Source organism: Streptomyces sp. 3-6 (assembly GCF_056323165.1).
Genome location: NZ_JBWHZP010000002.1, coordinates 1 through 115,343 on the forward strand (window position 1 = coordinate 1; position 115,343 = coordinate 115,343).

90 protein-coding genes, 5 pseudogenes and 1 riboswitch (1 of these 96 running past the window's edge) are annotated in these 115,343 nt (G+C 73.5%); of the genes and pseudogenes, 65 read left to right on the top strand and 30 right to left on the bottom strand.

Translation table 11 applies throughout. The features are described 5' to 3' along the window. Positions 1-409, top strand: a 409-nt coding sequence (locus AC02VZ_RS04245; RefSeq protein ID WP_476474542.1) for a transposase, incomplete at its 5' end; no start/stop codon positions are given. A gap of 37 nt (positions 410-446) precedes the next feature. On the opposite strand, the gene AC02VZ_RS04250 is transcribed toward AC02VZ_RS04245, so the two are convergent. Beyond that, positions 447-1,283 (bottom strand): helix-turn-helix domain-containing protein, encoded by an 837-nt coding sequence (locus tag AC02VZ_RS04250; RefSeq protein WP_476474543.1) that lies wholly within the window; start codon positions 1,281-1,283, stop codon positions 447-449. Positions 1,284-1,471: 188 nt separating this feature from the next. On the opposite strand from AC02VZ_RS04250, the gene AC02VZ_RS04255 reads away from it, so the two are divergent. Genes AC02VZ_RS04255 through AC02VZ_RS04265 form a run of 3 tightly spaced genes read left to right on the top strand, consistent with a single transcriptional unit; the run spans position 1,472 to position 3,819 of the window. Beyond that, positions 1,472-1,960, top strand: a complete 489-nt coding sequence (locus tag AC02VZ_RS04255) for an ATP-binding protein (protein WP_476474544.1) — start codon at positions 1,472-1,474, stop codon at positions 1,958-1,960. Positions 1,961-2,012: 52 nt separating this feature from the next. Beyond that, complete coding sequence (locus tag AC02VZ_RS04260; RefSeq protein ID WP_476474545.1) at positions 2,013-2,804, top strand: HEAT repeat domain-containing protein; 792 nt, start codon at positions 2,013-2,015, stop codon at positions 2,802-2,804. After that, positions 2,791-3,819 carry a MerR family transcriptional regulator gene (locus tag AC02VZ_RS04265; protein ID WP_476474546.1) on the top strand — a complete coding sequence of 343 codons (1,029 nt, stop codon included), beginning with the start codon at positions 2,791-2,793 and terminating at the stop codon, positions 3,817-3,819. The genes AC02VZ_RS04260 and AC02VZ_RS04265 overlap by 14 nt, the downstream gene beginning before the upstream one ends. 258 nt (positions 3,820-4,077) lie before the next feature. Here the strand turns inward: AC02VZ_RS04265 and AC02VZ_RS04270 are convergent, their stop codons facing one another. Then, a complete protein-coding gene (locus tag AC02VZ_RS04270) occupies positions 4,078-5,340 on the bottom strand; it encodes a PucR family transcriptional regulator (protein ID WP_432056495.1) in 1,263 nt (420 codons plus the stop codon). Between the two features lie 186 nt (positions 5,341-5,526). Between AC02VZ_RS04270 and AC02VZ_RS04275 the strand changes: the two genes are divergently transcribed. The 6 genes and pseudogenes from AC02VZ_RS04275 (at position 5,527) to AC02VZ_RS04300 (ending at position 11,323) form a co-directional block, all read left to right on the top strand. Further along, complete coding sequence (locus AC02VZ_RS04275) at positions 5,527-6,987, top strand: AMP-binding protein (protein WP_476474547.1); 1,461 nt, start codon at positions 5,527-5,529, stop codon at positions 6,985-6,987. A 319-nt stretch (positions 6,988-7,306) separates the two neighbouring features. Continuing rightward, positions 7,307-7,819, top strand: coding sequence for a GNAT family N-acetyltransferase (locus AC02VZ_RS04280; RefSeq protein ID WP_476474548.1), 513 nt, complete (start codon positions 7,307-7,309; stop codon positions 7,817-7,819). Between the two features lie 131 nt (positions 7,820-7,950). Beyond that, a pseudogene (locus AC02VZ_RS04285) lies at positions 7,951-8,430 on the top strand (cupin domain-containing protein); the annotation flags it as partial. After that, positions 8,427-9,275, top strand: a complete 849-nt coding sequence (locus tag AC02VZ_RS04290) for a fumarylacetoacetate hydrolase family protein (protein WP_432056492.1) — start codon at positions 8,427-8,429, stop codon at positions 9,273-9,275. The pseudogene AC02VZ_RS04285 and the gene AC02VZ_RS04290, both read left to right, overlap by 4 nt. Continuing rightward, entirely contained in the window at positions 9,275-9,985 is a 711-nt protein-coding gene (locus AC02VZ_RS04295; protein WP_476474549.1) for a maleylpyruvate isomerase family mycothiol-dependent enzyme, read from the top strand. The genes AC02VZ_RS04290 and AC02VZ_RS04295 overlap by 1 nt, the downstream gene beginning before the upstream one ends. Before the next feature lie 30 nt (positions 9,986-10,015). Continuing rightward, positions 10,016-11,323 (top strand): FAD-dependent monooxygenase, encoded by a 1,308-nt coding sequence (locus tag AC02VZ_RS04300; RefSeq protein WP_476474550.1) that lies wholly within the window; start codon positions 10,016-10,018, stop codon positions 11,321-11,323. Between the two features lie 81 nt (positions 11,324-11,404). Here the strand turns inward: AC02VZ_RS04300 and AC02VZ_RS04305 are convergent, their stop codons facing one another. Further along, a complete protein-coding gene (locus AC02VZ_RS04305; protein ID WP_476474551.1) occupies positions 11,405-12,340 on the bottom strand; it encodes a GHMP family kinase ATP-binding protein in 936 nt (311 codons plus the stop codon). Between the two features lie 199 nt (positions 12,341-12,539). Here AC02VZ_RS04305 and AC02VZ_RS04310 point away from each other — a divergent pair, with 199 nt between their 5' ends. From AC02VZ_RS04310 to AC02VZ_RS04350, 9 genes are all read left to right on the top strand, one after another. Beyond that, complete coding sequence (locus AC02VZ_RS04310; RefSeq protein WP_476474552.1) at positions 12,540-13,565, top strand: pyridoxal-phosphate dependent enzyme; 1,026 nt, start codon at positions 12,540-12,542, stop codon at positions 13,563-13,565. Position 13,566: 1 nt separating this feature from the next. Next, positions 13,567-14,418: a Rossmann-like domain-containing protein gene (locus AC02VZ_RS04315; RefSeq protein ID WP_476474553.1), complete on the top strand. Its 852-nt coding sequence runs from the start codon at positions 13,567-13,569 to the stop codon at positions 14,416-14,418. Continuing rightward, complete coding sequence (locus AC02VZ_RS04320) at positions 14,415-15,704, top strand: MFS transporter (RefSeq protein WP_476474554.1); 1,290 nt, start codon at positions 14,415-14,417, stop codon at positions 15,702-15,704. Before AC02VZ_RS04315 ends, AC02VZ_RS04320 begins: the two co-directional genes overlap by 4 nt. Then, a complete protein-coding gene (locus AC02VZ_RS04325) occupies positions 15,701-16,753 on the top strand; it encodes a FecCD family ABC transporter permease (RefSeq protein ID WP_432056485.1) in 1,053 nt (350 codons plus the stop codon). Before AC02VZ_RS04320 ends, AC02VZ_RS04325 begins: the two co-directional genes overlap by 4 nt. Before the next feature lies 1 nt (position 16,754). Then, a complete protein-coding gene (locus tag AC02VZ_RS04330; protein ID WP_432056484.1) occupies positions 16,755-17,549 on the top strand; it encodes an ABC transporter ATP-binding protein in 795 nt (264 codons plus the stop codon). A 13-nt stretch (positions 17,550-17,562) separates the two neighbouring features. Next, positions 17,563-18,579, top strand: a complete 1,017-nt coding sequence (locus AC02VZ_RS04335; RefSeq protein WP_476474555.1) for an ABC transporter substrate-binding protein — start codon at positions 17,563-17,565, stop codon at positions 18,577-18,579. Positions 18,580-18,740: 161 nt separating this feature from the next. After that, positions 18,741-19,553 carry a hypothetical protein gene (locus AC02VZ_RS04340; protein ID WP_432056482.1) on the top strand — a complete coding sequence of 271 codons (813 nt, stop codon included), beginning with the start codon at positions 18,741-18,743 and terminating at the stop codon, positions 19,551-19,553. 374 nt (positions 19,554-19,927) lie between these two features. Next, on the top strand, positions 19,928-20,518 hold the full coding sequence (locus tag AC02VZ_RS04345) for a sigma-70 family RNA polymerase sigma factor (protein WP_476474736.1): 591 nt from the start codon (positions 19,928-19,930) through the stop codon (positions 20,516-20,518). Between the two features lie 320 nt (positions 20,519-20,838). After that, positions 20,839-21,567: an alpha/beta hydrolase fold domain-containing protein gene (locus tag AC02VZ_RS04350; protein ID WP_476474556.1), complete on the top strand. Its 729-nt coding sequence runs from the start codon at positions 20,839-20,841 to the stop codon at positions 21,565-21,567. A 40-nt stretch (positions 21,568-21,607) separates the two neighbouring features. Here the strand turns inward: AC02VZ_RS04350 and AC02VZ_RS04355 are convergent, their stop codons facing one another. The 3 genes and pseudogenes from AC02VZ_RS04355 to AC02VZ_RS04365 all read right to left on the bottom strand — a co-directional run. Continuing rightward, the gene (locus tag AC02VZ_RS04355; protein ID WP_476474557.1) at positions 21,608-21,766 is read right to left on the bottom strand and encodes a hypothetical protein; all 159 of its coding nucleotides are present in this window, start codon (positions 21,764-21,766) and stop codon (positions 21,608-21,610) included. Positions 21,767-22,020: 254 nt separating this feature from the next. Then, positions 22,021-23,028, bottom strand: a complete 1,008-nt coding sequence (locus AC02VZ_RS04360) for an oligopeptide/dipeptide ABC transporter ATP-binding protein (RefSeq protein WP_432056502.1) — start codon at positions 23,026-23,028, stop codon at positions 22,021-22,023. A gap of 50 nt (positions 23,029-23,078) precedes the next feature. Further along, positions 23,079-24,404: pseudogene (locus tag AC02VZ_RS04365) on the bottom strand (ABC transporter ATP-binding protein); the annotation flags it as partial. Positions 24,405-24,440: 36 nt separating this feature from the next. Between AC02VZ_RS04365 and AC02VZ_RS04370 the strand changes: the two are divergent. Genes AC02VZ_RS04370 through AC02VZ_RS04380 form a run of 3 tightly spaced genes read left to right on the top strand, consistent with a single transcriptional unit; the run spans position 24,441 to position 26,649 of the window. Next, positions 24,441-25,022, top strand: coding sequence for a dihydrodipicolinate synthase family protein (locus AC02VZ_RS04370; RefSeq protein ID WP_476474558.1), 582 nt, complete (start codon positions 24,441-24,443; stop codon positions 25,020-25,022). After that, on the top strand, positions 25,019-25,978 hold the full coding sequence (locus AC02VZ_RS04375; protein ID WP_476474559.1) for an ROK family protein: 960 nt from the start codon (positions 25,019-25,021) through the stop codon (positions 25,976-25,978). Before AC02VZ_RS04370 ends, AC02VZ_RS04375 begins: the two co-directional genes overlap by 4 nt. Next, positions 25,975-26,649 (top strand): N-acetylmannosamine-6-phosphate 2-epimerase, encoded by a 675-nt coding sequence (locus tag AC02VZ_RS04380; RefSeq protein ID WP_476474560.1) that lies wholly within the window; start codon positions 25,975-25,977, stop codon positions 26,647-26,649. The genes AC02VZ_RS04375 and AC02VZ_RS04380 overlap by 4 nt, the downstream gene beginning before the upstream one ends. Before the next feature lie 293 nt (positions 26,650-26,942). On the opposite strand, the gene AC02VZ_RS04385 is transcribed toward AC02VZ_RS04380, so the two are convergent. Next, positions 26,943-27,731, bottom strand: a complete 789-nt coding sequence (locus tag AC02VZ_RS04385; RefSeq protein WP_432056478.1) for a GntR family transcriptional regulator — start codon at positions 27,729-27,731, stop codon at positions 26,943-26,945. 370 nt (positions 27,732-28,101) lie between these two features. Here AC02VZ_RS04385 and AC02VZ_RS04390 point away from each other — a divergent pair, with 370 nt between their 5' ends. From AC02VZ_RS04390 to AC02VZ_RS04405, 4 genes are all read left to right on the top strand, one after another. Next, positions 28,102-29,379, top strand: a complete 1,278-nt coding sequence (locus AC02VZ_RS04390) for an extracellular solute-binding protein (protein ID WP_476474561.1) — start codon at positions 28,102-28,104, stop codon at positions 29,377-29,379. A gap of 89 nt (positions 29,380-29,468) precedes the next feature. Further along, entirely contained in the window at positions 29,469-30,455 is a 987-nt protein-coding gene (locus AC02VZ_RS04395) for a carbohydrate ABC transporter permease (RefSeq protein WP_432056476.1), read from the top strand. Then, entirely contained in the window at positions 30,452-31,282 is an 831-nt protein-coding gene (locus tag AC02VZ_RS04400) for a carbohydrate ABC transporter permease (protein ID WP_432056475.1), read from the top strand. The genes AC02VZ_RS04395 and AC02VZ_RS04400 overlap by 4 nt, the downstream gene beginning before the upstream one ends. Before the next feature lie 10 nt (positions 31,283-31,292). Continuing rightward, a complete protein-coding gene (locus tag AC02VZ_RS04405) occupies positions 31,293-32,783 on the top strand; it encodes a glycoside hydrolase family 3 protein (protein WP_476474562.1) in 1,491 nt (496 codons plus the stop codon). Positions 32,784-32,858: 75 nt separating this feature from the next. On the opposite strand, the gene AC02VZ_RS04410 is transcribed toward AC02VZ_RS04405, so the two are convergent. From AC02VZ_RS04410 to AC02VZ_RS04420, 3 genes are all read right to left on the bottom strand, one after another. After that, entirely contained in the window at positions 32,859-33,875 is a 1,017-nt protein-coding gene (locus AC02VZ_RS04410; protein WP_432056473.1) for a hemolysin family protein, read from the bottom strand. Then, on the bottom strand, positions 33,872-35,218 hold the full coding sequence (locus tag AC02VZ_RS04415) for a hemolysin family protein (RefSeq protein WP_432056472.1): 1,347 nt from the start codon (positions 35,216-35,218) through the stop codon (positions 33,872-33,874). The genes AC02VZ_RS04410 and AC02VZ_RS04415 overlap by 4 nt, the downstream gene beginning before the upstream one ends. 325 nt (positions 35,219-35,543) lie before the next feature. Then, positions 35,544-35,999: a tellurite resistance TerB family protein gene (locus tag AC02VZ_RS04420; protein WP_432056471.1), complete on the bottom strand. Its 456-nt coding sequence runs from the start codon at positions 35,997-35,999 to the stop codon at positions 35,544-35,546. A gap of 400 nt (positions 36,000-36,399) precedes the next feature. Between AC02VZ_RS04420 and AC02VZ_RS04425 the strand changes: the two genes are divergently transcribed. The 4 genes from AC02VZ_RS04425 to AC02VZ_RS04440 all read left to right on the top strand — a co-directional run bounded on the left by AC02VZ_RS04425 (position 36,400) and on the right by AC02VZ_RS04440 (position 39,437). Beyond that, on the top strand, positions 36,400-36,795 hold the full coding sequence (locus AC02VZ_RS04425; protein WP_476474563.1) for a cell division protein SepF: 396 nt from the start codon (positions 36,400-36,402) through the stop codon (positions 36,793-36,795). A gap of 213 nt (positions 36,796-37,008) precedes the next feature. Then, on the top strand, positions 37,009-38,358 hold the full coding sequence (locus AC02VZ_RS04430; RefSeq protein ID WP_476474564.1) for an AAA family ATPase: 1,350 nt from the start codon (positions 37,009-37,011) through the stop codon (positions 38,356-38,358). Continuing rightward, positions 38,351-38,698, top strand: a complete 348-nt coding sequence (locus AC02VZ_RS04435) for a nucleotide pyrophosphohydrolase (protein ID WP_432056466.1) — start codon at positions 38,351-38,353, stop codon at positions 38,696-38,698. Before AC02VZ_RS04430 ends, AC02VZ_RS04435 begins: the two co-directional genes overlap by 8 nt. 268 nt (positions 38,699-38,966) lie before the next feature. Next, positions 38,967-39,437, top strand: coding sequence for a DUF6099 family protein (locus tag AC02VZ_RS04440; RefSeq protein WP_476474565.1), 471 nt, complete (start codon positions 38,967-38,969; stop codon positions 39,435-39,437). 39 nt (positions 39,438-39,476) lie between these two features. On the opposite strand, the gene AC02VZ_RS04445 is transcribed toward AC02VZ_RS04440, so the two are convergent. Next, positions 39,477-39,731 (bottom strand): hypothetical protein, encoded by a 255-nt coding sequence (locus AC02VZ_RS04445; protein WP_476474566.1) that lies wholly within the window; start codon positions 39,729-39,731, stop codon positions 39,477-39,479. Between the two features lie 249 nt (positions 39,732-39,980). On the opposite strand from AC02VZ_RS04445, the gene AC02VZ_RS04450 reads away from it, so the two are divergent. The 5 genes from AC02VZ_RS04450 to argF all read left to right on the top strand — a co-directional run bounded on the left by AC02VZ_RS04450 (position 39,981) and on the right by argF (position 48,009). Further along, complete coding sequence (locus AC02VZ_RS04450; protein ID WP_476474567.1) at positions 39,981-40,904, top strand: LLM class F420-dependent oxidoreductase; 924 nt, start codon at positions 39,981-39,983, stop codon at positions 40,902-40,904. Between the two features lie 291 nt (positions 40,905-41,195). Continuing rightward, on the top strand, positions 41,196-42,707 hold the full coding sequence (locus AC02VZ_RS04455; RefSeq protein WP_476474737.1) for a 3' terminal RNA ribose 2'-O-methyltransferase Hen1: 1,512 nt from the start codon (positions 41,196-41,198) through the stop codon (positions 42,705-42,707). Next, a complete protein-coding gene (locus AC02VZ_RS04460; RefSeq protein WP_432056461.1) occupies positions 42,704-45,268 on the top strand; it encodes a polynucleotide kinase-phosphatase in 2,565 nt (854 codons plus the stop codon). The genes AC02VZ_RS04455 and AC02VZ_RS04460 overlap by 4 nt, the downstream gene beginning before the upstream one ends. A gap of 316 nt (positions 45,269-45,584) precedes the next feature. Then, the gene (locus AC02VZ_RS04465; protein ID WP_432056460.1) at positions 45,585-46,811 is read left to right on the top strand and encodes an arginine deiminase; all 1,227 of its coding nucleotides are present in this window, start codon (positions 45,585-45,587) and stop codon (positions 46,809-46,811) included. Positions 46,812-47,001: 190 nt separating this feature from the next. Next, complete coding sequence (gene argF, locus AC02VZ_RS04470) at positions 47,002-48,009, top strand: ornithine carbamoyltransferase (RefSeq protein ID WP_432056459.1); 1,008 nt, start codon at positions 47,002-47,004, stop codon at positions 48,007-48,009. Between the two features lie 127 nt (positions 48,010-48,136). On the opposite strand, the gene AC02VZ_RS04475 is transcribed toward argF, so the two are convergent. Further along, positions 48,137-48,592: an ATP-binding protein gene (locus AC02VZ_RS04475; RefSeq protein WP_432056458.1), complete on the bottom strand. Its 456-nt coding sequence runs from the start codon at positions 48,590-48,592 to the stop codon at positions 48,137-48,139. Between the two features lie 344 nt (positions 48,593-48,936). Here AC02VZ_RS04475 and AC02VZ_RS04480 point away from each other — a divergent pair, with 344 nt between their 5' ends. Then, positions 48,937-49,764, top strand: coding sequence for an enoyl-CoA hydratase family protein (locus AC02VZ_RS04480; protein WP_476474568.1), 828 nt, complete (start codon positions 48,937-48,939; stop codon positions 49,762-49,764). Next, positions 49,749-52,055 carry a bifunctional salicylyl-CoA 5-hydroxylase/oxidoreductase gene (locus tag AC02VZ_RS04485; protein WP_476474569.1) on the top strand — a complete coding sequence of 769 codons (2,307 nt, stop codon included), beginning with the start codon at positions 49,749-49,751 and terminating at the stop codon, positions 52,053-52,055. Before AC02VZ_RS04480 ends, AC02VZ_RS04485 begins: the two co-directional genes overlap by 16 nt. Positions 52,056-52,207: 152 nt before the next feature. Here AC02VZ_RS04485 and AC02VZ_RS04490 read toward each other — a convergent pair whose 3' ends face one another. Both AC02VZ_RS04490 and AC02VZ_RS04495 read right to left on the bottom strand, forming a co-directional pair. Then, the gene (locus AC02VZ_RS04490; RefSeq protein WP_476474570.1) at positions 52,208-53,020 is read right to left on the bottom strand and encodes a PaaX family transcriptional regulator; all 813 of its coding nucleotides are present in this window, start codon (positions 53,018-53,020) and stop codon (positions 52,208-52,210) included. Positions 53,021-53,078: 58 nt separating this feature from the next. Next, positions 53,079-54,737, bottom strand: a complete 1,659-nt coding sequence (locus tag AC02VZ_RS04495; RefSeq protein WP_476474571.1) for an AMP-binding protein — start codon at positions 54,735-54,737, stop codon at positions 53,079-53,081. A 188-nt stretch (positions 54,738-54,925) separates the two neighbouring features. Between AC02VZ_RS04495 and AC02VZ_RS04500 the strand changes: the two are divergent. Both AC02VZ_RS04500 and AC02VZ_RS04505 read left to right on the top strand, forming a co-directional pair. After that, a pseudogene (locus AC02VZ_RS04500) lies at positions 54,926-56,047 on the top strand (acyl-CoA dehydrogenase family protein); the annotation flags it as partial. A 174-nt stretch (positions 56,048-56,221) separates the two neighbouring features. After that, positions 56,222-56,572 (top strand): annotated as a pseudogene (locus AC02VZ_RS04505) (RidA family protein); the annotation flags it as partial. Positions 56,573-56,642: 70 nt separating this feature from the next. Here AC02VZ_RS04505 and AC02VZ_RS04510 read toward each other — a convergent pair. Beyond that, positions 56,643-56,837, bottom strand: coding sequence for a DUF5999 family protein (locus AC02VZ_RS04510; protein ID WP_432056453.1), 195 nt, complete (start codon positions 56,835-56,837; stop codon positions 56,643-56,645). 237 nt (positions 56,838-57,074) lie between these two features. Between AC02VZ_RS04510 and AC02VZ_RS04515 the strand changes: the two genes are divergently transcribed. Both AC02VZ_RS04515 and AC02VZ_RS04520 read left to right on the top strand, forming a co-directional pair. Further along, complete coding sequence (locus AC02VZ_RS04515) at positions 57,075-57,530, top strand: DUF6299 family protein (protein WP_476474572.1); 456 nt, start codon at positions 57,075-57,077, stop codon at positions 57,528-57,530. A 94-nt stretch (positions 57,531-57,624) separates the two neighbouring features. Next, on the top strand, positions 57,625-58,647 hold the full coding sequence (locus AC02VZ_RS04520; RefSeq protein WP_476474573.1) for a hypothetical protein: 1,023 nt from the start codon (positions 57,625-57,627) through the stop codon (positions 58,645-58,647). 114 nt (positions 58,648-58,761) lie between these two features. Here the strand turns inward: AC02VZ_RS04520 and AC02VZ_RS04525 are convergent, their stop codons facing one another. Continuing rightward, positions 58,762-59,820, bottom strand: coding sequence for a PucR family transcriptional regulator (locus AC02VZ_RS04525; protein WP_432056450.1), 1,059 nt, complete (start codon positions 59,818-59,820; stop codon positions 58,762-58,764). Between the two features lie 308 nt (positions 59,821-60,128). Here AC02VZ_RS04525 and AC02VZ_RS04530 point away from each other — a divergent pair, with 308 nt between their 5' ends. From AC02VZ_RS04530 to AC02VZ_RS04545, 4 genes are all read left to right on the top strand, one after another. Further along, entirely contained in the window at positions 60,129-60,608 is a 480-nt protein-coding gene (locus AC02VZ_RS04530) for a hypothetical protein (protein ID WP_476474574.1), read from the top strand. Between the two features lie 220 nt (positions 60,609-60,828). Continuing rightward, positions 60,829-62,874: an SPFH domain-containing protein gene (locus AC02VZ_RS04535; protein ID WP_476474575.1), complete on the top strand. Its 2,046-nt coding sequence runs from the start codon at positions 60,829-60,831 to the stop codon at positions 62,872-62,874. A 68-nt stretch (positions 62,875-62,942) separates the two neighbouring features. Continuing rightward, complete coding sequence (locus AC02VZ_RS04540; RefSeq protein ID WP_476474576.1) at positions 62,943-68,045, top strand: DNA repair ATPase; 5,103 nt, start codon at positions 62,943-62,945, stop codon at positions 68,043-68,045. A 335-nt stretch (positions 68,046-68,380) separates the two neighbouring features. Further along, the gene (locus AC02VZ_RS04545; RefSeq protein ID WP_432056446.1) at positions 68,381-69,175 is read left to right on the top strand and encodes an SGNH/GDSL hydrolase family protein; all 795 of its coding nucleotides are present in this window, start codon (positions 68,381-68,383) and stop codon (positions 69,173-69,175) included. 241 nt (positions 69,176-69,416) lie between these two features. Here the strand turns inward: AC02VZ_RS04545 and AC02VZ_RS04550 are convergent. From AC02VZ_RS04550 to AC02VZ_RS04565, 4 genes and pseudogenes are all read right to left on the bottom strand, one after another. Further along, positions 69,417-70,241, bottom strand: a pseudogene (locus AC02VZ_RS04550) (energy-coupling factor ABC transporter ATP-binding protein); the annotation flags it as partial. Then, positions 70,238-70,987 (bottom strand): cobalt ECF transporter T component CbiQ, encoded by a 750-nt coding sequence (gene cbiQ / locus AC02VZ_RS04555; RefSeq protein WP_432056445.1) that lies wholly within the window; start codon positions 70,985-70,987, stop codon positions 70,238-70,240. The gene cbiQ and the pseudogene AC02VZ_RS04550, both read right to left, overlap by 4 nt. Positions 70,988-70,993: 6 nt before the next feature. Further along, positions 70,994-71,419, bottom strand: coding sequence for an energy-coupling factor ABC transporter substrate-binding protein (locus tag AC02VZ_RS04560; RefSeq protein WP_476474577.1), 426 nt, complete (start codon positions 71,417-71,419; stop codon positions 70,994-70,996). Next, positions 71,416-72,198, bottom strand: coding sequence for an energy-coupling factor ABC transporter permease (locus AC02VZ_RS04565; RefSeq protein WP_476474578.1), 783 nt, complete (start codon positions 72,196-72,198; stop codon positions 71,416-71,418). Before AC02VZ_RS04565 ends, AC02VZ_RS04560 begins: the two co-directional genes overlap by 4 nt. A 30-nt stretch (positions 72,199-72,228) precedes the next feature. Continuing rightward, positions 72,229-72,410, bottom strand: a riboswitch (cobalamin riboswitch). Between the two features lie 184 nt (positions 72,411-72,594). On the opposite strand from AC02VZ_RS04565, the gene AC02VZ_RS04570 reads away from it, so the two are divergent. From AC02VZ_RS04570 to AC02VZ_RS04590, 5 genes are read left to right on the top strand one after another with little or no spacing between them, the layout of a single operon-like run. Then, on the top strand, positions 72,595-74,184 hold the full coding sequence (locus AC02VZ_RS04570; RefSeq protein ID WP_476474579.1) for an ABC transporter substrate-binding protein: 1,590 nt from the start codon (positions 72,595-72,597) through the stop codon (positions 74,182-74,184). A gap of 20 nt (positions 74,185-74,204) precedes the next feature. Further along, the gene (locus tag AC02VZ_RS04575) at positions 74,205-75,173 is read left to right on the top strand and encodes an ABC transporter permease (protein ID WP_432056500.1); all 969 of its coding nucleotides are present in this window, start codon (positions 74,205-74,207) and stop codon (positions 75,171-75,173) included. A 5-nt stretch (positions 75,174-75,178) separates the two neighbouring features. Beyond that, complete coding sequence (locus AC02VZ_RS04580) at positions 75,179-76,075, top strand: ABC transporter permease (RefSeq protein WP_476474580.1); 897 nt, start codon at positions 75,179-75,181, stop codon at positions 76,073-76,075. Further along, positions 76,072-77,049, top strand: a complete 978-nt coding sequence (locus AC02VZ_RS04585; RefSeq protein WP_432056440.1) for an ABC transporter ATP-binding protein — start codon at positions 76,072-76,074, stop codon at positions 77,047-77,049. Before AC02VZ_RS04580 ends, AC02VZ_RS04585 begins: the two co-directional genes overlap by 4 nt. Next, positions 77,042-77,734, top strand: coding sequence for an ABC transporter ATP-binding protein (locus tag AC02VZ_RS04590; protein ID WP_476474581.1), 693 nt, complete (start codon positions 77,042-77,044; stop codon positions 77,732-77,734). The genes AC02VZ_RS04585 and AC02VZ_RS04590 overlap by 8 nt, the downstream gene beginning before the upstream one ends. A 263-nt stretch (positions 77,735-77,997) precedes the next feature. On the opposite strand, the gene AC02VZ_RS04595 is transcribed toward AC02VZ_RS04590, so the two are convergent. Beyond that, positions 77,998-80,670 (bottom strand): SpoIIE family protein phosphatase, encoded by a 2,673-nt coding sequence (locus AC02VZ_RS04595; RefSeq protein ID WP_476474582.1) that lies wholly within the window; start codon positions 80,668-80,670, stop codon positions 77,998-78,000. Positions 80,671-81,142: 472 nt separating this feature from the next. After that, positions 81,143-82,057: a LysR substrate-binding domain-containing protein gene (locus tag AC02VZ_RS04600; protein WP_476474583.1), complete on the bottom strand. Its 915-nt coding sequence runs from the start codon at positions 82,055-82,057 to the stop codon at positions 81,143-81,145. A gap of 106 nt (positions 82,058-82,163) precedes the next feature. On the opposite strand from AC02VZ_RS04600, the gene AC02VZ_RS04605 reads away from it, so the two are divergent. Genes AC02VZ_RS04605 through AC02VZ_RS04615 form a run of 3 tightly spaced genes read left to right on the top strand, consistent with a single transcriptional unit; the run spans position 82,164 to position 84,699 of the window. After that, positions 82,164-83,390: an acetyl-CoA C-acetyltransferase gene (locus AC02VZ_RS04605; RefSeq protein WP_476474584.1), complete on the top strand. Its 1,227-nt coding sequence runs from the start codon at positions 82,164-82,166 to the stop codon at positions 83,388-83,390. Continuing rightward, a complete protein-coding gene (locus AC02VZ_RS04610) occupies positions 83,390-84,058 on the top strand; it encodes a 3-oxoacid CoA-transferase subunit A (RefSeq protein WP_432056435.1) in 669 nt (222 codons plus the stop codon). Before AC02VZ_RS04605 ends, AC02VZ_RS04610 begins: the two co-directional genes overlap by 1 nt. Next, positions 84,055-84,699 (top strand): 3-oxoacid CoA-transferase subunit B, encoded by a 645-nt coding sequence (locus AC02VZ_RS04615; protein ID WP_432056434.1) that lies wholly within the window; start codon positions 84,055-84,057, stop codon positions 84,697-84,699. Before AC02VZ_RS04610 ends, AC02VZ_RS04615 begins: the two co-directional genes overlap by 4 nt. Positions 84,700-84,850: 151 nt before the next feature. Here AC02VZ_RS04615 and AC02VZ_RS04620 read toward each other — a convergent pair whose 3' ends face one another. Both AC02VZ_RS04620 and AC02VZ_RS04625 read right to left on the bottom strand, forming a co-directional pair. After that, entirely contained in the window at positions 84,851-86,491 is a 1,641-nt protein-coding gene (locus AC02VZ_RS04620; RefSeq protein ID WP_432056433.1) for a sodium:solute symporter family transporter, read from the bottom strand. Continuing rightward, positions 86,488-86,856, bottom strand: a complete 369-nt coding sequence (locus tag AC02VZ_RS04625) for a DUF485 domain-containing protein (RefSeq protein ID WP_432056432.1) — start codon at positions 86,854-86,856, stop codon at positions 86,488-86,490. Before AC02VZ_RS04625 ends, AC02VZ_RS04620 begins: the two co-directional genes overlap by 4 nt. A gap of 998 nt (positions 86,857-87,854) precedes the next feature. On the opposite strand from AC02VZ_RS04625, the gene AC02VZ_RS04630 reads away from it, so the two are divergent. After that, on the top strand, positions 87,855-89,231 hold the full coding sequence (locus AC02VZ_RS04630) for a hydroxymethylglutaryl-CoA reductase (protein WP_476474585.1): 1,377 nt from the start codon (positions 87,855-87,857) through the stop codon (positions 89,229-89,231). Between the two features lie 266 nt (positions 89,232-89,497). Here the strand turns inward: AC02VZ_RS04630 and AC02VZ_RS04635 are convergent, their stop codons facing one another. Continuing rightward, on the bottom strand, positions 89,498-89,689 hold the full coding sequence (locus tag AC02VZ_RS04635; RefSeq protein ID WP_432058360.1) for a DUF397 domain-containing protein: 192 nt from the start codon (positions 89,687-89,689) through the stop codon (positions 89,498-89,500). After that, positions 89,686-90,573 carry a helix-turn-helix domain-containing protein gene (locus AC02VZ_RS04640; protein ID WP_432058359.1) on the bottom strand — a complete coding sequence of 296 codons (888 nt, stop codon included), beginning with the start codon at positions 90,571-90,573 and terminating at the stop codon, positions 89,686-89,688. The genes AC02VZ_RS04635 and AC02VZ_RS04640 overlap by 4 nt, the downstream gene beginning before the upstream one ends. Positions 90,574-90,591: 18 nt before the next feature. On the opposite strand from AC02VZ_RS04640, the gene AC02VZ_RS04645 reads away from it, so the two are divergent. Continuing rightward, the gene (locus AC02VZ_RS04645; RefSeq protein WP_432058358.1) at positions 90,592-91,251 is read left to right on the top strand and encodes an ATP-binding protein; all 660 of its coding nucleotides are present in this window, start codon (positions 90,592-90,594) and stop codon (positions 91,249-91,251) included. A gap of 306 nt (positions 91,252-91,557) precedes the next feature. Here the strand turns inward: AC02VZ_RS04645 and AC02VZ_RS04650 are convergent, their stop codons facing one another. Together AC02VZ_RS04650 and AC02VZ_RS04655 are read right to left on the bottom strand one after the other, a co-directional pair. Next, positions 91,558-93,087 carry a helix-turn-helix domain-containing protein gene (locus AC02VZ_RS04650; RefSeq protein ID WP_432058357.1) on the bottom strand — a complete coding sequence of 510 codons (1,530 nt, stop codon included), beginning with the start codon at positions 93,085-93,087 and terminating at the stop codon, positions 91,558-91,560. A 64-nt stretch (positions 93,088-93,151) separates the two neighbouring features. Continuing rightward, positions 93,152-93,349: a DUF4236 domain-containing protein gene (locus AC02VZ_RS04655; RefSeq protein ID WP_432058356.1), complete on the bottom strand. Its 198-nt coding sequence runs from the start codon at positions 93,347-93,349 to the stop codon at positions 93,152-93,154. An 826-nt stretch (positions 93,350-94,175) separates the two neighbouring features. Here AC02VZ_RS04655 and acnA point away from each other — a divergent pair. Further along, positions 94,176-96,899: an aconitate hydratase AcnA gene (gene acnA, locus AC02VZ_RS04660; RefSeq protein ID WP_476474586.1), complete on the top strand. Its 2,724-nt coding sequence runs from the start codon at positions 94,176-94,178 to the stop codon at positions 96,897-96,899. 676 nt (positions 96,900-97,575) lie between these two features. Here acnA and AC02VZ_RS04665 read toward each other — a convergent pair. Then, positions 97,576-101,382, bottom strand: a complete 3,807-nt coding sequence (locus AC02VZ_RS04665) for a GH92 family glycosyl hydrolase (RefSeq protein ID WP_476474587.1) — start codon at positions 101,380-101,382, stop codon at positions 97,576-97,578. A gap of 720 nt (positions 101,383-102,102) precedes the next feature. Between AC02VZ_RS04665 and ngcE the strand changes: the two genes are divergently transcribed. The 9 genes from ngcE (at position 102,103) to AC02VZ_RS04710 (ending at position 114,139) form a co-directional block, all read left to right on the top strand. Next, positions 102,103-103,446 (top strand): N-acetylglucosamine/diacetylchitobiose ABC transporter substrate-binding protein, encoded by a 1,344-nt coding sequence (gene ngcE / locus AC02VZ_RS04670; RefSeq protein WP_432058362.1) that lies wholly within the window; start codon positions 102,103-102,105, stop codon positions 103,444-103,446. A gap of 7 nt (positions 103,447-103,453) precedes the next feature. After that, positions 103,454-104,515 carry a carbohydrate ABC transporter permease gene (locus tag AC02VZ_RS04675; protein ID WP_476474588.1) on the top strand — a complete coding sequence of 354 codons (1,062 nt, stop codon included), beginning with the start codon at positions 103,454-103,456 and terminating at the stop codon, positions 104,513-104,515. Continuing rightward, the gene (locus AC02VZ_RS04680) at positions 104,512-105,420 is read left to right on the top strand and encodes a carbohydrate ABC transporter permease (RefSeq protein WP_476474589.1); all 909 of its coding nucleotides are present in this window, start codon (positions 104,512-104,514) and stop codon (positions 105,418-105,420) included. Before AC02VZ_RS04675 ends, AC02VZ_RS04680 begins: the two co-directional genes overlap by 4 nt. A gap of 211 nt (positions 105,421-105,631) precedes the next feature. Then, positions 105,632-106,843 carry an ROK family transcriptional regulator gene (locus AC02VZ_RS04685; RefSeq protein WP_432058361.1) on the top strand — a complete coding sequence of 404 codons (1,212 nt, stop codon included), beginning with the start codon at positions 105,632-105,634 and terminating at the stop codon, positions 106,841-106,843. 134 nt (positions 106,844-106,977) lie between these two features. Beyond that, positions 106,978-108,081 (top strand): substrate-binding domain-containing protein, encoded by a 1,104-nt coding sequence (locus AC02VZ_RS04690; protein WP_362097672.1) that lies wholly within the window; start codon positions 106,978-106,980, stop codon positions 108,079-108,081. Between the two features lie 173 nt (positions 108,082-108,254). Further along, positions 108,255-109,046 (top strand): ATP-binding cassette domain-containing protein, encoded by a 792-nt coding sequence (locus AC02VZ_RS04695; protein ID WP_432058351.1) that lies wholly within the window; start codon positions 108,255-108,257, stop codon positions 109,044-109,046. Further along, positions 109,043-110,332, top strand: a complete 1,290-nt coding sequence (locus AC02VZ_RS04700; RefSeq protein WP_432058350.1) for a sugar ABC transporter permease — start codon at positions 109,043-109,045, stop codon at positions 110,330-110,332. Before AC02VZ_RS04695 ends, AC02VZ_RS04700 begins: the two co-directional genes overlap by 4 nt. Positions 110,333-110,542: 210 nt before the next feature. After that, on the top strand, positions 110,543-112,468 hold the full coding sequence (gene dxs, locus AC02VZ_RS04705) for a 1-deoxy-D-xylulose-5-phosphate synthase (RefSeq protein WP_476474590.1): 1,926 nt from the start codon (positions 110,543-110,545) through the stop codon (positions 112,466-112,468). Between the two features lie 144 nt (positions 112,469-112,612). Beyond that, complete coding sequence (locus AC02VZ_RS04710) at positions 112,613-114,139, top strand: amino acid permease (RefSeq protein ID WP_432058348.1); 1,527 nt, start codon at positions 112,613-112,615, stop codon at positions 114,137-114,139. 161 nt (positions 114,140-114,300) lie between these two features. Here AC02VZ_RS04710 and AC02VZ_RS04715 read toward each other — a convergent pair whose 3' ends face one another. Further along, positions 114,301-115,343, bottom strand: partial view of a beta-ketoacyl-[acyl-carrier-protein] synthase family protein gene (locus tag AC02VZ_RS04715; protein ID WP_476474591.1) — the 3' portion only. 184 nt of this gene lie beyond the right edge of the window; only the last 1,043 of its 1,227 coding nucleotides appear in the window; the start codon falls outside the window, past its right edge; the stop codon is at positions 114,301-114,303.

The following is a 115,343-nucleotide window of genomic DNA, read 5'->3' on the forward strand; positions in this document are numbered from 1 at the left end:
CGACGCCCATGTGATCACGTCCATGCCCGGCATCGGCGACACACTCGGCGCCGAGTTCATCGCCGCGACCGGCGGCGACATGAACGCCTTCGCCAGCCCCGACCGGCTTGCAGGCGTCGCCGGACTCGCTCCCGTTCCACGCGACTCGGGCAAGGTCTCCGGCAACCTCCACAGGCCCCGACGCTACAGCCGCCGACTCCTGCGCATGTTCTACATCTCCGCCCAGGTCGCAGCAGTCCACTGCCCCGAATCCCAGCGGTTCTACCAACGCAAACGCGCCGAGGGAAAGACCCACAAGCAAGCCGTCCTGGCACTGGCCAGACGCCGCCTCAACGTGCTCTGGGCACTCATACGCGACCACCGCACCTTCGAGACAGCCATGCCCAGGACCAGTGTCACAGGGGCATGACGCCCTCACGGAACGTCACCGCCCCCGCTTGACAATGTCATTGGGAGTCTCCCAGCAACCTCTCGATGAACTCCAGGGACTCTCTCGGGGTGAGAGCCTGGGATCGGATAATCCCATAGCGGGCGGCGGCGAGCGCCGTCTGCTGCGGGTCGGTCTGGAGAGTGCTGGTCCCCTGAGCCTCCGTGTACGCGAATTTCTTGCCGTCGTCGCGCGTGACGACGGTGAAGGGCCCGTCCACACCGGCGCTTTCCTCGCAGCGGAGCGGAGCGACCTGGATCTCGACGTTGCGCTTGCGGCCGACGGCGAGCAGGTGCTCCAACTGCCCCCGGAGCACGCCGACTCCGCCCAGCGGGCGCCGCAGCACCGACTCGTCCATGACGAAACTCAGCAGCGGCGCGGACGGCCGGTCGAAGATGTCCTGGCGGGCGAGGCGTGCCGCGACCCGCTGCTCGATGGTCTCCTCGTCCAAGGGGGGCCGACGCATGGCGAGTACGGCCCTCATGTACGCCTCGGTCTGGAGGAGGCCCTTGACCACGAGCGTGTCGTACGACAGCAGTTCGATGGCCACCTTCTCCAGGCTTGCCATCCCCTGGAAGAACACCGGGTACTGCGCCCGCTCCACCTGCTCCTTCCACACCGTCAGCAGACCGTCCGCGCCCAGCAGTTCGTCGGCGCGCTCGATGATCCTCGGTGAGGGGATGCGCCGGCCCTGCTCGTAGGACGCGATCGTGGACGCCGAGTAGCCGATGCGGCGTCCGAACTCCTCGCGTTCCAGGCCCGCCCGCAGGCGCAGTGTCTTGAGTGTCTGCCCGAACGCGGCGACGACCGCCTGCCCCGACGTGTCGGCCGTCGTCCCGTCCGTGTCGTCGGCCATGACAGCCTCCCTCCCCGGCTCCGTACCCTCGGTCATCCGTGTCCCCTGTCGCCTCCCGTGCCCAACGGCGGCGCCCGTGATCCCGTCACGCCCCGCGCCTCGTACGCGGGGAGGCGCCGCGCGTACAACGGACCGCGTCGTCGGGTCACCGCTGGTCACGCTGCGCGACCGGCGGGACGGTGGACGGCGTGACGAATCAACTCCCGGGTGCCGTCGGCACCGTCCGGTCCGCGGCTTCGGCCGATGCTCCGAGCCGTACCTTCGAGATGCGGTTCACCTCCACCCCGCGCGGTGCGCGTCTGGCCCGACGGCTGGCCGCGCACCGGCTGGACGCCTGGGGTGTCCCGTACGGGACCGGACCGCACGAGGAGATCGTGGTGGTCGTCGGCGAGCTGACCGCCAACGCCGTGCGGCACGGTCATGTGGGCGGCCGGGACTTCCACCTCCGGATGGAGGTGACCACGTGCCCGGGCACCGTGCGGATCGAGGTCACCGACACGCGGGGCGACCGGACCCCGCCCGGACCGGCGGAGGTGCGGGCGCCGGGGGCGGAGGACGGGGGAGGCCGCGGGCTGCTGCTGGTGGCCGGGCTGGCCGCCCGCTGGGGCTGGTGTCCGCGGTGCGACGGCCCGGGCAAGACGGTGTGGGCGGAGTACCTGCTTCCGGCCACGGGGTGAGGGGAGAGGCGGGGGCGGCTTGACCCTGACATCGTGACAAGGTGTCCCCTGGGTGCAGGAGGTGGTTTCGATCAACCCGACCAACGGAACCCCGCACCCACCGCACACCCGAGTGGCCGCCGCCCTGCGTGCCGAGACCTCGTCGGTGCGGCTCCAGGCGGCGATGGCGGCCGGTTCGGCGCCGGATCCCGCCCTGCTGGAGACGCTGGTCGAGCGGTGCGCGGTCGAGCCGGACTTCTTCGTGCGCGACATGCTGACCTGGGCGCTGATCCGCCTCCCGGCGGACCTCACCCTGCCCCGGTTGCGGGAGGAGCTGGCCTCCGGGCGCGCCCAGGCCCGCAGCCAGGCGCTGCACACGCTGTCCAAGATCGGGGACCGCCGGGCGTACGGCTGGATCACGCGTGCTCTGCTGCACGACGCCGACGAGGTCGCCCGCACCGCGTGGCGGACGGCGGTGGCTCTCGTGCCCGAGGACGAGGAGGAGAAGGCCCGACTGGGCCATGTGCTCGCGGAGCAGCTCGGGCGGGGCGACCGGACCGTGCGGCTGAGCCTGAGCCGGGCCCTCGTGGACCTGGGGGAGGCCGTCTCGCCCATATTGGAGAAGGCAGCGGCGGACCCCGACCCGGAGGTGGCCACGCATGCCGCTGCCACCGAGCTGCTGCGCCGGGACCCGGAGGCCGGGTTCGACGCGGCGGTGGAGGAGGCGAAGCGGGTCGTCGCCCTCGGTCCGGAACGGCTCGCCGCCGCCGAGGAGGCCGCCGCGACCGCGCAGCCCGCCCGGGACCACAGGGGCGGGGCGACCGGGGCCACCGCTTCCGAGGGGGCGCCGCATGCTGATCGGTGAGGTGGCGCGGCGCTCCGGGGTGAGCACCCGGATGCTGCGCCACTACGACACCCTCGGACTGGTGCGGCCGACGGGCCGGACCGTCGGCGGCTACCGGGAGTACTCCCCGGACGACGTCCGCAGGATCTTCCACGTGCAGAGCCTGCGGTCCCTCGGGCTGTCGCTCCAGCAGATCGGGCGGGCGCTGGAGGACCCGGCGTTCACCCCGTCCGCGCTGGTCGGAGATCTCATCCGGTGGACGGAGGACCGGCTGGAACGCGAACGCGAGCTGCTCGACCGGCTGCGCGCGATCGACGCCTCGGGGCCCGGCGACTGGCAGGACGTGCTGCGCGTCGTCGCCCTGATGCAGGGCCTCGGCTCGCCCAGCGCGGCGCGCAGGCAGCAGACGGTGCTCGGCCCGGCCGGTGGTGGCGACGGTGCCACCGAGCTGCTGGCCGAGGCGGTCCTCGCCGAGTCGGATCCGCACGTGGCGGGCGCCCTGCGCTGGGCGCTCGCCCGGTCGCACGACCACGGCGCGGCGGTGGCGGCGCTGGCCGCCGGCCTGGACGCGGACGACGCCGCCGTCCGGCGTCGTGCGGTGCGGGCGGTCGTCGAGCTGGGGGCGGACGCGCCGGGAGCGTCCGCGCTGCTGACGGACGTGCTCGGGGACGCGGACCCGACGGTGCGCGGGCACGCTGCGCTGGCACTGGGGCGGCGCGGCGCCGGGGACGCCGTCCCGGTACTGGTCGCCATGGTCGTCGCCGGAGATCACGACGTGGAGGCGGCCGAGGTCCTGGCGTCGCTGTCCCGGGACCACGGCTGCGCGGACCGGATCAGCACCGCGCTGACCGCCGAACTCGCCGCCCCCACAGCCCGGTCCGCGACCCGGATCCGTCTGGTCCAGGCGCTCGTCGAGCTGCCGGGGGACGGTGTGCGGGAGATCCTCCGGGGCCTGACCCGGGACGACGATCCCGCCGTCGCCCTGGTCGCCTCGGCCTTCGTGACGGTGCTCGACGAGCGGTCCGCCGGGGAGTGAGTGCCCCGGCCCGCAGGTGAGGCTCGAAGGGGGAGTCTCAGTCCGCAGGGGGAGCCCCAGCCCGCGGGTGGGAGGCACAACCGGCAGGTGCAAGGCACAGGCCGCCAGGCGGGAGGCACAGGCCGCCGGGTGGCGGCGCCGTGGCCGGGTGCGATCAGCCCTCCGGCTGGTCTCGTGGTCGTGTGCGGTTCGGTCCGCCGACCGACCTCGTGACCGCGCGCGCACGCCCCACCGGCCGAACCCGCGGCCGTGCGCGGTTCAGTCCGTCGAGCGGCGCAGTGCGCGGGCGCGGAGGGCGACCTGCATCTCGAACTGGGCGGCGGGGTCGCGTAGTTCCTCGCCGAACACCTCCTCCAGCTGGCGCAGCCGGTAGCGCACCGTCTGCGCGTGCACGGCGAGGCGCTGGGCGACCTCGCTGGCGTTGCGGGCACAGCTGAGCCAGCACAGCAGCGTCTCGGCGAGCCGTTCACGCTGCGGGGAGCGCACGGCGTCGAGCGGGGCGAGGCGCTGCCGGGCGAGTTCGTCGACCAACTCCTCGTCGCGGAACAGCAGCAGGGTGGTCAGATGGTCGGCGCACCGGACGAGGCCGGTGCCGGGCAGGATGCCGCGCTGCGCGAGGTCGAGCGCGTCGCGGGCCCAGCGCAGGGAGCGGGCGCCCGCGTCGAGCGGCACGGTGGGGCCGAGCGCGCCGCGCAGGCCGCGTAAGACCCCGGCGACGGCCCGTTCGCGGCCCGGCCCCTCCGGATCGGGCACCACGAGGACGCCCGGCCGGCCGTCGAGCCGGGCGAGGAACTCCGGCGGCACGATGCGGTTGACGGTGTCGGGCTCCCCGGTGTGCTCGGTGACGACGACGGCGATGTCCCGGGGCAGTGGCCACTGCGCGGTGCGCGCGAGTTCGGCGACCGCCTCGGGGGAGACGGCCGCGTCCCCGGTCAGCAGGTCGATCAACCGGCTGCGCCGCTGCTGGAGTTCGCCGGCGGCGTGCAGCCTGGCCTCGGTGTAGCCGCTGGTGGTGGCCGCCGCCATCTCGTCCAGGTGCAGGAACATGGTCTCGCCGAACGCGATGAGTTCCTGCGGCGGAAGACGGTGGACGTCGACGAGTTCGCTCACCCGGCGCCAGGTCACCCGCGCGCCGAGCCGCAGCGCCGCCTGGAAGGAGTCGAGGCTGCGCCCCTCGTCGGCCTCGCCCTGCCCGATGCGCCGGTACGTGGCCCTGACATCGTCCCAGTCCGCCCCCGAGCCGGACAGGCGGGACAGGAAGCCCTCCAGGGCCTGTTCGACGCCCCGGTTGACCACGTGCATGTACGTCTCGTCCGTCGGGCGGGCGTACTCGGGGATCTCGGTGCGGATGGCCCGTACGACGTCCTCGGTGATCTCGCGGAGGAACGGCCGCAGGTGGTCCTGGAGTTCGGCCGGGAGGTCCGTGGCGCGGGTGTCGTCCCGCCGGGGCGGGATCCTGGTGATCCCGGTGCGGGCGTCCTCGTCCCGTCCGGACGGGATCCTGGTGCGGGTGTCGTCCATGGGGCTCCCTCGGTGTCAGGGACATCAAAGGCGGGCCCCGTGACCTTACCGGGGAGTAGGTCCCCGGGCCCGTCGGTGTCCGACAGATCCGGCAGCGATGCTTGTTATGCAAGTGACAACGATACGGTTCGTCCCTGCGCGTCCGCACACAAGTGGTCACAGCGTGCGATGGGTCACCATCCCGGCATGACGGATCTGTTCGAGCGACGGCCCGCCGAGGAACCCGGCGTGGGCTTCTACCCGCACGGCGTCCCGTGGTCCCTGCCCGTGCCCCGGGGCACGCTGCCCGACCTGCTCGACGGCGCGGCCCGCAGGTACCGGGGACGCACGGCCCTGGCCGCCCGGGGGGCCCGCACCGGCTTCCGCGCGTTGCACCGGACGGCCGCACGCATCGCCCCGGCACTGTCCCGGCTGGGCCTGCGGCGCGGCGACCACCTGGCGCTGCTGCTGCCGGACTGCCCGGAGGCGGTGGTGCTGTGCCACGCCGCGTGGCGGCTCGGCGTGGTCGTCGTACCCGGCGACATCCGTGACCCCGGGCGGGCCCTGGCGCACGCGGCGGTGGCCGCCGTCCCGGAGGACCGGCTGTCCGAGGTGGCCGCTCGCGCGGACCGCGCACTCCTGCGTGCCGTGGTGACCGTCCCGGTCGTCGCGGAGGGCAGGAGGGCGGGCGCGTCCTCCCGGACCGGAGGGCGGGAGGGCGCGGGGGAGCCGGTCGCGGCACCGGTCGCGGCCGTCCGGCCGACGGCGGCCGTCCCGAACATCCCCGCCCAGCGCACGAGTTCACGGCCGGCGCACACCGGCCTCGGTCCGCGGGCCGCTCCCGCGCGTCGCGCGCCGGTGGACATCGTGTCCTACCGGGACCTCGACCGGCGGGCGGGCGGCTCGCGGCCGGACCCGGTACGGGAGTGGGACTGGTCCGGCGGTCCCGAACCCGACGACGTCGCCGTCGTCGTGCACCGGCGGGACGGCACCCGGATCTCGCTGCCGCACCGCGCGATCGTGGCGGCGGCCCACCAGATCGCGGCGTGGCACACCGGCCCCCTGCCGCGCCGACCCCGCCTGCTGTCCCTGGTCCCGCTGTCCGACGTGCGGGGGATCGTCCTGGTCACGGCGGCCCTGCTGGTCGGGTTCCGCACGGTGCTGGTGCCCGGCGGCGACCCGTCGCGCGCGCTGCGGGCGGCGCGCCGGCACACCCCCACCGTGCTGGTGGCCCCGCCCGCCGCACTGGGCCGGCTGCTGGCGTGCCCCGCCCGGGAACGGCAGGCGCTGGCCGGGGTGCGCACGATCGTCACGGCGCCGCTGGACGTCACCACCGGCGAGCGGTTACGGGCGGCGGTGGGTGCCCGCGTCGTGGAGGCGTACGGGCCGACCGCCGCCGCGGGCGTCGCCCTGGCCAACCCGCTCACCGACGGTGCCCGCCCGGGGACGGCGGGAGTGGCCCTGCCGCGCACCCGCGCCCGGATCGCCGTCGAGGGGTTCGCCGACGTGGACGCGCTGCCGGGCCACGCCGGTGAACTACTGCTGCGGGGGCCGCAGTTCGGCGACGACCAGGGCCGCCGGACGGGCGGCTGGCTGCGCACCGGGTGCCGCGCGGTGCGCGGACCGGACGGGTTCGTCACCCTGCTGGGGCGGACGGGGGACCGGTAGGTGCGCACGTCTCCGGGATCGCCGGGCCACAGGCCGCAGGCCGCCTGGATCACCCGGCCATCGGGCCACCAGGCCATCCGGCCACCAGGCCACCAGGTCGTCGGGCCACAGGGCCCTCAGGGCCTGAGGTGTCGTCGCCGTGCCGATCACGAGGTTCGTCGAGCGGACGGGAGTCCTGATCGGGTGATCACCGACCCGACCCGGCCCGGCCCGACCCGGCCCGACCCGGCCCAGCCCGGCCCTGCATGAGACCGGACCCGACGGCGGGCGGGAGAAAATCGAAGGAGCGGGTGACCGTGCGCTGTTACGGTCGGGCGCCATGAGCTGGCTTCCCGAGGACTTCGTCCACCCCGTCCTGGTGCCGCTGCCGGGCGGTGGTCATCATCTGCGGCCGATCCGGGAGGCGGACGCCCCGCTCGACTATCCGGCCGTGATGGGTTCGCGTGAGCGGCTGTGGACCATTTTCGGCCCGGCCTGGGGCTGGCCCGCGGCCACCATGACCTACGAGGCCGACCGGGCCGACCTGTTGCGCCACGAGCGAGAGATCGCCGCGCACCAGTCCTTCAACTACGCGCTGTTCGACGCGGCGGAGACGGCCCTGCTCGGCTGCGTCTACATCGACCCGCCGGAGCGGGCCGGCGCGGACGGTGAGATCTCCTGGTGGGTGGTGGACGACCTGGTGGGCAGCGAGGTCGAGCAGGCCCTCGACGCGCTGGTGCCGCGGTGGATCGCCGCCGACTGGCCGTTCGCGCAGCCGCGTTACCTCGGCCGCGACCTCTCCTGGTCGGACTGGCTCGCCCTGCCGGAGCACCCCGACACGCACGTGCGGTGAACGGGTGCGGACGGCACCGGGCGACGGGCCCGGTGCCGTCCGCCCGCCCCGGCCCCAGGGGGCGTGCCCCTCGGGGGAGTGGGGCCGGGGTGGCTCACACGCCGCGGGCTGCACGGCGCGGCTCATGCGGGGTGGGCGCCGCCCCGGCCGGTCCCGGTTCCCCGCTGCTCGCCTACCGCTGGGAGCACACCGACCGCGCCCTCGCCGACCAGCTCGCCCTGGAGGCCGAGGGGTACGAGGGCACCGTGGAGCCCGGCCACGCCGCCGTCCGCTTCTCCGACCCGGCGACCGGCGCCGACGTCCTGCCGACCATCCGCGCCGAGGTGCACCGCGTCGCGCGCGGCGCCGAGACCGCCCCGGTGCGCGAGACCGGCTCCTCGGTCTACCAGGTCTTCGACGGCTCCGGCACGGTCACCGTCGGCGACACCACCTGGTCGGTCAGCCGCGGCGACCTGTTCGTCGTCCCCTCCTGGCAGCCGTTCTCGGTCCGTTCCGAGGCCGGGTCCACCGACTCCGACTCCGGCGCCCTGGACCTGTTCCGGTTCAGCGACTCGCCGATCTTCGAAGCCCTGCGGCTCGACCGTACCCACGTGGAAGGAACCACCCGATGAAGCTCGCCACCCTCCGCACCGGCGGCACCACCCGCGCCGTGAAGCTGGACGGCGACGTCCTGGTCGACCTCGGCGCCCCCGACCTGGGTGCCCTGCTCGCCGAGGACGGCTGGGCCGAGCGCGCGGCGGCCGTCACCTCCGACGGCGCCACCACCTACCCGGTGGCGGGCGCCGACTTCGCCCCCGTGGTGCCCGCCCCCTCAAAGGTGGTGTGCGTCGGCCTCAACTACCGCAACCACATCCAGGAGATGGGCCGCGACCTGCCCGAACACCCCACCCTGTTCGCGAAGTTCGCCGACTCCCTGATCGGCGCCACGGACGACATCGTCCGGCCGGACGAGACCGAGCAGTTCGACTGGGAGGTCGAGCTCGCGGTGGTCGTCGGCAAGGGCGTGCGCCGGGCCCGCGGCGAGGAGGCCGAGCAGGCCGTCGCCGGCTTCACCGTGCTCAACGACATCACCTGCCGGGACTGGCAGTTCCGCACCCGCGAGTGGCTCCAGGGCAAGATGTGGGACTCCACCACCCCGGTCGGCCCCTACCTGGTGACCCCCGACGAGCTGCCCGGCGGCGTCCGCCCCGCCCTCGACGTCACGCTCACCGTCGACGGCGAGGTCATGCAGTCCGACACCACCGGCGACCTGCTGTTCGACCCGGTCGACCTGGTGGAGTACGTCTCGACCATCACCCGGCTGAACCCCGGTGACATCATCGCCACCGGCACCCCCGGCGGCGTCGGCCACGCCCGCAAGCCCGCCCGCTACCTCCTCGGCGGCGAGCGGATCGTCACCGAGATCCAGGGTATCGGCCGGCTGGAGAACACGGTCGTCAAGGAGAAGTCCGCCTGATGGCCCGCACCTTCGACCAGGCCCGCGACTGGAGCCGGCACGGCACGGAGCTGCTGCTGAAGGCCGCGGACGGTCTCGACGCCGCCGCCTTCGCCGAGCCCAGCACCCTGCCGGGCTGGAGCCGGGCCCACCTGGCCGCGCACGTCGCCGCCAACGCCGAGGCGCTGTCCAACCTGGTGCACTGGGCCGCCACCGGCGAGCCCACCCCCATGTACGCCTCACCCGAGGAACGCGCCGCCGGCATCGAGCGGGGCCGGGCCCTGCCCGCCGCCGAGCTGACCGCGTGGCTGCGCTCCTCGGCCGAGGCGCTGGAGGCGGGCATGGCCGCGCTCGGCGAGGACCAGTGGCGCCGCGAGGTGGTCACCGCGCAGGGCAGGACGGTGCCGGCCACCGAGGTGCCCTGGCTGCGCTCCCGGGAGGTGTGCGTGCACGCCGTCGACCTGGCGGCCGGCGTCACCTTCGCGGACCTGCCGGAGGACTTCCTGGCCGCCCTCTGCGACGACGTGGTGGCCAAGCGCTCCGCCGCCCCCGGCCCGGCCGTGACCCTGCGGGTCCCGGCGGGCGACACCACCTGGAACCTGCCCGGCGACGGCGAACCCGCCCTGGTCGAGGGCACGTTGCCGGACCTCGCCGCCTACCTCACCGGCCGTGGCGCCGGGCCGCGCACCGCCGACGGCGGGCCCGCCCCCACGCTGGGCGCCTGGCTCTGACCAGGGCCCGCGAACCGTAAGGAACCGATCATGAACCCTGAACCCACCCCCGCCGGGCGGCCCGACGTCCTCGTGGTCGGCGGCGGCCTCGGCGCCGCCTTCGCCCTGTCCCGCAAGGGGCTGCGGGTCCGTGTCCTGGAGCGGGCCCCGGCGTTCGGCGAGGTCGGCGCGGGCCTGCAGATCGCGCCCAACTGCACGCGCATCCTCCACGAGTACGGGCTCCTGGACGAGGCCCGCGCACTCGGCGTCGTGCCCGAGGCCATGGTGATGCGCGACGCCCTCGACTCCAGCGAGCTGACCCGGCTGGACCTGCGTGACCTGGAACGCCGGTACGGCTTCCCGTACATGGTCATCCACCGCAGCGACCTGCACGGCATCCTGCTGCGCGCCTGCGAGCGCGCCGGGGTCGAACTGCTCACCGACCGCACGGTCGTGGACTACGAGCAGACCGACGACGGCGCCCTGGTCCGGCTGGCCGACGGCGGCACCGAGGAGGCCGGCCTGGTGATCGCGGCCGACGGCCTGAACTCCGTGGCCCGCGCCCAGCTGGTCGGCGACGACGTGGTCAGCTCCAGCTACGTCGCCTACCGCGCGGCCGTGCCGATCGAGCAGGTCCGGGACAACGGCGTCGCGGAGAACGACGTCACCGTGTACGTCGGCCCGCGCTGCCACTTCGTCCAGTACGCCCTGCGCGGCGGCGACATGTTCAACCAGGTCGCCGTGTTCGAGTCGCCCAAGGCCCTGGCCGGGCAGGAGGACTGGGGCACCCCCGACGAGCTGGACGCCGCCTTCGAGGCGACCTGCGACTCCGTGCGCCAGGGCATCCCGCTGATGTGGCGGGACCGCTGGTGGCGGATGTTCGACCGGGACCCGGTCGACACCTGGGTCCACGGCCGCATCGTCCTGCTCGGCGACGCCGCGCACCCGCCGCTGCAGTACATGGCGCAGGGCGCGATCATGGCCATCGAGGACGGCTGGGTGCTCGCCGAGCACTACGGGCGGCTGGCCGAGGCCGCCCCCGAGGGCACCCGTCCCGCGTGGGACGGTGCGCTCGCCGCGTACCAGGCGGTCCGGGTCGAGCACTGCCGCCGGATCCAGACCACGGCCCGCACCTGGGGCGAACTCTGGCACCTGGACGGGGAGTCGCGGCTGCGGCGCAACGCGATCATGCGGGCGCGGGACACCTACGACTACCACTTCACCGACTGGGTGTACGGACCCACCGCCCTGACTCCCCACGAGGAGCCGCCCATGTTCACCCCGATCCCGCTGTCCTCGGCCGAGCCCGAGGAGACCGGGGGAGGAGCCCTGGCGGCGACCGGCAGCGGCACGGCGTAGACCCTCGACGCCCGCCGCCGGCCCCGCGCCGCCCCCACCGCCGCCCACGCCCCCTGCCGGGGCCGTGGGCGGCGGTGTTTCTCATGCGGGGACCGGCGGGGCCGGGGCGGCGGGGCGCGCGGTCCCGGAGAAGCCGAGCGTGCGGTAGACCGTGACCCCTTGGCCCCTCTCGCCCCCGTGGACGCGGTCCGTGAGTTCTCCGCACGCCTGGGCCGCGGCGGTGACGCGGTGGGTGTACGCCGGGTCCGCGGTGTCCAGCAGCACGCCCAGGGCCGTCCCGCTGTGACCGACGGCGACGCCCAGGCCGCCGACCTCGCGGCAGATCTCGCACAGCGGGTCCAGCAGGCGTTTCGGACGCAGCGCCTGGTTCATCAACGCGCTGCGGGTGGCGATCCGGCCCACCGCGGCGAGGTCCTGGGCCCGCACGGCGAGGGTGAGCCGGTCCAGCAGGCGCGCGTACTCGTGCCGGTCGGCCGCCGTGAAGGGCTTCGGCAGGCGGTTGAAGGCGACCGTGTCGACCGCGCCGCCCTCGTCCACGGCCACCACGGCCATCGGCGGCAGTGACCCGAGCACCGCCCGCAGCCGCACGCTGCGGTGGTGGAAGGCGACGATGCCGGGATGCAGCACGCCGTCGGTGGGCTCGATGCGGGCCAGGAGCCGCTCGATGCGCCCGGCGGGCAGCGCCAGCCCCAGGGCCTGTCCCACCGCCCGCGCGGTGGCGACCAGATCGGCGGACGAACTGGCCAGCCCTTTGCCCTCCGGGAGCAGACTGCTGACCGTGAGCACCCCGCCGACCGGCCGCGGGGCCTGCCCGACGAGGAGCCGGGCCAGCCGCTGTGCCTTGCGCTTCCCGGCCGGCCGCACCACCACGTCGGTGGCCGCCGGGTCCGGCCGGAAGACCGCTCGCGACCACCGCGCCACCGGCAGGGTGACCAGGAAGTCCCCGTCCTCCTCCGGCAGTTGCCCCTGCAGGAGCTCGCCGAAGGTGCCGTGGGCGGTACCCGTTCCGGTACGCACGTGTGTCCTCCCCGAGGGGGCGTCGGTCGCCGCAGGTGAAAGTGAAAACCATTTGTACGTGAGCCCCGCCCGGCGGGGCAACCCCGGATTCCGGGCGGTCGCCCGAGGATCTGCGGGGACCTCTACCGATGTTGACAATCATTTTCATTTGATGTGATGCTCACGCCGGTCCCGTCACCGACCCGACAGGAGGACCGGTATGGACCCGCACATCGCGGAGGCGGTCAAGAGACCGGATCTCATCTCGCTGCGACCCGGCCTGATCTGCCTCCGCTTCGAGAGCATGAAGGTCCACTCGGCCCTCGGGGCGGTGCGCCACCTCCTGGAGACCGGCGCCGTCCGCCCCGGTGACACGCTCGTCGACAGCTCCAGCGGCATCTACGCCCACGCACTCGCCCTCGCCTGCCACCGCTACGGGATGAAGTGCCACATCGTCGGATCCACCACCGTCGACCGCACCCTGCGCGTCCAGCTGGAGATCCTCGGCGCCACCGTGGAACAGGTCCGGCCCTCCGAAGACCTGCGCCTGGACCAGGAGTCGAGGGTGCGGCGCATCGCCGAGATCCTGGACCGCAACCCGACGTACCACTGGATGCGGCAGTACCACGACGCCATCCACTACCTCGGCTACCACGAGGTGGCCGCCCGGATCGACCGGGAGATCCCCGACGGCCCCCTGACACTGGTGGGCGGAGTCGGTTCGGGCGCCTCCACCGGTGCCCTCGTCACCTGGCTGCGCGAGGCGGGCCGCGACGTCTCGCTGGTCGGCGTGCAGCCCTTCGGCAGCGTCACCTTCGGCGCCCAGCACGTGACGGACCCCGACATGATCATCGCCGGGATCGGCAGCGCCATCGAGTTCCGCAACGTCCGCCACGCCCTCTACGACCGCGTCCACTGGGTCGGCTTCGACTGCGCCGTCTCCGGAGCCGTCCGACTCCTGCGGGACACCGGCATCTTCGCCGGCCTGTCGGCGGGCGCCGCCCACCTCGCCGCCCGCTGGGAACACCGCCGGGAAGGCTCCCGCACCCACGTCTTCATCGCGGCCGACACCGGCCACCGCTACGTCGACAGCGCCTATGCCCGGCACCGGGAGGCGCAGGACCCCGACGCCCTCGCACCGCACGAGATCACCGACCTGCGGGACCTGCGGCGCCCCTGGTCCACCGCCCCCCGTGCCGCCCTCCGCCTGCCGAACTCCCCCCGCCCCACCGACGACAGGGACTGACATGCCCCACCCCGAGCCGCGCACCGTGGCCGCACTGACCGACGCCGTCCTGGCCGGCGCCCACGGACCCGACCCCCACACCCTGCACGTCACCAGCGCCTTCCGGCTGTACCACACCACCCGGCTGGCCGGCGGCGACGCCACATACCACAACCACTACGTCGTGCTGCGGACCGGACCCGTCTTCGGCGCCTCGGCCTTCGAAGCCGGCGAACTCGGCCCCGACATCTGCGAGAACGCCTCCGGGCGCAGCCTCGGCGCACTGCTGCGCCACCCGGCCACCCCCGTGCGGATCGCCGCGCTCGACGCCTACCTCTCCCACGTCCTGCCCCACCGGGACGCACCCGGCGCCGAACCCGTCCCCCTGCCCGCCGGCACCCCGGAGGTCCGGGCCCGCGCCCGGGACGCCGCCGTCGCCTCCCTCCTCGACATCGCGCCGGGCGCCAAGGTCGCCCTCATCGGCGTGGTCGACCCGCTCGTCGCCGCGATACACGAGCGGGGCGGCGTCTGCCTGCCCTGCGACCTCAACCGGCGCACCACCCAGTGGGGCGACCGGATCAGCGACGACATGACGGACGTGCTCGCCCCGGCCGACGCCGTGGTCGCCACCGGCATGACCCTGAGCAACGGCACCTTCGACCTCGTCCTCGAACACTGCCGGGACCAGGACGTGCCCCTCGTCGTCTACGCCCAGACCGGCAGCGCCGTCGCCCGCGCCTTCCTCTCCCACGGCGTCACCGCCCTGAACGCCGAACCCTTCCCCTTCTCCCAGTTCAGCGCCGAGCCGACGCTCATGCACCGCTACCGGTCCGCCCGCCCGGCGCCCGGAACCGTCGACGGGGTCGCCCCGTGACCACCGGCCCCCTCGACTCCGGTCCCCCGGGCACCACGCCGGCCGGCCGGGACCCGCTGCCGGGCGACCTCGCGATGACCCGCGCCCTGTGGCCGGTGCTGCTGGCCTCCGCCGTCGGACTGCTGCCGTTCACCGTCTTCAGCACCTACCTCGTCCCCATCGCCGACCGCGCCGGAAGCAGCGTCGCCGCCGTCGGCGGACTGCGCGGACTCGGCGGACTGGCCGCCCTGCTGGTCGGCACCGCGCTCGCCCCGCTGCTGGACCGGGTGCGCCGGGACCGGGCGGCGGCGGGCGCGCTCGTCGCACTCGGCGCCTCGGCGGCACTCGGCGCGAGCGGCGACTTCGTGCTGCTGGCGGCCTTCTGCCTGCTCGTCGGCGCGAGCACCGCCGTGCTGAACCCGGCCCTCACCGCCGCCGCCGCCGACCGCTTCGGCGACGGCCTGGCGGCCGGGCGGGCGGCCACCCTGGTCACCGCCACCCAGTCGATGACCGCGATGCTCGCCGCCCCGGCCGTCGCGCTGCCCGCCCTCCTGTGGGGCTGGCAGGGCGACCTCCTCGCCGTGACGGCCGCCTGCCTGCTGCTCGCCGCGGTCGTCCTGGCCCGCGGCCGGCACGAGACGGCCGGGGACCGGCCGGACGCCGCAACCGGCCGGCACCCCGGCTACCTGGCCTCGTTCCGCGGGCTCGCGGCCGTCCCCGGCGCGGTGCCCCTGCTGCTCGTCTCCCTGCTGCGCACCGCCGTGTTCATGGGCTACCTCGCCTACCTGGCCGCCCACTACGACGAACGGTTCGGGTTCGACCCCGCCGTCTTCGCCCTCGTCTGGACGCTCAGCGGCACCTCCTACTTCGTCAGCAACCTTCTCACCGGACGGCTCACCAACGCCGCCGCCCCCCGCGTCGGCACCGAACGGCTCCTGCTGCTAAGCCTGTCGACGGCCCTCGCCTCGGTCGTCGCCTTCTACGCCACCGACCGGCTGCCGCTCGCCCTCGCGCTGACCGCGCTGCACGCCGCGAGCCACGCGGTCGTCGCCGCCTGCGCCGTCAGCCTGCTGGTGCGGCGCTGCGAAGGCCGGCGCGGGACCGCGCTGAGCCTGAACGCGGCAGGGCAGAGCCTCGGCGTCTTCGCCGGCGCGGCCCTCGGCGGCGCGGGCCTCGCGCTGGCCGGCGAGGCGGGCATCGCCACCGTGTTCGGCGCCCTGGTCGCCGTGGCGCTCGGCGCCGCACTCCTGGTCGCCCGCACGCGCCCGGACACCGCGCCGGAACCGGACCCGGGGCGGACGCCATGAGGGAACGGCTCGCCACCCCGGGCGGACTCCTCGCGGCCTGCGCGACGCTGCTCGCCGCCCTGCTCGCCTCCGTCGTCGTGGCCGTCGGCCTCGGCGCCGCCGTGATCACCCCCGCCGAGACCGCCCGCCACCTGTGGGCGGCGCTCAGCGGCGGCACCGTCCCGGCCCACGAGGTGACCACCCATCAGATCATCTGGCAGATCCGCACCCCGCGGGTGCTGCTGGCCGCGCTCGTCGGCGCCGGACTGAGCGCGGTCGGCGTCGCCATCCAGGCGCTGGTGCGCAACGCGCTCGCCGACCCCTTCGTCCTCGGCGTCTCCTCCGGGGCGTCCGTCGGCGCCGTCGCGGTGACCGTCACCGGGGGACTCGCCGCGCTGGGCATCCACGCGGTGTCGGCCGGCGCCTTCCTCGGCGCGCTGGCGGCCTCGCTGCTGGTGTACGCCGCCGCCCTGCGACGCGGGACGCTCTCCCCGCTGCGGCTGGTGCTGACCGGTGTGGCGATGGCGCTCGGCTTCCAGGCCGTGATGAGCCTGATCGTCTACACCGTGCCCGACGGCGAGGCCACGAGCACGGTCCTGTACTGGACCATGGGCAGCTTCGGCGCCGCCACCTGGAGCGCCCTGCCCGCCGTGGCCGCCGTCGTGCTGCTGGGCACGGCGGTGCTGCGCCGGCACGGCAGGGCACTGGACGTGCTCGCCCTCGGCGACGAGACGGCGGCGAGCCTGGGTGTCGACCCCGACCGGCACCGCGAGCGGCTCCTCCTCCTGGTCTCCCTGATGACCGGCGTGATGGTCGCCGTCAGCGGCGCCATCGCCTTCGTGGGCCTGGTGCTGCCGCATCTGGTGCGCATGGTCGCCGGGGCCGGTCACGCCCGGGTGCTGACCGTCGCGCCGCTCGCCGGAGCGGTGTTCATGGTGTGGGCCGACCTGGCGGCCCGGACCGTGGTCGCCCCCCGCGAGCTGCCGCTCGGCGTGATCACCGCCCTGGTCGGCGTGCCGGTCTTCGTGGCCCTGATGCGGCGCCGGCAGTACCTGTTCGGGGGGCGTTGAGATGGACCTGCGACTCGACGGGCTGTCGGTGGTCACCGACGGCCGCAGCCTGGTGCGCGACCTGTCCCTGGACGTGCCCGACGGCAGCGTCGTGGGCCTCGTCGGACCGAACGGCAGCGGCAAGTCCACCGCCCTGCGCTGCGTGTACCGGGCCCTGCGCCCCACCGCCGGCACCGTCCTGGCCGGCGGCGACGACCTCACCCGGCTGCCGGTGCGCCGCGCCGCGCGGATCGTCGCCGCCATGACCCAGGAGGGCGCGGTCGACCTCGACCTCACCGTGGAGGAGGTCGTCGCCCTCGGCCGGGCGCCCCACCTGCCGGGCAACCGGGCCCTCGATGCGCGGGAGAGGGACCTGTGCGACCGGGTCATGGACCGGCTCGGCATCCGCCGGCTCGCCCGGCGCGGTGTCCTCACCCTCTCGGGCGGCGAACTCCGGCGCGTGCTGCTGGCCCGCGCCCTCGTCCAGGAACCGGAGATCCTCGTCCTGGACGAGCCCACCAACCACCTCGACCTGCGGCACCAGCTCGACATGCTCTCCCTGCTGCGCGGCTCGGGGCTCACCGTCCTCGTCGTGCTGCACGACCTCAACCTCGCCGCGGCCGCCTGCGACCGCCTCGGCGTGCTCTCGGCCGGACGCCTGGTCGCCGCCGGGAGCCCCGCCGACGTCCTGACCCCGCAACGGATCCACGAGGTCTTCGGCGTGCGGGCCGACGTCGTCCCGCACCCGCTCACCGGCCACCCGCAACTGCTGTTCGCGCTCGGCTCCCCGACCGAACGGCCCACCCACCCCAGCTGAAAGGGCACCCGCCATGCGCACCCCCCGCTCCTCCCGTCCGGCCCGGCGCCGGGCCGCCGTCGGCTCCGCCGTCGCCGCCACCCTGCTGCTCAACGCCTGCGGAGCCCAGGTCGAGTCCGACGGGACCAACGCCTCCGAGACGGTCACCGTCCGGCGCTGCGGCGAACCCGTGGAGTACACGGTGCCGCGGCGCGCCGTCGCCTACGAGGGCGGCAGCGCCGACAAGCTGTTCGCCCTCGGCCTGACCGACCACGTGCACGGCTACGTCATGCCGCCCGCCAACCCGCCGGTGAGCGAGTCGCCGTGGGCGTCGGAGTACGCCGAGGTGAAGATGCTCAGCGACGACCTCCTCAACAAGGAGGTGGTCGTCGAGGCCCGCGCCGACCTCGTGGTGGCCGGCTGGAACTCCGGCTTCAAGGACGAGCGGGGCATCACCCCCGAGATCCTGGACGAGCTGGGCATCCAGAGCTTCATGCACACCGAGAGCTGCTTCAACTACCCCGGCCACCCCGAGCGGATGACCCCCTTCGAAGCCCTCTACACCGATCTCGAACGGCTCGGCCGCATCTTCCGCGTCGAGGACCGCGCCCGGCGGGTGGTGGCCGGGCTGCGGAAGCGGGTCGAGGCGGTCGCCGACCGGGCGCCCGCGGACGGCGGCCGGCTCCCCGTCTTCCTCTACGACTCGGGCACCGACCAGCCCTTCACCGCGGGCAACCAGGTGCCGCCGAACGACATCATGCGCATGGCCGGAGCCCGCAACGTCTTCGACGGGCTCGACGAGCGCTGGACCCGGGTCACCTGGGAGGCCGTCGCCCGCTCCGAGCCGGAGGTCGTCGTGATCCTCGACTACGGCGACAAGCCGGCCGAGGAGAAGATCGAGTTCCTGCGGACCTCACCGCACACCCGGGACCTGCCCGCCGTCCGGAAGAACCGCTTCTTCGTCCTCGACTACAACGAGGGCATCAGCGGCCCGCGCACCGTCGACGGCCTGGAGAAGTTCGCGGCGTACCTGCGCACGCTCACCGGCTGAGCCCGGCCAGCCCGGCGGCAGTCCGGCCGCCGCGCGGGGTGACGGCGGGGAGACGGTGGGGAGACGGTGGGGAGCGTCACACCCGCCGGCCCGAACGGGGGCCGGGTGTCCGTCCGTACTCCCGGCGGGGCGCGTGATCCGAGTGCGAGGATGTGACCTCGATGAGTGCAGGGTGGGGTGCGCGCACGGTACGGGCCGCGGTGTTCGCGGCCGTCTGTGTGCTGCTCGCCGCGCTCGGTCACACCCTGATGTCCGGTGCCGGGGTGCCCTGGTGGGCCCTGGCGGTGGGTGCGGCGGTGACCGGCGGCGCCGCCTGGTGGTTCGCCGGGCGGGAGCGCGGGCCGGTGCTCGTGGGCGCCGTCACGGTCGTCGCGCAGGCCGTGCTGCACGCCGGGTTCTCGCTGGCCCAGGCGCTGACCGGTCCCGGCCGGGCGGCCGGCGGCCCGCTGCTGCGGCGCTGGCTGGACCACCTGCTGTGCGCCACCGCCGGCGGACCGCACGGCCACCCCCTCCCCGCGCCCGGCCCCGCCGGGGCCTCGGCGCACGCCGGTCACGCGGCGCACGCCGGTCATGCGGCGCACGCCGGACACGCCGGTCATGCCGCGCACCCAGCGCACGCCGGGTACGGCCCGGGCGGCGCGGAGCACCTGGGGGCGCTCGCCTCCCTGCCCGCGCCACCCCTGGACCACGCCGCGGCCGGCCTCTCCCCGTCCGCGATGCTCGCCGCCCACCTGCTGGCCGCGCTCCTGTGCGGCCTGTGGCTGGCGCACGGCGAACGCGCCGCCTTCCGTCTCCTGCGCGCCGTGGCCCAGCTGCTGCTCGCCCCGCTGCGCCCGCTGCTGCGGCTCCCAACGCCGCCGGACCGCCCGCGCCCGCCGCGCCGCACCACGGACCCGGACCGCGTCCCACGCCTGCTGCTCCTCACCCACGCGATCACCTCCCGGGGGCCGCCCGTCCGCCCCGCTGTCGGCTGACGACAGCCGGATCCCCGGGGCCGCGGCCCGCCGCCGCCGACATGTGCCGGCCGCGCGGCCGGCGCCGTCCGAACCGCCGGTTCCGCCCCGGGCACCCGGCCGCGCACCACCGTGCCCGGCCGCCCTTCACCCCACCCCTCACCGGCCCCGACACGCCGTCGACGCCGCCCGGTGCCCAAGCACCGACATGCCCCGCGCACCGACACGCGCCGGGCGACCGGGCGCCGCCGTGCCCGTGGGCCGTGCCCCCGGCTCGCGACGCGCACGCGACGCGCCCGTGACGCACGCCCGTGGCGCCCAGGCGCCCGGCGGCCGGGCGAGGGACCGGAACCCGGATCGCCCGGAAGGACGCACACGTGACCACCGCTGCCCTCATGCCGCCACCGGTACGGCCCCACGACGAGGCCACGACCTCCTGGGCGCTCGCCGCCCGCGGCGGCGACCCCGACGCGGGGGAGCACCTCGTACGGGCCCTGCACCGGGACGTCCGGTGCTACCTGCTGTTCCTCGGCGCCGACCCGCAGGGCGTGGACGACCTCGTCCAGGAGACGTTCCTGCGGGCCCTCGGTGCCCTGCCCGGGTTCGAGGGCCGTTCCTCGGCCCGCACCTGGGTGCTGGCGATCGCCCGCCGCACGCTGGTCGACAGCATCCGGCACACCGCCCGCCGCCCCCGGAGCGCGGACACGGAGGACTGGGCGGCGGCCGTCGAGGGCGCCCAGCCGCGCGGCCTGCCCGGCTTCGACGAGGGCGTCGCCCTCACCGGCCTGCTGGACGCGCTGCCCGCCGACCGGCGCGAGGCGTTCGTGCTGACCCAACTGCTGGGCCTGCCCTACGCGGAGGCCGCCGCCCTGAGCGACTGCCCGGTCGGCACCGTCCGGTCCCGGGTCAGCCGCGCCCGCACCGCGCTGGCCCGGTGGCTGCACGAGGCGGAACGGCCGTGCGCCCTGGACGCGGAGGCGCGGTGATGTGACGGTTCTGCTGCGACGACGGCGCTGACCCGTGCCCCGAGGAACGGAAGGCGGTCCCATGACCAGCAGGCGCAGCGTGACCGGCGGGCCCGGCCCGGCCGGCGGAACCCCGGCGTCCCGGCCGCGGTGGGAGCCGGTGGTGCCCCGCGCTGGTCCCGCTGCACCTGCGGCTGACCGGGACCGACCGGCGGTACGTCACCGCCGAGGGCGCGCGGCGGCACCTGCGCGAGCGGACGCTGCGGCCCCGCCCGTACGGACCGCCCCGGCGGCTGCGCGGGGACGTGACCGTGTCGGTGGAGCGGTGGCGGGGATGGCCCGTGTACACCCTGGGGCCCGCCGCGGGCGGGGCCCGGGGTGCCGTGGTGTACGTGCACGGCGGCGCCTGGGTGAACGAGATCGTCGCCCCGCACTGGCGCCTGGCGGCGCGGATCGCGGCCGAGGCGGGCACGCACGTCGTCGTGCCGGTCCACCCGCTCCTGCCGTACGCCACCGTCGGCGACGTCGTCCCCGCGATGGCCGACCTCTTCCTCACCGTGCGGGAGCGGCACGGCGACACCGCGCTGGCGGGGGACTCGGCGGGCGGACAGATCGCGCTGTCCACCGCGGTGCTGCTGCGCGACGGCCCCGGGGTGGTCGCGCGCCGCACCGTGCTCGTCTCGCCCGCCCTGGACCTGTCGTTCGGCCACCCGGGCATCGACGCCGTGCAGCCGCACGACCCCTGGCTGGCCCGGCCCGGCCTGCGGGTGTTCGCCGACCACTGGCGGGGCGCCCTGCCCACGTCCGACCCGATGGTGAGCCCCCTCGCGGCCGACCCGCGCGGTCTGGGGCCGGTGACGCTGTTCAGCGGCACGCACGACATCCTCCACCCGGACGCCCGGCTGTTCACCGACCGGGCGCGGGCCGCGGGGGTGGACGTCGAACTCCACGAGGCGCGGGGCGCCGTGCACGTCTACCCGCTCACCCCCACCCGGGACGGCGCGCGGGCCCGGGCGGTCGTCGTGGACCGCCTGCGCGTCCCGTCCGGCGGCCGGGACCCGTCGGGCTGACCGGCGGATGCCCGGCCGGTACGGGGTGGCGACCGCCTGGTCAGGGGACGGTGGGGAGGGTGCCGCGCTGCCTCACGGAGAACCGCGGACGGCCCTCGTTCGGCGTCACGGTGGGGTTCGAGGACGCGGTGACCGGGTCCGAGGCGCCGAGCAGGGACATCGCCCGGTCGTGACGGGTCGTGCGGAAGGTGACGACCATCGTGCGGGGGAGGTGAGCGGCGTGACGGCGCCGACCCGGCCGACAGGTCGGCGTGTTCGGTGCCGCCGGGACCCACCGGACTGCTGTGCTCCAGCGCGCCACCGGCCGTGACGAGCGGCGAACGTCCGCGCAGGGGGCCCTGGGGCCGGAGGGACGGGCCGGGCCCCGCGCCACCGGTGACGGGTGGCCGGGACTGCGGGGCCCGGTGACCCGGCGGACGGCGCGCGGGAGAGCGCGCGCCGTCCGCCGGGTGGTCAGACGCCCTTCACCGACGGAGCCGCCGGTGCGGGCACCGGCACGGGACCGTCGCCGGGCTGCGGGTGGACGCAGTGCCAGCGGTGGCCGTCCGGGCCGTTCGTCGCGTCCGGGAACGACTGCGCGCACGCGTCGTCCGCCTTCCAGCAGCGGGTACGGAACGGGCAGCCCGAGGGCGGGTTGGTGGCCGACGGGACCGGGCCGTGCAGGACGATGCGGTCGGGCCGCTCCAGCAGGCTCGGCGTCGCCGACAGCAGGGCCTCGGTGTACGGGTGGCGGGAGGCGCCGGACACCTGCGCGGACCTGCCCTCCTCCACCACGCGGCCCAGGTAGAGCACCGCGATGCGGTCGGCCAGGTAACGCACCGTCTGCACGTCGTGCGAGATGAACACCATCGCCAGACCGAGGCGGGCGCGCAGGTCCACCAGCAGGTTGAGGATCTGCGCGCGCACCGACACGTCCAGCGCGCTGGTCGGCTCGTCGGCGACGATCAGCTCCGGCTCCAGGGCCAGCGCCCGGGCGATGGCCACCCGCTGGCGCTGACCGCCGGAGAGCTGACCGGGCAGCGCCTCCAGGGTGTGGCCGGGCAGGCCGACCAGGTCGAGCAGCTCCGTCACGCGCCGCTCGCGCTCCTCCCGGGTCCCGCGCCGGTGCACGTCCAGCGGGTCGCGCAGGATCCGGCGCACCGGCAGGCGCGGGTTGAGCGCGGTGGACGGGTCCTGGAAGACCACGCCCACGCTGGAACCGAACCGGTCGCGGCGTTCCGCGGCGGGCATCCGCCACAGGTCCTGGCCCTTGAAGTACACGTGGCCCTCGGTGGGCTTCTGCAGCCCGGTGACGACCCGGGCCAGCGTGGACTTGCCGCAGCCCGACTCGCCGACCAGCCCGAGGATCTCACCGCGCCGCACCTCCAGCGAGGCGTCGGTCAGCGCGTGCACGGCGTCCCGGCGCAGGATGCCGCCGCTGCGCGCCTTGTGCCGCACGTGGATGCCGTCCAGCCGGACGATCGGGTCGGTCGCGGTCTCCAGCGGTTCCATCGGGGTGTCCTCGGTGACGGTCATCGGGCACCTTCCAGCGACTTGGCCGGCGGGCGCACCGGCGCCGGGTGGTGGCACGCGAACAGGTGGTCCTGCGCGCCGTCCCGGTCGGTGGCCGGCGGCGGGGTGGTGACGCACAGCTCGGTGGCGGCGGGGCAGCGGGACGCGAACCGGCAGCCGGCGCCGAACTCCTTGGGGGCCGGCACCACACCGCGGACCTGGTGCAGCCGCTCCGCGCCCGCCTCCAGCGAGACGACCGAACCGAGCAGCCCCCGGCTGTAGTGGTGCGCCGGGTCGGTGAGCAGGGAGCGGGTGTGACCCGCCTCGGCGACCTGCCCGGCGTACATCACGGCGACCCGGTGGGCGAGGTCGCCGACCAGGGCCAGGTCGTGCGAGACCAGGACCATGGCGAAGCCGAGCTCGTCGCGCAGCTTCACCAGCAGCTCCACGACCTGGGCCTGCACGGTGACGTCGAGCGCCGTCGTCGGCTCGTCGGCGATGAGCAGCCGCGGGCTGCGGGAGAGCGCCATGGCGATGAGCACGCGCTGGCGCTGGCCGCCGGACAGTTCGTGCGGGTAGCTGCGCAGGGTCCGCTCGGGCGACAGCCCGACCAGTTCCAGCAGCTCGGACGGGGTCCGGGTGCCGCCGCGCGAGGTGAGCCGCTTGAGCTGGGTGCCGATGAGCACCGACGGGTTCAGCGAGGACATGGCGTCCTGGTAGACCATCGCGATCTCCGGGCCCATCAGCGCCCGGCGCTCCTTCGGCGACAGCGTCAGCAGGTCGCGGCCCCGGTAGAGGATCTCGCCCTCCGCCTCGGCGTTGCGGGCCAGCAGGCCCATGACCGCGAGGCTGGTGATGGACTTGCCGCAGCCGGACTCGCCCACCAGGCCGAGGGTCTCGCCCTCGCGCACGGTGAAGGAGATGCCGTCGACGACGCGGGTGTCGCCGTAGCGGTCGGGGAAGCGGATCGTCAGGTCGCGCACCACGAGCAGGTCGGCGGCGTCCTCGGCCAGCGGGGGAACCGAGGGTTCCATGGCCTCCAGGCGGGTGGCGAGCCGCTCCAGGGCGGCGTCCACGTCGGCGCGCTCGGTGGCCGGGGCCTCCTCGGCGACGGCCTTCTCGGCGGCGTCGCCGCCGTCGGCGCGGGCCTTGTCCGGGGAGGCGGCGGCGTCCGTCATGCCCTCGGAGAGGACGTTGAGCGCCAGCACCGTGATCAGCAGGCACAGGCCCGGGAAGAGGGTCGCCCACCAGCCGCCGGACAGCAGGATCTGCCGGCCGTACGCCAGCACGCTGCCCCAGCTGGGGTCGGGGTCCTGCACACCGGCGCCGATGAAGGACAGGCTCGCACCCACCCGGTCGAGATCGCCGCCCACTTCCGCACCGTGCGCGCCCGCGTCGACCTGCCCCTGTACGCGTACGACCTCCCGGTCTCCGTGCACAGCAAGCTCTCCGTCGCCCTGGTCCGCGAACTCGCCGAGGACGGCACTCTGGCCGGCCTCAAGGACAGCAGCGGCGACGAGGGCGGACTGCGCCGGCTGATCGTCGCCCTCGGCGGGCGCCAGGGCCGCGGCACCGGCCCCGCCGCCGGCTTCAGCATCCTCAGTGGCTCCGAACTCACCGTCGACGCCGCCCTGCTGGCCGGCGCCGACGGCGTCGTCCCCGGCCTGGGCAACGTCGACCCCGCCGGGTACGTGCGCCTGTACGACGCCGTGCGCGCCGGGGACCTCGGCAGCGCCGTCGAGGAGCAGGAGCGGCTCGTGGAACTGTTCGGCATGGTCGACGCGGGCCCGGAGAGCGAGATGGGCCGCAACTCCTCCGCCATCGGCGCCTTCAAGCACGCCCTGCGCCTGCTCGGCGTGTTCGCCGAGGGCACCACCGCCGCCCCCCAGGTCCAGCTGGGCGAGGCGTCGGTCAAGCTGGTCGAGGAGCGTCTGCGCGACGCCGGCCTGCTCGCCGTCCGATGACCGTGCGGCCCGGCACCCCCTCGGTCATCGGCCTCGACCTGGGCGGCACGAAGATCGCCGCCGCGCTCGTCGCCGACGACGGCACGATCCTGGCCCGGCACTCCCTGCCCACCCCCGCGACGTCCGGCGCCGAGGCGGTGCTGGACGCGCTGGCCCGGGAGGTCCGCGCGGTGTGGGCCCCGGGGGCCACCGCCGTCGGCGTCGCCGCCGCGGGCGTCATCGACCCGGTCACCGGCACCGTCACCAGTGCCACCGACACCATCCGGGGCTGGGCCGGCACGGCCCTGGCGGAGGGCCTCGCCGCCCGCACCGGACTCCCGGTGGCCTGCGACAACGACGTCCGCGCGGCGGCCTCGACGGAACTGGGCCCGCTCCGGGACGGCGACCGGCCCGGCCCCACGATGATCTACGCGGCCGTCGGCACCGGCGTGGGCGGCGCCGTCGCCGTCGACGGACGCATGCTGAGCGGGGCGGCGGGCGTCGCCGGGCACCTCGGCCACCTGCCGAGCCCCGAGGCCGACGGACTGCCCTGCACCTGCGGCGCCACCGGCCACCTGGAGGCGATCGGATCGGGGCCCGCCATCACCGCCCAGTACACCAGGACCAGCGGCCTGGCCGCCGACCGTCTGGAGTGGGTGGCCGCCCGGGCGGCCGAGGGCGACCCGCACGCCACCGCGGCCGTCGTGCTCGGCGCCCGGGCCGTCGGCCGGGCGCTGGGCGGCCTCGCCAACGCCCTCGGCGCCGACCGGGTCGTCGTCGGCGGGGGAGTGCCCCGGATCGGCGCCCTCTACCTCGACGCCCTGAACGAGGCGTTCACCGCCGAACTCATGCGCCCCCTGCGGCACCTGCGTCCGGTACCGCCCCGCGGCGGACCCGACGCCGCGGTGCTCGGCGCCGCCGCGCTGACCCGCACCCTGCCCCTCCACCACCCCCGCACCATCGGAGCACCACGATGACCCCGACCCTGGCCGACACCCTCCGGGGCCGCCTGATCGTCTCCTGCCAGGCCCCGCCCGGCGACCCGATGCGGCACACCGACACCCTGGTCCGGATGGCCCTCGCGGCCCGGGCCGGCGGTGCCGCCGCCGTCCGCGTCAACGACCCGGAGGTCGTCGCGGCCACCGTCGCGGCCGTCGACCTGCCGGTGATCGGGCTGTGGAAGGACGGCGACACCGGCGTCTTCATCACCCCGACGGTGCGGCACGCCCTCGCCCTGGTGGACGCGGGCGCCGCGGTCGTCGCCGCCGACGCCACCGCCCGCCCGCGCCCCGACGGCGGCTCCTTCGCCGACCTCGTGGAGGCCGTGCACGCGGCGGGCGCCCTGGTGATGGCCGACGTCTCGACCTACGAGGAGGGACGCCGGGCCGCCGAGGAGGGCGCCGACTTCGTCGCCTCCACGCTGTCCGGCTACGTGCCGGGCTCCCCCCGGCAGGACGGACCCGACCTGCGCCTCGTCGCGGACCTCGCGATGGGCGCCGGTGTCCCGGTGATCGCCGAGGGCCGGATCACCACCCCGGAGCAGGCCGCCGCCGCGCTCGCGGCGGGCGCGCTGAGCGTGGTCGTCGGCACGGCCATCACGGCACCGACCGCGCTGACCCGCCGGTTCGTCGACGGGCTGCCGGGCTGAGGGCCGGCGGACCGACCGGCGCCCGACGGTGATCCGGCGGGCGCCCGGCCGTCCGGCGGGCGTCGGTACGGCTCCGTCCCGGCGGCCTCCACGGCCGCGAAAGGGCGGCGGCTGTCGGGTGGCGGTGGCGGTCGGGTGGCGGTGGCGGTCACCCCGGCGGGCACGCCGTCGGCCGCGAGCCGGCCTCAGTCCCCCCGCTCACCCGGTGACGCGGTCCCCCCGCTGCCGCCCCGCCGTCAACGCCGGCCCGCCGTCGCCCCGGCCCTCGACGCCGCCTTGGCGCCGTCCGGCTCTCAGCGCCTGCCCCGCTGCTGCGGAGGCGTCAGGATCGCCGTGAACTTGTAGCGCGAGCCCCGGTACACCGAGCGGACCCACTCCACCGGGGTGCCGTCCTCGTCCCGCGAGTGACGGGACAGCAGCAGCATCGGCAGGCCCACGTCGGTGCCGAGCAGCCCGGCCTCCCGGGGGGTGGCGGGGGAGGTCTCGATGGTCTCGTCGGCCTCCGCGAGGCGCACGCCGTAGACCTCGGACAGGGTCGAGTACAGGGAGGCGCTGCGGGACAGGTGGCGGCGCAGGCGCGGGAAGCGCCGCGCCGACAGGTGGGTGGCCTCGATGGCCATCGGCTCGCCGCCGGCCAGCCGCAGCCGTTCGATGCGCAGCACGCGGTCGCCCCGGTCCACCTCCAACAGGGCGGCGAGGTCCTCGTCGGCCGGGACGTATCCGAGGTCCAGGACCTCGGAGGCGGGACGGAGTCCCTGCGCGCGCATGTCCTCGGTGTACGAGGTGAGTTGGAGGGTCCGGTACACCTTGGGGCGGGCGACGAAGGTGCCCTTGCCCTGGATGCGGTCCAGGCGCCCCTCGCTCACCAGCTCCTGCAGGGCCTTGCGGACGGTCGTGCGGGAGGTGCGGAACTCGACCGCGAGCAGACGTTCGGCGGGCATGGGGGCCCCGGGGCTGCGTTCCTCGGTCATCCGCAGCAACCGCTGCTTGATGCGGTAGTACTTCGGGACGCGGCCGACACGGCCGGGGCGGCCCGGCGTTGCCCCCGGGTCGGCCGGGGCGCTGCTGACGTCCGTGCTCATGACCTGCCTTCCGCCTGGTGTCCGGCGCGCGGACGGCAGGTGCCGGCCGCGGTGCACGTCGGCGGACGGCCGGTGTCGGCGCCGCACGCTCGGCGGTCCCGTTATAACGGCCCCCGGCCGGTTGGTCTAGTCCAACTCTCGACCCGCCCGGGTTTGGGTGGAATCCGATGCCCCAATTGACGTTGCCGTGCCGTTATCCACTGGCGTGGGCGCGACCCTTGACAGGGTCATAGGTCTAGGCCAAGCTCCCCTTGCTGGTCTAAACCATTTAGAGGGAAGCCGGGTCCCAGCCCGCCGAGCTGTTGCGCCGTAGTGGGGGTCACCGCCGAGGGCGTGGGTGCGGAAGGCATTTCCCGAGGAGGGGTGGCGCGTGAAGCGCAAGCTGATAGCCGCGATCGGAGTCGCGGGCATGCTGTTCTCCGTGGCGGCGTGCGGCGGGAACGACGGTGACGGTGACAAGAAGGCCGGTGCGGACGGCTACGCCGGCCAGACGCTCACGGTCTGGGTGATGGACGGCTCCTCGCCGGACCAGTGGCAGAAGGACCTCACCGCCGAGTTCGAGAAGAAGACCAAGGCGAAGGTCAAGTTCGAGGTCCAGCAGTGGAACGGCATCCAGCAGAAGCTGACCACCTCGCTGTCCGAGGAGAACCCGCCGGACGTCTTCGAGATCGGCAACACGCAGACCCCGGCCTACGCCAAGACCGGCGGCCTCGCCGACCTCGGTGACCTCAAGGCCGAGATCGGCGGCGAGTGGACCGAGTCGCTCAACGAGTCGTCCGTCTTCGAGGGCAAGCAGTACGCGGCGCCCTGGTACTTCGCCAACCGCGTCGTCCTCTACAACAAGAAGGTCTGGGCGGACGCCGGTCTCAAGGACACCCCCAAGACCCGCGACGAGTTCTACGACGCGCTCAAGACGATCGGTGAGAAGACCGACGCCGAGCCCATCTACCTGCCGGGCCAGAACTGGTACCACTTCGTCGGCCTGGTGATCGGCGAGGGCGGCGAACTGGTCAAGAAGGACGGCGACACGTACGTCTCCAACCTCGACGACCCGAAGGTCGCCGCCGCCGCGGAGACGTACAAGAAGTTCCAGGCGCTGTCCAAGGCGCCCAAGGACAAGGACGAGGCCACCCCGCAGCAGGGCGAGGTCTTCGCCGACGGCAAGGTCGGCGCGTTCATCGGCATGGGCTGGGAAGCGGGCATCGCGACCGAGGCCAACCCGAAGATCGAGAAGGACATCGGCTACTTCACCATCCCCGGTGCCACGGCCGACAAGCCCGAGGGCGTCTTCCTCGGCGGCTCCAACCTCGCCGTCGCCGCGGGCAGCAAGAAGCAGGAGCTCGCCAAGGAGTTCCTGAAGATCGCGCTCTCCGACAAGTTCGAGGGCCAGCTGGCCAAGCTCAACGGCGTCATCCCCAACAAGGAGTCGCTGCAGAGCAACCTGGAGGGCAACGCGCCCGCCGAGGCCGCCGCGCCGGCCGCCGCCGTCGGCGGCACCACGCCGCTGATCCCGCAGTGGGCGGCCGTGGAGAACGACCCGAACCCGATCAAGACGTACCTGACCGCCGTCCTGAACGGCAAGACCCCGGCCGAGGCCGCGAAGCAGGTCGAGGGCGAGTTCAACAAGCGCCTGGCGCAGCAGCAGTAGTCGCACCGCGAGCGCACGGAACGGGCGGGGGCCGGCCACTCGCCGGCCCCCGCCCGGCGTCGAGTATGTCGAGAAGAGAGATCGCGAGCATGACCGTGCAGACCGAACGGCCGCCCTCCGGCCCGGCGGACGTCCGCAAGGCGGACGACGGGGGGCCCGGCAGGCCGACACCGAGAGCGGCGTCGCGCGTCGGCGCGCTCGCCCCGTACCTGTTGCTGCTGCCCGCCTGTGTGGCCACCGTGCTGCTGCTCGGCTGGCCGCTGCTCAAGGACGTGCTGCTGTCGTTCCAGAACCTCAACATGACGCAGCTGATCCAGCGCGTCACCGAATGGAACGGAGTCGACAACTACACGGCCGCCCTCACCAGTGAGGACTTCTGGCGGGTCACCCTTCGCTCGATCCTCTTCACGGCGGTCAACGTCGTCCTGATCATGGTGCTGGGCGCGCTGGTCGGGCTGCTGCTCGCCCGCCTCGGCAAGTGGATGCGGTTCACCCTGCTGCTGGGCCTGGTCCTCGCCTGGGCCATGCCGATCGTGGCCGCCACCACCGTCTACCAGTGGCTGTTCGCCCAGCGCTTCGGCGTCGTCAACTGGGTCCTGGACAAGCTCGGCTGGCACTCCATGGCCGAGTACAACTGGACCAGCAGCCAGATGTCGACGTTCTTCGTCATCACGCTGCTGATCGTGTGGATGTCCATCCCGTTCGTGGCGATCAACCTCTACGCGGCGACCACCACCATCCCCAAGGAGCTCTACGAGGCCGCGTCCCTCGACGGGGCCGGCGCCTGGCGCAGCTTCACCACGGTCACCATGCCGTTCCTGCGGCCGTTCCTCTACGCGACCACGTTCCTGGAGATCATCTGGGTCTTCAAGGCGTTCGTGCAGGTCTACCTCATCAACAAGGGCGGGCCCGACCGGCTCACCGAGATCCTGCCCGTCTACGCCTTCGTCGAGGGTGTCGGCAACCAGCACTACGGCATGGGCGCGGCGATCGCCGTCCTGACCATCGCGATCCTGCTCGGCCTGACCGCCTACTACCTCCGGATCGTGCTCAAGCAAGAGGAGGACGAGCTGTGAAGCGCTCGCTCTTCGGCCGCCTGTGGCCCAACGTCACGGCCGCCGTCCTGTTCATCGGCTTCGTCTTCCCCGTGTACTGGATGTTCAACACGGCCCTCAAGCCGACCGGTGACATCCTCTCGGAGGACCCGGTCTGGTTCCCGGCCGACTTCACCTTCGAACACTTCAGCACCGCGATCAACGTCGACCACTTCTGGACCTACGTCGCCAACTCGCTGACCGTCACCGTCCTGGCCGTGGTCTTCTCCCTGGTGATCGCGCTGGCCGGCTCCTTCGCCCTCGCGCGGATGCGCTTCAAGGGGCGGCGCGGCTTCATCATCGGTTTCATGCTGGCCCAGATGGCGCCCTGGGAAGTCATGATCATCGCGATGTACATGATCGTGCGGGACGCGTCCCTGCTGAACAGCCTCGTACCGCTGACGCTCTTCTACATGATGATGATCCTGCCCCTCACCATCCTGACGCTGCGCGGCTTCGTCGCCGCCGTGCCGAAGGAGCTGGAGGAGTCGGCGATGGTCGACGGCTGCACCCGGGCCCAGGCGTTCCGCCGGGTCATCCTGCCGCTGCTCGCGCCCGGCCTGATGTCCACCTCGCTGTTCGGATTCATCACGGCCTGGAACGAGTTCGCGCTCGTCCTGGTGCTCAACAAGGACGCCGAGGCGCAGACCCTGCCGCTGTGGCTGTCCAGCTTCCAGAGCCAGTTCGGCAACGACTGGGGCGCGACCATGGCCGCCTCGTCGCTGTTCGCCATCCCGATCCTGATCCTCTTCGTCTACCTGCAGCGCAAGGCCGTCAGCGGCCTCACCGCCGGCGCCGTGAAGGGATGACCGCCACCCCATGACGACATTCACCACCGGCACCGACACGCTCACCCGGGACGCGCTCGCCGTTCTGCAGCCGGGCTTCGACGGCACCACCGCGCCCGACTGGGTGCGCCGCCGCCTCGGCGAGGGCCTCGCGTCCGTCGCCCTGTTCGGCCGCAACGTCGCCAGTGCCGAGCAGGTCGCCGCGCTCACCGCCCAGCTGCGGGCCGAGCGGGACGACCTCCTGGTCGCCATCGACGAGGAGAGCGGCGACGTCACCCGCCTGGAGGTCCGCACCGGCTCCTCCTTCCCCGGCGCCCACGCCCTCGGCGCCGTCGACGACACCGCCCTCACCCGGGACGTCGCCCGTGAGCTGGGCCGCCGGCTCGCGGCCTGCGGCGTCAACTTCAACTGGGCGCCGTCCGCCGACGTCAACGCCAACCCCGCCAACCCGGTGATCGGGGTGCGCTCCTTCGGCGGGGACACCGCCCTGGTGTCCCGGCACACCGCCGCCTACGTCGAGGGCCTGCAGTCCACCGGCGTGGCCGCCTGCGCCAAGCACTTCCCCGGGCACGGCGACACCAACGTCGACTCCCACCACGCCCTCCCGCACATCGACCTGGACGCCACGACCCTCCACGAGCGCGAACTGGAGCCGTTCCGGGCGGCCATCGCGGCCGGCACCCGGGCCGTCATGAGCGCCCACATCCGGGTGCCCGTACTCGACCCGGACCGCCCGGCCACGCTCTCCCGGCGCATCCTCACCGGCCTGCTCCGCGAGGAACTCGGCTACCGGGGCCTCATCGTCACCGACGGCATGGAGATGCAGGCCATCTCCGGCACCTACGGGCTGGAACACGGTGTCGTCCTCGCCCTCGCCGCCGGCGCCGACGCCATCTGTGTGGGCGGCGGACTGTGTGACGAGGCCACCGTGCAGCGCCTGCAGGACGCGCTCGTCACCGCCGTCCGTACCGGCGAACTCTCCGAGGAGCGGCTCGCCGACGCCGCCGCCCGGGTCCGTGCACTGGCCGCGTGGACGGCGAGCGTCCGCGACGCGTCCGACGGCGGCGGCGCGCCGCAGCCGGAGATCGGCCTCACGGCGGCCCGCCGCGCGGTCGAGGTCGCCCGCACCGCGCCCGCCGCACCGGTCACCGGGCCGGTCTTCGTGGCCACGTTCAGCCCCGCGCCCAACATCGCGGTCGGCGACGAGACCCCCTGGGGGGTCGGTCCGGAGCTGGAGCGCCTGCTGCCCGGCACCGCCTCGGGCACCTTCACCGGGCCCGACGCCGGGGCGCGGGCCCTGAAGGCGGCGGGCGGGCGCCGCGTCGTCGCGGTGGTCCGCGACGAGCACCGGCACCCCTGGATGGGCAGCGCCCTGGACACGCTGCTCGACGCGGAACCGGACACCGTTGTCATCGAGATGGGGGTACCGCAGTCCGCCCCGCGCGGCGCCCTGCACATCGCCACGCACGGCGCGGCCCGGGTGTGCGGGGTGGCCGCCGCGGAGGCGGTGGTCGCCGGCTGACCGCGGCCGGCCCCGCGGCACGACGCGACGGGAGCCCGGGACACGGCCGACCGTGTCCCGGGCTCCCGTCGTGCGTCAGGCCGCCGGCTGCATCAGCCGGGCCAGCAGGTCGTCCAGGGTGACCATGCCGACCAGACCGCCCGCGCCGTCGCGGACCACCGCCAGGGTGGAGCGGCGGCGGCGCAGCACGTCGATCGCGTCGGCGACCGTGGTGGTGACCTTCACCTCGGGCACCGGACGGGCCAGTTCCCGGGCGCTCGTCACGCGCCCCCGGGCCCGGGCCACCAGGGCGTCCCGGGCGTGCACCGAACCGAGCACGGCGCCGCCGTCTCGGACCAGCAGCCGCGTCCGGTCGTGGGCCGCCGCCACCCGCAGCAGCTCCTCCACGCCCGCCCCGCCGTCCACCGAGACGATCTCGGCGGCCGGCACGGCCAGCTCACCCACCGGTGTCTCCGGCTCGGTCAGCGACCGGGTCAGCAACTGCGAGTCCGCCGCGCTGATCAGGCCGAGCCGCTCCGACTCCGCGACCAGGTGCGTCAGCTGCTCCCGGTCGTGGACCGAGGCCAGCTCGTCGCGCGGGGTCACCCGGCACATCCGCACCAGCACGTTGCTCACCGCGTTCAGGACCCGGATGAGCGGCCGGACGGCCTTCACCAGGGCCCGGAACGGCGGCGCGAGCAGCATCGCGGAACGCTCCGGGTGGGCGATCGCCCACGACTTGGGCGCCATCTCGCCGATCACCATGTGCAGGAACACCACGACGATCATCGCGACGGCGAACGCCACCCCGTAGCTGAGCGCGCTGGGCAGGCCCAGGCTGCGCAGCAGGGGGTCCAGTTCGTGCGAGATCGCGGGCTTGGACACCGAGCCCAGCCCCAGCGTGCACACCGTGATGCCCAGCTGCGCGCCGGCGAGCATCAGGGACAGCTCGCGCATCCCGGCCAGCGCGGCACCGGCGCCGCGCCGCCCGTCCGCCGCCGCCTTCTCCATGCGGTGCCGCTTGGCGGCGACCAGCGCGAACTCGGCGGCCACGAAGAACCCGCTGCCGATGAGCAGCAGCACGGTCACGAAGAGAGCCATCGGGAAACTCATGAACCCTCCTCGACCGGATGCAGTTCCTCGGTGAACGACGTGATGCGCACCCGTTCGGCCACGTGCCGGTCGAGCGTGCGCACGTCCAGCACCGCGTGGCCGCCGGTGGGCAGCTCCACGGTGATCCGGTCGTCCACCGTCGGGAAGCGGCCCAGCCGGTCCACGATCAGACCGGCCACCGTCTCGTAGTCGTCCTCCTCGGGCAGCCGGACGCCGGTCGCCTCGGCGACCTCGTCCAGCCGCCGCCCGGCGTCCACCAGCCAGCCGTCACCGTCGGCCACCGCGAGCTGCGCGACCGTGTCGCTCTCGTCGGCGATGTCCCCGACCAGCTCCTCGGCGATGTCCTCGTAGGTGACGATGCCGGCGACACCGCCGTGCTCGTCGAGGACGACGGCGAACTCGTCGTCTTGCTCCCGCATCCGCGCCACCGCGTCCGGCAGCTCCAGCGTGTCCGGCAGCAGCAGGGGCCGCCGGGCCACCTCGGCGGCGGTGGCCCCGGCCGGCCGGGAGGCGGGCAGCGCCATCAGCTCGCGCACCCCCACCACGCCGATGACGTCGTCGGGGTGGTCGCCCAGCACGGGGTAGTTGGAGTGGCCGTGGGCGGCGATCAGGCCGACCGCCTCCTCGGCGCTGGCGTCCCCGCGCACGAACACGGAGTCCCGGCGCGGCACCATCACTCCGTGCAGGGTGCGCTCGGAGAACTCCAGCGCGTGGTCGAGCAGGGTGGCGGTGTCCCGGGGCAGGGCGCCGTTCTCGTGGGACTCGCCGATCAGGTGGCCCAGCTCCTCCAGGGTGGCACCGTGGTGCAGCTCCTCGACCGGCTCGATGCCGACCCGGCGCAGCAGCCGGTCGGCCGCCCCGTCGAAGATCCGCACCACCGGGCCGACGACCTTCAGGTACGCCAGGGTGGACCCGGACAGCGCCTTGGCCAGCCGCTCCGGCACCGCGATCGCGAGGTTCTTCGGGGCCAGCTCGCCCAGCACCATCTGCACGACGGTGGCCAGCACGAACGCCAGCACCACGGAGATACCGCTCACGGCCGCGTCGGGCAGCCCCACCCCGGACAGGGCGGGCCGCAGCAGTGCGGACACGGACGGCTCGGCGATGAAGCCGACGACCAGTCCGGTGACGGTGATGCCCAGCTGTGCGCCGGACAGCATGAAGGACAGCCGCTCCAGCACCTTCAGCGCGCGGGCGGCCTTCCGGTTCCCGGCCTCGGCCTCACGGGCGAGGGCCAGCCGGTCGGCGGAGACGTAGGCGAATTCCTGGGCCACGAAGTAGCCGGTTCCGGCGGTGAGCACGAACACGGCGAGCAGGCCCAGCAATGCTTCGGCGGCACTCATCGAACACCACCCCGTCGCGTGCCGCGGTCACTCGAAAGGTGACGGGATGGTCGGGGACTGGGTCCCGGGGGGTCCGTCGATCTGGCGGACACGTATGCACTCCTCATGGATGGGTCGGTCTCGGATCCAACGATTATGACCGGGCCCGTGTTCCCGGGCAGGCCGGGCCGATACCCGCGGGTATCGGCCCGGCCTGCCCGGTGCTGAGTGCCGCCTCCGGACGCCCGGACCACGGCCGCCCGGAGGTCCGTGGGGACCAGGGAGGCCCGTGGGGCCCGTGGGGGCCGGGAAGGTCCGGATCACGGGCGTCCGGGCCGGGGCACGGTCAGAGGTCGAACTCGTGCGGCGGCAGGTCGAGGGCGTAGCACGCCTCGCGGACGACCGCCTGCTCGTCCTTGTCGAAGTCGCCGTCGGCGCCGCCGATGACGATGCCGATCTGGATCACGGCCCGCGCCTCGGCCGGCTTCTTCTTGGCCTTGGCGATCTCCTGGAGCACGCTCACCTTGCCGAAGGCGAAGTCGGTGGTCAGTTTGTTCAGGTTGTCCTCGAACCGCCGGCGCAGGTCGTCGGCGGGGAAGTTCTGCAGCACGTCGTTGGTGCCGATGAGCTGGGCCACGCGCTGCCGCTCGGACGGGTCGACGGTGCCGTCGGCCGCGGCGACCAGGGCACACATGGCCATGCTCGCGTCCCGGAACGCACCGCTCTTGAGGTCGTTCTTCTTCGCCACCAACTGGTTCTGCATCTGCGACGCGGAATCCTTGAGTCGGTCCCACAGGGCCATGCCCACTCCATGTTTCTCGGTGTGCCCGGGGGGTTCCCGGTTCGGTCGGAGCGCCCGGCCCGCCACGCGGACCCGGCCCCCCATGTCTACAGCACTGTAGAAACTAGCGGTCGGGTGCGGAAGTTCCCCGCGTGGGCCCCGGAATGCGGGGCAGCCGGAGGTGTGCGTGCGCGGAGACGGTGCCGCGTGCGCCGGTTCGCACGACGCGCGAGAGGTCACGCGTCCCCTCGGGAACACGGTCCGCACGGGGCGGTCCGGCCCGGAGGGCGGCCGTCCGGTGCGGTGTCCCGGCAGGGGGGTGACGGTCCGGCGATGGCGGAGCGTGTCGTTATTGGGCCGAACGGGTGACCATGCGTAAGAATTGCCCGATGCAGACTGCCAGCGCGACCCAGGACGGAGCATGCCGGTGAGCAGCCACGACGTCACCGACGAACAGTGGGCGGGGCTCGCCCAGGTCGTTCCGCTGCGCGGCCGCGACGCCTGGCCGTCCGCCGTGGACCACCGGTCCGTGCCCGAGGCCGAGACACAGGCGCGCCGACGCTTCGTCGTCCTGCGCGTCAACGTCTTCGCGGACGCCCGCGACGTCGCCGAGACCCTGATGTCCGGCGTCCCGGTGCTGCTCGACCTCACCGGCGCGGAGACGGAGGTCGCCAAGCGCGTGCTGGACTTCAGCACCGGCGTGGTCTTCGGCCTGGCCAGCGGCATGCACCGGGTCGACCGCAACGTGTTCCTGCTCACCCCGGCCGGCACGGAGGTGACCGGCCTCATGGAGGAGGCGGGGGTCCCGGGGGTCTGACGGGGGGTCCCGGGCGTCCGGGGTGTGACGGAGGCGGGGCGGCTCCGCTGCTCCAGGGACTGCCGACGCGCAGCCCGTGGCCGGACCCGGCCGGGCCGGGGCGCGCCGGGGTGCGGGAGGGCGTGCGGGGCGGCGGGGTCCGCCTCGCCGTTCGTGGGACGCCCGCCCGAGCGGAACGGTTCGCCCCACGGGCGCGGTCCTAACGTCCCGTCCATGACCCCGCCCTCCCCGGCCCTCGGCCGCCTCCGGCCGCCGGCCCCGGACGTCCGCTCCTTCGACGCGGCCCCGGCCCCCCGCTCCCTCGATGCCTCCTTCGACGCGGCCCCGGACACCCCTTCTCCCGGCGCCGCCACCGGCACCCGTCCGCCCGACGGCACCACCGGCACCCGTCCGCCCGACGGCGCGACCGGCACCCGCCTCCCCGAGGGCGCCCAGGACCCCGCCCGTCCCGACCGGCCGCGGGTGACCGAGCTGCTGCTGTCGGCGTTCGCCGGGCACCGCGGTGCCGTCCTGCCGTTCGGGCCGCTCACCCTCCTCGCCGGCCCCAGCGGCAGCGGCAAGAGCAGCGCCCTGCGGGCCTACGAGGCGCTCGCCCGGCTCGGCGGCGGGGCGCACCTCGGCGAGGCGTTCCCCGACCCCGGTGCCTGTGTGCCCGAACGGTCCCGGCCCGACGCCCAGCGCCGCAGGGGCTTCCGCATCGGCTGCACCGCCGACGGACCCGAGGGCCCGGTCCGGCTCGAAGTCGCCGTCCAGGCCGAACCCGGCCTGCGCATCGTGGGGGAGCGGCTGACCGCCGGCGGGCGGGTCCTGCTGGAGACCGCGCTGCGCGACCCCGCGCGGCGCGTGGTGCAGGCCGCCTGGCACACCGCCGGGGCCACCCCGGTGACCCGCGGCCCGCTCCCGGACGACCTCCTCGGCACCGCCCTGCTGCCGCTGCGCGTCGCGGGCCGGACGCCGGGCCAGCGCAGGGTGCTCGCCGCCGCCGAGCAGATGGTCGTCGCCCTGCGGTCGGTCTTCGCCTGCGACCCCCGGCCCGGCCGTATGCGCGCCCCCGTCCCGAGGGGCGGCGGGCGGCTCCAGGGCAGTTGCGGCAACCTCGCCGACGTGCTCCTGCGCACCCGGACCGAATGCGGACGGCGGCACGCCCTGCTCGTCGCCGCCGTCCGCGCGGGGTGCGCCGGACCGGTCACCGACCTGCTCGCCGAACCGGCGCCGGGCGGACGGGTCCGTGCCCTGCTCGACCGCGGCACCGGTGTGCGCACCGACCTCGTCCGGCTCGGCGACGGCGAGCTGCGCTACGTCGCCCTCGCCCTGGTCCTGCTGACCGGCCCCGGCGTGCTGGAGGTCGACGCGCCCGGCGAGGTCCCCGCCGCCCTGCAGACCCTCACCGTGCTCGCCGACGGACTCGACCGGGGGCTCGACCCGGGCCAGCGCACCGAGCTGCTGCGGCTGGCGTCCCGGATGTGCGAGCGCGGGCACATCCGGCTGACCGGCACGGTGAGCGACGCCTCCTGGGCCACCGGGACGGACGGCGTGACGGTGGTACACCTGGACCGTGACTGATCCCCACCACGACGACCCGCCCGCGCCCCTCGACCTGCCGGGGCTCCAGCGCCGCCTCGCCGCGTTCGCCGCGGCGCGCGACTGGCAGCCGTACCACACGCCGAAGAACCTCGTCGCCGCCCTCAGCGTGGAGGCGTCCGAACTGGTCGAGATCTTCCAGTGGTTGACGCCGGAGGAGTCGGCCCGGGTGATGGACGACCCGGACACCGCGCACCGCGTCACCGACGAGGTCGCCGACGTCCTGGCCTACCTCCTGCAGTTCTGCGAGGTCCTCGGCGTGGACCCGCTGGCCGCCCTCGCCGCGAAGATCGACCGCAACGAGGACCGCTTCCCGGTCTGAGGCGACCGTTCCCGGTCCGACGTGACGGTTCCCGGTCCGAGGCGGCAAGGGGAGACCGGGGGAGACCAAGTGAGACCGGGGGAGGCAAGGAGGAGACGAGGGCTCCGCTTTCACTCTCCGCATACGAACGGCGGTCCGTAGCACGTTCGTATCCCCCGATTTCGGCCTCCCCCTGGCTTTCTGTCTCAGCCTCTCTCACTCTGGGTAATGGACAAGGGAGTTCACGTGGACGCGTGGGCAGCGCGTCCGGACCGGACGGGGGCAGCGCATGGACGCTGTGCGGCTCATCGAGACGAGCAGGCGGGCCCTGGCGGCGAGCACCGACCTGCCGGGCCTGCTGACCGAGGTGTGGCAGGCGCAGGCGCTCGCCCAGGCGATCGGCAGCCGGCTCGCGGTCTCGGGACCGCCCGAACTGCGGGGCGAGGCCATCGGGTTGACGGAACTGGCGGGCCGTGGCTGCGGAGTGCTGGACGTCCCCTGCCCGAAGGGCGACGAGCCGCGCGCGGCCCGGCTCACCGAGCTGGGCGACGTCCGCCGAACCCTGCTGCACCTCGGCGGGCTCCTCGGTGACGTCGGCATCACCCTGGTCGGGCTGGCCTGTGCCGCGCGGGACGAGGCGACGTACTGGCAGTGCATGGAGGCCATCGACGCCGCCGACGAGTCCCGCGACCGGGTCCTCGACATGCTCCGCAGACTCGCCGACCGCGAGGCGGCGTTACCGGAGCGGGAGGCGGGCTGAACCCGTCGGCCCGCTCCCGCGCCACCCGTGGCACACCCCTCAGGCGGTGACCGGGTGCTCCTCGCCCGCCCCCGCTCCGGCAGCTGTCCCCGGTACCGATCCCTCTCCCGTCTCCGACCCCGTCTCCCCGTCCCCCGTGCCCGCCGCGGCCGTCCGGTCCGCCGAGGCGTCCCGGAGGTCCGCGTCCAGGGCGGAGAGGTCCGCGTTCAGCGCCGCCATCAGCTCCTCCATCTGCCGCAGCAACCCCTGCGGCTGCCCGCTCCCGCCCTGCTGCGGCACGCTCTTTGTGGACACGACGGCCTCCTCGGCCCCTGGCCTGGCCCCCGCCGGGGCCGACACGGTGGCGCACCGGCGCACACGGGCCGGCGCGGGCGCCGGGTGGTCCGGCTCCGCCCCGGCCAACGATCTTCACCGGGACGGGTCACCGGCCCGGTCGTACCGCGGTCGCCCGACCGTCCGGCATTCACCCGACCGTGGAACGAAGCGCGGAAGGCGCGCCGGGTCCGGCGGAGCGTTCATGCCACGCATTGGCAGGATGGAGGCATGGACCTGCGCATTTTCACCGAGCCCCAGCAGGGGGCCACCTACGACACCCTGCTCACCGTCGCCAAGGCCACCGAGGACCTCGGGTTCGACGCCTTCTTCCGTTCCGACCACTACCTCAGGATGGGTTCCGCCGACGGCCTGCCCGGCCCCACCGACGCCTGGATCACCCTCGCCGGCCTCGCCCGCGAGACGAGCCGCATCCGGCTCGGCACCCTCATGACCGCCGCCACCTTCCGCCTCCCCGGCGTCCTTGCCATCCAGGTCGCCCAGGTCGACCAGATGTCCGGCGGGCGGATCGAACTCGGCCTCGGCGCGGGCTGGTTCGAGGAGGAGCACGCGGCGTACGGGATCCCCTTCCCGAAGGACAAGTTCAGCCGCCTGGAGGAGCAGCTGGAGATCGTCACGGGTCTGTGGGCCACCGGTCCCGGCAAGACCTTCGACTTCCACGGCAAGCACTACGAGCTCACCCGGTCGCCCGCCCTGCCCAAGCCGGTCCAGTCCAGGATCCCCGTACTGATCGGCGGCCACGGCGCCGTCCGCACCCCGAGGCTCGCCGCCCGGTACGCCGACGAGTTCAACATCCCCTTCGCGTCCCTGGAGGACACCGAGCGCCAGTTCGGCCGGGTCCGCTCCGCCGCGCAGGAGGCGGGCCGCGACCCGGAGGAGATCGTCCTGTCCAACGCCCTCGTCGTCTGCGTCGGCAAGGACGACGAGGAGGTCGCCCGCCGGGCCGCCGCCATCGGCCGGGAGGTCGACGAGCTCAAGGCCAACGGCCTGGCGGGCTCCCCGGCCGAGGTCGTCGACAAGATCGGACGGTACGCCGAGACCGGCTCCCGGCGCATCTACCTCCAGGTGCTGGACCTGCACGACCTCGACCACCTGGAACTGATCTCGGCCCAGGTGCAGTCGCAGCTCTCCTGACGCCCGCGTACCGGCCGCCCACGCCCCACACCCCCCGCCACACCCCGACGGGACCGCCCCGCACCCCGGGACGGTCCCGTCCCGCGTTCCCGCCCCCGGAAGCACGGGCGTCGCCGCCCCGGAAGCACGCCCGTGCCCGCCCCGGAGACACGGGCGTCGCCGGCCCGGCACGTCGTCGCCCGGGCCCGCCCCGAAATTCGAAAGTCTTTCGCCGCCGATCCCGGTACGTTGGCACGACGCGCCGGAGAACCGCGCGTTTCCGCACTTCAGAAGGTGTCCCAGGGGTTCACCGTGTTCCTGACGATCAGCACCACCGGCTCTCCCGACCGCCCCGCGACCGACCTCGGTTTCCTGCTGCACAAGCACCCCGACAAGGCGCAGTCCTTCTCCACGACCTGCGGCCGGGCGCACGTCTTCTACCCCGAGGCCGACGCGGATCGCTGCACCGTGGCGCTGCTGCTGGAGGTGGACACGGTGGCCCTGGTGAAGCGCGGGCGCGGCAAGGGCCGCGGCGGGGCGCCCGACGCCGCCCTCGCCCAGTACGTCAACGACCGCCCCTACGCGGCCTCCTCGCTGCTCTCGGTCGCCCTCGGCAACGTCTTCTCCAGCGCCCTGCGCGGGGTGTGCGCGGCGCGCCCCGCTATACCCGGCCTGCCGCGCCCGCTGCGCGTCGAGGTACCCGCCCTGCCCGCCCGCGGCGGCGCCGCGCTGGTCCACCGGCTGTTCGAACCGCTCGGCTGGACCGTGACGGCCGATCCCGTGCCGCTGGACACCGCGTTCCCCGAGTGGGGCGACTCCCGCTACGTACGGCTCGTCCTGGAGTCGGACACCCTCACCCTCGCCGAGGCCCTGCGCCACCTGTACGTGCTGCTGCCGGTCCTCGACGACGCCAAGCACTACTGGGTCTCCCCGGACGACGTGGACAAGCTGCTGCGCGTCGGCGAGGGCTGGCTGCCCGGCCACCCGGAGCACCGGCTGATCACCAGCCGCTACCTGACCCGCCGCTGGTCGCTGACCCGGCAGGCGCTCGAACGCCTGGAGCTGGTCCGGCTCGCCGAGTCCGACGACAGTGACGTCCAGGAGATCGACAACGCGGTCGCCGAGGAGACGGAGACCGAGGAGAAGCCGACCCCGCTCGCCGTCCAGCGCCGGGACGCCGTCCTCGCCGCCCTGCGCGAGGCGGGGGCGGCCCGGGTGCTCGACCTGGGCTGCGGACAGGGCCAGTTGGTGCAGGCGCTGCTCCGCGACCCGGCGTACACCGAGATCGTCGGCCTCGACGTGTCGATGCGCGCCCTGACCATCGCCTCCCGGCGGCTGAAGCTGGACCGCATGGGGGAGCGGCAGGCGGCCCGGGTGAAGCTCCTGCAGGGCTCGCTCGCCTACACCGACCGCCGGCTCAAGGGCTACGACGCCGCCGTCCTCAGCGAGGTGATCGAGCACGTCGACCTGCCCCGGCTGCCGGCGCTGGAGTACGCCGTGTTCGGCGCCGCCCGCCCCCGCACCGTCGTCGTGACCACACCGAACGTCGAGTACAACGTCCGCTGGGAGAGCCTCCCGGCCGGTCACGTCCGGCACGGCGACCACCGCTTCGAGTGGACCCGCGACGAGTTCCGCGCCTGGGCCGCCAAGGTGGCCGAACGGCACGGCTACACCGTGGAGTTCCGCCCCGTCGGTCCCGACGACCCCGAGGTCGGCCCGCCCACCCAGATGGCCGTGTTCCACACCGGCACCACCGGAACCGGCAGCACCCGTACCACCGGCACCACCCGCGCCGGGACGAAGAAGGAGGCGAAGGCCGCATGACCACCACGACGACCGGGGCGGACGACGCCCGCCCCCAGGGCCGCGTCCTGCCCGTCACCGACCTCTCCCTGGTGGTGCTCGTCGGTGCCTCCGGGTCGGGCAAGTCCACCTTCGCCCGGCGCCACTTCCGGCCCACCGAGGTCCTCTCCTCGGACTTCTGCCGCGGTCTGGTCGCCGACGACGAGAACGACCAGAGCGCCAGCCGGGACGCCTTCGACGTGCTGCACTACATCGCCGGCAAGCGCCTGGCCGCCGGCCGCCGCACCGTCGTCGACGCCACCAGCGTCCAGCAGGAGTCCCGCAAGCAGCTCGTCGAGCTGGCCAAGCGGCACGACGTGCTGCCCATCGCCATCGTGCTCGACGTGCCCGAGGAGGTGTGCGCCGAGCGCAACGCGGCCCGCACCGACCGCGCCGACATGCCCCGCCGGGTCATCCGGCGCCACACCCGCGAACTGCGGCGCTCGCTGCGCCACCTGGAGCGCGAGGGCTTCCGCAAGGTGCACGTGCTGCGCGGCGTCGAGGAGGTCGAGCAGGCCACCGTCGTCACCGAGAAGCGGTACAACGACCTCACCCACCTCACCGGCCCCTTCGACATCATCGGCGACGTCCACGGCTGCTCCGCCGAACTGGATTCCCTGCTCGGCAAGCTGGGCTACACAGACGGTGTGCACCCCGACGGGCGGACGGCCGTGTTCGTCGGCGACCTCGTCGACCGCGGCCCGGACAGCCCCGGTGTGCTGCGGCGCGTGATGGCCATGGTCCGGTCGGGCCACGCGCTGTGCGTGCCCGGCAACCACGAGAACAAGTTCAGCCGCTTCCTCAAGGGCCGCAACGTCCAGCACACCCACGGACTCGCCGAGACCATCGCCCAGATGGAGGGGGAGAGCGAGGAGTTCCGCGCCGAGGTGCGGGAGTTCATCGACGGGCTCGTCAGCCACTACGTCCTCGACGGCGGCAGGCTCGTCGTCTGCCACGCCGGCCTGCCGGAGAAGTACCACGGCCGGACCTCCGGCCGGGTGCGCGGCCACGCCCTGTACGGCGACACCACCGGCGAGACCGACGAGTTCGGCCTGCCCGTGCGCTACCCGTGGGCCGAGGAGTACCGCGGCCGGGCGGCCGTCGTCTACGGCCACACCCCGGTCCCGGAGGCCACCTGGCTCAACAACACCATCTGCCTGGACACCGGCGCGGTGTTCGGCGGCAAGCTGACCGCGCTGCGCTGGCCGGAGCGGGAACTGGTCGACGTGCCCGCCGAGCAGGTCTGGTACGAGCCGGCCCGCCCGCTGCGCACGGAGGCGCCCGGCGGCCACGACGGCCGCCCCCTGGACCTGGCCGACGTGCACGGCCGGCGCGTGGTCGAGACCCGGCACGCGGGCCGGGTGTCCGTGCGGGAGGAGAACGCGGCGGCGGCGCTGGAGGTCATGAGCCGGTTCGCGATCGACCCGCGGCTGCTGCCCTACCTGCCGCCGACCATGGCACCGACCGCCACCTCGCGCCTCGACGGCTACCTGGAGCACCCGCGGGAGGCGTTCGCCCAGTACCAGCAGGACGGGGTCGCCCGGGTGGTGTGCGAGGAGAAGCACATGGGCTCGCGCGCCGTCGCCCTGGTGTGCCGGGACGCGGAGACGGCCCGGACCCGCTTCGACGCCGCCGGTGTCACCGGCTCCCTCTACACCCGCACGGGCCGCCCGTTCTTCGACGACGCCGCCGTCACCGAGGAGATCCTCGGCCGGCTGCGCTCGGCGGCGACCGCGGCCGGCCTGTGGGAGCGGCTGGAGACGGACTGGCTGCTGCTGGACGCCGAGCTGATGCCGTGGTCCCTGAAGGCCGGCGGGCTGCTGCGCTCGCAGTACGCGGCCGTCGGCGCCGCCTCCGCGGCGGTGTTCCCCGGCGCCCTGACGGCGCTGGAGGGCGCGGCGGCCCGCGGGGTCGACGTGGCGGACCTGCTGGGCGTCCAGCGCGAACGGGCCGACGCGGCCGACGCGTTCACCCGCGCGTACCGCCACTACTGCTGGACCACCGACGGCCTCGACGGGGTGCGGCTCGCGCCGTTCCAGATCCTGGCCGTGCAGGGCCGCAGCCTCGCCGCGCTGCCGCACGACGAGCAGCTGGCCCTGATCGACCTGATGGTGGAGCACGACGGCACCGGCCTGCTGCGGACCACCCGGCGGCTGTACGTCGACACCGGCGACCCGGAGTCGGTGCGCGCCGGCGTCGACTGGTGGCTGGAGATGACCGGACGCGGCGGCGAGGGCATGGTCGTCAAGCCGGTCGGCGCGCTGGTCCGGGGCCCCGAGGGCCGGCTGGTGCAGCCGGGCATCAAGTGCCGGGGCCGCGAGTACCTGCGGATCATCTACGGCCCCGAGTACACCCGGCCGGAGAACCTGGCCCGCCTCCGCGGCCGCTTCCTCAACCACAAGCGGTCCCTGGCGATCCGGGAGTACGCGCTCGGCCTGGAGGCCCTGGACCGGCTGGCCGGGGGCGAGCCGCTGTGGCGGGTGCACGAAGCGGTCTTCGGGGTCCTCGCCCTGGAGTCCGAGCCGGTGGACCCGCGGCTGTAGCGCGGCGGCAGCGGACCGGTGCGGGTGCCCGGCCGGGTGCCGGGTGCCCCCGCCCGGGACCCCCGGGCGGGCCCTCGGCGGACCCTCCCGGTGCGGTGCCGGCCCGTACCGCCCGCCCCACCCCTACCGTGCCGCCCCCACCCGTACCGTGCCGCGTCGCGCCCCGCCCCGCCGTGCCGGGCCACCGCCGGCTCACGGCGGGCGCGGGCCGGGGCCGGCCGGGAGGGGCGCCGCTCGACCGTGCGCGGCACGCCGCGCACGGTCACTTTCCCTCAGGAGAGGGGTGAACCCGGGCCCGGGTGGTCAGGATGGAGTCATGACCTACCATGTCGCCTCGGAGACCGGACGCCTGCGCCGGGTGATCCTGCACCGGCCCGATCTCGAGCTCAAGAGGCTCACCCCCAGCAACAAGGACGACCTGCTCTTCGACGACGTGCTGTGGGTGCGCCGGGCGCGCGCCGAGCACGACGGGTTCGCCGACGTGCTGCGCGACTGCGGGGTCGCCGTCCACCTCTTCGGCGACCTGCTCACCGAGACCCTCGACATCCCCGAGGCCCGCACGATCGTCATGGACCGCGTCTTCGACGAGAAGGAGTACGGGCCGCTGGCCACCGACCACCTGCGGGCCGCGTTCGAGACACTCCCCTCGCGGGACCTGGCCGAGGCCCTGGTCGGCGGCATGACCAAGCGGGAGTTCCTGGACGCCCACCCGGAACCGGTCTCCGTGCGCTTCCACGCGATGGAGCTCGACGACTTCCTCCTGGGCCCGCTGCCCAACCACCTCTTCACCCGGGACACCTCCGCCTGGATCTACGACGGCGTCGCCATCAACGCCATGCGGTGGCCCGCCCGGCAGCGCGAGACCGTGCACTTCGAGGCGATCTACCGGCACCATCCGCTGTTCCGGGACGAGACGTTCCGGGTCTGGTCCGAGGGACAGGCCGACTACCCGTCCACGATCGAGGGCGGGGACGTGCTGGTCATCGGCAACGGCGCGGTGCTGATCGGGATGAGCGAGCGGACCACCCCGCAGGCGGTGGAGATGCTCGCGCACAAGCTGTTCGCGGCCGGGTCCGCGGAGACCATCGTGGCGCTCGACATGCCCAAGCGGCGTGCCGTGATGCACCTCGACACGGTGATGACCATGGTCGACGGCGACACCTTCACCCAGTACGCCGGTCTCGGCATGCTCCGCTCGTACACCATCGAGCCGGGCGTGGGGGACCGGGAGCTGAAGGTCACCGACCACCCGCCGGAGCACATGCACCGGGCGATCGCCGCCGCGCTGGGGCTCAGCGAGATCCGGGTGCTCACCGCGACCCAGGACGTGCACGCCGCCGAGCGGGAGCAGTGGGACGACGGCTGCAACGTGCTGGCCGTGGAGCCCGGCGTGGTCATCGCCTACGAACGCAACGCCACCACCAACACGCACCTGCGCAAGCAGGGCATCGAGGTCATAGAGATCCCCGGCAGCGAACTGGGCCGGGGCCGGGGCGGCCCGCGCTGCATGAGCTGCCCGGTGGAACGGGACCCGGTGACATGATCCGGTGACATGACGCACGGGCACGGCCGGTGACAGGATCCGAGACCTCGCCCCACCGGTCGGTACGCGGGCGGCGCGGCATCGCCCCGCCCCGGCCCCGACCCTCCGCCCCACCCCACCTCACCGCATAGAAATTCTAGGCGTCGTATAGAATTCCAGCCGTCCTGTCCCTGACCCCTGGAGCGCCCCCATGGCGACTGTCCCGACCGCCCTCGCCGGCCGCCACTTCCTCAAGGAGGCGGACTTCACCGAGCAGGAGTTCCTCGGCCTGCTCGACCTGGCGGCGGAGCTGAAGGCCGCCAAGAAGGCCGGGACCGAGACCCGTCACCTGGTGGGCAGGAACATCGCGCTGATCTTCGAGAAGCCGTCCACCCGGACCCGCTGCGCCTTCGAGGTGGCCGCCGCCGACCAGGGGGCGTCGACCACCTACATCGACCCCAGCGGCTCCCACATCGGCAGGAAGGAGTCCGCGAAGGACACCGCCCGGGTGCTCGGCCGGATGTTCGACGCGATCGAGTTCAGGGGGGACGCGCAGGAGACCGTCGAGACCCTCGCCGAGCACGCCGGGGTGCCGGTCTACAACGGCCTCACCGACGCGTGGCACCCCACCCAGATGCTGGCCGACGTGCTCACCATGACCGAGCACAGTGCCAAGCCGTTGACGGAGATCGCCTTCGCCTACCTCGGCGACGCCCGCTTCAACATGGGCAACTCCTACCTCGTGACCGCCGCGCTGCTCGGCATGGACATCCGGATCGTCGCCCCGAAGACCTACTGGCCCGCCCAGGACGTCGTCGATCGCGCCCGTACGCTCGCCGACGCCTCCGGGGCCCGCGTCACGCTCACCGAGGACGTCGCCGAGGGGGTGGCGGGCGCCGACTTCGTGGGCACCGACGTGTGGGTGTCGATGGGGGAGCCGCAGGAGGTGTGGGACGAGCGGATCACCGCCCTCGCGCCGTACGCGGTGACCATGGACGTGCTGCGCGCCACCGGCAACCCGGACGTCAAGTTCCTGCACTGCCTGCCCGCCTTCCACGACCTGGGCACCCAGGTGGCCCGCGACGTCCACGAGCGGCACGGCCTGACGTCGCTGGAGGTCACCGACGAGGTCTTCGAGTCGGACCACTCGGTCGTCTTCGACGAGGCGGAGAACCGGATGCACACGATCAAGGCCGTGCTGGTCGCGACGCTGGCCTGACACGGCGCGGCACCCGTGCCCCGCCGGGCGGGCGGGACGGTGCGGCACCCGTGTCCCGCCGTGCCGCCGGGCGGGCGGGACGGCGCGGCACCCGTGTCCCGCCGTGCCGCCGGGCGGGCGGAGCCGGTCAGTCGTGCGGCCGGCGCGGGCCCGGTACGGCCGGCAGGCGGAACCAGACCGCCTTGCCGGTCGGGGTCGGCCGGTGACCGCAGGACGAGCTGAGGGTGCGGATCAGCAGCAGGCCGCGCCCGTGTTCCTGCCAGGGGTCCGGTTCGCCGGGCGCCGGCCGGGTGAGCCGGTGCGGCGGTTCGGGGTCGGGATCGTGCACCTCCACCCGGCAGCCGGTCGGCAGCAGCTCCACGACCAGCTCGATCGGGCTGCTGCCCGCGGTGTGCTCCACCGCGTTGGCCACCAGTTCCGCCGTCAGCAGCTCCGCCGTGTCGCTGTCCGCGGAGTGCTCCACCTCCGCCAGGGCCGTCCGGACCAGGGCACGGGCCACCGGCACTGCCGCGGTGGTGTGCGGCAGCGCGACGCGCCAGGAGGCCGGGGCGGAGGGGTGATCGTGCAAGGTGGGTCCGTTCATGGAGCAGGCTGTCCTGCTTTCAATTACTCAATGGTACGGCTCCCCGGGCGCGCCCCGCGGAGGGACCCCGCCGGGCCGGCGACGGACGCCGTACCGGGACGTCCGGCCCCGGCACCGGGGGACGTACCCACGCCCGGGCCCCGCCTCGCGCGGCAGGTCACTGCTGTGACCCGCCCGTCGACGAGCCGTGACGGACGCGACCGGCACCCGCCCCGGACGGCGGCGGCCCGGCCTGCCGTCCCGCCCTGTTATCGCGCACCCGTGACGACAGTCACGAACGGGTGATAGCGTCGAGGGGCAGCACTCAGTGAGCCGCGCAGCGCCCGCCCGAGGAGGCCGCCCTCATGAGTCCCTTCACCGGCTCCGCCGCCCGCACCGCCCGCTGGGAACACCTGCGGGTCGAGCTGGCGGACGGCGTCGCCACCGTCACCCTGGCCCGCCCCGAGAAACTCAACGCGCTGACCTTCGGCGCCTACGCGGACCTGCGCGACCTGCTCGCCGAGCTGTCCCGGGAACGCTCCGTGCGGGCGCTGGTGCTGGCCGGGGAGGGGCGCGGCTTCTGCTCGGGCGGCGACGTCGACGAGATCATCGGCGCCACCCTCGGCATGGACACCGCCCGGCTGCTCGACTTCAACCGCATGACCGGCCAGGTGGTCCGCGCGGTACGGGAGTGCCCGTTCCCGGTGATCGCCGCGGTGCACGGGGTCGCCGCGGGCGCCGGCGCGGTCCTGGCGCTCGCCGCCGACTTCCGGGTCGCCGACCCCACCGCCCGGTTCGCCTTCCTCTTCACCCGGGTCGGCCTGTCCGGCGGCGACATGGGCGCCGCCTACCTGCTGCCCCGGGTGGTCGGCCTGGGACACGCCACCCGGCTGCTCATGCTCGGCGAGCCCGTACGCGCGCCCGAGGCCGAACGGATCGGACTGATCAGCGCGCTCACCGACGAGGCCGGCGCCGACGAGGCCGCCCACGCCCTCGCCCGGCGCCTGGCCGACGGCCCCGCCCTGGCACACGCCCAGACCAAGGCGCTGCTCACCGCCGAGCTGGACATGCCGCTGGCCGCCTCCGTGGAACTCGACGCGGCCACCCAGGCGCTGCTGATGCACGGCGAGGACTACGCCGAGTTCCACGCGGCCTTCACCGAGAAGCGCCCCCCGAAGTGGCGGGGGCGGTAGCCGTGCGGGTCGCGGTCATCGGCGGCGGACCCGGCGGCCTGTACGCGGCGGCGCTCCTCAAACGCCAGGACCCCGCCCGCGAGATCACCGTCTACGAGCGCAACGCCCCCGACGAGACCTTCGGCTTCGGCGTCGTCCTCTCCGACGAGACCCTCGGCGGCATCGAGCACGCCGACCCCGTGGTCTACGAGGCGCTGCGCCGGGACTTCGTGCGCTGGGACGACATCGACATCGTGCACCGCGGCACCCGCCACACCTCGGGCGGCCACGGCTTCGCCGCCCTCGGCCGGCACCGGCTGCTGGAGATCCTGCACGGGCGCTGCCGCTCCCTCGGCGTGGAGCTGCGCTTCGGCACCGAGGCGCCCGACCCGGCCGGACTGGCCCGCACCCACGACCTGGTGGTGGCCGCCGACGGCGTGCACAGCGGCACCCGCGCCGCCTTCGCCGACGTCTTCCGGCCGAGCGTCACCGCACACCGCTGCCGCTACATCTGGCTGGCCGCCGACTTCGCCTTCGACGCCTTCCGCTTCGAGATCGCCGAGACCGAGCACGGCGTGATGCAACTGCACGGCTACCCCTTCGCCGCCGACGCCTCGACCGTGATCGTCGAGATGCGCGAGGAGGTCTGGCGGGCCGCCGGATTCGACCGGATGTCCGAGGACGAGTCCGTGGAACGCTGCGCCAAGCTGTTCGCGGACGCGCTCGGCGGGCGCCCGCTGCGCGCCGGCACGTCGGCGTGGACCACCTTCCGCACGGTCGTCAACGAGCGCTGGTCGCACGGCAACCTCGTGCTCCTCGGCGACGCCGCGCACACCGCCCACTTCTCCATCGGCTCCGGCACCAAGCTGGCCGTCGAGGACGCCCTGGCCCTCGCCGACTGCCTCGGTGAGCACGCCTCCACCGCCGACGCCCTCGCCGCCTACGAGGCGCGGCGCCGCCCCGTCGTCGCCTCCACCCAGCGCGCCGCCCGGGCCAGCCTGGAGTGGTTCGAGAACCTGGCCCGCTACGTCGGCCAGCCGCCCCGCCGCTTCGCCTTCGACCTGCTGACCCGCAGCCGCCGCGTCACCCACGACAACCTGCGGCTGCGCGACCCCGGGTTCACCGCGGCCGTGGAGGAGGAGTTCGGCTGCCCGCCGGGCACCCCGCCGATGTTCACCCCCTTCCGGCTGCGCGGACTGACGCTGCGCAACCGGGTCGTCGTCTCACCGATGGACATGTACTCCGCCACCGACGGCGTCCCCGGCGACTTCCACCTGGTCCACCTCGGGGCGCGGGCGCTCGGCGGGGCGGGGCTGGTGATGACCGAGATGGTGTGCGTCAGCCCCGAGGGGCGCATCACCCCCGGCTGCGCGGGCCTCTACACCGCCCGCCAGGCGGACGCCTGGCGGCGGATCACCGATTTCGTGCACGGCAGCGCCCCCGGCACCGCGATCGGTGTCCAGCTGGGCCACAGCGGCCGCAAGGGCTCGACCAAGCGGATGTGGGAGGGCATGGACGAGCCCCTCGACGACGGCAACTGGCCCCTGGTCGCCGCCTCCCCGCTGCCCTACCGGCCCGGCAGCCAGACCCCGCGCGAACTGAGCCGGGCCCAGTTGACGGACGTCCGGGAGCAGTTCGTGGCGGCGGCCCGGCGGGCGGCCCGGGCCGGCTTCGACCTGCTGGAGCTGCACTGTGCCCACGGCTACCTGCTCTCCGGCTTCCTCTCCCCGCTCACCAACCGCCGCACCGACGCCTACGGCGGCTCCCCGGAGAACCGGCTCCGGTTCCCGCTGGAGGTCTTCGACGCCGTCCGCGCCGTGTGGCCCGGGGACCGGCCGATGACCGTCCGCATCTCCGCGACCGACTGGGCCGAGGGCGGCACCACCGGCGACGACGCCGTCGTCCTCGCCCGGGCCTTCGCCGCGCACGGGGCGGACGCCATCGACGTGTCCACCGGCCAGGTGGTCGCCGAGGAGCGGCCGGAGTTCGGGCGGTCCTACCAGACGCCGTTCGCCGACCGCATCCGCCACGAGGTGGGCGTCCCGGTGGTCGCCGTGGGCGCGATCTCCTCCTGGGACGACGTCAACTCCCTGATCCTGGCGGGCCGCACGGACCTGTGCGCGCTGGCCCGCCCGCACCTGTACGACCCGCACTGGACGCTGCACGCGGCAGCGGAACAGGGCTACGACGGGCCGGGCGTCGTCTGGCCGGCCCCCTACCGGGCGGGCAGCCGGCCCCCGCGGACCGGCCGCAAGGACCCGGTGGGCACCCCGGGCACCCGTCCCGGGCCGGCGGGCCGCAGGGGCGCGTGAGCCCCACCGGGCGCCCGGCCAGGGGGCGTCCGCACCGGGGCCCCGCACGTGCCTCCAGCGGGCTGAGCCCGGCGACCCGCCGTCGGAGCCCCGCTGTCGGAGTCCTGCCGTCAGAGCCACGCCGTCGGAGTCCTGCTGTCAGTGCCCCGCTGTCAGAGCCCCGCGAACGTGGCGCCGGCGTCCCGCAGACGGGTGTGCAGGCCGTGGAAGACGGCGGCCGACCGCGCCCCCGGCCAGTCGTCGGGGAGCAGGGCGGCCGGCAGGCCCGGATCGGTGTAGGGCAGGTGGCGCCAGGAGTCCAGCGCGAGCAGGTAGTCCCGGTACGCCTCCTCGGGCGGGGTGTCCGCCCGCTCCTCCCACGCCCGCAGCACACCGGCGTGCCGGGCCAGGAACGCCTCGTGCTCCTCGGCGATCCGGGAGAGGTCCCACCAGCGGGCCACCGCGTCGGCGGTGGCGGCGAAGCCGAGGTGCTCGCCGCGGAAGAAGTCGACGTACCGGTCCAGGCCCAGCCGCTCCAGGGTGTGGCGGGTCTCCTCGTGGAACCGCGCGGGGGCGATCCACACCCCGGGGGCCGCCGTGCCGAAGCCGAGCCCGGCCAGGCGGGAGCGCAGCACGTGCCGCTTCTGCCGCTCCGACTCCGGCACGGAGAACACCGCGAGCACCCAGCCCTCGTCCCGCGGCGGGGCGGTGGCGTAGATGCGCCGGTCACCGTCCTCCAGCAACTGCCGCGCGTCGGCGGACAGTTCGTAGCCGGCGGCGCCCTTCGCGGTGCGGGCCGGGACGAGCAGTCCGCGCCGTTTGAGACGGGACACCGAGGAACGCACGGAGGGGGCGTCCACGCCCACCGCCGCCAGGAGCCGGATCAGCTCCGCGACGGGCACCGGGCCCGGCACGAAGCGGCCGTACGCGCCGTAGAGCGTGACGATGAGAGACCGTGGAGCAGGCTGGTCGGACACGGTGATCATCCTAGGTCGTGCCGTCGGCGCCCGTCCCACCGCGTCGTGCCCGCTCGCCGGTCCGGCCTCACGGCCCGCCGCGGCCCTCGTCGGCGCCGGAACCGGCGGCGGCCCCGGAGTCGGCGGCGGCCCCGGAGTCGGCGGCGGACCGCAGCCGGAAGCGCTGCAGCTTGCCGGTGGCGGTGCGCGGCAACGCGTCCAGGAACACGATCTCCCGCGGGCACTTGAAGGGCGCCAGCTCCGACTTCACGAAGGCGCGCAGCGCCTCCCCGTCCCGCTCGGCGCCCTCCTTGAGCACCGCGTACGCCACCACCACCTGGCCGCGGTCCTCGTCCGGCCGCCCCACGACGGCCGCCTCGACGACGTCCGGGTGCCGCAGCAGGGCGTCCTCCACCTCCGGTCCGGCGACGTTGTACCCGGCGGTGATGATCATGTCGTCGGCGCGGGCGACGTAGCGGAAGTAGCCGTCGGGCTCCCGGACGTAGGTGTCACCGGTGATGTTCCAGCCGTCGCGCACGTACTCCCGCTGCCGCGGGTCGGCGAGGTAGCGGCAGCCGACCGGACCGCGCACCGCCAGCAGGCCCGGCTCGCCGTCCGGGGCCGGCCGGCCGTCGGCGTCCTGCACGCGGGCCTGCCAGCCCGGGACCGGGACGCCGGTGGTGCCGGGGCGGATCCGCTCGTCGGCGGCGGAGATGAAGATGTGCAGCAGCTCGGTGGCGCCGATGCCGTTGATGATGCGCACGCCGGTGCGTTCGTGCCAGGCATGCCAGGTGGCGGCCGGCAGGTTCTCGCCCGCCGAGACGCAGCGCCGCAGCGAGGAGACGTCGTGCGCGTCCAGGCCGTCGAGCATCGCCCGGTAGGCGGTGGGCGCCGTGAACAGCACCGACACCCGGTGCTCGGCGATCGCGGGCAACAGCTGGTCGGGGTGGGCCTGTTCGAGCAGCAGGGCGCTGGCGCCCGCCCGCAGTGGGAAGACGACCAGGCCGCCGAGTCCGAAGGTGAAGCCGAGCGGGGGACTGCCCGCGAACACGTCGTCGGCACGGGGGCGCAGGACGTGCCGGGAGAAGGTGTCCGCGACGGCCAGCACGTCCCGGTGGGCGTGCATGCAGCCCTTCGGCCGGCCGGTGGTGCCCGAGGTGAAGGCGATCAGTGCCACGTCGTCGGCCGCGGTGCGCACCTCCTCGTACGGCGTCCCGGGTGCCGGGCGGCGCAGCAGGTCGTCCGGTGCGTCGCCGCCGTAGGTGGTGATCCGCAGGCCGGGGACCTCGGCCTTGGCCAGGTCGTCGACGGCCCGCACGTCGCACAGGGCGTGCCGGACCTGGGCGATCTCGCAGAGGGTGCTCAGTTCCTGCGGGCGCTGCTGGGCCAGCACGGTGACGGCGATCGCGCCCGCCTTGAGCACCGCCAGCCAGCAGGCCGCCAGCCAGGGGGTGGTCGGACCGCGCAGCAGCACCCGGTTGCCCGGCACCACCCCGAGGTCGCCGCTGAGCAGGTGCGCGAGCCGGTCCACCCGGTCCCGCAGCTCAGCGTAGGTCCAGGTGCCCCCGTCGGGGGTGCGGAAGGCCGGGCGGTCGCCGGGCGGGCCGTGCAGCAGTTCGGCGGCGCAGTTCAGCCGCTCGGGGTAGGCCAGCTCCGGCAGGTCGAAGCGGAGTTCGGGCCACTGATCGGGTGGCGGGAGGTGGTCGCGGGCGAAGGTGTCGACGTGCGCGGTGGCCCGTGGCTTCATGACGGTTCGCCCCCTCGGCGTGGTGGGCTCGCAGAAGGAGCGTATCGTGTTGGTGACGACAGTCAACGGTTCGCGATAGCCTCGGGGCAGCCGTCCGGGGCGCCCGGGCCGGGAGGCCGCCGACGCGGCCGACCCGCCGTCCGGGGGCGTCCCGTGGGGCGGCCCGGCGGGGAGGGAAGGGACCGGCGATGACCGCATTCTCGCTCGAACCGGCACAGACCGCCTGGTGCGCCGAACTGCGGCACCTGGCCGCCGAACGCCTGCGCCCGCTCGCCGACCGGGGCGAACCCGGCCGCGTCAACCGTCCCCTGCTCGCCGAACTCGGCCGGCTCGGACTGCTGTCGCGGCTGTTCACCTCCGGCGCCCTCGACCTGTGCCTGATGCGCGAGTCCCTGGCCCGCGCCTGCACCGAGGCCGAGAACGCGCTCGCCCTCCAGGGGCTCGGTGCCCACCCCGTGCACGCGCACGGCACCGAGGCCCAACGCGCCCGCTGGATCCCCCGGGTGAGCGACGGCAGCGCGGTCGCCGCCTTCGCCCTCAGCGAGCCCGGCGCCGGCTCCGACGCCGCCGCCCTCGCCCTGGCCGCCGACCCGGACGGCACCGGCGGCTGGCGCCTGACCGGCGAGAAGTGCTGGATCTCCAACGCGCCCGAGGCGGACCTCTACACCGTCTTCGCCCGCACCGGCCCCGGCGCCGGCGCCCGCGGCGTGACCGCGTTCCTGGTCCCCGCCGACCGCCCCGGACTCGACGGCACCCCCCTCGACATGCTCTCCCCGCACCCCATCGGGGCCCTGCGCTTCGACGCCGTCCCGGTCACCGCCGACGACCTGCTCGGCGAGCCCGGGCGCGGCTTCCGGGTCGCCATGGACACCCTCAACCTGTTCCGGCCCAGCGTCGGCGCCTTCGCCGTCGGCATGGCCCAGGCCGCGCTCGACGCCGCCCTCGAACACACCGCGGACCGGGAGGCCTTCGGCGGCCGGCTCGCCGACCTCCAGGCCGTCTCGCACCAGGTCGCCGAGATGGCCGTGCGCACCGAGGCGGCCCGCCTGATGGTGTACGCGGCGGCCGCCGCGCACGACGCGGGCGCACCGGACGTCCCGCGGCGCGCGGCGATGGCGAAACTGCTGGCCACCGAGACCGCGCAGTACGTCGTCGACCGCTCGGTGCAACTGCACGGCGCCCGGGCCCTGCGCCGCGGCCACCTGCTCGAACACCTCTACCGCGAGGTGCGCGCCCCCCGCGTCTACGAGGGGGCCAGCGAGGTGCAACGCGGCATCATCGCCAAGGAGTTGTACAAAATCCTGGAGGATCGTCGACCGCCGAGCGCTTCAACCCGCCAGGTGTGGAGTGCCCTTGACCGCCGAGCGCATCAACCCGCCGCGTCAAGTGGAGTCGTTGACCGTCGAGCGCATCAACCAGCCCAGTCCGAAAGACCGTTGACCGCCGAGCGCATCAACCCGCCCGACCTCTCCCCGCCGGCCGGCTTCTCCCACGCGGTCGTCGCCACCGGCTCCCGGGTGGTGTTCCTGGCCGGCCAGACCGCGCTCGACGGGGACGGCACGGTCGTCGGCGACACGCTGCCCGACCAGTTCACCCGGGCCCTGGCCAACCTGCTGGGGGCCCTGCGCGCGGCCGGCGGCACCCCGGCCGACCTGGCCCGCGTGACCGTCTACGCCACCGACATCGCCGACTACCGGGTCCACGCCCGGGACATCGGCCGCATCTGGCGGGAGGCGGCGGGCCGTGACTACCCGGCGATGGCGGTGGTGCAGGTGGTCCGCCTCTGGGACGAGCGGGCGCTGGTGGAACTGGACGGGTTCGCGGTCCTGCCCTGACCTGCGGCACGGTCCCGCGTCAGCCGGTCCGCCGGGCGGGCCCGCGCCCCGTAGCCCCGTGCCGTGCCGGTCAGGCGGCGACCACGAGCGGGCCGGCGGGCGCCCGGTGCGGTGCGACCACCCGGCCGTCGGGCAGCAGTTCACCGGTGTCGTCGAAGACGATCGAGCCGTCGCACAGCAGGCTCCAGCCCTGCTCCGGGTGGGCGGCCACCACGTGCGGGGCGGGGGTTGCGGTCCGGGCGCAGGAAGGCTGGTGGGCACACATGGCGCACCTCCACATCGGTGGGACGGTTCCGAACGGGCCGTACCCCTCGACGATGCGCCCGCCCGGTCCGCCGGGGAACGGGCGGGCGCCAAGCGTGACAGCTCCCGGACCTTCCCATGACGGTTCCCCGACGCCCGGTGCGGACTCGCCACCGAAGGGGTGAGGGTCACGGCCCCGGGCCCTCCCGGACGGTACTGGTGGAGCCCCCCATTCACCTCATAACGGGAGGTTCCCCCCATGGTTCCGCGCTCCCTCTCCCCGCGCTCCGCCCTCGGTGCCGCCGTCGGCACCGCGCTGCTGCTCCTCGGCTCCGCCGCCGCGGCGCCCACGGCGGCGGCGTCCACCGCCGTCCAGGAAGTGGTCACCGTCGACTCCGTGGGCCGCGTCGCCGCCGACGGGACCGTCACGCTCAGCGGCACCTACCGCTGCCTCGGCGCCGCCGGGCCGGTCTTCGTCAGCTCCTCGCTCCACCAGGTCCCGTCCACCGTCCGCTACGGCATCGGCGGCACCCGCGCGGTCTGCGACGGCCTGGCGCACCGCTGGGAGAACACCGGCACCGTGCCCGAGGGGACGTTCACACCCGGCGCGGCCGACGTCGAGGCCACGCTGCTGGAACTGCGGCCCGCGGGCGGCCTGCCGCTGCCCGCCTTCCACGCCGTCAGCAGGAACGACATCACGCTCGTCGAGGACTGAGGACCCCGCCCTGCCGGATGCGGGCAGGCTGCGGCGCCCGGCCCTGCCGACCCCCGGCCTGGAACCGCCGGGCCCCGGCCGTCACTCTGGTGCCATGGTCTCCCTCCGCCACACGGTGCTGCTCACCCCGGTCCCGCGCGCCTGGCCCGCCGACGCCCTCGCCGTGGCCCTCGACGTGATGGACAGCACCCGCCCGGAAGCGGACGGCCGGCTCGTCCTCCCCGACGGCCGGCCGGTGCCGGACGTACGGCTGACCGCCGGCCGCCACCTGGAGCGCGGCGCGGTCTACGAGGCCGAGCCCGGCGCCGGGACGGCCGGGGAAGGGACGGCCGTTGACGGCGGCCCGGAGGCGGTGCCGGGCCCCGGTCCCGGGCCACACGGCGCGGCGGCCCCGGCACCCGGTGACACCGGGGCGCCCGCGATCGAGGCCCGCCCCGCGGCAGCGGCCCCCGACACCGGACGGGAGGCCCGCCCCGAGGACGCCGGCCGCACCGCTCGCACGCCTCAGGGACCGGCGGCCGGCCGCACCGCCGCAGGACCGGCACCCGGGCACCCCGAGCAGCCCGGGCACCCCGAACGGGTCCGGGTCGCGGTCGAGGAGTGGAACCGGCGCCGGGCCCTGCGGCTGGGGATCACGACGACGGGCCCGGAGGGGGAGATCACGGCGGACTGCGCCCTGCGCGCCCCGGACCGCCCGCGCGTCGCCGAGGTCACCGGGCGGGCGCACCTCCTCGGCGTCATGCCGTTGCTCTCCCGGTTCGAGGGCCGGGCGCTGCTGCGGTTCGACGACTGGTGGGAGGCGGCGGACACCGGCCGGGCGCCCCGCACCGCGCCCCTGCGCGCCCGGCTGCGCTGCGGCGCCGCCCGCGCCGACCTGCGGGCGACCGCGCGGCCCGGACCCGGCGGCACCTGGCAGGTGACCGTCACCGCGCGGATCCGGGGCCGGTACCTGTTCCGCCCGGTGGCGGCCCTCGTCCTCGCGTTCGTCCACACGCACCTGCGACGGGCCTTCACCGACGGCCTGGAGAGCATGGCCCGCGACTGGAACAGGGAGGTGCCCCGCCTCACGGCGATGACGGCCGACGCACTGCGCCGCGAGATGCTGAAGGACGTCTGACGACGGCCAAGGCGAGCCGGGCCGGGCCCGCGCGAGCCGTGCCGGCCCGCGAGCCGCCGGACCGGCCCGCGAGCCGCCCCGCCCGGCGCCGGGCGGTCACCGCCCGCCCTCGCGTCACAGCTCCGTCGTCGGCCAGTCCAGCAGCCGGGCGCCGATGACCGCCGTCTGCAGCATGTAACGGTGCGCGGGGTCCGCCGGGTTGGCGCCGGTGAGGCTGCGGATGCGCTCCAGTCGGTAGGTCAGCGCGCGCACGCTCAGGGAGAGCCGGCGGGCCGCCTCCGCGGCCACGCACCCGGCGTCGAAGTACGCGGCGAGGGTGTCCAGCAGTGGCATCGGGCCGCCGCGCGCCGTGGTGAGCGGGCCCAGGGTGTTCTGCACCAGGTCGGCCATCGCCTGCCGGTCGCGGGACAGCACCGGATAGACGAGCAGGTCCCCGGCCCGCAGCACCGGTTCGTCCATCCCCAGCCGCTCGGCGATCTCCAGCGTGCTCAGCGCCTCCTCGTACGACTGGACGACCCCGCCGGGCCCCGACCGCGCGCGTCCGACGGCGACCTGACCGCCGTCGGTGGCGGCGTGCGCCTGCTTGGCGAAGTAGGAGAGGACCTCCTCCTGGTGTCCCGGCGCGATGCACAACAGCCGCCCGTCCTTGGTGGTGAGCAGCACGTTGCGGTCGTCGAACCGGGAGATCAGGGCGAGTTCCACCCGGCGGGCCACCGGGTCGCCCTCGTCGTAGGCGACCGGGCCCCGGGCGACGGCCACCGCGTGGGCGTGGGACAGCCGCAGACCGAAGCGTTCCGCGCGTTCGGCGAGCCGGCCCAGGTCGCTGCGTCCGTGCAGCAGGTCGTCGATGAACTCCCGGCGTGCCGCCTCCTCCTGACGGACCGCCATGCGCTGGGCCCGCTCGTACCCCTCGGCGAAGGCGTCCACCACCTGCTGGACGGCGGCCAGGGCGTCGGCGGCCGATGCGTCGGTGCGCGGCCAGGCGTCCCGGGCTGCCGACAGATGGGCGCTGACCAGGCGGCGCAGTCCGAAACCGTCCTCGGCGGCCCGCTCGCCCAAGGTCCGGCGGGACGCGATCTCGTCCCGGGTGAGGCGTCTGCCGGTGGCGGCGACCTCCGCCAGGATCCGGGCATAACCTTCAAGATACTCCTCCGGGATCGCGCGATCCGCCACTGTTCCCCCTCAATATTGACGCGCTCCTGACGCGCCTCTGACGCTGTCCTGACGCGGAGTTGGCCCGCCCCCGGCATGCAGACCCTAATGAATATTGCCGGAATCCGGCAATGCGCGAGTGGATCAGCGTCCGGCATCATGGACCGCGGGGAGCACCACGGAAGGTTCCGGTGCCGAGCACCGGCAGGCGCGGGTGCCGGAACCGGAACCGTGCGGTGCCACCCGGCGGTGCCGACCGTACAGGGCACCGCGGACGTGCGCGGCGAGCGCGAGGACGCAGCGGGACGACGAACGGAAGGGGGCCGGGGATGCGCGTACTGATCGAGACCGCTACCGGCCTGCCCGTCCTGCTGTTCACCGCCGGCCTGGTCGTGGCCGCGGGCTTCTGGCTGCTGGTCGCCCTCGGTGTCACCACCGCCGACGCCTTCGACGGGGACGCGGACCTCAGAGCCTGGGGTCTGGGCGGCGCGCCGGTCGCGGTCGCGCTGTCCCTGCTGACGCTGACGGCGTGGCTGCTCGCCCTGGGCGCCGCCGTCCTGCTGGCCGCGTTCGGGCCGACGGTTGCCGGAAGCGGACTGCTGCGCCTGCCGGTCGCGGCCGGCGCGCTGTTCGCCGCGTGGCGGCTCACCCGCTTCTTCGTCCGGCCGCTGCACCGGCCCTGCCCCGACGAACCCGCGCCGTCCCGGTCGGTCCGCGCGCTCGACGGGGACCGGGGCGGCCTGCCGCACGCGCCGCACCACGGGGCCGACGCGCCCGTCCCGCACGGGCCGCACGACCGCGCGGCCTGAACCCGCGGCACCCCGCGCCCCGGCGCGACCGCCCCCTGGCACATCACCACCGCACCCGACCGCACCCGTCTCCTGCCCGACGGGCCGGGCCCCGCGCCCTGCCCGCGGCCCGTCACACCCCGTCGGGCCCCACACCGCTCCGTCACCGCTCCGTCAGCTCTCGTCACCGCATTCGCTCACCTCCCCAGCTCTCGAACCAAGCCCCAGAAGGACGTGTCCCATGGATGCCGCCACCGTGGGCGTCGCCGTAGTCGCCGGCGTCTGCCTGTTGTTCGTACTCGTCGCCCTGCTCGTCGTCTCGAAGCTGTTCCGCAAGGTGGAACAGGGCAAGGCGCTCATCGTCTCCAAGATCCGCAAGGTCGACGTCACCTTCACCGGACAGGTCGTGCTGCCGGTGCTGCACAAGGCCGAGGTCATGGACATCTCGGTGAAGACCATCGACATCACCCGGGCCGGCAAGGAAGGGCTGATCTGCCGGGACAACATCCGCGCGGACATCCGCATCACGTTCTTCGTGAAGGTCAACAAGACCGTGGAGGACGTCATCCGGGTCGCCCAGTCCGTGGGCACCGCCCGGGCCAGCGACCGCGACACGCTGCAGGAGCTGTTCCACGCGAAGTTCTCCGAGGCGCTGAAGACCGTCGGCAAGCAGATGGACTTCACCGACCTCTACACCAAGCGTGAGGAACTGCGGTACCGGATCATCGAGGTCATCGGGGTCGACCTGAACGGCTACCACCTCGAGGACGCGGCGATCGACTACCTGGAGCAGACGCCGCTGACGCAGCTGGACCCGGGAAACGTGCTCGACGCGCAGGGCATCCGCAAGATCACCGAGCTGACCGCCGTGGAGCACATCCGCACCAACGAGGCCCAGCGCGGCGAGGAGAAGGAGATCACCCGGCAGAACGTCGACGCCCGTGAGGCGATCCTGGAGCTGGAGCGGCGGCAGACCGACGCCGAGATCAAGCAGCGCCGGGAGATCGAGACCGTGCGGGCCCGTGAGGAGGCGGAGACGGCCCGGGTGGTGGAGGAGGAGCGGCTGCGCGCCCAGAGCGCCTTCCTGCAGACCGAGGAACAGCTCGGGGTGCAGCGCGAGAACCAGGCCCGCGAGGTCGCCGTGGCCGCCAAGAACCGTGAGCGGGTCATCGCCGTGGAGAGCGAGCGCATCGAGAAGGACCGCCAGCTGGAGGTCATCGCCCGCGAGCGGGAGACCGAACTGACCCGCATCGCCGCCGAGAAGGAGGTCGAGGCGGAGAAGCGGGAGATCGCCGAGGTGATCCGGGAGCGGGTCGCGGTGGACCGCACGGTCGCCGAGCAGGAGGAGTCCATCAAGCGGCTGCGCGCCGTCGAGGAGGCGGAGCGCGAGCGGCAGGCCGTCATCATCGCCGCCGAGGCCGAGGCGCAGGAGAAGCTGGTCAAGGACATCAAGGCAGCCGAAGCCGCCGAGCAGTCCGCCACCCACCGTGCCGCCGAGGAACTCACCCTCGCCGAGGCCCGGTTGAAGACCGCCGACCTGGACGCGCGGGCCAAGCTGCGGACGGCCGAGGGCATCCAGGCGGAGGCCGCGGCCGAGGGACTGGCGGCCGTCCAGGTCCGCGACAAGGAGGCCGACGTCATCGAGAAGGCGGGCCGTGCCGAGGCCGAGGCCACCCAGGCCCGGATGCGCGCCGAGGCCGAGGGCGCCCGGGCCCGCGCCCTCGCCGAGGCGGAGGCCATCGGCGAGAAGCTCCGCGCGGAGGCCGCCGGCCTCACCGAGAAGGCGGCGGCGATGGCCGCCCTGGACGAGGCGTCCCGCGGGCACGAGGAGTACCGGCTGCGCCTGGAGGCGGAGAAGGACGTCCGGCTGGCCGGCCTGGAGGTGCAGCGGCAGGTCGCCGAGGCGCAGGCCACGGTGCTCGCCACCGGCCTGGAGAACGCCGACATCAACATCGTCGGCGGGGAGTCCGTCTTCCTCGACCGCCTGGTCTCCTCGGTCTCGCTCGGCAAGAGCGTCGACGGCTTCGTGCGGAACTCCGAGACCGCCCAGGCCCTCGCCGGGCCCTGGCTGGACGGCACCGCCAGCTTCACCGACGACCTGAGCCGCGTCCTCGGCTCCGTGTCGACGGCCGACGTGCAGAACCTCACCGTCTCCGCCCTGCTGATGCGGCTGATGCGGGCCGGCGGCGAGAACACCGGTCGGTTCGAGGAACTGATCGCCAAGGCTGGTGAGTTGGGACTCGCGGACACTCCGCTGGCCGCGTTGAACGGCCACGCCCGGGCCTGACCCACCACGGACCGGGAGCCGCCGCACAGGGGACGGCGGCTCCCGGTCGTCCCACCCGAGAGGCAGCCATGACCACCGGCACCCACGACACGGCCACCCCGCACGCCCCCGGCACGGCGGACCCGTCCACCCACGACTCCACGGCCCCCGCCGCGACCCCCGGCGGCGACGGCAGCCCCGGCACCCCGGGCGCCCCGGCCCCCGGCACGGGCACCCCGGCCGGCGGGGCCGCCGACCGCACGCCCGGCGCGGAGGCCGCCGACGGCGGCGCCTACCAGGTGCTGCGCGACCGCCTCGGCGCCGAGGCCGCCGACCTCGCCCGCCGCGCCGAGGAACTGAACCGGCGCCGGATCGAGGAGTTCGGCTCCGCGGGACTGAGCCTGGCCGGCACCGAGCGGCTGCGCACCGAGCGCACCAGCGTGCCCCGCGACCTCGTCGCCGTGGGCGACGCGCTCCTCTTCGGCTACGAGGCCCGGCCCCGCCCCGAGGCGGACACCGCCGTCGGCGACGTCCTCGCCCTGCACGACCGCGACCTGAACCGGCTGCCCGACGACGCCGTGCCCGGACTCCTCGACGACCCCGCGTTCGTCCGCGAGTTCGCCGCCCTGCACCGCTACTACCGCCAGGCGCGCCTGCTGCGGCTGCGCCGCGTCGACGGCACCCTGCTCGCCGTCTTCCAGACCGGCGAGAAGGCCGACGACATCCGCGTCCTGCGCTGGTCGGTCACCGAGGACGGCCGGACCGCCTTCCTCGACGCGCGCGGCGACCGCGACCACGCCCGCACCCCGGCCCCCGACATCGAGTGGACCCGCACAACCCGCGAGGACCACGTCCTCGGCCGCCACCCGCACGTCTCCGTGCTCGGCGCGGTCCTCGTCGACACGCTCGGCGGCACCCTCACCGTCAGGGCCGCCGACGACACGGACAGCCCCGACGGCATCCACTCCGAACCAGTCGACGAACCCCTGCAGTCCCTCGCCGACGCCGAGATCGCCCACGCCCGCGTCGGCGCCCTCGTCCTGCTGCGGGTCCTGCCCTACAAGGAGACCGCGTACCGCCACCTGGTCTTCAACACCCTCACCAGGACCGTCGTCCGCCTCGACGGCATCGGCCGGGGCTGCCGCCGCCTCCCCGGCGACCGGGGCATCGTCTTCCCCGGCGGCTACTGCCTGGCCGCCGGGCCGCACAAGACGTACGACCTCGACACCACCGGCACGGACTTCGAACGCGAGGTGCGCTCGCCCAACGGCGAGGACGTGCTGTACGCCTTCCACGCCCCCGCCCGGGGCCGCGCCCTGCTGCTGTCCTACAACGTCATCCGGGAGGAGGTCGCCACCCCCCTCACCGGCCACGGCTGGGCGCTCACCGACGACGGCACCCTCACCCTGCTGCGGCCCGACGGCGACGACCCCGCCCGCGTCCACCCCGTCCAGGTCTGGCGCACCCCCTACGTCTCCGACACCCACGCCGCCGCCCGGCCGCCGGGCGACGGCCCGCTCGCCCGGCTCGGCAACGCCGACCTGGTGCGCGGCATCTCCGACTGCCTGTCCCTGGCCCGCTCCGCCGCCGAGACCACCCCGACGACGGAGGCCCACCAGGCCCTGGTCACCGCCTGTGTGCGCACCCTCGACGCCCACCACTGGCTCGGCGACGCCGACCTGGGCGACATGCGCTCCCCGCTGGAGCGGATGCGCGGCACCGCCGGACAGGTCCTCGCCGAGTTCGAGACCGTCCGCTCCCTCACCCGCCACGCCGCCGACGCCCTCGACGAGGCCGCCGCGCGGGTCGCCGCCGTGGTGCGCCGACTGCGCGGCGAACAGCCCCGCGAGGCGGCCGCCTGGGTCACCGGACTCACCGAACTCCGGCACGCCCAGGGCCACCTGCTCACCCTGAGGGACCTGCGGTACGCGGACCGCGCCCGCATCGACGAGCTGGCCGCCGCGGCCGAGGCCGACCTCGCCTCGTTCGGGCGGCGCGCCGTCGACTTCCTCGCCCGCGAGGACGCCTTCGCCGCCCACCACGCCGACGTCGAACGCCTCGTCGCCGACGCGGACGCGATCACCACCGCCGCCGGGGCCGCTCCGGTCGCCGCCCGCCTGGAGGAACTCGCCGACGGACTGCGCACCGTCACCGAGGTGGTCGGTTCCCTCGACATCGCCGACACCACCGTCCGCACCGCCGTCCTGGAACGCGTCGCCGAGGCCCTCGGCGGCGTCAACCGCGCCCGCGCCACCCTCGACACCCGCCGCCGCGCCCTCCTCGACCGGGAGACCCGCGCCGGGTTCGCCGCCGAACTCGCCCTGCTCGGCCGCACCGTCACCGGCGCGCTGGCCGCGGCCGACACCCCCGAGGCGTGCGACGACCAACTGGCCCGCGCCCTCGCCCAACTGGAGGTGCTGGAGTCCCGTTTCGCGGAGTCCGACGACGTCCTCGGCGAGCTGATGGACCAGCGCACCGCGATCCACGAGGCGTTCACCGCCCGCCGGCAGAGCCTCACCGACGCCCGCGCCCACCGCGCCGAACAGCTCGCCACCGCCGCCGACCGCGCCCTGGAGGCCGTCGCCCGCCGCTCCGCGGCCCTCGCCGACGCCGACGCCGTCAGCACCTACTTCGCCTCCGACCCGCTGATCGTCAAGGTCCGCCGCACCGCCGACGAACTGCGCGCCCTCGGCGACCGCGTCCGCGCGGAGGAACTCGACGGCCGCATCCGCACCGCCCGCCAGGAGGCGGACCGGGCCCTGCGCGACCGCACCGACCTCTACGCGGACGGCGGCCGGGCCGTCCGCCTGGGTGGACACCGCTTCGCCGTCACCGGCCGCAGCCCCGAACTCACCCTCGTCCCGCAGGGCGACGGCCTCGCCTTCGCCCTCACCGGCACCGACTACCGGGCCCCCGTCGACGACCCCGCGCTCCTCGCGGCCCGCCCCTACTGGAACCGGCACCTGCCGTCCGAGTCGCCCGAGGTCTACCGCGCCGAACACCTCGCCGCCCGCCTGCTCCACGACCACGGCCCCGAGGCGCTGAACGCCGCCGGTGACCTCGGCGCCCTGGTCCGCCGGGCCGCCGAGGAGGCGTACGACGAAGGGTACGAACGCGGGGTCCACGACCAGGACGCCACCGCGATCCTCACCGCCGCCCTGCGCCTGCACGGCACCGCCGGCACCCTGCGCCACGAGCCCGCCGCCCGCGCCGCCGCCCTGCTGTACTGGGCCCACGGCACCACACCGGAGCAGCGGTCCGCCCTCACCCGCCGGGCCCGCTCCCTGGCCCGCGTGGCCGAGGCCTTCGGCCCCACCTCCGCCCTCGACGACCTGCGGGCGGAGACCGAGCGGGCCCTCGCCGACTGGCACGGCGACGCGACCGTCCCCGCCGGCGCGTCGGCCGCCTACCTCCTGGAGGAACTCACCACCGGCCCCGAGGGGTTCGTCCTCGCCGCCAGGGTGCACACCCTGCTCGACCGCTTCCGCGACGCGGCCCCCGCCGCCTACCAGGACGACCTGCCCGCCCTGGACGACCTGACCGCGCGCCGCCGCCTGGTCGAGGCGTGGCTGTCCGCGTACGCCACGGCCGCCGACGCCGACGTGACCCCCGGCGACCTCGCGGAGGCGGTGGCCGCCGAGCTGTGCCCGGACCTGCCGCGCCACGTCTCCGACGCGCCCCTGACCACCACGGTGGACGGGCTGCTCGGCACCCATCCCCGCATCACCGACCGCCGGCTCGGCCTGCGCATCGACGAGTTCCTCGCCCGCACCCGGCGGTTCCGGGAGCACGACGTGCCCGCGTTCCGCGCCTTCCAGCGCCACCGCACCGAGCGGGTGACCGCCGAGCGGGCCCGGCTGCGGCTGGACGACCACCGCCCGCGCGTGATGTCCTCGTTCGTCCGCAACCGCCTGGTCGACGAGGTGTACCTGCCGCTCGTCGGCGACAGCCTCGCCAAACAGCTCGGCACCACCGGCGATGACGCCCGCACCGGCACCGGCGGCCTGCTGCTGCTCCTGTCCCCGCCCGGCTACGGCAAGACCACGCTCATGGAGTACGTGGCCCACCGGCTCGGCCTGCTGCTGGTCAAGGTGAGCGGCCCCGCCCTCGGCCACGCCGTCACCTCCCTCGACCCGGCCGAGGCGCCCAACGCGACCGCCCGCCAGGAGATCGAGAAGATCAACTTCGCGCTGGCCGCCGGAAGCAACACGCTCCTGCACCTCGACGACATCCAGCACTGCTCGCCCGAACTGCTGCAGAAGTTCATCCCGTTGTGCGACTCCACCCGCCGCGTGGAGGGCGTCTGGCAGGGCGAGCCGCGCACCTACGACCTGCGCGGCAAGCGGTTCGCGGTGTGCATGGCCGGCAACCCCTACACCGAGTCCGGTGAGGTCTTCCGGGTGCCCGACATGCTCGCCAACCGCGCCGACGTGTGGAACCTGGGCGACGTCCTCACCGGCAAGGAGGAGGTGTTCGCGCTGAGCTTCGTGGAGAACGCGCTCACCGCCAACCCGGTCCTCGCCCCGCTCGCCGCCCGCGACCGCGCCGACCTCGCCCTGCTGCTCCGGCTGGCGGCGGACGACCCCACGGCCCGCCCCGACCGCCTCGCCCACCCGTACGCGCCCACCGAACTCGACCGCGTCCTGGCCGTGCTGCGCCACCTGCTCGCCGCGCGCCGCACCGTCCTCGCCGTCAACGCGGCCTACATCGCCTCCGCCGCGCAGTCCGACGACGCCCGCACGGAACCGCCGTTCCGGCTCCAGGGCTCCTACCGCAACATGAACAAGATCGCCCAGCGGATCCAGCCGGTCATGAACGAGGCCGAACTCGCCGCAGTCGTCCACGACCACTACACGGCCGAGGCGCAGACCCTCACCACCGGCGCCGAGGCGAACCTGCTCAAGCTGGCCGAACTGCGCGGCACGCTCACCCCGGCGCAGGCCGACCGCTGGGCCGAGGTGAAGGCCGCCCACGTCCGCACCAGCACCCTGGGCGGCCCGGACGACGACGCGCTGACCCGCGCCATCGCCGCCCTGGCGGTGCTGGGGGAGCGGATCGCCGCCGTCGAGACCGCCATCACCCGCGCGGCCGACCCCCGCCGCCTCCTCGCCGGCCCGCCGACGCACCCCGCGTCCCCGGCACCCCCGTTGACCGCGCCCCCCAACGGGGCGGGACGGGCGGAGGTGGGCTGAGCGGGGCGACGGGGCGCCACCCGGGGGTCGGGGGCCGGGTGGCGCGTTCGCCGGGGCAGGTCGCCCGGGGGCAGGGCCGGGCGGGGCGCGCCGCCCGGGGGCCGGGCCCGGTGACCACGCCTCGCGGCGGACACCCTCAAGTCCTCCCAGATCTCCACGACAAGACCCCACGTCAGAGGTTTATCCACGCGCGTAGTTGATGTGAGCACCTCAGTATTCGGGGCATTCCGGATGACTTCCAGCGCGACGGTTACCGCGCGGTATCCCGGCCTGCTACAACCGTGCTTGCTCCCTCAACTACCGGTGCAAGCAACGCGCGTGAAGGGCGGATACACGTGTCAGTGCGTTCCCTCGCGGCTTCCCTGGCGACCCTCCTGCTGGGTGCCGCCACCGTTCTCGGCCTGGCGCAACCCGCCGCGGCCGCCGGACAGCACTACGTCGCCCTCGGCGACTCCTACTCCTCCGGCGTCGGCGCCGGCAGCTACACCTCCGAAAGCGGTGACTGCAAGCGGAGCACCAAGGCCTACCCGCAGCTGTGGGCCAACGCCAACTCCCCGGCCTCCTTCCGCTTCGTCGCCTGTTCGGGCGCGACGACCTCCACCGTCTCCAGCGGCCAGCTGGGTGCGCTGACCTCCTCCACCACGCTCGTCAGCGTCTCGGCGGGCGGCAACGACATCGGCTTCGCGGACGTCATGCAGGCATGCGTGCTGCAGAGCGAGGCCACCTGCGTCAGCCGCGTCAACACCGCCGTCGGCCAGATGCAGAGCTCCCTGCCCGGCAAGCTGGACTCGCTCTACAACGGCATCCGCGCCCGCTCCCCGCAGGCGCACGTCGTGGTCCTCGGCTACCCCCGCTTCTACAAGCTGTCCGGCAACTGCATCGCCGGCCTCACCGAGACCGAGCGCGGCGCCATCAACAACGCGGCCGACGTCCTGAACGGCGTCATCGCCAAGCGGGCCGCCAACGCCGGGTTCTCCTACTCCAGCGTGGTCGACGAGTTCACCGGCCACGAACTCTGCTCCGGCGACGCCTGGTTGCACAGCGTGACCCTGCCGGTCACCAACTCCTACCACCCCAAGGCCGTCGGCCAGTCCAGCGGCTACCTGCCCGCCTTCCGCTCGGCGCTCTAGACCCCGGGCCGGTGCCTCCGGGCCCCGCGCCGCCCGCGTCGCGCTCGCCCGACGCCCCGTCGTCCGCGGCCCGTTCGGCCGGCCCCCGGCCTTCTGACGGCCTGTTCCCCGGAGCTTCCGCCTCCGGGGAACAGGCCGTCGGCGTACCGTCCCCGGGCCCGTCCGCTCCGGCCGCGTCCGGTGCGTCCGGCGCCCCGCGCACCCCACGGATCGCCTCCTCGGCCGCCACGCCCCCGTCGGCGGCGAGGGCGAGCAGTTCCTCCGGGGTCCGCGGGCCCGCGGAGGCGTCGGCCGACAGGCCGTGCGACCGCAGGACGTGGCCGGCCGCCACGCCCCAGGGCAGCCGCAGACCGGCCGCGGCGAGGAGGTCCGTGCGGGCCAGCAGGCGGGCGACCGGGCCGGTGCGCACGCCGGAGGGGGTGAGCAGGGCCGCGTCGTCGGCCCAGCGCAGCGCCAGGTCCACGTCGTGGGTGGCCATCACCACCGTGGTGCCGCCCGCGCGCAGCCCGTCGAGCGTGGTGAGCAGGCGTTCCTGCCCGTCGGGGTCCAGGCCGGCCGTCGGCTCGTCCAGGATCAGCACCCGGGGCCGCATCGCCACCGCCCCCGCGATCGCCGCCCGTTTGCGCTGCCCGTAGGAGAGCAGGTGGGTCGGCCGGTCGGCCAGGGCGGTGATGTCCAGCGCGGCCAGCGCCTCGGCGACCCGGTGCCGCACCTCCGCGTCGGGCAGCCCGAGGTTCAGCGGCCCGAACGACACGTCCTGCCCGACGGACGCGGCGAACAGCTGGTCGTCCGGGTCCTGCACCACCAGCTGCACCGCCGTCCGCAGCCGCGTCAGCCCGGGCCGGTCGTACCGCACCGGCCGGCCCTGGACCGTCAACTCCCCGGTGTGCGGGCGCAGTCCGCCGCTGAGCAGGCGCATCAGGGTGGTCTTGCCGCTGCCGTTGCGTCCCAGCAGGGCCAGCGCACGCCCCGCGCGGACGGCGAAGTCCAGGCCGCTGAGCACGGCCGGACCGTCCTCGTAGGCGAAGGACGCGCCCCGCAGGGCCACCAGTTCGCGCGCGCTCACGACAGCGGTCCTTCCAGGACGAGGGCCAGGACCGCGAGGGCCCCCAGCAGGGCCAGGCTAGCGGCCGTGAAGGGCACCGAGACGCGCACCTCGGGCACCAGCACGCGCAGGGTGCCGTCGTAGCCGCGCCCGGCCAGCCCGGCCTGGAGCCGCGCCGCCCGGTCGAAGGAACGCACGAAGGCGGTGGCGCCGAGCCCGCCCAGCGAGCGCCAGGTCGCGGCCCGGGTGGTGTGCCCGAGCCGGGCGGCCTGCGCCTCACGGACCCGGCGGACGGCGTCGAGCAGCAGGAAGCTCATGCGGTACGTCACCAGCGCCACGTCGACGAGCGGCGCCGGCACCCCGGCCCGGACCAGGCGGGGCAGCAGGTCGGACATCGGGGTGGTGAAGGCGAACAGCAGCACGCCGAGGGAGGCGGCCGAGGTCCGCAGCAGCACCTCCGCGGCCCGCTGCGGACCGTGGGCCGCGGGCGAGAGGAACCCTGCGGAGCCGCCCACCTGCACCAGCAGCGGGAGCGCCCCGGTGACGCAGAACGCCAGCGGCACCCGGTAGGCGCGCCACAGCCGGCGGCCGGGCACGCGGGCCGGGCCCAGCAGCAGGGCGACGGCGGTCACCAGCACCAGGGCCGCGCCCGGCCAGGGCGGCAGCGAGATCGCGAGCACGGTGAGTCCGAGGCCCAGTACCGCTTTGTCCAGGGGGTGGCGGCGGCGCCAGTGACTGCTGTGCGCCGCCGCGTCGATCGGGAGCACCCGGGATCAGACCCGCCGCTCGCCGGCGTCGTCCCCGGGGCCGGGGACCGGCTCCGCCCGCGCGCCCGGGCCGGCTGCCGTGGTCCCGGCCGCCGCCTCCGTCGCCGTGGGGGCCGAGCCGGGGTCCGACGCCCGCTCCTCGCCCTGCCGGCGGCCCCGCCGCAGTCCGAAGTAGTACGCGAGGACGCCCGCGCCGATCGCCGCCTGGAGGGCGAACAGGGCCGACTCGACCTCGCCGGACGGGGGTTCGTACAGCGGGGAGAACCACGGTTCGTAGTCCGGGTCGATCTCCGTGATCGCCGTCTCCGCCTCGGCGTCCGCACCGGCGAAGGGCTCCTCCTTGTGGTCGCCGAGTCCGAACACCAGCGGGATCACCGCGAGCACGACGACGGCGAGCAGCAGCAGCGTGTTGATCCTGGCGTTCCGGCTCATCGGGTCACCGCCCCGGAGGCCGTGCCGGAGGCACCGGGAGCGCCGGAGGCGTCGGACGGGCCGGACGCGTGGGACGCGCGGGACGGGTCCGCGGAGTCCGCCGTCGCGCGTCCGGCCCGCGTCACCAGCACGCCGAGCCGGGTCAGCTCGCCCCGGCTGGAGCGCACCAGCAGGCGCATCACCAGCACGGTGAGCAGTCCCTCGCTGACCGCCAGCGGGATCTGGGTGACGGCGAAGACGGTGCCGAACGTGCCGAGCGCGCCGGCGAAGCCGCCGGCCGGGTCGGGGAAGGCGAGCGCCAGCTGCACGCTGGTCACGCAGTACGTCGACAGGTCGGCGACGAACGCGGCGGCGAACACCGCGCCCATCAGCGGCACGTCCGCGCGGCGCAGCAGCCGGTAGACGCCGTACCCGGCCCACGGTCCGACGACCGCCATCGAGAAGACGTTGGCGCCGAGCGTGGTCAGCCCGCCGTGGGCGAGCAGCAGCGCCTGGAACAGCAGGGTGATGGTGCCCAGGACCGCCATGACCGGCGGCCGGAACAGGATGGCGCCGAGTCCCGTCCCCGTGGGGTGGGAGCAACTGCCGGTCACCGACGGCAGTTTCAACGCGGACAGAACGAACGTGAACGCTCCGGAGGCGCCCAGGAGCAGGGTGCTCTCGGGATGGTTCCTGACCTCACGGACGAGCGACCGGGCTCCGTGGACGACGAACGGCGCCGACACGGCACCCCAGGCGACCGCGTGCGCCGGTGGCAGAAAACCCTCGGCTATGTGCATGGCTCAGCAGACCCTCTCCAGCACCTCGTGGATGGTTGACGCGCCTTGGCCGGTCTCCTGGCTGACGGGTACCACCGCCCGTGCTCCGCCTTCCCGGGTCCGAGGACCCAGTGGCCGCCCGTGAGGGCCGGAGCAGGACTTCCCGATCACAGTGGCGAGGGCCGCACCGGTGTCGCACCGGATTTCCCGTCACCAAGGCGTGGCGACAGTAGTGCCCTTTCCCGTCCGGTGACAAGCGGTCACCGGGAGCGCACGCACGGCGCCCCCACTCCCCGGCCGCTTCGCGCGCCCCGGAGTGAGGGGGCGTGCGGGGACTGGGGGGAGCCGGTACCGGGTAGCCCCTTGCTGCAACTAATATGCAACAACGATTATCGGTCAACTGGAGTGTGAGGTTCGATGACGACCCGACGCGTACGGAGCGCCGCCGTCGCCGCGGTGATGGCGGGCACGGTCGCCGCCTGCTCGGCACCGGGCAACGGCGGTGCGGACGGCGGCGGAGCCGCCGACGCCGTGGTGATCGGGGTCCCCTCCGAGCCGGACACCCTGAACCCGCTCCTCGGCTACGGCAAGGACGGCAACTCCAAGATCTTCGACGGGCTGCTGGCCCGCGACGCGGAGATGAACCTCCAGCCCGCCCTCGCCAAGGACCTCCCCGAGGTCGCCGACGACGGCCGCACCTACACCTTCACCCTCCGCGACGACGTGAAGTTCAGTGACGGCGAGCCGCTGACCAGCGAGGACGTCGTCTACACCTACCGCACGGTGCTCGACGACAAGACCAACAACACCGCCAAGAGCGAACTGGACGCCATCAAGGAGGTCCGGGCCGACGGCGACCACAAGGTCGTCTTCACCCTCGACTACCCCTACGCGGCCTTCGCCTCCCGCACCGTGCTGCCCATCGTCCCCGAGCACGTGGCCGGGAAGCAGGACCCCAACACCGGCTCCTTCAACACCCGGCCGATCGGCACCGGACCGTACGTCCTCACCGACTGGCGCAAGGGCGAGAAGCTCACCTTCAAGGCCAACCCGGACTACTGGGGCGGCGCCCCCGAGGTGACAAAGCTCACCATGGCGATCATCGCCGACGACGACGTCCGCGCCACCCGGCTGCGCTCCGGCGACCTCGACGGCGCGACCCTGCCGCCCAACCTCGCCGCCACCTTCGAGAAGGACGACGACCGCAGGACGTACCGGGCCACCTCCTACGACTTCCGCGCGGTCACCCTCCCCACCGAGCACCCCGTCACCCGCGACACCGCCATCCGCCGGGCCCTGGACCTGTCCGTGGACCGCAAGGCCATGGTCGACAAGATCCTCGACGGCGCCGGCCGGCCCGCCTACGGCCCCCTGCCCGTCGACGACTCCTGGTTCGCCGAGGACGTCGAGCGCCCGCGCGACCTCGCCCGCGCCAAGAAGATCCTCGACGACGCCGGCTGGAAGCCCGGCAAGGACGGCATCCGCGCCAAGGACGGCCGCCGCGCCGCGTTCACCCTCTACTACCCCTCCGGCGACAAGGTCCGCCAGGACCACGCCCTCGCCTACGCCTCCGACGCCAAGCAGGCCGGCATCGACGTCACGGTCGAGAGCGGGACCTGGGAGGTCATCGAGCCCCGCATGAAGCGGGACGCCGTCCTCGCCGGCTTCGGCAGCGTCGGCGACCCCGACTTCGGCCTGTACACCCTGCTGCACTCCTCCCTGGCCGGTGACGGCTTCAACAACATGGCCCGCTACGACGACCCGGCCGTGGACAAGGCGCTCGACGCCGGCCGCCGCACCCGCGTCCGGGCCGAGCGCGAGGCCGCCTACGACGACCTCCAGCGCGCCCTGGTGAAGAACCCCGGCTACACCTTCCTCACCCACATCGACCACCTCTACGTCCTCGACGACGACTGGGACGGCCTGACCACCCAGACCGAACCGCACGAGCACGGCTTCGCCAGCGGCCCCTGGTGGAACGTCGAGGACTGGACGCCCAAGAAGTGAGCACCCTGCCCTGGGCGGCGATGGGACGGCTCGCGGCACGGCGGGCCCTGTTCGCCGTGCCCGTGCTCCTCGTCGTCACCTTCGGCGCGTTCGCCCTCGCCGCCGCCTCCCCCTTCGACCCGGTGAAGGCGTACGCCGGCACCGCCGCCCTCGGCGCCGACCAGGAGACCCTGGACCGGCTGCGCGAGAACCTGGGCGTCGACCGCCCCCTCACCGCCCGCTGGTGGGACTGGCTGACCTCCGCCGTCACCGGAGACCTCGGCCAGTCCACCGTGATGCGCCAGCCGGTCGCCGAGGTCATCGGCGAACGGCTGCTGTGGTCGACGCTGCTGTGCGCCGTCGCCTTCGTGGTCGCCGTCCTGCTCGGCACCCTGCTCGGCGTGCTGGCCGCCCGCCGCCCCGGCTCGCTCGTCGACCGGGCGATCACCTCCGTGTCGTACTCCCTGGAGGCCGCCCCGGTCTTCTGGATCGCCCTGCTCGCCATCTGGCTGTTCGCCCTGAAACTGGACGTCCTGCCGGCCGGCGGCCTCACCGACACCGGCAGCGACCACGTCACCGCCGGACAGCTCGCCACCCACCTCGTGCTGCCCGCCGGCGTCCTCGCCGTCTCCCAGCTGCCCTGGTTCACGCTCTACGTCCGCCAGGGTGTCGGCGACGCCCTCGCCGAGGACCCCGTGCGCGGCGCCCGGGCCCGCGGCCTCGCCGAACGCACCGTCCTGCTCGGCCACGCCCTGCGCTCCGGCCTGCTGTCCGTCCTCACCCTGATCGGCTCCCGCGTCCCCGAACTCATCACCGGCGCCCTGCTGGTGGAGACCGTCTTCAGCTGGCCCGGCATCGCCGCGGCCACCGTCGAGGCCGCCACCGCCGTCGACTTCCCGCTGCTGGCCGCGCTGACCACCCTCGCCACCGCCGCCGTCCTCGCCGGAAACCTGCTCGCCGACCTGCTGTACGGACTCACCGACCCGAGGGTGAAGCTGGATGAGATGTGATCCCCATGGCTGACACCACCCTGGAGAAGACCCCCCTCCCCGGGCCCGGCCCGCGCGAGCGCGGCACCGCCCGCCGCTCCACCCACACCCTCCGGCTGCGCGTCTCCGCCGCGCTGGTCGCCCTGACCGTCCTCGCGGTGCTGCTCGTCCCGCCGCTGGCCCAGCTCGACCAGCAGACCGTCGACCTCTCCGCCAAACTCCTGCCGCCCAGCTGGTCCCACCCCTTCGGCACCGACGACGTCGGCCGCGACCTGCTGCTGCGCTGCGTCTACGGCCTGCGCGTCTCCCTGCTCGTCGGCCTGGTCGCCGCGCTCACCGCCACCGTCATCGGCACCGCCGTCGGCGCCACCGCCGGCGCCCTCGGCGGCTGGGTCGACCGGCTCGTCATGCGCGTCGTCGACGCCATCGCCTCCGTGCCGCACCTGCTGCTCGGCATCTTCATCGTGGCGATGTTCCGGCCCGGTGTCTGGCCCGTGGTGATCTCCGTCGCCCTCACCCACTGGCTGTCCACGGCCCGCATCGTGCGCGCCGAGGTGCTGTCCCTGCGCTCCCGCCCCTACATCGACGCGGCCGTGTCCGGCGGCGCCTCCCGGTGGCGGGTCGCGCTGCGCCACCTGCTGCCCGGCGTCCTGCCCCAGGCCGGCCTCGCCGCCGTGCTGATGGTCCCGCACGCCATGTGGCACGAGAGCGCCCTGTCCTTCCTCGGCCTCGGCCTGCCCCCGCACACCGCCAGCCTCGGCACCCTCATCCAGGGCGCCCGCGGCTCGCTGCTCGCCGGACAGTGGTGGCCCACCCTGTTCCCCGGCCTCTTCCTGATCATCCCCACCCTCGCCATCGCCGGCCTCGCCGGAGTCTGGCGGGAACGGATCAACCCCCGCCGCCGATCGGAGCTCACGCTGTGACCACGTCACCCCCCGTGCTGTCCGTCCGCGGCCTGTCCGTGCGCTTCCTGATGCCCGGCGGGCGCCAGGTCCCCGCCGTCACCGACGCCCACTTCGACGTCGCCCCCGGCGAATGCCTCGCCCTGGTCGGCGAGAGCGGCTGCGGCAAGTCCGTCCTCGCCTCCGCCCTCCTCGGCCTGCTCCCCGCCAACGCCCGGACCGCCGGCCACGCCCACCTCGACGACCTCGACCTGCTCACCGCCGACGAGGCCACCCTGGCCGGCCGCGTCCGCGGCCGCCGCATCGGCCTCGTCCCGCAGAGCCCCGCCGCCCACCTCACCCCCGTCCGCACCATCCGCTCCCAGGTGGAGGAGACGGTCGCCGAACTCAAAGGCGTCCGCGGCCGGGCCGCCCTGCGCACGGCCGCCGAGCAGGCCGCCGCCCGCGCCGCGTTCCCCGCCGACCACCTCGACCGCCACCCGCACGAACTCTCCGGCGGCCTCGCCCAGCGCGCCGCCACCGCCCTCGCACTGATCGGTGACGCGCCCCTGCTGCTCGCCGATGAACCCACCACCGGCCTCGACCGCGACCTGGTCGAGCGCACCGTCGACGAACTGCGCCGCCACGTCGACGCCGCACAGGGCCGCGCCCTGCTGATGATCACCCACGACCTGGCCGCCGCCGCCCGCATCGCCGACCGGGTCGCCGTCATGTACGCGGGACGCATCGTCGAACTCACCCCGGCCGACACGTTCTTCGGCACACCCGGACCCCGCCACCCCTACAGCCGCGGCCTCCTGGACGCCCTCCCCGAGCGCGCCTTCACCCCCATCCCCGGCCTGCCCCCCGAACTCGGCAGCCTCCCCGACGGCTGTGCCTTCGCCCCCCGCTGCGACCGCGCCACCCCGGCCTGCGCCACCGTCCCGGCCCTGACCGCGTCGGTCGCCTGCCACCACCCGGTCCCGGCCCGCACCCCGGAGGACGCCCGTGCTTGAACTGCGCACCGTCACCGCCGGCTACGACCGCCGCGCCCCCGTCGTCCGGGGGGCCTCCCTCACCGTCACCGCGGGCGAGTCCGTCGGCCTGCTCGGCCCCAGCGGCTGCGGCAAGTCCACCCTCGCCCGGGTCGCCGCCCTGCTGCACCGCCCCGACGCCGGGACCGTCCTCCTCGACGGCGCCCCCGTACGGCACTGGCGCCACCGCGCCCCGCGCGCCGCCCGCACCGCCTTCGGCGTCGTCTTCCAGCAGCCCCGGCTCTCCGCCGACCCCCGGCTGCGCCTGACCGACCTGATCGCCGAACCGCTGCGCGCCACCGGCCGCCGCGACGAGATCCCCGACCGGGTCCCCGAACTCGCCGAGACCGTCGGCCTCACCCCCGACCTGCTCACCCGCCGCCCCCACGAGGTCAGCGACGGCCAGCTGCAACGCGCCTGCCTCGCCCGCGCGCTGGTGCTCACCCCGCGCCTGCTCATCTGCGACGAGATGACCGCGATGCTGGACGCCTCCACCACGGCCGCGCTGGTCGCCGTGGTCGAGGACTACCGCGCGGCGACCGGCGCCGCACTGCTCGCCGTCGGCCACGACCAGATCCTGCTCGACCGCTGGTGCGACCGCACGGTGCACTGGGACACCGTGACCGCCCCCTCGGCGGCGGGGGCCGGGGCGCTCCTCACGAAGTAGCGGCGCCGGGCGGTCCGCACGCAGGAGCGGCGCCGGGGCGGTCCGGCTCCCGTCACCGGGGAGGCGGGGAGTGCCTGGTGGGACGACCGGGGGGGCGAGGCGTGCCCGGTCGGGGGCGCCCCGGAGGCGGCGGCACCCGGGGCAGTCCTCCCGAGGCAGTCCCGCCCGCACGGGGCCCGTGCGTGCGGGCCGTCCGGCGGGGCGGGGAGCGGGGCGCCGCTCCGGGGCCCGTCCCGCTCCCCGCCGCCGGGCTCACAGCGTGCTCACAGCGTCACGTCGGCCCACTGCGCCAGCAGGTCGTCGTCGCTCACCGGCTCGCCGGGCTCGCTGCCGCCGTCCAGCAGCTGCTCGGTCCAGATGACCTTCCCGCCCGGTGTGTACCGGGTGCCCCAGCGCTCCGCGTACCGGGCGACCAGGAACAGGCCGCGTCCGCCCTCGTCCGTGGCCGACGCGTACCGCAGGTGGGGCGAGGTGCTGCTGCCGTCGGACACTTCGCAGATCAGGTGGCGGTCCCGCAGCAGCCGGACGTGGATCGGCGAGGTGCCGTAGCGGATCGCGTTGGTGACCAGTTCGCTGAGGATCAGCTCGGTGGCGAACCCCACCCCCTCCAGCCCCCACGCCTCCAGCTGCCCGGCGACCTCCGCGCGGACCCGGGACACCGCCGACGGCTCCCGGGGCACGTCCCAGTCGGCCACCCGGTCCGCGTCCAGCACCCGGGTCCGGGCGACCAGCAGCGCCACGTCGTCGGTGGCCCGGTCCGGCGGCAGCGCCTCCAGCACGGCCCGGCAGGTCTCCTCCGGCGCCCGCCCGGGCCGGGACAGCGCACCCTGCAGGAGCGCCAGGCCCACGTCGATGTCCCGGCCCCGCTTCTCGACCAGCCCGTCGGTGTACAGCACCAGCTGACTGGCCTCGGGCACGCGGATCTCGACCGACTCGAAGGGCAGCCCGCCCAGGCCCAGCGGGGGACCGGCGGGCAGGTCGACGAAGGTGACGGTGCCGTCCGGACGGACGAGGGCGGGCGGCGGGTGGCCGGCCCGCGCCAGGGTGCAGGCGCCCGAGGCCGGGTCGTAGACCACGTACAGGCAGGTCGCCCCGAGCAGCGTCTCGTCGTCCCGTCCCGCCTGCTCCCGGTCCATCCGCGCCACCAGGTCGTCCAGCCGGGCCAGCAGCTCGTCCGGCGCCAGATCCAGCGTCGCGAAGTTGTGCACCGCCGTGCGCAGCCGGCCCATGGTGGCCGCCGCGTGCAGCCCGTGCCCCACCACGTCACCGACCACCAGCGCCACCCGGGCACCGGACAGCTCGATCACGTCGAACCAGTCACCGCCCACCCCGGCCTGCGCGGGCAGGTAGCGGTGCGCCACGTCCAGCGCGCTCAGCTCGGGCAGGTCCCGGGGCAGCAGGCTCTGCTGGAGCGTGACCGCCATCGCGTGCTCGCGGGTGTAGCGGCGGGCGTTGTCGAGCGCCACCGACGCCCAGGCGGCCAGCTCCTCCGCGAACGCCGTGTCGCCCTCGTCGAACGGCTCCTCCCACCGCGACCGCCAGAAGTCCACCACCCCCAGCAGCCCGCCGCGGGCCCGCAGCGGCACCGTGATCAGCGACCCCCCTCCGTTCGCCAGGACGTTCGCCGCCTCCTCCGGGGCCCGCTCCTGCCAGTCCTCGGCGGCGGCGAGATCCTTCTCCAGCACGGCCCGGCCGCTCTCCACGCTCCGCGCCTGCGGCGTACCGGGCGGGAAGCGGACCTGCCCGCCCACCGGCACCAGCGGCCGGTCGGGCGCGACCCCGCTCACGGCCATCCGCCGCAGGCCCAGGGACGTTCCAGACGGCTCCTCGCCGCGCAGCACCGCCTCGCTCAGCTCGACCGTGACCACGAACGCGAACCGCGGCACCGCCACGTCGGCGAGCTCCTGCGCGGTGTTGCGCAGATCCAGGGTGGAGCCGATGCGCGCCCCCGCGTCGTAGAGCAGCGTCAGCCGCTCGCGCGCCACCTCCGCCCGGCCCGACAGGGTCCGCAGCTCCGTGGTGTCGCGGAGCGTCACCACGCTCCCGGCGCGCCCGCTGTCCGGCGTGGGCGTGGTACGGCGCTTGTTGACCGCCAGCAGACGCCCGCCCGCCTGGTGCACCTCGTCGGTGGCCGTGCGGTCCGAGGTCAGCATCTCCAGCAGCCCCGGCTCCAGGCCCAGCTCGCCGATCTCCCGCCGCTCCGCGTCCGGCGGCAGGTCCAGCAGCCGCCGCGCCTCGTCGTTGGCCAGCACCAGCGCCCCGTCACCGTCCGTGATCAGCACGCCCTCCCGCACCGCGTGCAGCACCGCGTCGTGGTGGTCGTACATCCGGGTCATCTCCACCGGACCCAGTCCGTGGGTCTGGCGCAGCAGCCGCCGGCTGACCAGGGCGGTGCCGGCCGCGCTCAGGGCGAGTGCCCCGACGGCCGCCCCCACCAGCACCGGCAGCTGCGCCGTCGTCATGCTCGTCACCTTGTCCACGGTGATCGAGACCGCGACGGTGCCGGCCACCGTGCCGTCGCGGTCGGTGACGGGCACGTAGGAGGCCACGGCGTCGCCCTGGGTGGTGTGGAAGTTCTCCGTGCGGGCCTCGCTCGGCAGGTGGAGCGCGTTCGGGTCGAACTCGCCGATCTCCGCCGGGTCCGGGTGGGTGTAGCGCACCCCCGTCGGCGAGAGCACCACGATCAGGTCGACACCGCTCTCGGTGCGGACCCGCTCGACGTAGGGCTGGAGCTCGGCCGTCGGATCGGGTGCCCGCAGGTCCTCCGCCATTTCCGGGGCGTACGCGAGCGTCTTCGCGATGTCCATGGAACGGGCCCGCGCGTCCTGCGTGCTGTCCCGCTGCGCCTGGAGGAGGAGGGCGGCCAGGGCAGCGGCGATGACCAGGGCGACGACCAGCACCTGGAGCAGGAAGACCTGGCCGGCCACACTGCGCACCCGGAACAGCGAACGCAATCGGCCGGTGGGCGGTTCCCGGGATCCCCGCCGGGCGCCGTCCCCCGCTCGTGACCCGGTCCGCCGTCGGCCGGGTGCCGCCGCCCTCACCCCCCGGGCGCCGAAGAGACGGGGCGACGCGACCGGAGGGCGCCGGGAATCACCGCTCACTGTCCCGATTCCCTCCTTCTGAGCCTCCTGACCTGCCGGAAGCGCCGAAAAGTCGTTCGCCATGCTCACGAAGGTGTCAACGGTACTCTTTTCGGGCGATGACGTCGTGTCGCGGCCGGACATGCGTGGCGCTGGGCGGCCCGGGTGCATGGGGGCGTACGGGGGGCCGAGGGCCGGGTCCACGGGGCGCGGTCCCGGGTCGGCGTGGCGCCGGGTGCCCCTCGGGCGGCGGGGCACACGTGGCACCGGGCCGGAGGAGCAACGGGGCACGCGTGCGTCGAGGCCCGGGACCGGCGAGCCCGCCTCACTCCCTCCGCGCCCGGCCCCCCGCCCCGCTCGCCGCCACCCTCCCCAGGCAGTCCACCGCCCGCGCCACGTGGGGCTCGACCCGGTCCCGGCGGACCGCCACCAGCTCGACCGGCGGCACGCCCTGCAACGGCAGCCAGACCACCCCTTCCAGGGCCAGCGCCCGGGCCGGCTCGGGCAGCACCGCCAGCCCGAGACCGGCCGCCACGAACGTGAGCAGGGTCGACGTCTCGGCCACCTCCTGCACCGCCCCGGGAGTCACCCGCGCCTCGGACACGGCCCGCGTGACCACGTCGAACATGGCGGACCGCCCGCCGCCCGGATGCGTGAGCAGCGTCTCGCCCCCCAGGTCCCGGACGAAGGCCCGCCGCCGACGGGCCAGCGGATGCTCGTCCGCGACCGCCAGCACGAGCCGGTCGGACCGCAGCGGGGTGACGACGACCCCCGCCCGGTCGGCGGGGGGCCGCATCAGCCCCAGGTCGACGGTGCCGTCCCGCAGCGCCGCGATCTGGTCCGCGGTGAGCATCTCGCCGCGCACGGCCAGATCGACCGAGGTCACCTCGGCCCGCAGGGCGCGTGCGAAACGCGGCAGCAGCGAGTACGTGGCCGACCCGACGCAGCCGACCACCAGACGCCCCTCCAGCCCCGCCTCGATCCGGCGCGCGTCCTGCTTCGCCCGCTCCACGCGCGCCAGCACGTCCCGCGCGTGCCGCAGGTACGCCTCTCCGGCGGCGGTCAGCGCCACCCGCCGGGTCGTGCGCTCCAGCAGCCGGGCCCCCACCGACTCCTCCAGCCCCCGGACGGCCTGGCTGAGCGGGGGCTGCGCCATGTGCAGCCGCTCGGCGGCCCGGCCGAAGTGCAGTTCCTCCGCGACGGTCACGAAGTAGCGCATGCGCCGCAGCTCATCGGTCATGTCCGCCAGCGTATGCCGGCGCCGCCACCACTCATATCCATTTCGATATCAATCACCGGGATTTTGATATTTCCCCTCTCGATGACCGCTGACTACCGTTCCCGGTATGAAGTCTGCTTCCGACGTGGTCGTCTGCCACCCGCTGCGCACCCCGGTGGGCCGCTTCGGCGGCGCGTTCGCCGCACTCCCCGCGACCGAACTGGCCCGGCAACTGCTCCGCGCCCTCGCCGCCCGCGCCGGACTCGGCGAGGGCGACGTCGACGACGTCGTGCTCGGCAACTGCTACCCCAGCGGCGAGAACCCCGCCATCGGCCGCATCGCCGCCCTCGACGCCGGACTCGGCACCGCGGTCACCGGACTCCAGCTCGACCGCCGCTGCGGATCCAGGCTCCAGGCCGTCCTGTACGCGGCCGGCACCGTCGCCACCGGCGCCGCCACCACGGTGGTCGCCGGGGGAGTGGAGTCGATGAGCCAGGTCGAGCACTACGCGCTCGGCGTCCGCCAGGGCGTCAGGGCCGGCAGCCTCGAACTGTGGGACCGGCTCGACCGGGCCCGCCAGACCGCGGGCGGACGCGACCACCCCGTCCCCGGCGGCATGATCGAGACGGCGGAGAACCTGCGTCGCGAGTACGGCCTCACCCGCGAGGAACAGGACGCCCTCGCCCTCGCCTCGCAGACCCGCGTCGGCCGCGCGCAGGCGGAGGGCCGGTTCGCCGACGAGATCGTGCCGGTCACCGTGCCCGCCACCCGCCGCACCCCGGAGCGGGTCGTCGACACCGACGAGCACCCGCGCCCCGGCACCACCGCCGAGGACCTGGCGAAGCTGCGCCCCCTGCGGGCGAAGCTGGACCCCGACGCGACCGTGACCGCCGGCAACTCCAGCGGCCAGAACGACGGCGCCGCGATGTGCCTGGTCACCACCCGCGCCGAGGCCGAACGCCGAGGCTGGGAACCCCTGCTCGCGCTGCGCGCGTGGGCGGTCGCCGGCGTCGGACCGGAACGGATGGGCATCGGCCCGGTCCCGGCCACCGCCGCCGCGCTCCAGCGCGCCGGACTCACCCTGAACGACCTGGACCTCATCGAACTCAACGAGGCGTTCGCCGCCCAGGTGCTCGCCTGCCTGCGCGAGTGGGACATCCCGGCCACGGACGAGCGGCTCAACCCCAACGGCTCCGGCATCTCCCTCGGCCACCCGGTCGGGGCCACCGGCGCCCGCGTCCTGGCCACCCTGGCGCACCAACTGCGCCGCAGCGGCGGCCGGTACGCGCTGGAGACGATGTGCATCGGAGGCGGCCAGGGCCTGGCCGCCGTGTTCGAAAGGGCTGACGCGTGATGCCGACCTTCCACACCGACCCGGCCGAGGCCGTCCGCTGCGTCCGCGACGGCGACGTCGTCATGGTCGGCGGGTTCGGCGCCGCCGGACAGCCCGTCGAACTCATCGACGCGCTCATCGACGCCGGCGTCGGCGACCTGACCATCGTCAACAACAACGCGGGCAACGGCGACATCGGCCTGGCCGCGCTGATCGCCAAGGGCAGGGTCCGCAAGGTCGTCTGCTCCTTCCCCCGCCAGCACGACTCCTGGCACTTCGACGCCGCCTACCGGGCCGGCACCGTCGAACTCGAACTCGTCCCGCAGGGCACCCTCGCCGAACGCATCCGCGCCGGCGGCGCCGGGATCGGCGGCTTCTTCACCTGCACCGGCTACGGCACCGTCCTCGCCGAGGGCAAGGAGACCCGCGTCATCGACGGCGTGGGGTACGTTCTGGAACAGCCGCTCACCGCCGACGTCGCCCTCGTCAAGGCCGACACCGCCGACCGCACCGGCAACCTCGTCTACCGCAAGACCGCCCGCAACTTCGGCCCCGTGATGGCCACCGCGGCCGCCACCACCGTCGTCCAGGTCCGCACCGTCGTCGACACCGGGGCCCTCGACCCCGAACACGTCGTGACCCCCGGCATCTACACCGACCACGTCGTCACCCTCGGAGGCCCGGCATGAGCAGCACCGCAACCCTGCGCGACCGCGACGCGCTCGCCGCGCTCATCGCGGCCGACATCCCGGCCGGCTCGTTCGTCAACCTCGGCATCGGCGCGCCGACCCTCATCTCCAACCACCTGCGCCCCGACCAGCACGTCACCCTGCACACCGAGAACGGCATGCTCGGCATGGGCCCGCTCGCCGCCGACGACGAGGTCGACCCCGACCTCATCAACGCCGGCAAGCAGCCCGTCACCGAACTCCCGGGCGCCTCCTACTTCCACCACGCGGACAGCTTCGCGATGATGCGCGGCGGCCACCTCGACCACTGCGTCCTCGGCGCCTACCAGGTCTCCGTCCGCGGCGACCTCGCCAACTGGTCGACGGGCGCCCCGGGTTCCATCCCGGCCGTCGGCGGCGCCATGGACCTCGCGGTCGGCGCCCGCCGGACCTTCGTGATGATGGACCTCTTCGCCAAGGACGGCACCCCCAAGCTGGTCGAGGAGTGCACCTACCCCCTCACCGGCCTGGCCTGCGTCTCCCGCGTCTACACCGACCACGGCGTCTTCGACATCGACACCGACGGCGTCCGCGTCCGCGACCTCTTCGGCACGACGCGCGAGGACCTGGAGGAGCGGCTGGGGCTGCGGTTCGCGGGGTGAGGCGGGGCGCGCGAGGAGCTGACGGGAGGGCGTGGGGACGTGGGGACCGTCCCCTCGCCTCTCCACCGCGGGACCGCCCCCTCGCCCGTTCATCGCAGGCCCCCACCGGCTGACCGGACGGACGGGGCCGGAGGGACCGGGGACCTCGGCCTCAGCCGGCGCGCGTCTCGGTGGGGCGTTCGGCGCCGCCCGGTGCCCGGACCCCCGCCTCCTCCCGCCCCACTCCCCGTGCCCGGCCGCCCGAAGCCGCCGTGCCGTCCACGGCCCGCCGCCGGTCCGTGACGCTGCCCAGCCAGCCCAGCAGGAACCCGGCCGGCACCGTCACCAGGCCCGGGATCGTCACGTCCCACACCCTGAAGTCGTAGGCGGGGAACAGCGATTCGGGCGTACCGGACGTGTACGGCGACAGCCCGAGCGCCGCGACGCACACCGCCGCCGCGCCCCACAGACACCACAGCGCGCCACGGGCCGTGAACCCCGGCCAGTACAGGGCGTACAGCAGCACGGGAGCCAGAGCGGCGCCGCAGATGGCCAGCCAGAGGGTGGAGAGGACCACCAGGTTCCAGTCGGCGGCGACGACCGAGGCGAGTGTGGCGACCACGCCGGTGGCCGCCGCGGCCCACCGCGAGGCGGAACCGTCCGCCCGGCCCGCCGGCCGGGTCCCCGCCAGTTCGCCGTACGCGCCCCGCACGTCCCGGCCCAGCGCGATACCGGCGGCGAGCGTCACGTCCACCACGGCCGCGAGCGCCGTGAGGAACAGGACGCAGGCGAGCGCGGCGACGAGGACACCCCCGCCGTCGAGGACCTGCCCCAGCAGCAACGGCGTGGACACCTGCGCCGCCGGACCGGCCTCCCGCAGCACCTCGCCGACCAGCGCCGCCGCACCCACGCCGACCACGGCCAACGCGGCGTACAGCAGGGTCAGTTCGCCGAGCATCCACCGCCCCGCCGTGCGGGCACCGCGCGGACTCTTCGTCGAGATCACCCGCATCAGCACGGCGGGCATCGCCAGGGTCGCCATCGACATCCCGAAGGTCTGCCCGATCCGGTTCACGGCCCCCACCCACCCGTCACCGGTGTAGCCACCGGGACGCAGGTACGCCTCACCCAGCCCCGAGCCGTGCGCGGCGGCGCCGAGCAGCCGTCCGAGGTCCCCGTCGAACCGGTGCAGCACCAGCACCGCGGCGACCACCAGCACGGGCAGGGCGATCACCGACTTGGCGATCATCACCACGCCCGTCCCCCGGATACCGCCGCTGACGGCCAGCGCCGTCATCACGCACCCGAACACCACGATGCAGCCGGCCCGGATGCCGGGCTCCCCGACCAGCGCGGCGGTGACGTTGCCGACCACCACCAACTGCACGACGAGCAACGGGAAGCAGACGAGCAGGGTCACCGCGCCCCACGACAGCCGCACGGCGGGCCCACCGCTGCCCCGCGCGTCCAGCAGGTCCACCGCCGTCACCGAGGAGTGCCGGCGCAGCGGCTCCACCACCAGCACGAGGAGCAGCACCACCCCGATCAGGCTGCCCAACATCACGCCGAGCCCGTCGAAGCCGGACACGGCCACCATGCCCACCAGCACGGTGACCGTCGCCACCGTCGTGGTGTCGCCGCCCATCGCGATGCCCTGCTGCCAGGACCGCAGCCGACGGCTGTCGGAGCGCACCAGCGCCCGGTCGTCCTCGTCGGCCCCCGTGATCACGCACAGCATCAGGCAGACCACGACGAACACCGAGACCACGGCGAACACCAGGGACCGCGACGAGGTGTCGAGCAACGCGTTCACGACCACCTCCGGACACCCGGCTGCCGCTCGGCCGCGTCGACCCGCCGCCCGTACACCACCAGCGCGTGCACCCCGACGGCGAACGGCACCACGGCCAGCACCACCCCCAGGCTCAGCGCCCCGGAGACACGCACCCCGTACACGTCCGGCCAGAACGCCCCCACCAACACGAACGCCAGCCAGACACCGACGACCCGCCCTCCGACCCGCAACCCGACACCCAGGGACGCCGACTCGTCGACGGGCCCGGACTCCTCCGACCCGGGCCCGGACTCCGGCGCGGGAGGGGGCGGTGCCGGTGGTGCGTCGGCAGCGGGTGCGGCGGGGTAGGGCGCCCCGTGCCAGGGCTGTGGTCCGAAGGACATCCGAGCGGCTCCACTCACGTTGGCCCGACACCACGGGCAGGCGGCGCGGGGCGGATGTGGGGGGTGGGTGACTGACCGCGGAGTCAACCAGACCTCCGCGGGGCCACGGCTCAGCCGGGCCCAACTCTGTTCCGCCGCCCAATCCGAAGCCGCCCGGACGGTGATCGGGCACTGCCCGCGACCGCCCCGGCACGCCCAGGTACGCCCGCCTGGCCCTCTCGGCGGGCCGGGCCGACGCCGGGGCGGTGCCGCACGCCGCCGGCGGCCCGCGCACGGCTCACCGCGGGCGGCCCGGAACGACTCCGGCCGAACCGGGGCAGATCGCCGTGCATCGGGTGCGTAACCGGTCGGCCGAGAGATCGTTTGAGCGGGTGTCGGGGCTGCCCTCCCGCAACAGGGGTGGCAGCGGGGGAGTGGGGACCGGGGGAGCGGATCGATCATGGCCAGGACGACGTACTCGGGCGGAGCCACCCCGCGTGGACCCGTCACCGCCCCGGAGCGGTGCCGCCACGGCAGGACCCGGCCGCCACGCCGCCCGTCCGGCCCGGTCGTCCGACGGGACGCCCCAAGCGGTGCCCGGTGACCGCGCCGAACCACTGACCACCGCCTGAGGGCGCGCGACGACACGCGCGACAACAGACGAGGACCAGGTACCAGGGACGCCACGGACCACGGACGCCGGGGACCACGGACGTCAGGGACCGCCGGGACCGCCGGACCCGCCCGACCTGCCCGACCCGCCGGGGAGAACGGCCACCAGGGCACACGGCGGCCACCAGGGCAGAAGCCGGACGACCGGCCGCGGCCGGACCGTGACGGCCGCGGGACGGCGGAGCAGGTGCCACCCGGTCCTCCCTCCCCTCCCTCGCCTCACGGGGCCGGGGCCTCCGTCCCCGTGCCGCCCTCGCGACCGTCCTCACCCCCTCGAGCACGCCTGAGGACCCCTCCCCGAAGCACTCCATCGGGCCGATGCCCGTCCCAGAGGAAAGCGATGCCGTATGAGCTCCCGAGAAACCCCCGCTGTGCCCCCACCCTCCCAGCCGCAGCCGCAGCCGCTGTCGCCGTCCCAGTCGCCGTCGAGGCCGCTCGGACGCTACGTGCCCGCCCGGGGGCTCTACACCGAGGCCGCGCGGCTCCAGCGGCTGAACTGGCTCCGTTCCCGGACCCGGACGGCCCTGGACTCGTTGCAGCACACGCGGCTCGACGCCGCCACGCTGACCGGCAACATCGAGGGACTCGTCGGCACCGTCGAGATCCCGGTCGGTGTGGCCGGACCCCTGCTGTTCCGCGGGACGAACGTGCAGGGTGAGGTCTACGCCCCCATGGCCACCACGGAGGGCGCCCTGGTCTCGTCGGCGACCCGGGGGGCCCTCGCCGTCACGATGGCCGGCGGCGTCAGCACCCGCGCCGCACAGCAGGCGATGACGCGGGCCCCGGTCTTCGCGTTCTCCCGGCTGACGGACGCAGGCCGTTTCGCCTCGGCGGTCCCCCGGCACCTCGACGACCTCCGCACGATCATCCGGCAGGTGTCCGGCCACGCCGCGCTGCTCTCGATCGAGCCCGTCGTCCTGGGCAGGACCGTGCACCTGAGGTTCCGGTACACCACGGGGGACGCGGCGGGCCAGAACATGACGACCGCGTGCACCTGGCACGCCTGCCAGTGGATCCTGCGCCAGCCGCACCTGGTGCCGGACGGGGAACTGGAGTCCTTCCTCATCGAGGGGAACACGTCGGGGGACAAGAAGGCGTCGGCGCAGGCCGTGGCGGAAGGACGCGGCACCAGGGTGTCCGCCGACTGCGTGCTGCCGTCAGGCGTCGTCCAACGGGTGCTGAGGACCACCCCCGACGAACTGGTCACCGGGTACGGGCACATCACGGCCGGAGCCGTCCACAGCGGCGTCCTGGGCTCCAACGCCAACACCGCCAACATCGTGGCGGCGATCTTCGCGGCGACGGGCCAGGACATCGCCTGCGTGCAGGAGTCGAGCGCCGGGCAGTTCGTCCTCGAACGCACGCGGGACGGCGTCTACGCGAGCATGACCCTGCCCGGCCTGGCGGTCGGCACGGTCGGGGGCGGCACCCACCTGCCCACGCAGCACGAACTCCTCGACATGATGGGGTGCACCGGTCCCGGTAGCGCCGTCCGGTTGGCGGAGATCATCACCGGGTTCGCCCTGGCCCTGGACCTGTCGACCGTCTCGGCAGCCGTCGCCGGACACTTCGCCGACGCCCACGAACGCCTCGGCCGCAACCGGCCGACCCGCCGGAAGCCGGCCCCGCACCGAACCGCCGCCCCCTCGACACCGACCACCGACGCCCCCCAGCCGCCACCGATCCCGGTGCCCCACCCGGCCACGGAACCCGGGCACCCCTGACGCCGCTTCCGCCCCGACCGGCACGGCTCCCCTCACCGTCGCTCGCGCCGGCCCGCCCTCCGCGGGCCGGCGCGAGCGGAGTGTGTGGCTAGGGGCGCCGTGGCCAGTCAGCGGTGGCTCGGACGGTGACCCGCGGGGATCCCCGACGGAGGCCTGGAGTCCGGTACGGAATCCGCGTGGCCGGATGGCGGGGGCGGTGACAGCTCGTGCTGCGCACCGAGGGTCAGAGACGCTGGTCGGGCAGCTACGCACTGCCCCACCGGAGTTCAGACGCGCAAGTCGGCCGCCAGCGTCGTGAACGCCGACCAGGCGTCGCGGGACACGGCCAACGCCTGCTTGTCCGTGTCCTTCGAGTCCCGGACGAGAACGGCCTCGGTGCGCATGGCGACCTCGACGCAGTTGCCGCCCCCACCGCCGCTGTAGCTACTCCGGAACCAGGCACGTTCGATGGTGCTCATAACGCTCCTCGCATCTGCTCCAGCAGGCTCGCGGTGGCTTGATGACTCAGAGCCTGCGAGCGCATCTTGCCATAGCGCTGAAGCATGGCGCTTGCAGCTCTTGTGTCGGTGACCAACATGCTGCAGTCATGCGCTTCGACGTAGCCCACCCACCGATTCTCCACCGTCTCGGCGAGGTAGAGAGGGCCCTCGAAACCGGAGTGATCCTCCTGGACCCGGGGCACGATCTGAATCTCTACATTCCGGAGACGGCCCACATCGAGCAGGTTGCTGAGCAGCGCGAGTGTGACGCCCTCACCGGCCAAGCGCCGGTCCACCAGGGCCTGCTCGATGATGAAGCTGAACGAGCTGTTTGGCCGCGCCGTCAGCAGACGCTGGCGTTCAAGTCGAGCCATGACCTGCTGTTCGAACTGTTCCTCCGACAAGGGCGGAAGGCGGCGCTCGAAGAGCGCGCGAATATAGGGCTCCGGCTGGAGCAACCCCGGAATCACAGCGCACTCGTACGCAAAGAGCGAGATCGCCTCCTCCTCGATCCCCGCCCACTGCCGGAACCACGACGCCAACCCTGCCCTCCGAGTGAGACTCTTCGCCGCCGCCTTCAGCACCCGACCCGCGACCGCCCCCAGCGCCTCCTCCGACCGCTCCAGCAGATCCCGTGGCGGGAACCGCTTCCCCTGTTCGATCTTGGCGATGTACGCGACCGAATACCGCACCAGCGACGCGAACTGTTCCTGCGTCAGGCGGGCCTCCTCCCGCAGGGCCTTGAGCACCGCGCCGAAGGTCCTCAGGCTGTCCGAGAGTTCCGGCTCGCAACCACCACCCCCGGCTCCTCCCCCACTCTGCCCGGCGTTCCCGCTCACCCCACCGCCATTGCCCGTCGTCATCGCAGCCGCCTTCCCCCTGTGCCGCCGGGCCGTTCCCATGCTGGGCCCGGACGCTTGCCGTACCGTCCGCCGTGCGCGCTGCGCCACGCTCGGCACATTCATCGTCACGTAGGGTGGCCGACCCAGTCCAGCGAGTCGACCAGTACAACGCGATCGGTATCGGCGCCGAACCTGCCGACGAGCCGTCACTTCCCGGCAGGGTGGAAGCCATGTCGGTCCCCCACACCCAGAACCCCACTCCGGCACACCCAGAACCCCACTCCGGCTCGTTCGTTCACCCAGCGCTTCTCCGCCACCCGCCGCGGTGCCCGCCTGGCCCGGCTGCAAGCCGCCCACCAGCTCACCGAGTGGGGCCACCCGCACGGCACCGAGGCGCACGACACCGTCGTGCTCGTTGTCGCCGAGTTCGCATCGAACGCCGTACTTCACGGCCGCGTCCCCGGGCGGGACTTCGTCCTGTTTCTGGCGCACGACCAGGGCTGTGGCGTGTTCCGGATCGAGGTGAGCGACACTCATCCAGCTCAGCCGACGCAGCGGGCCCACGGTGCGGATGAGAGCGGTGGTCGCGGCCTGCTCCTCGTCGAAGCGCTCGCCGCCGACTGGGGCGTACGCAACCGAGTCGGCCCTGGTAGGACGGTGTGGGCCGACTGCGTGACGGGCGACTCCTGGCCACCGTGAAGCACCAGAAGGCGTCCAGACAGGTACGAAATCACCGACGGTGACCTCGCAGGCATCCGAGAACCCGGCCCGACCGGTCTTCGTCCATGAACCGCTCAGGTGCTGTCCTCGCCCATGAGTCGTCCAGGCCGACGCCTTGCCTGCGACCCATCACGTGCAGTGCCGGGCGATCCGCCTTCTGCCGGGACCAGCAATCTCCCGGCTCGGCCCGAGTAGTCCCTGAGGAGTCTCGCAGGCGAAGACAAAACCCCTCCTGGCTCGCATGTGCCGACCAGGAGGGGTGTCGCCTTACCTTTCTTAGAGCTTTCAGATGTCCCGGAAGATCTCGATCTGCGCCCCGATGGAGTTCAGGCGCTCCGCCAGGTCCTCGTAACCGCGGTTGATGACGTAGACGTTGCGCAGGACGGACGTGCCGTCGGCGGCCATCATGGCGAGGAGGACGACCACGGCGGGTCGCAGGGCCGGCGGGCACATCATCTCGGCGGCGCGCCAGCGGGTGGGGCCCTCGACCAGGACGCGGTGCGGGTCGAGCAACTGCAGGCGCCCGCCGAGGCGGTTGAGGTCGGTCAGGTAGATGGCGCGGTTGTCGTAGACCCAGTCGTGGATGAGGGTCTGGCCCTGGGCCGACGCCGCGATGGCCGCGAAGAACGGGACGTTGTCGATGTTCAGACCGGGGAACGGCATCGGGTGGATCTTGTCGATCGGCGCCTCCAGCTTGGAGGGGCGCACGGTCAGGTCCACCAGGCGGGTACGGCCGTTGTCGGCGAAGTACTCCGGGGTGCGGTCGTGGTCGAGGCCCATCTCCTCCAGGACGGCGAGCTCGATCTCCAGGAACTCGATGGGGACGCGGCGGACGGTGAGTTCCGACTCCGTCACCACGGCGGCGGCGACCAGGCTCATGGCCTCGACCGGGTCCTCGGAGGGGGAGTAGTCCACGTCGACGTCGATGGTCGGCATGCCGTGCACGGTGAGGGTGGTGGTGCCGATGCCCTCGACCTTCACGCCCAGGGCCTCCAGGAAGAAGCACAGGTCCTGGACCATGTAGTTGGAGGAGGCGTTGCGGATGACGGTGACGCCGTCGTGGCGGGCCGCGGCGAGCAGCGCGTTCTCGGTGACCGTGTCCCCGCGCTCGGTCAGCACGATCGGGCGGCCGGGTCGGACGGACCGGTCCACCACCGCGTGGTACTGGCCCTCGGTCGCCGCGACGTCCAGGCCGAAGCGGCGCAGCGCGATCATGTGCGGCTCGATCGTGCGCGTCCCGAGGTCGCAACCGCCCGCGTAGGGCAGCTTGAAGCGGTCCAGGCGGTGCAGCAGCGGGCCGAGGAACATGATGATGGAGCGGGTGCGGCGGGCGGCGTCCGCGTCGATGGCGTCCAGGTCCAGCGTGGCGGGCGGCACGATCTCCAGGTCGACGCCGTCGTTGATCCAACGGGTGCGCACCCCGATGGAGTTGAGCACCTCCAGCAGGCGGTAGACCTCCTCGATGCGGGCGACGCGACGGAGCACCGTGCGCCCCTTGTTGAGCAGTGAGGCGCACAGCAGGGCCACGCACGCGTTCTTGCTCGTCTTCACGTCGATGGCGCCCGACAGGCGCCGCCCGCCCACCACGCGCAGATGCATCGGACCGGCGTAGCCCAGGGAGACGATCTCGCTGTCGAGGGCTTCGCCGATCCGGGCGATCATCTCAAGGCTGATGTTCTGGTTGCCGCGCTCGATGCGGTTGACGGCGCTCTGGCTGGTGCCGAGTGCCTCGGCCAGCTGCGCCTGCGTCCAGCCACGGTGTTGCCGTGCGTCGCGGATGAGCTTGCCGATGCGTACGAGGTAGTCGTCTGCCATGAGGTTGAGGCTATCTCAGATATGAGATGGCGCCTCCTGGGGGGTCCATCCGGGTGATGCGGCGTCAGTGTCGCCTGGTCCGGCTGGTGCGACGCCACCCGAAAGGACCGGGCAGATCCATCGATGTCGTACGACGTCCGGTGCTGCTCCGCGTGTACCGGGGGCCCTTCGAGCTGCCCGTGGTGATGGACCAGGACTTCTTGTTGATGTTCAGCCGCACTCCCGGGAGGATCCGGAAACTCTTGCGAAAGGTAAGCGGCATGCCTGCCTCCGTTCAAGTCGGGGGAGTTGAGTGCCTTCCCGGCTCGGATACCCCGAGGAGGCGGGCTGATGGCTTTCGTCGGGATCCAGTGGGCGGTTCAGTCTGTTACGCCCGTTACCTCTCATTGGTTCGTTCGTCTTCCCCTTTGCCCCTTCGTCCCGCTTCCTTCCCGCCTTCGTTCGGTCGGTCGGCGTGGTCGGCGTCACCGCCGGCGCCGCTGTCGCCGGGCCGTGCGCTGTCGCGGCCTCCGGCGCCTCGGCGGCTCTCCTGCGGGGCTGGCGCAGCCAGCGGCGGCCGTCGGCGCGACCCGGCGGCCCCCGGCCGGGCTTCGCTCGATGGGTCAGCCGGTCGCCCGGTCGCCCGCCTGGCCGGTCGGTGGGAGGCCGGTCGGCGAGAGCCGGCGGTGTCCGGCCGCTGGCTGGCCGGCTGGGTCGGGCCCGGACGGCGGCCGGAAGTGCCCACGGCGCCCCCGGCGCCCGGGGGTGCGAAAGCTGCCGACGGTGAGAGGGGGCGGGGTCGCGCCGCGCGGCCGTTGCCCGAATGTCGACCCCGCGGTGCGGTGGGGGGCTGCCCGATGGGGGCACTCGGATCGGGACGTGTTACAAGGCGCACCGGGGCCCGCGCATGACCATTCGGCCCCGGTGTACTAGAGTTATCTCGACATCGAGATATCTACCGAGGAGCACTGCACCCGCCGCGGCGGTAAGGCGTACCTAACTTAGCCTTACCTTAGCGGATCGGTCGAGACGTCGTGGCGGCGCCACGCGGCGGCAGCCGCGGGGAGTCGCGGTGTGGTGGTACGCGCACATCAATGAAGGAGACTGTCGTGTCGGCGAACAGCTTCGACGCCCGCAGCACGCTGCAGGTGGGCGACGAGTCGTACGAGATCTTCCGGCTGGACAAGGTCGAGGGCTCCGCGCGCCTTCCCTACAGCCTGAAGGTCCTGCTGGAGAACCTGCTCCGTACCGAGGACGGCGCGAACATCACCGCCGACCACATCCGCGCGCTCGGCTCCTGGGACTCCCAGGCGCAGCCGTCGCAGGAGATCCAGTTCACCCCGGCTCGCGTGATCATGCAGGACTTCACCGGCGTGCCCTGCGTGGTCGACCTCGCCACCATGCGTGAGGCCGTCAAGGAGCTGGGCGGCGACCCGGCGAAGATCAACCCGCTGGCCCCGGCCGAGCTGGTCATCGACCACTCCGTGATCGCCGACAAGTTCGGCACCCCCGACGCCTTCAAGCAGAACGTCGACCTGGAGTACGGCCGCAACCGCGAGCGCTACCAGTTCCTGCGCTGGGGCCAGACCGCGTTCGACGAGTTCAAGGTCGTCCCGCCCGGCACCGGCATCGTCCACCAGGTGAACATCGAGCACCTGGCCCGCGTCGTCATGACCCGCGACGGCAAGGCGTACCCCGACACCCTGGTCGGCACCGACTCGCACACCACCATGGTCAACGGCCTCGGCGTCCTCGGCTGGGGCGTCGGCGGCATCGAGGCCGAGGCCGCGATGCTCGGCCAGCCGGTCTCCATGCTGATCCCGCGCGTGGTCGGCTTCAAGCTGACCGGCGAGCTGAACCCCGGCACCACCGCCACCGACCTGGTGCTCACCATCACCGAGATGCTGCGCAAGCACGGCGTCGTCGGCAAGTTCGTCGAGTTCTACGGCGAGGGCGTCGCCGCCACGAGCCTCGCCAACCGCGCCACCATCGGCAACATGTCGCCGGAGTTCGGCTCCACCGCGGCCATCTTCCCGATCGACGGCGAGACGCTCAACTACATGCGTCTGACCGGCCGTTCCGCCGAGCAGGTCGCGCTGGTCGAGGCCTACGCCAAGGAGCAGGGCCTCTGGCTGGACCCGAAGGCCGAGCCGGACTTCTCCGAGAAGCTGGAGCTCGACCTCTCCACGGTCGTGCCGTCCATCGCCGGCCCGAAGCGTCCGCAGGACCGCATCGTCCTCGCCGAGGCCAAGCAGCAGTTCGGCCAGGACGTGCGCAACTACGTCAAGGACGGCGGTGACGTCGACGAGGCCAGCAAGGAGTCCTTCCCGGCCTCCGACGCCCCGGCCATCTCCAACGGCGCCCCGTCCCACAAGGTGAAGGTCACCGCCGCCGACGGCACCGAGTACGAGCTCGACCACGGCCACGTCACCGTCGCCGCGATCACCTCCTGCACCAACACCTCCAACCCGTACGTCATGGTCGCCGCCGCGCTGGTGGCCAAGAAGGCGGTGGAGAAGGGCCTGACCCGCAAGCCGTGGGTCAAGACCACCCTCGCCCCGGGCTCCAAGGTCGTCACCGACTACTTCGAGAAGGCGGGCTTGACCCCCTACCTCGACAAGGTCGGCTTCAACCTGGTCGGCTACGGCTGCACCACCTGCATCGGCAACTCCGGCCCGCTGCCGGAGGAGGTCTCCCAGGCGGTCAACGAGCACGACCTCGCGGTCACCTCGGTCCTCTCCGGCAACCGCAACTTCGAGGGCCGGATCAACCCCGACGTCAAGATGAACTACCTGGCGTCCCCGCCGCTGGTCGTCGCCTACGCGATCGCCGGTTCCATGAAGGTGGACATCACCCGCGACGCCCTCGGCTACGACCAGGACAACAACCCGGTCTTCCTGAAGGACATCTGGCCCTCCGAGGCCGAGGTCAACGACGTCGTGGCGAACGCCATCGGCGAGGACATGTTCTCCAAGTCCTACTCCGACGTCTTCGCCGGTGACGCCCAGTGGCAGGCGCTGCCCATCCCGACGGGCGACACCTTCGAGTGGGACGCCGAGTCCACCTACGTCCGCAAGCCCCCGTACTTCGAGGGCATGCAGATGGAGCCGGCCCCGGTCGAGGACATCTCCGGCGCCCGCGTGCTGGCCAAGCTGGGCGACTCGGTCACCACCGACCACATCTCCCCGGCCGGTGCCATCAAGGCCGACACCCCGGCCGGCAAGTACCTCACGGAGCACGGCATCGAGCGCCGCGACTTCAACAGCTACGGCTCGCGCCGCGGCAACCACGAGGTCATGATCCGCGGCACGTTCGCCAACATCCGCCTGCGCAACCAGATCGCGCCGGGCACCGAGGGCGGCTACACCCGCGACTTCACGCAGGACGGCGGCCCGGTCTCCTTCATCTACGACGCCTCGCAGAACTACCAGGCCGTCGGCATCCCGCTGGTCGTCCTGGCGGGCAAGGAGTACGGTTCCGGCTCGTCCCGCGACTGGGCGGCCAAGGGCACCGCGCTGCTCGGCGTCCGCGCCGTCATCGCCGAGTCCTACGAGCGCATCCACCGCTCGAACCTGATCGGCATGGGCGTCCTGCCGCTGCAGTTCCCGGAGGGCCACACCGCCGACTCCCTCGGGCTGACCGGTGAGGAGACCTTCTCCGTGACCGGCGTGACCGAGCTCAACGACGGCACCACCCCCCGCACGGTGAAGGTCACCACCGACACCGGTGTGGAGTTCGACGCCATCGTCCGCATCGACACCCCGGGCGAGGCCGACTACTACCGCAACGGCGGCATCCTGCAGTACGTGCTGCGCGGCCTGATCCGCAAGTAGTCGGGCGGTAGCCGGGCGGTGGTCCGGCGGTAGCCGGCAGGAGTGCCGCGGTCGTCCGGCAGACGTCCGGCAGACGTGCGGCAGCAGTCGGCACCCGGCCCGCGAGGGCCGGCGCACGGCGGACCGACCGAGGGCCGCATCCCCGCACCGGGGATGCGGCCCTCGCCGTTCCGGCGGGCGGGCGGCCGCGTGGGCGGACGCGGGTGGTGCGGTGCCCTGCGGCGGGGGTGCCTCGTCCCACCGATGTACAACCCGGCCGCCCGGCGCTATCGTCGCCCCACGGGGTGTGGGAGCGCTCCCAGTGCTCGCGGTGTCTCGCAGCCCCGCGGCACGGCGGACCGGAACCCGCCGCGGGGGCGCTCCCGCTCACCGGCCGCCGCACAGCGGCTTCCCGCTCACCGCTCACCGGCGTCCGCACGGCGATCCGACGCCCACCACCCACCGGCCGAACCGCCCCGCCCGAACCCGCCCCCCGGCCGCACCAACGCCGGCCGAACCCGCACCGGCCGAACCCGCCCTCACCCCCACCGAGAGCAACCAACCCGAGAGCAACCAACCCGAGAACAACCAACCCGAGAACAACCAACCCGAGAGCAACCAAGAGGGCGGGCCCGGCCCCCAGGCCCGAACCCGCCCCCGAACGTGCCCCGCGCGCCTGTCACCGGCGCCGTGGCGTTCAGCCGAGCAGCTCCACCTCCGTCAGTGCCGCCTCGCTCGTCAGGACCAGCCGGTACCGCTCGTACGCGCCCGGCTCGGCCACCGTGAAGGCCCGGGTCTGGCGGTCCCAGCGGAAGGACTCGCCGGTACGCCGGTCCAGGTCGGTCCACCGGGTGCCGTCCCTCGACCCCTGGAGCACCCAGCCGGTGGGCGCGGCGGTGTGCTCGCCCGAGGTGAGCGTGTACTGGACCGCCCTGGTCCTGCCGTCGACCGGCAGGTCGACCTCGGTGACCGTGGCCCCTGTCGCCGACGTGTCGTCGAAGAGGGCGCCGTCGCCCGTCAGCACGTCCTTGCGCGGCGAGGGCACCTTGTCGTCCTGGGTGATCGACACCGGGGCGGCGTTCTTCCCGGTGCCCCACGTCGAGGGCCGCGGGCCCATGTCGAACTCCAGGGTCCCGCCCCGGGCGATCGCCGAGTGGGGCAGTGCCGTGGAGGTCCACTTCCGGCCGTTCACCTTCAGCCCCTGGACGTAGACGTTCTTCGCGCTGTTCTTCGGCGCCCTGACGACCAGCTTGCGGCCGTTCTCCAGCTCCACGGTCGCCTTGGTGAACAGCGGGGAGCCGATGGCGTACTCGCCGCTGCCCATCACCAGCGGGTAGAAGCCGAGCGCGGAGAAGAGGTACCAGGCCGACTGCTCGCCGTTGTCCTCGTCGCCGTGGTAGCCCTGCCCGATCTCGCTGCCGGTGTAGAGGCGGGAGAGGACCTCGCGGACGTTCGCTTGCGTCTTCCAGGGCTGTCCGGCCGCGTCGTACATGTACAGGGCGTGGTGGGCGACCTGGTTGGAGTGGCCGTACATGCCCATCCGGACGTCCCGGGCCTCGGTCATCTCGTGGATCACGCCGCCGTAGGAGCCCTTGAACTCGGGGGAGGCGGTCTCCGGGGTGGCGAGGTACTCGTCGAGCTTGTCCGCGAGGCCCTTCCGCCCGCCGTAGAGGTTGGCCAGGCCGCGGCTGTCCTGCGGGGCGGTGAAGGCGTAGCCCCAGCCGTTGGTCTCGGTGTAGTCGTGGCCCCAGACCCGCGGGTCGTACGTGGAGGACTCGACGCGCCAGTCGCCCTTCAGATTGCGGCCCTGGAAGAAGCCGGCCTCGGCGTCGAAGAGGTTGACGTAGTCCCGGGCGCGGTTCAGGAAGTAGGCGGACTCCTCCCGGTAGCGCTTCTCGCCGGTCTTCTCGTACAGGGCCTCGCCCATCCTCGCGATGCCGTAGTCGTTGAGGTAGCCCTCCAGCGCCCAGGACAGGCCCTCGTGGGTCTCGGTGCTGGTGTAGCCGAGGAACGGGGAGGTGGCCATGCCCTTGCGGCCGACGCCGGAGGACGGGGGCACCACGGTGGCGTTCTTCACGGCGGCGTCGTACGCGGCCTTCGCGTCGAAGCCGTCGACGCCCTTGACGTAGGCGTCCGCGAAGGCGACGTCCGAGGAGGTGCCGGTCATCAGGTCGGCGTAGCCGGGGGAGGACCAGCGGGAGGTCCAGCCGCCGTCCTTGTAGTGCTGCACGAACCCGTCGACCAGCTCAGCGGCCTTGGACGGGGTCAGGAAGGAGTAGGCGGGCCAGGTGGTGCGGTAGGTGTCCCAGAAGCCGTTGTTGACGTACACCTTGCCGTCGACGATCTTCGCGCCCGTGTGGGTCGGCGTGTCCGGCTTCGGCATCTTCGAGAAGGGGGAGGCGTACTTGTACGTCCCGTCGACCTTCTCGAAGCCCGAGTTGGGGTACAGGTAGAGGCGGTACAGGTTGGAGTAGAGGGTGGTCAGCTGGTCGGGAGTGGCGCCCTCGACCCGCACCTTGCCGAGGATGCGGTCCCACTGGCGCTGCGCGCTCCTCTTCACGGCGTCGAAGGAGCGGCCGGCGGGGATCTCCTGGCGCAGGTTGTCCTTCGCCTGGTCGACGCTGATCAGCGAGGTGGCCAGGCGCAGGGTGACGGTCCGGTCCTTGCCCGCGTCGAAGCGCAGGTGGCCCCGGACGCCCTCGGCGCCGCCGTCCGTCACCGGCTTGTCGAACTCGCCGTACACGAAGAGCCGGGTGGCGCCGGTGGACAGGCCCGACTTGACGTCGGAGTAGCCGGTGAAGGTGCCGTTCTCCCGGTCGAGGGTCAGCCCGGCCTGGTCGGTGACGTTGTCGAACAGCACGCTCGCGTCGTCGCCGGGGAAGGTGAAGCGCATCGCCGCCGCGTGGTCCGTCGGCGCCATCTCGGCCTTCAGGCCGTTCTCGAAGCGCACCCCGTAGTAGTACGGTCGCGCGGTCTCGTTCTCGTGGCGGAAGGCGAGTTCCCGTGCCTCACGGCCCGGGTCCGGGTCCCCGGAGGCGGCGGACGGCATCACCTGGAAGGTCTGCCGGTCGCCCATCCAGGGGCTCGGCTCGTGACTGGCGCTGAACGCCTGGATCGTCGGCAGGTTGTCCGCGTTGTTGCCGCGCGCGTAGTCGTAGAGCCAGCTCAGCGAGCCCGCGTCGGTCACCGGGGTCCAGAAGTTGAAGCCGTGCGGCACGGCGGTCGCCGGGAAGTTGTTGCCGCGCGAGAAGCCGCCGCTGGAGTTCGTGCCCCGGGTGGTCACCGCGTAGTCGGACAGGTGCGCCTTGGGCCGCTCGGGTGCGACCCGCTTCAGGGCGACGTCGTCCAGCCAGCCCCGGAACTTCGCCGGGCCCTTGGGGGAGTCGTAGGCCACCAGGATGCGGTCGACGGTCTTGCCGCGGGCCACCGAGCCGATCCGGGAGACGACGTTGTTCCACTGGTTGACGTAGAGGACCTTGGAGTCGCCCTGCCCGCGCGGGGTGAGCGGGAAGCCGTGCTGGTCGGTGGCGTGGAGGTCGCTCAGGTAGGTGCCGTCGGTGAAGGCCAGGTCGACGGAGACGTGGGTGGCGTCGTAGTCGAGGTCGTCGTTGGCCATGGAGGGGAAGACGCGGTACGACAGCTGGGTGTCGCGGCCGACGGCCACGTCGACGTCGAAGACCTTGTTGTACGAGTAGGCCCGCCCGTCGGCGGTGTGGCGTCCGGCGTAGCGCAGGGCGCGCTTTCCGGTGAACCCGGCGCCCGCCTTCGCCGTGGGCGAGCCGCTGGGGCCGCGGTCGACCAGGGAGAGCATGTCCTCGGGCACGGGCGTCTCGGTGTGCCCGGTGGAGAACTGGACGTCGGCGAGCTGGAGGATGGTGCCGCTGCCGTTCCTGGTGAACTCGATGCGGAAGTGCCGGTACTCGGCGACGGCGGACGCGTCGAGGTCGTAGGTCTTCGTCTGGAAGCGTTCGGTGAACGACTCGCCCGAACGGGTGTCGAGGGTGGTCCACTCCTCGCCGTCGGCGGAGCCCTTCAGGGTCCAGTCCCGCGGGTCGCGTTCGGCGTGGTCGTTGGCCGAGGTGAGGGCGTAGCGCACCGCCTTCACCGGCTCGTCCAGGTCGAACTCGGCCCAGCCGGTGGGCGCGAAGGCCAGCCACTTGGTGGTCGGTTCGACGTCGACGAGGTTCTCCTTCACCTCCCCGCCGGCGGTGTTCTCCGCGCTGGCGCGGACGTCGGTGACCCGGTGGGTGACGTTGCCGGGTATGCCGTCGCTGTACCCGCCGTCGACGCCCTCGGCGCGCTTGCCGCCGCCCGGTGCGGTGTCGACGGTGCTGATCCAGTCCGGGGCGGGCTCCCCGGACTCGAACGACGAGGCGAACTCCCGGTCCGCCTCGGCCGGCGCCCCCGGCAGGGCCACCGCGACACCCGGCGAGCCCGCTGCCAGGGCGAGGGCGGTCGCCGTGACGACCGCCCTTCCCCATCTGTGCCGAACTCCGTGCTGCATGCGCGAGCACCCTCCTGCGCTTGGACAACGTTGTCAATTGCGTGGCGCAAGGACCAGTAGTGGGTCAAGTGGCCTGCGATGTCAAGGGTGTTGAATGCGGCATTCGAGTTCACCGGAGCGAATTTCCTCCATCCGGCAACGTGGTGGGGGCATGCATTCCCGCGAGGTCTCAACATGGAAAAGACCGGAGGGGAACCTTGCATTCGATCTTGCTCCGTCGGCGGGAAGTGGACTATACCTGTCGGCACTCCGGGGCATCTTCACCGCTCCCGACCATGACCGAAGCGCCATCGAGTACGTCCCGCACACCCCGGTGCACCCGCATCGGCCGCACTTCCTGCACGACCCAGCTTGACCCGAACGCGGTGCCGGGGAGATTCCGGTTCACCGCCTGAGTCCTGGAGAAAGCGAGGACTTGAGCATGGGATCCACCACCGGCGTAGGCCATCGCGATCTGTTCAGGCGGAGTGCGTCCGCCGTTCCGTCCCCGGCGACTGTCGTGCCGGCATCGCTCAGCTGATCATCGGCGCCGCACCGCGGCTCCGAGACGACGAAGACAACGCCCCCGCGCGGCCGGCGCAGGACCGGTCCGGCCGCGGCGGGCGCGCACGCAGCACACCCGTACAGAGCACATCGATCAGTGAGGATGCAGAGATGACCATTCGTGCCGGATCTCTTGACAGGCGGACGCTCCTGCGCGGGGCCATCGCCACCGCGGCGGTGGGCTCGTTCGCGGTAGCGTGCAGCTCTCCCTCCAGCAAGGACAGCGGCGGTGACAGCGGCCCGAAGGGCGAGAAGAGCGCCACCAACCCGTTCGGCGTCGCCCCGAACTCCACGGTCGAGGCGGCCATCTTCGACGGCGGCTACGGCACCGACTACGTCGACTACACCAACCAGGTGCTCGGCAGCCAGGTCAAGGGCCTCAAGGTCAAGGTCGACCCGGTCGTCGACATCGCCCCCCAGCTCCAGCCCCGCTTCGTCGGCGGCAACCCGCCGGACCTCATCGACAACTCCGGTGAGGACCAGATCGGCTTCCTGGGCATCCTCGACCAGCTGGAGGAGCTCGACGACCTCTTCGAGGCCAACACCTACGAGGGCAAGAAGATCGCCGACATCGTCTACCCCGGCGTCAAGGCCCCCGGCACGTTCAGGGACAAGTTCGTCGCGCTCAACTACGTGATGACCGTGTACGGCGTCTGGTACTCGAAGACGCTCTTCGAGGAGAACGGCTGGACCCCGCCGAAGACCTGGGACGAGGCGCTCGACCTCGGCCAGGAGGCGAAGAAGAAGGGCAAGTACCTCTTCGTCCACGGCAAGGAGGCGGCGACCTACTACCGCACGCTGCTGATCGACTCGGCGATCAAGGAGGGCGGCGACGAGGTCCGGCTCGGCCTGGAGAACCTGGAGAAGGGCTGCTGGTCGCACCCGGCCATCCAGGGCGTCATCAAGGTCATGGAGACCATGGTCAGGCAGAAGATGTTCGTCCCCGGCGGCTCCGGCACCCAGTTCCAGAAGGCGCAGGCGATCTGGAGCAACGACCAGAAGGCGCTGCTCTACCCGTCCGGCGGCTGGATCGAGAACGAGATGAAGAAGGCCACGAAGGCCGACTTCCAGATGACCGGCTTCCCGTCGATGACGCTCACCGACAAGCCGGCGCTGCCCTGGGAGTCGCTCCGCGCCGCCGCCGGCGAGCCGTTCATCGTGCCCAAGCAGGGCAAGAACCCGGCCGGCGGCAAGGAAGTGCTGCGGGCCATGCTGTCGGAGAAGGCGGCCGCCAACTTCTCGAAGACGAAGCTGGCCCCGACGATCGTCAAGGGCACCGTGCCCGCCGACGGTTACGGATCGACGGCCCTCGTCTCGCAGACGACGATGCTGGAGGCCGCGGGCACCAACATCTTCAACTACATGTTCGTCGAGACCTACGGGATGAACACCGACCAGCTGGTGCCGTTCAACTCGTTCCTCGCCGGTGACCTCGACGGCAAGGGGCTGACCTCGGCCCTGCAGAAGATCTCCGACAAGGTCCGCGAGGACGACTCCGTCGACAAGGTCAAGGTCAGCTAGAGCCGCGATGAAGGACACGATCCCCACTGCCGAGACCGCGAGCCGCCGGCCCGAGCCGGCCGCTCGCGGCGGGCGGCCACGGCGCCGCAAGCTCACGTTCGACCGGGCGACGTTCTTCCTCGCGTTCCTCGGTGTCCCGCTGGCCATCTTCGTGATCTTCGTCCTGATCCCGTTCGGCCAGGCGATCTTCTGGGCGATGACCGACTGGCGCGGCTTCAGCCCGGACTACAACTTCGTCGGCTTCGACAACTTCACGAAGATGTTCCAGGACGACATCTTCCTGAAGGCGTTGCGCAACGTCGCGCTCCTCGCGCTCTGCGTGCCGCTGGTGACGCTGACGCTCGCCCTCGGGGTCGCCGTGGCCATCACCCTGGGCGGGCCCGGCAAGGGCCCCGTCCGGGGGATCCGGGGAGCGTCGTTCTACCGGATCATCTCGTTCTTCCCCTACGTCGTGCCGGCGATCATCGTCGGCCTGATCTGGGCGCAGATGTACGACCCGAACGCCGGGCTGCTCAACGGCGTCCTCACGGGCCTCGGCCTCGACCGGTTCGAGACGTTCGCGTGGCTGGGCGAGAAGGCGACGGCGATGCCGGCCCTGATGTTCGTCATCGTCTGGGGGCTCGTCGGATTCTACGCGGTGCTCTTCATCGCCGCGATCAAGGGTGTCCCGGCCGAGCTGTACGAAGCGGCGAGGATCGACGGAGCCGGCCGGCTGCGCACCACCGTCTCGATCACCCTGCCGGCGATCCGGGACAGCGTGCAGACGGCCTACATCTACCTGGGCATCGCCGCCCTCGACGCGTTCGTCTACGTCCAGGCGATGGTGCCGAACGGCGGTCCGGACAACTCGACCCTGACGATCAGCCAGCGTCTGTTCAACGTCGCGTTCGCCAAGCAGCAGTTCGGCTACGCCACCGCGATGGGCGTCGTCCTCGCCGTCGTCACCCTGGTGTTCGCGGCGCTGGTGTTCCTCGTCAACCGCCTCACGGGCGGCGGCGAGGGCGAGAGCAAGAGGAAAGCACCTGGGTCCAGAGCTCGGCGTGCCGCAGCCGAGGGAGGTGCCGGGTGAGCGTCATCGCCGCCGAACGGAAGCCGGCCAGTGACCGGGAACCGGCGCGAGACCGGAAGCTGACACGCGTCGCCGTGAGCAGCGACCGCAGATTCGCGGTGATCTCGCACGCCCTGCTGATCCTGTGGTCCGTGATCGTGATCGTGCCCATGCTGTGGGTGCTGATGTCGTCGTTCAAGTCGACCGGCGAGATCCTCTCGTCGCCGTTCTCGCTGCCGGACGAGTGGCGGTTCGAGAACTACGCGAACGCGTGGACCGACGCGAACATCGGAAGGTATTTCCTGAATTCCGTGATCGTCGTGGTCTCGGCACTGGTCCTGGTGATGCTGCTCGGCGCGATGTGCGCCTACATTCTCGCCCGGTTCGAATTCCCCGGCCGCCGGCTGATCTACTACGTCATGCTCGCCGGGCTGACGTTCCCGGTCTTCCTGGCGATCGTTCCGCTCTTCTTCCAGTTGCAGAACTTCGGGCTGCTGAACACGCGACCCGGGCTGATCCTCACCTATGTCGCGTTCGCGCTGCCGTTCACGATGTTCTTCCTCTATTCGTTCTTCCGGTCACTGCCGCACGACGTGTACGAGGCCGCGCTGATCGACGGTGCGGGGGACTGGCGGGCGTTCTTCCAGGTGATGCTGCCGATGGCCAGTCCGGGCATGGCGGCCGTGGCGATCTTCAACTTCCTGGGCCTGTGGAACCAGTTCCTGCTGCCGGTGGCGCTCAACACCGACCAGGACATGTGGGTCCTCACCCAGGGCATGGCCGCCTACGCGTCCTCGCAGGTATACGACATCGACTACGGCGCGCTGTTCGGGGCGATCGTGATCACGGTGGTGCCCGTACTGATCGTGTACTGCGTCTTCCAGCGGCGGATCGCCGGTTCGGTGTCGCAGGGCACCTTCCGCTGACGCCGACCGCCGTCTCACCCGTCGTACGCAGGGGTCCGGCCCCGGAGGGACAGCTCTCCGGGGCCGGACCCCTGCGGCGTGCGCGGGTGTGTTCCTGTCCCCGGAAACCGTTCAACCTCTTGACGGGAGCGGACCCGAACGGCTCAGCTTAGAGTTCACTAGTTGGATGGACGGGGTCTCGTCGAAGCGGCCCCGCGCGCAGGAGGTCGTCGTGGAGACTCCGGGGTCGCAGTCGTCGCTGCACCGAGCCAACCTGGAGCGGGTCGTCCGGGCAGTACGTCTTGCGGGTTCCCTCACGCAGGCGGAGATCGCCAGGACGACGGGCCTGTCCGCGGCGACGGTCTCCAACATCGTCCGGGAACTGAAGGACGCCGGCACGGTCGAGGTCACCCCCACCTCGGCGGGCGGACGCCGGGCCCGCAGCGTCTCGCTCAGCGAGGACGCCGGCATCGTCATAGGGGTGGACTTCGGGCACACGCACCTGCGCGTCGCCGTCGGCAACCTGGCCCACCAGGTGCTGGCCGAGGAATCCGAACCGCTGGACGTGGACGCCTCCGCGACCCAGGGCTTCGATCGGGCGGAACACCTGGTCAACCGGCTCATCGAGGAGACCGGCGTGGACCGCTCCAAGATCACCGGCATCGGGCTCGGCGTGCCCGGGCCGATCGACGTGGAGTCGGGCAGCCTGGGGTCGACCTCGATCCTGCCGGGCTGGACGGGCACCAAGCCCGCCGAGGAGCTGCGGGGGCGGCTCGGCGTGCCGGTGCAGGTGGACAACGACGCCAACCTGGGCGCCCTGGGCGAGATGGTCTGGGGCAGCGGCCGGGGCGTGCGCGACCTGGCCTACATCAAGGTCGCCAGCGGTGTCGGCGCCGGGCTGGTGATCAGCGGGAACATCTACCGCGGCCCCGGCGGCACCGCCGGGGAGATCGGGCACATCACGCTGGACGAGTCGGGCCCCGTCTGCCGCTGCGGCAACCGCGGCTGCCTGGAGACGTTCACGGCGGCCCGCTACGTGCTGCCGCTGCTGCAGTCCAGTCACGGCACCGATCTGACCATGGAGGGCGTGGTGCGGCTGGCCCGGGAGGGCGATCCGGGCTGCCGCCGGGTGATCGCCGACGTGGGCCGCCACATCGGCAGCGGTGTCGCCAACCTCTGCAACCTCCTGAACCCCAGCCGGGTGGTCCTCGGCGGGGATCTGGCGGAGGCCGGTGAGCTGGTCCTGGGGCCCATCAGGGAGTCCGTGGGGCGCTATGCGATCCCCAGTGCCGCCCGCCAACTCTCCGTGCTTCCAGGGGCCCTTGGCAGCCGTGCGGAGGTGCTGGGGGCGCTCGCCCTCGCGCTGAGTGAAATGGGCGATTCGACCCTGCTTGACGGTGCCGTAGCGCGCCGTCCGGCAGTGGCCGGCCCTGCCTTCACTTAGAGAACGGATGACACCGTTGCCATCTCGTTAAGGATTTACTCCTTGACGTCGCACGCGTGGCCGAGTTGACTTCCAGCCACCTCGGCCGCAGCGACGCGGCCTCGTCAGGGAGGTTTCTGAAAGTGAACACGCGTATGCGTCGAGCCGCTGTTGCCATCGCCGCCGGTGCGATGGCCGTCTCGCTGGCCGCCTGCGGCAGCGCCGCGGAGTCGGGCGACAAGAAGGACGACGGCGGTTCGGCCGCCGCCAAGGGTGACGACATCAAGGTCGGTCTGCTCCTGCCGGAGAACCAGACCGCGCGCTACGAGAAGTTCGACAAGCCGCTGATCGAGAAGAAGATCAAGGAGCTGACGAACAACAAGGCCGAGGTCGTCTACGCCAACGCCAAGCAGGACGCCAGCCTGCAGAACCAGCAGGTCGACACGATGATCACCAACAAGGTGGACGTCCTGATCGTCGACGCGGTGGACGCCAAGGCGATCGCCGGCTCGGTCAAGAAGGCCAAGGACGCCGACATCCCCGTCGTCGCCTACGACCGCCTCGCCGAGGGCCCGATCGACGCCTACACCTCGTTCGACAACGTGACCGTCGGCAAGACGCAGGGCGAGGCCCTGCTGAAGGCGCTGGGCGACAAGGCCAAGGACGGCCAGATCGTCATGATGAACGGTTCCTCCACGGACCCGAACGCCGCCCAGTTCAAGGAAGGCGCCCACTCCGTCCTCGACGGCAAGGTCAAGATCGGCCGCGAGTACGACACCAAGGAGTGGAAGCCGGAGAACGCCAACGCCAACATGGAGGGCGCCATCTCCGCCCTCGGCAAGGACAAGATCGTCGGCGTCTACTCCGCCAACGACGGCATGGCGGGCGGCATCATCACCGCCCTGAAGTCCGCCGGCATCGACGACATCCCGGTCACCGGCCAGGACGCCGAGCTCGCGGGTGTGCAGCGCATCGTCACCGGTGAGCAGTACATGAGCGTCTACAAGCCGTACGCCCCGGAGGCCGACGCCGCCGCGGAGATGGCCGTCGCGCTCGCCCAGGGCAAGTCGCTCGACTCCATCGCCAAGGACAAGGTCGACAGCCCGACCACCAAGGGTGTTCCCGCCGTGCTCGTGCCGGTCGTGTCGCTGACCCAGGACAACATCGCGGACACCGTCGTCAAGGACGGCGTCTACACCGTCCAGGAGATCTGCGCCGGCAAGTACAAGGCCGCCTGCGACAAGATCGGTCTGAAGTAAGCAGCCCCCAGGTCCTGAGGTACGGGAGCCCCCACCGGGCCCCCGTACCGGACCGGCTGCCATGAGCTCCGCCGGCGCCCCGCACACCGACAGCCCCGCAAGCTACGCGGGGCGCCGGCGGAACACCCCCCAATCTGCTGCACAACCTCCCGCCGGGTCAGGCGGCGAAGGAGATGGTTCTTGTGTCCGCTACGCCCGTGCTGGCGTTGCGCGGGGTCTCCAAGCGGTTCGGTGCCGTCCAGGCGCTCACCGACGTAGAGCTTGAGGTCCACGCCGGTGAGGTGGTCGCCCTGGTCGGCGACAACGGTGCCGGAAAGTCCACGCTGGTCAAGACGATCGCCGGCGTGCACCCCATCGATGAAGGCGCCATCGAGTGGGAAGGCCGTCGCGTGACGATCGGCCGCCCCCACGACGCCCAGAGCCTGGGCATCGCGACGGTCTACCAGGACCTCGCGCTGTGCGACAACATCGACGTCGTCGGCAACCTCTACCTGGGACGGGAACTGCGCAAGCGCGGCGTCCTGGACGAGGTGGAGATGGAGCGCCGCTCCCGCGAGCTCCTCGACACCCTGTCGATCCGCATCCCCAGCGTCCGCATCCCGATCGCCTCGCTCTCCGGCGGTCAGCGCCAGGTCGTGGCGATCGCCCGTTCCATGCTCGGCGAGCCCAAGCTGGTCATCCTGGACGAGCCGACCGCCGCCCTCGGCGTCGAGCAGACCGCCCAGGTCCTCGACCTGGTCGAGCGGCTGCGCGAGCGCGGCCACGCGGTCATCCTCATCAGCCACAACATGGCCGACGTCAAGGCCGTGGCGGACAAGGTGGCCGTCCTGCGCCTGGGACGCAACAACGGCGTCTTCGAGGTCAAGTCGACCTCCCAGGAAGAGATCATCTCCGCGATCACGGGCGCCACCGACAACGCCGTGACCCGTCGTGCGGCGCGCACCAATGGGGAGATCAACAAGTGAGCACCGAAAAGACCTCCACCACCAAGACCGACGCCGTCGACAACACCGAGGCGGCCGCCGCCTCGGTGACCGTGGTCGACCCGCGGCTGCTGGTGCGCGAGCAGGGCCTGGCCGGCTACGTCGGCGAGTTCAAGCGGAAGATGAAGGCCGGTGACCTCGGCTCCATCCCGGTCGTCGTCGGCCTGCTGGTCATCTGGGCCATCTTCACCGGCCTGAACTCCAACTTCCTGACCGCCGGCAACTTCTCCGACATGTCCGTCGCCATGGTCGGCACCGGCATGATCGCCGTCGGCATCGTGTTCGTCCTGCTGCTCGGCGAGATCGACCTGTCGGTCGGCTCGGTCAGCGGTGTCGCCGGCGCCACCTTCGCGGTGCTCAGCGTCACCCACGGCATGAACGAGATCCTGGCCCTGGTGCTGGCGATCCTCACCGGCACCGCGGCCGGCGCCATCCACGGCTTCTTCTTCGCCCGCATCGGCGTCCCGGCCTTCGCCGTGACCCTCGCCGGACTGCTGTTCTGGCAGGGCTTCATGCTGCAGATCCTCGGCAGCAACGGCACCATCAACCTCGACTCCGACGGCCTGGTCGTCAAGCTGACCAGCCACTACTTCACCGACGTGGCCGCCGCCTACGGCCTGGCCGTCGTGGTGACCGCCGTGTACTTCCTCACGGCGTTCTTCGACAACCGCCGCCGCGAGGCCGCCGGGGTCCCCTCCCGGCCGCTGAACGAGATCATCGTGCGGACCGTACTGCTCGCGATCCTGTCGTTCGCCGTCGCGATCGTGTTCAACCAGTACAAGGGCCTCCCGCTGGCCGTGGTGATCTTCCTGGCGTTCCTGGTGCTCACGGACTTCGTCCTGCGCCGCACCGCGTACGGCCGCAAGGTCTTCGCGCTCGGCGGCAGCGTCGAGGCCTCCCGGCGCGCCGGCATCAACGTCGAACTGGTCCGGATCTCGGTCTTCGCGATCGCCGGCACCTTCGCCGCGATCGGCGGCCTGTTCGTCGCCTCGAAGATCGCCTCCGCCAACCAGGGCGCGGGCACCGGTGAGTTCCTGATGAACGTCATCGCCGCCGCCGTCATCGGTGGCACGTCCCTCTTCGGTGGCCGAGGCCGCACCTGGGACGCCCTGCTCGGTGTCATGGTCATCGTGTCGATCCAGTACGGCCTCGCGCTGGAGGGCATCGCCTCCCCGGTGCAGTACATGATCACCGGTGGCGTGCTGCTGGCGACCGTCGTCATCGACGCCGTCACCCGCAAGACACAGAAGACGGCAGGGCGCGCCTAGCACCCCGCCTCCGTCCCCACCCGTTGCCCGGTACCGCTCGGCGGTGCCGGGCAACGGTCGTGCGGCCGGGGTGTCGTAGGACCCCCCGATCCTGGGTACAGCCGTTCGCGTGACCCATCACGCACCGCCCGGAGTCCGCGGGCCCGAACGGAACATTAGACTCGACGAGCCCGGCAACAGCTCGATCAGCTCTACTGCAAGGAGGCACGGGTGCCGCTGCTGACCCGTATCGGGGGACCGCGCGATCTGGACCGGCTCACCCTGGAGGAGCTGAACCAGCTGGCCGAGGAGATCCGGACCTTCCTGGTCGACGCGGTCTCCAAGACCGGCGGCCACCTCGGCCCCAACCTGGGCGTCGTGGAACTCACCATCGCCCTCCACCGCGTGTTCGAATCACCCCGGGACAAGGTCCTGTGGGACACCGGACACCAGTCGTACGTGCACAAGCTGCTGACCGGCCGGCAGGACTTCTCCAAGCTCAAGATGAAGGGCGGCCTGTCCGGCTACCCCTCGCAGGCCGAGTCCGAGCACGACGTCATCGAGAACAGCCACGCCTCCACGGTGCTCGGCTGGGCCGACGGCATCGCCAAGGCCAACCAGATCATGAAGCGGGACGACAGCCACGTCGTCGCCGTGATCGGGGACGGCGCGCTCACCGGCGGCATGGCCTGGGAGGCGCTGAACAACATCGCCGCCGCCAAGGACCGCCCGCTGGTCATCGTCGTCAACGACAACGAGCGCTCCTACGCGCCCACCATCGGCGGCCTCGCCGACCACCTGGCGACCCTGCGCACCACCGACGGCTACGAGCGCTTCCTGGCCCGCACCAAGGAGGTCCTGGAGCGCACCCCGGTCGTCGGCCAGGCCCTCTACGACACCCTGCACGGCGCCAAGAAGGGCCTGAAGGACTTCATCGCCCCGCAGGGCATGTTCGAGGACCTCGGGCTGAAGTACGTCGGCCCCATCGACGGCCACGACATCGAGGCCCTGGAGTCGGCCCTGGCCCGCGCCAAGCGGTTCGGCGGCCCGGTGATCGTGCACTGCCTCACCGAGAAGGGCCGCGGCTACCAGCCCGCCCTCGCCGACGAGGCCGACCGCTTCCACGCCGTCGGCAAGATCCACCCCGACACCGGCCTGCCCATCGCGTCCTCGGGCGCCGACTGGACCAGCGTCTTCGGCGAGGAGATGGTCAAGCTCGGCGAGGAGCGCGAGGACCTCGTCGCCATCACCGCCGCCATGCTCCAGCCGGTCGGCCTCGACAAGTTCGCCAAGCGCTTCCCCGACCGGGTCTACGACGTCGGCATCGCCGAGCAGCACGGCGCCGTCTCCGCGGCCGGCCTCGCGCACGCCGGCGTGCACCCCGTGTTCGCGGTGTACGCCACCTTCCTCAACCGCGCCTTCGACCAGGTCCTGATGGACGTGGCCCTGCACAGGTGCGGCGTCACCTTCGTCCTGGACCGGGCCGGGGTGACCGGCACCGACGGCGCCTCCCACAACGGCATGTGGGACATGTCGATCCTCCAGGTCGTCCCCGGCCTGCGACTGGCCGCGCCGCGCGACGCCGACCAGGTCCGCGCCCAGCTGCGGGAGGCCGTCGCCGTCGACGACGCGCCGACCGTGGTCCGCTTCTCCAAGGGCGCCGTCGGACCGGCCGTGCCCGCCGTCGGCCGGGTCGGCGGCATGGACGTGCTGCGCGAGCCCGGCACCGACACCCCGGACGTGCTCCTGGTCTCCGTCGGCGCGCTGGCCCCCATGTGCCTGGAGATCGCCTCGCTCCTCGACCGGCAGGGCATCTCCACCACCGTCGTCGACCCGCGCTGGGTCAAGCCGGTGGACGAGGCGATGGCGCCGCTGGCCGACAAGCACCGGGTGGTCGTCACCGTCGAGGACAACTCGCGCGTCGGCGGTGTCGGCTCCACGATCGCCCAGGCCCTGCGCGACGCCGGGGTCGACGTGCCGCTGCGCGACTTCGGCATCCCGCCCCGCTTCCTGGACCACGCCTCCCGCGCCGAGGTGCTGACCGAGATCGGGCTGACCGCCCCCGACATCGCCCGCCAGGTGACCGGTCTGGTCGCCCGGCTGGACGGCCGGTACGAGCGCTCCGCCGTCGGCCCCGTCGAGGCGGCACGCGACTGACCGGTCCGGGTACCGGGCACGGGCCGCCCCCGCCACCGCGACGAGTGGCGGGGGCGGCCCGTCCGCGTGAAGATGCCCACGCCGGGGCATACGACCTACGCCCCCTCTCGATCACGTCGAGGACGCCACGCGTGGGAGGTACCCGTGAGCAGCTCTCTCTTCCGGACGAAGAACGTGGAGCAGTCCATCCGCGACACCGAGGAACCCGAGCACTCGCTCAAGAAGTCCCTCTCCGCGCTGGACCTCACCGTCTTCGGTGTCGGCGTCATCATCGGTACCGGCATCTTCGTCCTCACCGGTACGGTCGCCAAGGACAACGCCGGACCGGCCACGGCCCTGGCGTTCGTGGTGGCCGGTGTGGTCTGCGCGCTCGCCGCGCTCTGTTACGCCGAGTTCGCCTCCACCGTGCCGGTGGCGGGCTCCGCCTACACCTTCTCCTACGCCTCCCTGGGCGAGCTGCCGGCCTGGATCATCGGCTGGGACCTGGTCCTGGAGTTCGCGCTCGGCACGGCGGTGGTGGCCGTCGGCTGGTCGGGCTACATCCAGTCGCTCATGGACAACGCGGGCTGGCAGCTGCCCGCGGCCCTGGGCAGCCGCGAGGGCTCCGACGTCTTCGGGTTCGACATCCTCGCCGCCGTCCTGGTGCTGGTGCTCACCGGCATCCTGGTCCTCGGCATGAAGCTGTCCGCCCGCGTCACCTCGGTCGTCGTGGCCATCAAGGTGACCGTGGTCCTCGTCGTGATCATCGCGGGGGCCTTCTTCATCACGGCCGACAACTACGACCCGTTCATCCCCGAGTCCCAGCCCGTACCGGCGGGTGACAGCCTCGATTCCCCGCTCATCCAGCTGATGTTCGGCTGGGCCCCGGCCAACTTCGGCGTGATGGGCATCTTCACGGCCGCCTCGGTGGTGTTCTTCGCCTTCATCGGCTTCGACATCGTCGCCACCGCCGCCGAGGAGACCCGCAACCCCCAGCGGGACATGCCGCGCGGCATCCTCGGCTCGCTGTTCATCTGCACCGTGCTGTACGTCGGCGTCTCCATCGTCGTCACCGGAATGCAGCACTACAGCGAACTCTCCGTGGACGCCCCGCTGGCCGACGCCTTCAAGGCCACCGGACACCCGTGGTTCGCGGGCTTCATCAGCTTCGGGGCCGCCGTCGGCCTGACGACCGTGTGCATGATCCTGCTGCTCGGCCAGACCCGCGTCTTCTTCGCGATGAGCCGCGACGGACTGCTGCCGCGGTTCTTCTCCCAGGTCCACCCCCGGTTCCGGACCCCGCACCGGCCGACGATCCTGCTCGGTGTCGTCATCGCGGTCCTCGCGGGCTTCACCCCGCTGAACGAACTCGCGGCGCTGGTGAACATCGGCACCCTGTTCGCCTTCGTCGTCGTCGCGATCAGCGTCCTCATCCTGCGCCGGACCCGGCCCGACCTGCCCCGGGCGTTCCGCACCCCCTGGGTGCCGTTCCTGCCGATCGTGTCGGTCGCCGCGTCCCTGTGGCTCATGCTCAACCTGCCCGCCGAGACCTGGATCCGCTTCGGCATCTGGATGGTGGCCGGCATCGCCGTCTACTTCCTCTACAGCCGCCGGAACAGCCGGCTGGCGCAGGAGGGCGGATCGGAGCCCGGGGCGCCCCTCGGACGGTCCGGCGGCACGGGCACCGGCTGACAACCGGGGCCGGGCCCGCCCTCCCGGCGGAGGCCGGTCCCTGCGGCCCGCAGCGGGCCGCCCGGGGGCCGTTCTCCCGGCGGGTGCCGCCCGCTCCCTCACGGGCCCCTGCGGACAGCCCCGGCTGTCCGCAGGGGCCCGTCGCGTGGCCCGGTGAGCCGTCAGCCCGCCCGGGTCAGGGCGAGGACGACGTTGTGCCCGCCGAAGCCGAAGGAGTGGCTGACGGCGACCCGCACATCCTGCCGCCGGGGGCTCTTGGTGACGCAGTCGATGTCGAGACCGGGCGCCGGCGCGTCCAGGTTCGCCACCGGCGGCACCGTGCCGTGCTGAAGGGTGAGCACGGTCAGCGCCGCCTCCACGGCGCCTGTCGCGCCGAGACTGTGGCCGAGCACGCCCTTGGGCGCGGTGACGCTGGGCCGGTGCGGCAGCACCCGGGCGATCAGCGCCGCCTCGCCCGCGTCGCCCAGCGGGGTGGAGGTGCCGTGCGCGTCGACGTGGTCGACGTCGCCCGGAGCCAGGCCCGCGTCCGCCAGGGCGGTGCGCAGGGCGGCCTCCGCGCCCCGGCCGTCCGGGGCGGGCGCGGTGGGGTGGTGGGCGTCGGAGGTGCTGCCGCAGCCCACCAGACGGGCCCGTACCCGCGCCCCTCGGGCCGCCGCGTCCTCGGTGCGTTCCAGCACCAGGACGCCCGCACCCTCCGCCATGACGAAGCCGTCCCGGTCGACGGCGAACGGCCGGGACGCCTCGGCGGGCGCGCCGGCCCGCCGGGAGAGGGCGCCCGCGCGCCAGAAGCCGGTGGTCGCCAGCGGGGTGACGGCGGCTTCGGTGGCCCCCGCCACCGCGATGTCGCACTGGCCGGAGGCGAGGAGGTCGCGGGCCACGGCGACGGCGGTGGCACCGGAGGCGCAGGCGGTGGCCGGGGCGAGGCCGGGCCCACGGGCCCCGAGGTCGATGGACACCTCACCGGCCGCCATGTTCGGGATGATCTGGGGGATGGTGAGCGCCGAGACCAGGTCGGCGCCCCGTTCCGCCAGCCGTCCGGCCTGCTCCTCGCGCACGGCGTCCGCGCCGAGCCCGCAGCCGACGACGACCGCGACCCGGTCGCCGTCCCACGCGCGCGGATCGAGGCCGGCGTCGCGCACCGCCTCCCGGGCGGCGAGCACCGCCAGCGCGGCGTTGCGCGGCATCCGCCAGGCGGCGCGTCCCA

Bases quoted from the DNA above. Each gene is read 5' to 3' on its own strand.
- AC02VZ_RS04250 (WP_476474543.1), bottom strand. From the start codon at position 1,283: ATGGCCGACGACACGGACGGGACGACGGCCGACACGTCGGGGCAGGCG.
- AC02VZ_RS04265 (WP_476474546.1), top strand. From the start codon at position 2,791: ATGCTGATCGGTGAGGTGGCGCGGCGCTCCGGGGTGAGCACCCGGATG.
- AC02VZ_RS04270 (WP_432056495.1), bottom strand. From the start codon at position 5,340: ATGGACGACACCCGCACCAGGATCCCGTCCGGACGGGACGAGGACGCC.
- AC02VZ_RS04275 (WP_476474547.1), top strand. From the start codon at position 5,527: ATGACGGATCTGTTCGAGCGACGGCCCGCCGAGGAACCCGGCGTGGGC.
- AC02VZ_RS04280 (WP_476474548.1), top strand. From the start codon at position 7,307: ATGAGCTGGCTTCCCGAGGACTTCGTCCACCCCGTCCTGGTGCCGCTG.
- AC02VZ_RS04290 (WP_432056492.1), top strand. From the start codon at position 8,427: ATGAAGCTCGCCACCCTCCGCACCGGCGGCACCACCCGCGCCGTGAAG.
- AC02VZ_RS04295 (WP_476474549.1), top strand. From the start codon at position 9,275: ATGGCCCGCACCTTCGACCAGGCCCGCGACTGGAGCCGGCACGGCACG.
- AC02VZ_RS04300 (WP_476474550.1), top strand. From the start codon at position 10,016: ATGAACCCTGAACCCACCCCCGCCGGGCGGCCCGACGTCCTCGTGGTC.
- AC02VZ_RS04310 (WP_476474552.1), top strand. From the start codon at position 12,540: ATGGACCCGCACATCGCGGAGGCGGTCAAGAGACCGGATCTCATCTCG.
- AC02VZ_RS04315 (WP_476474553.1), top strand. From the start codon at position 13,567: ATGCCCCACCCCGAGCCGCGCACCGTGGCCGCACTGACCGACGCCGTC.
- AC02VZ_RS04325 (WP_432056485.1), top strand. From the start codon at position 15,701: ATGAGGGAACGGCTCGCCACCCCGGGCGGACTCCTCGCGGCCTGCGCG.
- AC02VZ_RS04330 (WP_432056484.1), top strand. From the start codon at position 16,755: ATGGACCTGCGACTCGACGGGCTGTCGGTGGTCACCGACGGCCGCAGC.
- AC02VZ_RS04335 (WP_476474555.1), top strand. From the start codon at position 17,563: ATGCGCACCCCCCGCTCCTCCCGTCCGGCCCGGCGCCGGGCCGCCGTC.
- AC02VZ_RS04340 (WP_432056482.1), top strand. From the start codon at position 18,741: ATGAGTGCAGGGTGGGGTGCGCGCACGGTACGGGCCGCGGTGTTCGCG.
- AC02VZ_RS04345 (WP_476474736.1), top strand. From the start codon at position 19,928: ATGCCGCCACCGGTACGGCCCCACGACGAGGCCACGACCTCCTGGGCG.
- AC02VZ_RS04355 (WP_476474557.1), bottom strand. From the start codon at position 21,766: ATGGTCGTCACCTTCCGCACGACCCGTCACGACCGGGCGATGTCCCTG.
- AC02VZ_RS04375 (WP_476474559.1), top strand. From the start codon at position 25,019: ATGACCGTGCGGCCCGGCACCCCCTCGGTCATCGGCCTCGACCTGGGC.
- AC02VZ_RS04380 (WP_476474560.1), top strand. From the start codon at position 25,975: ATGACCCCGACCCTGGCCGACACCCTCCGGGGCCGCCTGATCGTCTCC.
- AC02VZ_RS04385 (WP_432056478.1), bottom strand. From the start codon at position 27,731: ATGAGCACGGACGTCAGCAGCGCCCCGGCCGACCCGGGGGCAACGCCG.
- AC02VZ_RS04395 (WP_432056476.1), top strand. From the start codon at position 29,469: ATGACCGTGCAGACCGAACGGCCGCCCTCCGGCCCGGCGGACGTCCGC.
- AC02VZ_RS04405 (WP_476474562.1), top strand. From the start codon at position 31,293: ATGACGACATTCACCACCGGCACCGACACGCTCACCCGGGACGCGCTC.
- AC02VZ_RS04410 (WP_432056473.1), bottom strand. From the start codon at position 33,875: ATGAGTTTCCCGATGGCTCTCTTCGTGACCGTGCTGCTGCTCATCGGC.
- AC02VZ_RS04415 (WP_432056472.1), bottom strand. From the start codon at position 35,218: ATGAGTGCCGCCGAAGCATTGCTGGGCCTGCTCGCCGTGTTCGTGCTC.
- AC02VZ_RS04420 (WP_432056471.1), bottom strand. From the start codon at position 35,999: ATGGCCCTGTGGGACCGACTCAAGGATTCCGCGTCGCAGATGCAGAAC.
- AC02VZ_RS04425 (WP_476474563.1), top strand. From the start codon at position 36,400: ATGCCGGTGAGCAGCCACGACGTCACCGACGAACAGTGGGCGGGGCTC.
- AC02VZ_RS04430 (WP_476474564.1), top strand. From the start codon at position 37,009: ATGACCCCGCCCTCCCCGGCCCTCGGCCGCCTCCGGCCGCCGGCCCCG.
- AC02VZ_RS04440 (WP_476474565.1), top strand. From the start codon at position 38,967: ATGGACGCTGTGCGGCTCATCGAGACGAGCAGGCGGGCCCTGGCGGCG.
- AC02VZ_RS04450 (WP_476474567.1), top strand. From the start codon at position 39,981: ATGGACCTGCGCATTTTCACCGAGCCCCAGCAGGGGGCCACCTACGAC.
- AC02VZ_RS04460 (WP_432056461.1), top strand. From the start codon at position 42,704: ATGACCACCACGACGACCGGGGCGGACGACGCCCGCCCCCAGGGCCGC.
- AC02VZ_RS04465 (WP_432056460.1), top strand. From the start codon at position 45,585: ATGACCTACCATGTCGCCTCGGAGACCGGACGCCTGCGCCGGGTGATC.
- argF (WP_432056459.1), top strand. From the start codon at position 47,002: ATGGCGACTGTCCCGACCGCCCTCGCCGGCCGCCACTTCCTCAAGGAG.
- AC02VZ_RS04475 (WP_432056458.1), bottom strand. From the start codon at position 48,592: ATGAACGGACCCACCTTGCACGATCACCCCTCCGCCCCGGCCTCCTGG.
- AC02VZ_RS04480 (WP_476474568.1), top strand. From the start codon at position 48,937: ATGAGTCCCTTCACCGGCTCCGCCGCCCGCACCGCCCGCTGGGAACAC.
- AC02VZ_RS04490 (WP_476474570.1), bottom strand. From the start codon at position 53,020: ATGATCACCGTGTCCGACCAGCCTGCTCCACGGTCTCTCATCGTCACG.
- AC02VZ_RS04495 (WP_476474571.1), bottom strand. From the start codon at position 54,737: ATGAAGCCACGGGCCACCGCGCACGTCGACACCTTCGCCCGCGACCAC.
- AC02VZ_RS04510 (WP_432056453.1), bottom strand. From the start codon at position 56,837: ATGTGTGCCCACCAGCCTTCCTGCGCCCGGACCGCAACCCCCGCCCCG.
- AC02VZ_RS04515 (WP_476474572.1), top strand. From the start codon at position 57,075: ATGGTTCCGCGCTCCCTCTCCCCGCGCTCCGCCCTCGGTGCCGCCGTC.
- AC02VZ_RS04520 (WP_476474573.1), top strand. From the start codon at position 57,625: ATGGTCTCCCTCCGCCACACGGTGCTGCTCACCCCGGTCCCGCGCGCC.
- AC02VZ_RS04530 (WP_476474574.1), top strand. From the start codon at position 60,129: ATGCGCGTACTGATCGAGACCGCTACCGGCCTGCCCGTCCTGCTGTTC.
- AC02VZ_RS04535 (WP_476474575.1), top strand. From the start codon at position 60,829: ATGGATGCCGCCACCGTGGGCGTCGCCGTAGTCGCCGGCGTCTGCCTG.
- AC02VZ_RS04540 (WP_476474576.1), top strand. From the start codon at position 62,943: ATGACCACCGGCACCCACGACACGGCCACCCCGCACGCCCCCGGCACG.
- AC02VZ_RS04560 (WP_476474577.1), bottom strand. From the start codon at position 71,419: ATGAGCCGGAACGCCAGGATCAACACGCTGCTGCTGCTCGCCGTCGTC.
- AC02VZ_RS04565 (WP_476474578.1), bottom strand. From the start codon at position 72,198: ATGCACATAGCCGAGGGTTTTCTGCCACCGGCGCACGCGGTCGCCTGG.
- AC02VZ_RS04570 (WP_476474579.1), top strand. From the start codon at position 72,595: ATGACGACCCGACGCGTACGGAGCGCCGCCGTCGCCGCGGTGATGGCG.
- AC02VZ_RS04575 (WP_432056500.1), top strand. From the start codon at position 74,205: ATGGGACGGCTCGCGGCACGGCGGGCCCTGTTCGCCGTGCCCGTGCTC.
- AC02VZ_RS04580 (WP_476474580.1), top strand. From the start codon at position 75,179: ATGGCTGACACCACCCTGGAGAAGACCCCCCTCCCCGGGCCCGGCCCG.
- AC02VZ_RS04600 (WP_476474583.1), bottom strand. From the start codon at position 82,057: ATGACCGATGAGCTGCGGCGCATGCGCTACTTCGTGACCGTCGCGGAG.
- AC02VZ_RS04605 (WP_476474584.1), top strand. From the start codon at position 82,164: ATGAAGTCTGCTTCCGACGTGGTCGTCTGCCACCCGCTGCGCACCCCG.
- AC02VZ_RS04610 (WP_432056435.1), top strand. From the start codon at position 83,390: ATGCCGACCTTCCACACCGACCCGGCCGAGGCCGTCCGCTGCGTCCGC.
- AC02VZ_RS04615 (WP_432056434.1), top strand. From the start codon at position 84,055: ATGAGCAGCACCGCAACCCTGCGCGACCGCGACGCGCTCGCCGCGCTC.
- AC02VZ_RS04625 (WP_432056432.1), bottom strand. From the start codon at position 86,856: ATGTCCTTCGGACCACAGCCCTGGCACGGGGCGCCCTACCCCGCCGCA.
- AC02VZ_RS04630 (WP_476474585.1), top strand. From the start codon at position 87,855: ATGAGCTCCCGAGAAACCCCCGCTGTGCCCCCACCCTCCCAGCCGCAG.
- AC02VZ_RS04635 (WP_432058360.1), bottom strand. From the start codon at position 89,689: ATGAGCACCATCGAACGTGCCTGGTTCCGGAGTAGCTACAGCGGCGGT.
- AC02VZ_RS04640 (WP_432058359.1), bottom strand. From the start codon at position 90,573: ATGACGACGGGCAATGGCGGTGGGGTGAGCGGGAACGCCGGGCAGAGT.
- AC02VZ_RS04650 (WP_432058357.1), bottom strand. From the start codon at position 93,087: ATGGCAGACGACTACCTCGTACGCATCGGCAAGCTCATCCGCGACGCA.
- AC02VZ_RS04655 (WP_432058356.1), bottom strand. From the start codon at position 93,349: ATGCCGCTTACCTTTCGCAAGAGTTTCCGGATCCTCCCGGGAGTGCGG.
- AC02VZ_RS04665 (WP_476474587.1), bottom strand. From the start codon at position 101,382: ATGCAGCACGGAGTTCGGCACAGATGGGGAAGGGCGGTCGTCACGGCG.
- AC02VZ_RS04675 (WP_476474588.1), top strand. From the start codon at position 103,454: ATGAAGGACACGATCCCCACTGCCGAGACCGCGAGCCGCCGGCCCGAG.
- AC02VZ_RS04690 (WP_362097672.1), top strand. From the start codon at position 106,978: ATGCGTCGAGCCGCTGTTGCCATCGCCGCCGGTGCGATGGCCGTCTCG.
- AC02VZ_RS04695 (WP_432058351.1), top strand. From the start codon at position 108,255: ATGGTTCTTGTGTCCGCTACGCCCGTGCTGGCGTTGCGCGGGGTCTCC.